Raw genomic sequence first — 115,343 nt, forward strand, 5'->3', positions numbered from 1 at the left:
CTCGTGGCTGAAGGAATTGAGTCGGCGGCGGTAGAGGCTAAACTGATCGAACTGGGATGTGATCTTGGCCAAGGCTTTTTCTACAGCAAACCACTGCCCTTGGAGCAGGCCCTCGAGTGGGCGAATGGTTTTGACTGGGAAAGCCGTGAAAGTAATGATCTTTGGGTAATCTGAGTACCTTGCTCAGATAAGGGGCATATGGAACTGACTCCGGAAATCCGGCTGAAAGCAATTCTCCAGGGCACCGGTGCCGGCACTTGGGAATGGAACCTTGATACTAATGAGGTGGTTTACAACGACCGATGGGCCGACTTACTTGGCTATTCCCTGGAAGAGCTGGAGCCCCTCAGGTTCAAGACCTGGGAGGACCTGTGTCATCCGAAAGACCTGAAGCAGGCCCAGGAAGCTCTGACTCGCTACCTGAATGGCGAAGCCCCAAAGTTTGAATGCGTGGTCCGTATGCTCCACAAGACCGGAGATTGGCGTTACATCCACACCCGCGGCACACTGTTAACAGATGAAGATGGTCAGGACACGCGCTGGCTCATGGGAACTCATCTGGATGTAACCCGTGAAAAGCTGAGCCAGCATCAGATGGAGCAGCTCGCCAAATCTCTACCAGGTATTATCTATACCTTTGTCCTGGAACCGGACGGTCGCTATTACTTTTCCTACCTGAGCGAAAAGACCCTGGATTTTTATGGGCTAACCGCCGAAGAATGCTTAACTGAACCAGACAGGATTTTTGACCTGATTCATCCGGATGATATCGCCAGGGTGCGCGAGAGCATTGCCATCTCTGCCGAGACGCTGAACGAGTGGGTTTGTGAGTATCGTGTTCAGACTAATCACGGGAGCTATTGGCTCAAGGGCGTATCACGACCCGAGAAAGACCCGGATGGCAGAATCAGCTGGCACGGCATAACGGTCAATATCGACACCCAGAAGCACCTGGAGCTCGAGCTGGAACAACTCTCGATTACTGATGAGCTGACAGGCCTCTATAACCGTCGGTACATGCTCAGGAAACTGCAAGAATCTGTGGCACAGGGTGAGCGTTATGGGGATACTTTTTCGCTGATTTCCCTTGATATCGATTTCTTCAAAACCATCAATGACACCTATGGACATCCCACCGGTGATGCAGTGCTGCAAAGATTCGCCAGTATCATCGAATCCAGGACTCGGAAATCCGATATCGTGGCGCGCACCGGGGGTGAGGAGTTCATCATCTTTATGCCCAATACCGGGCTTTCCGAAGCTGGGCAAGTTGCGGAATCCCTGCGAATTGTCCTGCAGGCAGAAAGCTTCGTGAGTGATGACGGAAAAAACTTCGGCGTCACTTTCAGTGCCGGTGTGGTTAACTGGTGCGGATCAGGGTCAAATATCACATCCGTACGGGATTTACTCTCGGCCTGCGACCAATCAATGTATGCAGCGAAGAGAGCAGGTCGGAACCGAGTAGTGGCCAATGACCAGGGAGGATGATCCCGACGCAACAGGCAGCGTATTCACTACGTCCAAAACATTCAGTAATGGAGAGTACACATGATCGGTTACGTCACCATTGGTGTCAGCGACATCAACAAGGCCAAGGAGTTCTACACTAAACTGCTGGCAGACATGGATGCCAAGGTCCTGCTGGACATCGGGCGGCTGGCCTTCATTGGCAAGAACATGAGCACACCCATGCTGGCGGTGTGTGAGCCATTCAACAAGGAACCCAACCACCCAGGCAATGGCAACATGGTTGCGCTGCAGCCTGGCTCCAAAGAAGCCGTCGATGCCCATTACCGCAAGGCCCTGGAGTTGGGTGCAACCTGCGATGGCGAACCCGGCCAACGAATTCCGAACCAGTTCTACGGTGCCTACGTGAAAGACCCGGACGGCAACAAGCTGGCGTTTTTCCACTTCGGTTAATAAAAAGGCCCTCACTTGAGGGCCTTTTTATCGTGGCATTGGCGATCAGACGGCGGGGGCAGCTACTTCCGCCTTGCCACTCTTGAGCAGCGCATAGCCCAGACCAATCACCAGCGATCCCACGGTAATGGCGATCAGGTAGGGCAGGACCACACTGACCGCATTGGGAATAGCCAATACGAACAGGCCACCGTGAGGCGCCATCAGTTTCACGGCAAACAGCATCGACAGGGCACCAGTGATGGCCCCGCCCAACATGCAGACCGGAATTACCCGCAGCGGATCCTTGGCCATGAACGGAATAGCGCCTTCGGAGATGAAACACAGCCCCAGCACAAAGGACGCGCGGCCAGCCTGACGCTCCGCCTCGGCGAACTTGCGGCGGGCCACAAACGACGCCACGCCCATGCCAATGGCCGGCACCATCCCGGCGGCCATAATTGCTGCCATCGGCGCGGAACCGCCACTGCCTTCCGACAGCAAGCCGACGCCAAAGGTGTAGGCCGCCTTGTTCACCGGGCCACCCAGGTCGAAACACATCATCGCACCCAGGACACCGCCCAGCAGAATGGCGTTGGTGGTGCCCATGCTTTCCAGGAAGCCGGTCAGTGCATCCATGATCGCCGCCATGGGTTCGCCCAGCACATAGATCATGCCAAGCCCGGTCACCAGGCTGGCGAGCAAGGGAATGATCAGGATCGGTTTCAGTGATTCGATACTCTCGGGCAACGGAAGTTTCCGGCTGATAAAGCGGGCCACATAGCCGGCCAGGAAGCCGGCGACGATACCGCCAAGAAACCCGGCCCCCAGTTCACCGGCCAGATAACCGCCGATCATACCCGGAGCCAGGCCCGGCCGATCGGCGATGGACCAGGCAATGTAGCCGGCCAGTAGCGGAATCATCAGCTTGAAGGCCGTACCGCCGCCAATTTGCATCAACGCCGCCGGCAGGGTGCCCTGTTCCTGAAACGCTTCGATCCCGAACACAAACGACAGCGCAATCAGCAGGCCACCGGCCACCACCATCGGCAGCATGAACGAAACCCCGGTGAGCAGGTGCTTATAGGGTCCACGGGATTCGCCACCGGCTGGTGAGCTGGCCTGTGGCTTCCCGGCATCCAGTACCTGAGCCTCGGCCAGGGCGGCCTGTACCGTGTCGGCCGGTGTTTTCAGCGCCGCGCCGGTGGAGGTCCGCCAGACCCGCTTGCCAGAGAAGCGCTCGGGATTCACTTCAATATCGCAGGCCAAAATGACCACATCCGCAGCGGCAATCTCGGCCTCGGTCAGCGGATCCTGAGCGCCCACCGAGCCCTGGGTTTCAACCCGGATTCGGTGTCCGGCTGCCTCGGCCGCCGCGGTCAAGGCTTCTGCCGCCATGAAGGTATGGGCGACACCGGTCGGGCAGGCGGTCACAGCGACAATCTGTCGGGCTGCGGTGTCAGCCGCCACTACTGACGCCTCGGCAACCTCTTGCGTCTCGCTGGGCACCCAGGGCCGGGCCTGTTTTAGGGCAGTCTCCAGAACCGCCGCTGGCGCCGCCAGTGCTTCGGTCACTGGCAGTTGGTACACGGCCTTGCCGGCGTAGGCATCAAGCGCCACCGGGGTGCCCAGGGCCGCGATCACCAGGTCAGCGGCGGCAATGTCGGCCTCGCCGATGGCTGCCGGATGCTGGCCGTCTCGGCCACGCATATCCGTGGTCACCTTCCAACCCCGCTCCAGGGCAACCCGTTCAAGCGCCCGGGCGGCGAGGAAACTGGTGGCAATACCCTGGGGACAGGAACTCACAATAATCAGGTTCATAACGGCACCTCCCCATTGTTGTTATCCCCAGGCCAGGGGGTAACCCGGGTTTGTTCGACAAGTGAATGAAAATCCGACGCGGCCGGATTGCCGACCCCGGCATGGCGCACACATTCGGCGGACAGGGCGGTGGCAAACCGTAACTTGGCCACCGGCGGTTCGTAGTGGTCGGTATTTAACAAGCCGTGCAGCAGGCCAGCCAGCAGGGTATCGCCGGCGCAAACCGTACTGCGCGCGGACACCGGCGGGGGCTCGGACTGGAAGCTGCCATCGGGGCCGAACCAGAGCACACCGTCAGCGCCCAGGGACACCACGACATGAGCCAGGCCCTGGGCCTGCAATGCGGTGGCTACGTCAGCCACCTGCTGACGGGACACCAGCGGACCCCCGGCCCAGGCCGACAGTTCCTCAATATTCGGCTTGATGCCGAATGGCCCCGCTTGCAGACCGCAGGTGAGGGCGTCACCACTGGTATCCAGCCACACCGGTTTATCCACAGCCCTAACCATAGTCACCAGATCGGCGACCGCAGCCGCGGGCAAACTCGCCGGCAGGCTGCCACCGATCACGATGGCATCATGCTCGGCTACCAAGGGTGTGAGTTGATCCAGCAGACGACTCAAGGCGTCGCTGGCAGCCTCGAAACCCGCGCTGTTGATGTCGGTGATCCGGCCGTCCTGTTCCGCCAGCTTGATGTTGACCCGGTTGCGCCCGGGTACCCGCACGAAACGGTCGGTAAGGCCTTCATCGGCAAACAGCCGCTCGAACGGTGCCGCATTAGCCTCGCCCAGCAGACCGGACACGGTCACCTGATGGCCAAGGCCAGCAAGCACCCGGGCCACGTTGATGCCCTTGCCCGCCGGCTCCAGCCGGGTAGCGGTGGTGCGATTGACCTGGCCGGGCTCAAGCGCATCCAGCTCGGCATTGAGATCCAGTGCCGGGTTCAGGGTAATGGTCAAAATGCGTGCCATCAGAACGACTCCAGGGCATCGCGTACCTCAACCGCCGTGGCCTTGGACAACGCCAGCTTGGCCCGTTCCCGGGCTGCATCCAGGGTGAAATCACGGATACAGGCCTTGACCAGGGGTACCCGCCGGCTGGTGACGGACAGCTCGTCCACCTCCAGGCCAACAAGCACCGGAATCGCCTGGGGGTCGGAGGCCAGCTCGCCACAAACCCCAACCCAGCGGCCATGGGCGTGGGCCGCCTGCACGGTCATCTGAATCAGGCGCAGCACCGCCGGATGCAGGGCATCGGAATCGGCCGAGAGCTGGCCGTGGCCACGGTCAATGGCCAGGGTGTACTGGGTCAGGTCGTTGGTGCCGACGGAGAAAAAGTCCACCTCCGGGGCCAGTGTCGGCGCCAGCAGGGCACAGGAGGGCACTTCGATCATCACGCCAATCTGCACGTCGGCGCTGGTAACCTCGGACTGCACCCGCTGCACAATCTGCTTGGCAGCGCGGAATTCTTCCAGATCCTTGACCATCGGAAACATAATCCGAAGGGGCCGGTCGCCGGCGGCGGTCAGCAGGGCGCGGACCTGGGTTTCCAGGATCTCCGGCCGGGTCAGAGACAACCGGATACCACGCATACCCAGGAATGGATTGTCTTCCTGGGGCAGCGGCCAGTAGTCCAGCGGCTTATCACCACCCACATCCAAGGTCCGAGCCACCAGCGGCAGACCATTGAGCGCGTCGAAGGCGTGACGATATTCAGCAATCTGGGTCGCCAGGTCCGGCGCTTCCGGATGGGCCATGAACACGAATTCGGTACGCAGCAGCCCAATGCCTTCGGCACCGCGCGCCACCGCATCGGGTGCGTGCGCGGTATTGCCCAGATTGGCGCAGACTTCCACCCGGTGACCGTCGCGGGTGATGGCCGGCTGGTGCCGGTTGTCGTGCGCTTCAGCCTGCAGGGCGGCCAACCGCTCCAGCCGGCGGGCAACCTGGGCCCGACGCTCATCGCCCGGGTTCGGCACCAGCGCGCCGCGCTCACCGTCAACCACCAGCTCGGCACCATCAACCAGCTTCAGCACTGCGTCGCCGGCTCCCACCACCGCGGGCAGTCCCAGCGCCCGGGCCAAAATCGCGCTGTGGGAGGTAGCGCCACCGCGGGCAGTAACCAACGCCCGCACCCGCGTCGTATCCAGCCGGGCGACATCGGACGGCCCCAGGTCATCGGCCACCAGTACATACGGGTGCTCCGGCGGCTTGGGCATTTCCACGCCGCAGAGGTTGGCCAGCACACGCCGACCGACGTCGCGCAGGTCCGCGGCACGCTCAGCCAGCAGCCGGTCCGCCAGTGCCTCCTGACCCTTGGCGGCGGTATCGATGGCCTGCCACCAGCCGGCCTCGGCGGACGCGCCTTCGTTGATCGCTTCCAGGGCGGCCTGATACAGATCTTCGTCCTGCAGCATTTCCACATGAACCGACAGGATCGGCGCCGCTTCACCACCCTCGGCTTGGCGAATCAGGGTCCGTAGCTGGCTGTCGGCGGCATCAAAAGCGCGGTTCAGGCGCATGATCTCGGTTTCGCTGTCGGCCGCGGTGTCCGGGAAGGTCAGGGTCGGCTGGCGCAGAACAAAAATCGGCGCCAGCGCCAGCCCCGGCGATGCCGCGACTGCTTTCAGGGGCTGGTCGTCCACCAAAGGCTCTGGTTCGTTCTGATTCTGGTTTTGGGGCTGGGCCAGCCGTGAAGATTCGGCACGCAACGGCGATACCGCTTCACCCAGGCCGTCAGTAATGGCCTTGGTCAGGGCGGTCACTGCCTGCTGGGCATCTTCACCGGTAGCGGACAGGATCAGGGTCTGGCCCCGGCGCGCGCCCAAGCCAATGATCCGGGTCAGACTGGTGGCGGAGACGGCACCGCCATCGCCTTCCCGCAATCGTACCCGGATGCTGGCGTTGTGACGGCGCGCCTCCTGGACCAACTGCTTAGCCGGGCGAGCATGCAAACCGTGGCTATTCAGCAGAGTAACACTGGCCGTGACGGCATCGGCCGCTTCACCAGAAAGCCGGGCCAGCAGAGCCTCGGCTCCCAGACCTTCGATCGGCTCGCCGGCGGCCAGAAATTGGTCCAATCGGGCCAGCAACTCATTGCACTCATCCCCCGGGCCGGCCAGGCAAAACACGCCCTGAAACTCGAGCCCCGGGCGTTTCGGCGTCGCCAGTGACAACGCCGGACGACGGGCGCCCCGGCTGTGGTGCACCAGCCACAGGCCCTGACCCAATGCCACCGGAGGCTGCCCGATGATCTCGGTGAGAAAGTCGGTGTCGACACAGTGCAGACTCTGCAGGCGGGCGGCTGCAATCAGCGCCAGTTCAGTGGCGGTGGTGGCTTCGAGCCCCAGGCACAGACTGTCCCGGTCGCATTTCGCCAGCACCGGCGGTTTGCTCAGCAAGGCCACCAGCTCTGCCGCATCGCCGGTGCGCGCCAGCTTGTCGGCCAGGCCCGGAGTATCCAATACCCGGGTCAGGTGGCGGAGAATATCCAGATGCTCGTCGGACTGGGCGGCGATAGCCACCAGCACATGCACCCGGGCACCGTCGTGCCAGGTCACGCCATCGGGAAACTGCAACAGGCGGATGCCGGTCTTTTGCACCGCGGTACGGCTGTCCGGGGTGCCGTGGGGAATGGCAATGCCATTACCCAGTACCGTGGACGATTGCTGTTCCCGGGCCATCATGCCGTTCAGGTAATCGGAGGAGGTGCGACCAGCGGTTTCCAGGTCCCGGCCAGCCTGGGTCAGGGCGTCCTGCCAGTCGACGGCGGTAGCGCCGAGTCGAACATCGTTGGCGGTCAGCGTCAGCATCGAAGTTGCCTCGCTTTGTTGTTGTGGTGAGCGTATGTTTGGGGTTGCTGAATCGTGTCAGCAAACATAGAATCGATAATGTATCAGATATGATCGAAAATCAAGCAATCGCGTAACAGGGAACCGCCATGACACTCGCCGAACTCGCCCGACTTGCCGGTGTCTCCAGAACCACCGCCAGCTATGTCATGAATGGTCAGGGCGTGGCCCGGCGGATCAAGCCCGACACCATCGACAAGGTTCTGGCGATCGCCCGGGAGCACCGGTTTCAGGTCGATGCCCAGGCTGCGGCCCTGCGCGGCGGTGCCAGCAAAACCCTGGGCTTCATCCTGCCGGACCTGGAAAACACCAGTTACGCCCGGCTGGCCAAGCTGCTGGAACAGGGTGCCCGTGCCCGCGGCTACCAGTTGCTGATCGCCGGCTCCGACGATAACCCGGAGACCGAAAAAGCCCTGGCTTACGCCCTGAAAGCACGGCGTTGTGACGCCCTGATCGTGGCCAGCGCACTGTCGGAACACGACCCTTTCTACCCTGACATACAGGCCGATGGCCTGCCGGTTATCGCGGTGGACCGGGCGCAGTCGCCGGAACTGATTCGCTGCGTGGTCAGCGATAACCAGTGCGCCGCCGACAGCCTGACCCGCTCGGTGCTGACCGAAGGCCCCGGCACCGTGGCCTGGTTCGATGCCGTACCGGACCTGGCCATGACCCGGGAACGCCGGTCCGGCTTTGAAGCCGCGGCCCGGCAGTTAGGCTGGGCCACTGAGGTATCCAGCGGCGCCCGCTACGACCGGCAGACCGGCGCCGCCCTGATGCGGGACCTGCTCAGCTACCGGGCGCTACCGGAAGCGCTGGTCACCGCCTCCTACACCTTGCTGCAAGGGGCACTGGATGTCCTTTTGGAACAGCCCGGCGGCCTGACCCCGGCACTGAAACTGGCGACCTTTGGCGACGACCGGCTGCTGGATTTCCTGCCGGTGCCGGTGCACTCGCTGCCCCAGAATCATGAAGCCATTGCCGCTGCCGCCCTCGATCAGGCCCTGGCCGCCATCGCCGAGCCCCAAGCACCGGTTCAGCCGGTCACCATCAACCGGACCCTGAAGCACCGTCCGGCCAGGGCTCCACAGGCGTCTCAAACCACCAGCCCGGGAGCAGGGCCCGCACCGGCGGCTTGAGAAAGCGGTCGTCGATCAGCCAGATAACACCCTCGTCCTCGGGCGTGCGGATCACTCGACCGGCGGCCTGAGCGACTTTCTGTAAGCCCGGGATCAGATAGGTATAGTCGTAGCCGGCGCCGAACCGTCGTTGCAGACGATCCTTGAGTAATTCATGCCAGGCGTCGAAGGGCGGCAGGCCCAGGGTAGCGACAAACGCCCCGATCAGCTGATCGCCGGGCAGATCAATGCCTTCGCTGAACACGCCACCAAGCACCGCAAACGCCACGCTCCCGGATTTGCGATGGAAACCCTCAAGAAAGTCCCGGCGTTGCTGCGGGCTCATGGCCGGCTGTTGCGAGCGTTGGGGCACCTCTGGCGCCTCCCGGGCCAGCACAACCGCCACTTCGTTCATGTACTTGAAGCTGCTGAAAAACGCGAGATAGTGGCCCGGACGCGCCCGGTACTGGCGGGCAATCAGCGCGGCAATAGGCTGGGCCGAGACCTGGCGATGGGCCTGACGGGTACTGATCCGGGGCGTGAAGTGAACCTGCAACTGCTCCGCACTGAACGGACTGGGCAACGAGGTAAAGCGACTGTCCTCGGGCAGCCCCAGCAGATCCCGATGGTAGATGCCCGGACTGAGGGTTGCGGAGAACAACAGCACCGAGCTGGCGGCCGCAAACCGCTCGCGCAGGAAGTCCGCCGGCACCAGATTCTGAATCGTCAGCTGCGCCCGGCCCCGGCCCTCGCGCCGGAACTCGCACAGGGAATGGTCACCGAAGGAATCCGCCAGCTTCATGAACGCCACCGATTCGAACAGCAGCTCCTGCAACGCCAGATCGGGCGGGTTGTCGGCCAGGAAGTCGGTCAGCGCCGACACCAGCCCGAGCAGGCTGCCGGTCAGTGCCGACGGCAACTGCGCAAGAAAGACGGCCGTGTCACCGGTGTCACCATGATCGCGAATCACTCCCTGCCAGGCCCGCGCGGTGCGATCCAAATGCGATTTCAGCACTTTCGGCGCGGTTTTGCGCAGCCGCAGCAGACGCTGCTGATCCAGGCGCACCGAGTACATGCCCCGGCCGCGATCCACCAGATTGTGGGCTTCGTCCACCAGCACCGAGGCCTTCCACTGGTTCTGCCGGATCAGCCCGTGGAGCAGGGCAGACTGGTCGAACATCCGATTCACATCGGCCACCACCACGTCGCTCCAACGCGCCATTTCCTGGGCCAGGAAATACGGACACAGCTGGTGTCCGGCGGCAATCGCGGCGAGCCGATCCCGGGTCAGGGTGGCACCGGCCTGCACTGCCTCGGCACGGGCATCCGGCAACCGGTCAAAAAACCCCTTCGCCAGTGGGCAGGACTCGCCGTGACAGGCCTTATCCGGATGCTCGCAGGCGTCGTCTTTAGCCACCAGTTCCAGAGTCCGAAGCGGCCAGTCGTCGGGGTCGGGCTGGGCCGCCCGCAGGCGTTCGATGGCATCCACCGCCAGTTGCCGGGTGGTGTTGCGACAGGTCAGGTAATACAGCCGGTCCTGGTTGGCGGCGGGCATCGCCATCAGAGACGGAAACAGCGTACCCAGGGTCTTACCCAGGCCCGTGGGTGCCTCCAGCAGCAGGGTGCCGGCGTTCAGGGTGTTGCGGTACACGGTCTCCGCCAGCTGGCGCTGTCGGGGCCGGAAATCGGCAAACGGAAACTGCAGGGCCCGCAGTCGAGCATCCCGACGCTCACGGTGCTCCGCCTCCCACTCGGCCCAGGCTTGGTATTTGGCACACAGGGCTTCCAGTTCCTGCCACAGCTGCTCGGCGCTGGCGGTTTCAGCAATCGGGGTTTCCTTGTCCCGGCCGGTGTCGTAATACACCAGCACTAACTCCAGTTTTTTAAGCTTTTCCTGCCGGCACAGCAGCGCCCCGTAGGCCCGCAATTGGGCCCGGTGCAGGGCCCGTTGATGCTCCCGGATCCGGGACAAGTCGCCCCGGTGGGTCTTGATTTCCTCCAGCCGGCCCTGGTGTGGATGGTAGCCGTCGGCCCGGCCCGAAAGCTCCAGGCCCAAGCACTCTCCGGTTAGTAAATACTCACTTTTATAACCGTAACCGCGCCGATCCTGGATCGCCTGATGACCGGCAATGCCCTCCTCGGAGCTGGGCGCCGGGGTGTAACGGAAATCCAGGTCGCCCTCCCGGGCGGCGAATTCACACAGGGTCCGGACCGCAACTTTCACGTCGAGGCTCCTTCAGGGTGCCAGCGCACGTAACAGACACTGGCGGGAATGCCCTGGTCGGCAAAGAAAGCCAGCCAGCGAATCTGGTGGTCCTGCAATCGGTCACCCGGCCCTTTCACCTCGATCATCTGGTAGCGCGGCGCGGACGCCGGCGCCTCCGGGTGGAACTGGATCAGATCTGGAAAGCCACTTCGGTGCTCGCGGATGTTCAGCAACAGGCGCCGGAACAGCTGCTCCAGATCCGCGGCCGGAATACAGGCCAAAGCCAGATCCAGCAGATCCGGCGTAAGCACCGGCCAGATCACGAACGGATTGGCAATGCCGTACTTGGCGTCATAGGTGTCGAGAATTCGGCGCTGGTAGCTGCCATCTGAAAGAGCAGCAAAACAGCGATCGAACGACGCCTGCCGACGCTCGACAAAATCGTCTCGGGTCAGGTCCGCGGGGCCGACGTGAAACGGATGGAAGAAGGCGCCGGGCAGTGGCTCAAAGACAGTGCTCCAACACAGCAGGCCGAACAGGCCAGTGATCAGGGTGTTCTCGACATAGAACACCGGCGCCTGGTCCTGTGATAAATGTTGCAGCACCGAGAACTCCACCGAACCGGTTGTCGGCCTGGGCAACGCCACCGACCACTCCCGCAGCTGGGGATAGCCGGAACTCAGGGGGGAGGGTTGGGCCAGCTTGACGGCCAGCCGTTTCAGGATTCGCGCCAGGCCCTGGGCCTCGGCATCACTGAGGGGCTGTTGCTGCCAGGCGGTGGCAATGGCCCAGGCTTCGTCAAAGCGTTTCAATCGCTCCAGCAGCCGCAGCTGTTTCAGCCTGGCTTCCCGATGGCCGCTGGCAGCAAACGCCCTCACCGCCAGTTCGCGCTCACCCTGGCGTTCGGCCTGCCGGCCCAGCTCCAGCAACAGCCGGTTCCGCCGGCTGGTCAGCCAGGGATTACTCAATTCACCAGGCACCTCCGGCCAGACCTCAGCCGCAGGCACGCCCTCGTCCAGCCATTGCCGGCACTGATGCATGACCAGGTAACAGTCCACTTCCGCCCGCTGGGCGAAGGCGCGGGAATCCGGTGTGAACGGTACTGGCTCGTAGCGCTGGTGTCCCAGCTCCACCAGCACAAAATCGGACCAGCTCTGGCGCAGGTTGCCGAAGAACATCAGCCGGATACGATCAAACAATGCCATCTGCTTCAGGCGCACCACCGGTGCCGCCGACCGGCCCAGCCAGTCCGCCAATGGTCGCGGGTCGGGAAAGCGGGGGTGTAGGTTCTCCAACATCCGGGACTTGGCCAGGGATTTTGGCAAACCCAGGGTCTCGAGCTCGCCGGCAAACACCAACCGCAGCTCCGGTAGCGTGTACAGACGGAACAACTGCTCAAGTTCCAGTAACGGCTCGGCCTCCAGCCAGTCGTTGGCGATCAGCGGCTCCAGCGCCACGGATTCAGCCACCGTCAGTTCGGGGTAGTTGAGTTTGTCGGTGCGAAAATGTTCTCCGGTGCGCATCACCAGCCGGGTCAGCAGGGCCCGCGCCGGCATCGGCAGGGTCAGGAATCCAGTCAGCCGGCACTGCTCGGCGTCGGTCAACAGATCGGCGTGGTGATCCCGGACCCAGGCCACCACGGTCTCCATGTTTTCCAGGTAATACAGCGGGTTCTCAAGATTCGCGGTGCCCGGTTTCCGATAGCTGGGTCTGGGGCTGGCCATGGTCCGGGTGATGCCTCCTGGTGGCTGATTCGGTTGACGGCAGTCGGGGTTGTGGTGGGCTGATGACCCGAGGCCGGCATTCTGGCGTATTCAATGTCTCATCGACAGGAGAATGCCATGACCGCTCCCATTCTGATCACCGGCGCCGGCCAACGCATTGGCCTGGCGTTTGCCAAAACCTGTCTCGAGCAGGGCCAGCCGGTAATAGCCACTTACCGCACCTATCGCCCGGCGGTGGACGCCCTGCAAAAAGCCGGGGCCGACTGCGTGCACGCGGATTTTGCCACGAACGAGGGCATCGATGCCTTTATCGACACCCTGATGACGAAAACCGATAGCCTGCGGGCGATCATCCACAATGCCTCAGACTGGCTGCCGGAGAGTAACGACACCGATCCGGGCGAGGTGATGCAGGCGATGATGCAGATTCACGCCATGACGCCCTACCGCATCAACCTGGCGTGTCGGGCGCTGCTGGAAAACAATGAGCTACCCACCGACATTATCCACATGACCGATTACGTGGTCGAAAAGGGCAGTGCCAAGCACATCGGCTATGCCGCCAGCAAAGCAGCCCTGGCCAACCTGACCCTGTCATTTGCCCGGCTGCTGGCGCCCAAGGTGAAGGTGAACAGCCTCGCCCCATCGCTGATCATGTTCAATCCAGGTGACAGTGAGGCCTACCGGGAAAAAACCCTGAAAAAATCCCTGATGGGCATTGAGCCGGGGGTGGACGTGGCGGTGCAGACCCTGCAGTTCCTGCTCGACAACCCTTACATCACCGGGCGCAACCTGCCGTTGGACGGCGGCCGCCACCTGGTGTAACTGATTGCAGGTGACCGAAACTGATCGAAATTAAGTGGCAGCGATCAGATGCCCAGCTTTGCCGGCTTGAGCTGAACCCCGGCAATCTTCCAGACGCCGTCCACCAGCACCATGCGGTAGTAAGCGTCCCAACGTTTGCCTTCAGGCCCCTGCAGTCGCACCCCCTGGATTTCAAAGGCGCCGTGGGGTACCCGATCGGTAAACTCGATCGCGGTAGCACTGTGTACTGCCGGATACGCCTGCCGCACCATGTTGATAAACACGTCCGAGCTGCCGAAACGGCGTTTGATGCCTTCGGAGGCATGGGCCCAGGCCTGCTCCTCATCATTATTGGCGAAGGCTTCAATTTGCCGCAGGATTGTTTCCCGAATGTCGGAATCCTTGTCGGCCGCCAGGGGCCGGGCGGTAAGCACCAGCGCCAGCAGTACCAAAGCAACCAGGAAAACTCGGGCGGTCAGGCTCGCGCGGTTGGGGATGATGGCGAAACTATCCATCGAGATACCCTCCATTGTTCATGTAATAAACAATACGCTTCTGCTTGCGCCACAGATCCGTTTTGCCTCGCGGCAACCCCAGCCTACTTCACCCACCTTTGTTGATCGTTTATTGACCTGTTTGCACACCGGCCTCGTACATTTTTGGACGACGCCGATAAATCCGAGGTCAATTTCCTATGCACATGAATACCGGCGAACTGAAAAGCCACAAACACGATCCCATCTCCCTGCTGGAAATCGTCTCCATGGAAGGCCGTTATTACATGGCCCGCTTTTATCTGGATGGCGTAGGTTATGTCCTGACCGATACCCACGACCACGTCGTTATGTTTACCGGCGCCTGTGCCGTGCGGGACTTCTTCCACGATTACCAGGTGGCGAAGACCGAAGTGATTCCGCCTACCGGCACCGACGAGATGATTGGCATGCCCGTAACCAGCTCTGAAACCATGCGGGTTCCACTCTGAATCCGGGCTGACCGAACCCGTCGACGACAGCGCCGGCAAAACGCCGGTGTTCGCTCGCTCCCAGTTTTTCTCATCACGTTTATCTGCCAGGCCATTCCTCTTATTGCGGTCTGATTCTGTGACCACATGCGGTAACCTGTACCCTCAGGATTGAAACCCGCATTCGTACCGGATCTCCTAATAAAAGGACCCCCATGGCCGACCATTCCGCCATCGAACCCGGCTTCCATGCCATCCACGCCAATCACCTGGAAGACCTGCGCCGAGCCGTGGTGTTCGTGTGCCAGCAGACACCGCTGCCGCCCCTGGAGAGCGAGACCTTTCTGGTGCAGAGCAACGGCATTGCCCAGTGGCTGAAACTGGCGTTGGCGGAGCAGCGGTCGGACGAGGGTGGCGGCCTGGGCATCGCCGCCGGTATGGATTTCCTGTTCCCGGCACGCTTCATCTGGCAGGCCTATCGGGCGGTGTTGCCCGCCGGAGATGTGCCGGAACAGTCGCCGTTCGACAAGCACCGGCTGGTGTGGCGGCTGTATCGGCTGCTGCCGGAACTGGTCGGGCAGGACGAAGTCTTCACGCCCCTGGCTCGCTTTCTCGACGGCAGCGATCCAGAACTTCGAACCTTCCAGCTGGCCGAAAAAGTGGCCGATCTGTTCGACCAGTATCAGGTCTTCCGGGCCGATTGGCTCAGTGCCTGGGAGCAGGGCCGGGATGTGGTGATCACCGCCCGCAATGACGAAAAAATCCTGGACCCGGAGCGACGCTGGCAACCCGTACTGTGGCGGCGCCTGGTTGAAGACGTCGGTGTCGAGGCGCGCACCAGTCGTTCGCAGATCCACACCCGGTTCATGGAAGTGGGCCAGACCGTGACCGCGCCGGCGCACCCGAAACGTCTCCCCCGGCGAATCGTGGTGTTCGGGGTATCGTCGCTGCCCCGACAGGCGCTAGAGGCGCTGTACGTGCTCAGTCGCTTCAGCCAGGTGGTGCTGTGTGTGCACAACCCCTGTCAGTTCTACTGGGCCGACATCATCAGTGACCGGGAACTGCTGAAGGCGGAACGCAAGCGCGGCAGTGTCCATCCCACGCTGTCCCAGATCGACGATCCGGACCAGCTGCACCAGCACGCCAATCCGCTGCTGGCGGCTTGGGGTAAGCAGGGCCGGGATTACATTCGGCTGCTGGATGAATTCGATAACCCGGACGAGTACCGGAGCCGGTTCCAGACCCCGGACCAGAAGATCGACATCTTTTCCGAACACGGCCAGCCCGATGCCCCGCGTCTGCTGCACCAGCTCCAGAACGACATCTACAACCTGACCCCGCTGCGGGATATCCGGGACGAGTATCGCCAGATAACCCCGGCGCAGGATCAGTCCCTGGTGTTTCACGATGCCCACAGTCCCCAGCGGGAAGTGGAAATCCTGCACGACCAGTTGCTGGCAGCATTCAACGCCGACCCGACCCTGAGGCCCCGGGACGTTATTGTCATGGTTCCCGACATCAACGTGTACGCCCCGCACATACAGGCGGTGTTTGGCCGTGACCCGTCCGACCGCAACCGCCACATCCCGTACACCATCTCGGATCAGGGCCAACGCCACCACGAACCGGTGCTGATTGCGCTGGAAACCCTGATGTCGCTGCCGCGCAGTCGGTTCGCCATGAGTGAGATCATCAGTCTGTTAGAGGTGCCCGGCATCCGTGACCGCTTCGATATCAGCGAGGACGAGATCCCGCTGGCCCGGCAGTGGGTGGAAGGTGCCAACATCCGCTGGGGCCTGCACGGCCGGCACCGGGAAAGCCTGGAACTGCCGGCACACCTGGACCGCAACACCTGGCAAAAAGGCCTTCAGGCCATGCTGCTGGGCTACGGCATGGGCGATGACGAGCCCTGGGGCGGGGTTGAACCCTACGGCGAAATCGGTGGCCTGCAAGCCAGTCTGGCCGGCCGGCTGAACGACTTTGTCCACCAACTGGAACTGCTCTGGCAGGAACTGCAGGAAGCCCGCACCCCCAGCGGCTGGGAAACCCTGTTCTCGGCCATGCTCGAGCGCTTCTTTGATCAGCTTGAAGGCAGCGACCTGCTGTTGCTGAACCGGTTTCAACGTCAGCTTGAGCAGTGGCTGGACAATGCCCTGGCCGCCGGCCTGCAGGACCAGCCGCTGCCACTGACCATCGTCAAGGACGTGCTGCTGGACGGTCTGGACGAAGGCGGCCTGAATCAGCGCTTTCTCGCCGGCAAGGTCAACTTCGCCACCCTGATGCCGATGCGGGCGATTCCGTTTCGCCGGGTCTGCCTGCTGGGCATGAACGACGGCGACTACCCGCGGTCACGGCCCCCGGTGGATTTCGATCTGATGGCCGAGGACTATCGCCCTGGCGACCGCTCACGCCGGGAAGACGACCGTTACCTGTTCCTGGAGGCGCTGCTGTCGGCCCGGGAACAGCTGTACATCAGCTGGGTCGGGCGCAGCATCCGGGATGACTCCGAGCGGCCGCCGTCGGTTCTGGTAGGGCAGTTACGGGATCATCTCGACAGCCTCTGGCGCTGGTGCGGTGACGGCGATATACCAGTGGCCCAAGGGCTCACCACCGAGCACCCGCTGCAACCGTTCAGCCGGGACTATTTCCCTCGGGCCAACGGGCTTTCCAGTGCTGAGGACAGCGCCGCCAAGCCGATCACCGAGGTGCTGCGCGCCGGTACCCTGTTTACCTATGAGCGGGAATGGCGCGCCGCCCACGGCGGCGCATTGCCAGGCGCCGAGCAGGCACCGCTGCCGTACCAGGAACCCGAGGAGCCGATTACCCTGAGCGACCTTGCCCAGTTCCTGAAAAAGCCCATCGATACCTTTTACCAACGTCGGCTGCAGGTTCGCTTTGACGCCGTTGATGACGACGATACCGACAACGAGAATTTCGACCTGACCGGGCTGGACCGTTGGCGTCTGGACAACGAGCTGATCCAGAACAGTGTCCTGAAAGCCGGCTCGGAACCGGAGCTGCACGACCGATTGGAGCTCACCCTGGACCGGATGGCCCGGCGCGGCGATCTGGGCATGGGCGTGACCGAGCACCGGCTGCGCACCGAACTGGCGGGGCGATTACCGGACCTGTTCGAGCGCTACCGCAGTGCCTTGAGCAGCTGGCCGGAAGCCCTGGCTGAACCCATCACCCTGGACTACCGCTACAGCGACCCCACTGGCGCGGTCGAACTGGTGGACCTGATCGACGGCCTACGCTCCGGTCCGGACGGCCAGCTGTGCCGGCTGGTCATTGCCCGCTCCAGCCTGCTGGCCGGCTCCGGCGCCGGCCGACGGGTGCGCTACGCCAACCTGATGGCCGACTGGCTCATCCACCTGGCGGGCCAGCTGACTGACCGACCCTTCGAAACTCTGATTCTGGCCAAGGAAGAGGGCCGGAAATTCCGTTTCCCACCGATGCCGCCAGAGCAGGCACGGGCTCAGCTGAACGCCATTCTGGCCGGCTGGATGCAGGCCATTACTCGGGCGCTGCCGCTGCATTGCGACGCCGGCTTCGCCTGGATCGCCAGCTACTATCAAAGCAAGAAATACCTGGGCGATCACGACCGCGCCATCGCCGAAGCCGAACAGGCCTACCAGATCGCCCTGGAGCGGGACACCGGCTACCTGCGTGGTGCCTTCGACAGCCCGGAGGCACTGCTGGCGAGCGGCGAATTTGAGGCCCTGCTGCATGCACTCTATGTTCCGCTCTGGGAAGCCGAGCAGGGCAAATCCGCAGCCGGCACAGTGGGAGCAGAGGCATGAGCACCGACACCATGACCCGCAATCCGAACCTGGATCCGTTAACCCTGCCACTGCACGGCAGCACCCTGATTGAGGCCAGCGCCGGTACCGGCAAGACCTTCACCATTGCCATTCTGTACGTGCGTCTGGTGCTGGGGCACCAGCAACCGGCGGACAGTCCGCTGGCCCAGGGCATGTTGCCGCCCAATCTGCTGGTGGTGACCTTTACCGACGCCGCCACCAAGGAACTCCGGGACCGCATCCGCACCCGCCTGACCCAGGCCGCCGAGGTGTTTTCCGACACCGCCGATGCGGCCACGGCGTCGCCGGAAACCGCGCTGATTTTCCAGCTCCGGGACCAGAGCTATCCGGATCCGTCGTCCTGGCCGGACTGCCGCAAGAAACTGTTGCTGGCCGCGGAGTGGATGGACGAGGCCGCGGTGTCCACCATTCACGGCTGGTGCAATCGCATGCTCAGTGAGCACGCCTTCGACAGTGGCAGCCTGTTCAAGCTGACCCTGGAAACCGACCAGAGCGACCTGCTGGACGAGGTGGTCCGGGATTACTGGCGCACCTTCATTTACCCGTTGCCGCCGACGCTGATGGACGATGTGCTCGGCCATTGGAAAACCCCGGGCGAGCTGCGCCTGGCAGTTCGCAACCTGCTGACCGAGGCCGAGCAGCTGGCCCCTTGCGAGGGCGACGTGAAAGCCGTCATCGAAGCGGTCCAGCGCCAGCGCCAGGATAGGGCCCAGCAGCTGAAAGACTATCCGTGGGCCAGCTGGAAAGACGAGGTTCTGGAGCTGCTGGATGAACTGCAGAAGGCCAAGCGTCTGCACGGCGGCAGCAAGAAAGCGATGGTTGCGGCCTGGGATACCCTGCTGGACTGGCAGGCCTCCGACACGCTGGTGCCGAACGGCCTCGACAAGGCCGGGTTCCAGAACCAGACCCCGACCGTGCTGCCAACCAAGCTCAAGGGCGACGAGCCCGCCCCCGACCACGCCGCCTTCACCGCCATCGAGGAACTGATGGCCTTCAGCCAGAACCTGCCGAGCGCCAAATCTGACCTACTTCGGCACGCCACCCGGTGGATCGCCAAGCGGCTGGAAGCCGAGAAACAGAAACGCTCGGAAATGGGCTTCGACGACCTGCTCACCCGCCTGGACGACGCCTTGCACGGCCCCCGGGGTGACCAGCTGGCGGCCACCATCCGCCGGCAGTTCCCGGTCGCGCTGATCGACGAATTCCAGGACACCGACCCGGTCCAGTACCGCATTTTCGATCGGGTGTACCGGGTCGCGGACAACGACCCCAACACCTGCCTGTTGATGATCGGAGACCCCAAGCAGGCGATTTACGGCTTCCGCGGTGCCGACATCTACACCTACCTGCAGGCACGCCAGGGCGCCCGCGAACGCACCTACACCCTGGGTCGGAACTTCCGTTCCGCCAGGCCCATGGTGCAGGCGGTCAACCGGGTGTTCGAGCACGCCGACCGGACCAGCCGTGACGGCGCCTTTCTGTTTGGCCCCGGGGATCGCTCGCCACTGCCATTCCAGGGCGTGGATGCCAACGGCACCAAACGCCTGTGGTCAGTCGACGGCGACGTCCAGCCCAGCCTGACACTGTGGGCCCTTCAGAGCGGCGCCGAGGACAAGGCCGGCAACCCGAAAGGCCTGGCCAAGGGCGCGGCAACCGCGGATCTGGCCGAGGCCTGCGGCAGCGAAATTGCCCGCCTGCTGACTCTGGGCCAGCAGGGCCGGGCCGGCTTTGCCCGCACCGACGATGTCTCCGACCTGCAAGCCGTCCGCCCCGGCGACATTGCCATCCTGGTGAACAACCGGACCGAGGCCGGCGCGGTTCGCGCGGCCCTGGCCGAACGGCGCATCAAGAGCGTGTACCTGTCGGACCGGGATTCGGTGCTGACCTCGCCAACGGCCGCGGAAGTGCTGTGCTGGCTGCGCGCGGTGGCGGAGCCGCGACAGCTGAGCCTCACCCGGGCGGCGCTGGCAACCCCGACCCTGGCGCAAACCTGGCAGGACCTGAATCGGTTACTGACCGATGAGCTCGCCCTTGAGCGTGAAATTGAGCGCTTCATGGGCTACCAGCAGCAGTGGCAGAACCAGGGTGTGCTGCCGATGCTGCGCAGCCTGCTGATGGACTTCGAGGTGCCCGCGCGCTTGCTGCCACGGCCGGACGGTGAACGCCGCCTGACCGACATCCTGCACATCGCCGAGCTGCTGCAGCAGGACAGCCTGCAACTGGATGGCGAGCACGCCCTGGTGCACCACTTTACCCAGATCCTGCGGGCCGCCGACGAAGAGGACGAGCATCGCACCCTGCGCCTGGAAAGCGACGCCGGCCTGGTGCAGGTGATCACCGTGCACAAATCCAAGGGCCTGGAATACCCACTGGTGTTCCTGCCCTTCGGCACCTCGTTCCGGGCCCAGAAAGAGTCCCAGGCCTGGGTCCGTTACCACGACGACCAGGGCAAACTGGTGACCGTGTTCGATCCCGGCCCGGACGACATTGCCCGGGCCGACCGGGAACGCCTGGGCGAAGACATCCGCAAACTCTACGTGGCGCTGACCCGGGCCCGATTTGCCACCTGGGTTGGGGTCGCCGAAATCGACCAATGGTCCCAGAGCGGACTGGGTTATCTGGTGACCGGACAGAGTGGGGCGCAACCGCCTGAGCCGGGCGGCGACCAGGCAACCCTGACTGGACGGCCGGCGCCTTTGACCGGATGGCTGACGGCCGTGGCCGATGGCGAACCGGCCATCCAGGTCACGCCTCTGCCCGAGCCCTCCGATTCCGGCTATCAACAGCCAGCCCCGGATACTCTTGGACCGGCGCTGGTTTCGGAGCGCGAGGCCCGGGAGGACTGGTGGATTGCCAGTTACTCGGCGATTGAATACAGCGGGCTCAGCGGCACCGGCGTGGTGTTCCGGGGTGAGGTGGAAGACGCCGAGACCCAGAACCTGCTCGAAGAAAGCGCCCAGGACGTCGGCCCCGAATCCCTTACCGGTGCCCCGGAGCCAGCGCTACCGGACGACCACCATGGCTTCCCCAAGGGCGCCGGACCCGGCACCTTCCTGCACGATGTCCTGGAGTGGTGCTGCCAGCAGGGCTTTCGGACCATCGCCGATAACCCGACGCTGTTGCGGGACTATTTGAGCCGACGCTGCAGTACCCGGGGCTGGAGCGACTGGGCGGGGGCGCTTGAGCACTGGGTGCTGGGGCTGATCCAGCAGCCGCTGGTGCTGCAGCGTGGTCGGCCCGAGCAGGTCAGCCTGGCCGAGCTAGGCCAGCTGCGACCGGAACTGGAATTCTGGTTTGAGAGCCGCAACGTCAGCATCGGCCGCCTGGACCAGCTGGTGCAAGCCCACACCCTGAACGGCGCAGACCGGCCCAGAGCCGAGGCCGGGCGCTTCAACGGCATGCTCAAGGGCTTTATCGATCTGGTGTTCGAACACAACGGGCAGTACTACGTGCTGGACTACAAATCCAACGCCCTGGGCGACACCGACAGTGCCTACACCGACCAGGCCATGGGCGAGGCGATCCTGGACAAACGCTACGACCTGCAATACGTGCTCTATCTGCTGGCGCTGCATCGCCTGTTGAGTGCCCGGTTGCCGGGTTATGACTACGACCAACACGTCGGCGGCGCAGTCTACCTGTTCCTGCGCGGCTACCGGGCCAGTACCGCCGGGGCCTTTACCGACAAACCGCCAAGGGCGCTGATCGAACAGCTCGATGCCCTGTTCGATGGTGAAACCGCGGCCGGGGAGGCTATGGCATGAGCAAGACCCGTCATTCCGATCAACAGTTCGCCCTCGATCTCGGCAGCGAAATCGACACGGGCATCCCGGATCCAGCGCCCGCGCCGGCGATCGATCGCCAACAGCTGTTTGCCTGTCTGGACACCATGGATGCGCTGCTCGCGCAGTGGCAAGAGCAGGATTGGCTGCGGCCCCTCGACGTCGGCTTTGCCCGACTGATCCGCAGTCTCAGCGAAGAGCAGGGCGAAGCCCCTGAACCCTTGTTGCTGTTGCTGGCCGCTTTGACCTCGCACCAGGTCGGCCGGGGTCATGTCTGTATCGATCTGAGCCAGTTGCTGCAGGACGCCGAGGCGACCCTGGCACTGCCACCGGAGGACAACATTCCCTTTGTGCCGGCAGCCGATACGGAGACTGCCCTGTCGCCCCGGGACATTCTGGCCAGGCTCAAGCTGGCTGACTGCCTGTCCACTATTCACAATAGCTGCGCGGTAAGTGATGGTTCACTGACTACACCGCTGGTGGTGAACGACAGTCGCCTGTACCTGCGCCGGTTCTGGCGCTACGAGCAACGGATAGCCGAAGGTATCCACGGCCGTCTGGCGTTGCCATCGCCCCTGGCCGATACCGCCAGTACCGCCTCAACCACCCTGAGCCAGGCCCTGGGGATCCTGTTTGGCCACCAGAGCGAGGTCGATTACCAGCAGCTGGCCTGTGCCTTGGCCGCCCGGAACCGGTTTGCGGTGATTACCGGCGGCCCCGGAACCGGCAAGACCACCACTGTGGTCAAGCTGTTGGCGGCATTGCAGGCGGTGGCCGGAACCACCTCAGACCGGGCCGACGGCCGCAAGTACCGAATCCGCCTGGCAGCCCCCACCGGCAAGGCCGCAGCACGGCTGAACGAATCTATCGGCGGCGCGGCCAGCGAACTGCCGCTGGGACAGTTACCCGGTCAGGTCAGTCTGGATGACATCCCCACCCGGGTCACCACCCTGCACCGGCTGCTGGGTAGCCGGCCCGACACCCGCCAGTTCCGGCATAACCGGGACAACCCGCTGCTGGTGGATATCCTGGTGATCGACGAAGCCTCCATGGTTGATGTGGATCTGATGGCCTCGGTATTCGAGGCGCTACCGGCCTCGGCGCAACTGATTCTGCTGGGCGACAAGGATCAGTTGGCGTCGGTGGATGCCGGTGCGGTGCTGGGGGAGCTGTGCCAGCGCGCGGCCGCCGCTCACTACACCCCGGCCACCGCCGACTGGCTGACCGCCATCACCGGCCACACCTTGCCCGGCGAGCTGCAGGACCCGGACGGCCAGCAGCCGGACCAGGCCGTGGCCATGCTGCGCAAGAGTTTCCGGTTCGACGAGTACAGCGGCATTGGCCAACTGGCCGAGGCGGTCAACACCAACCGGCTGGATGCGAGCACCCTGGCCGCCTGTCGTGATGGCGGCTTCAACGATGTGATCTGGCTGAACGGCGGCTGGCGCCGCCCGGATCGCGACAGCACCCTGGCGCTGGTGGCCAACCACGCCATCAGCGGCAGCCCGGAGGCCTTCCGGAATCGGGGCGAGGGCCGGCCCGGCAAGGACAGCTTGCTAACGCCGCCCGTGGGCTACCGGCACTATCTGACACGGCTTAATGACGCCCAATTAAACGCAGACAGCAGCCGCGAGCAGTGGGATCAGCTGGCGCGGTCTTTACTCGAGGCATTCGCGGATTTTCAGATCCTGTGCGCCCTACGCAAAGGCCCCTGGGGTGTGGAAGGCATCAACGAACTGGTAACCCAACAGTTGCTGGCGCACCGGCTCATTGATGCCGGAAAAACCTGGTACAGCGGCCGTCCGGTGCTGGTCACCGGCAACGATTACAATCTCGGCCTGATGAACGGGGATATCGGGATCACCGTGGAGGTGCCCTGGGACCGGGATCATCAGGGCCACCCCAAGACCACACCCCGGGTGGCTTTCCCGGCGTCTGACGGCACCGACACCATTCGCTGGATTTCGCCGAGTCGGCTGCAGCAGGTAGAAACCGTATACGCCATGACGGTACACAAATCCCAGGGCTCGGAATTCAACCACACCTGCCTGGTGTTGCCAGACCGGCTCAGCCCGGTGATGACCCGGGAGCTGATCTACACCGGGATTACCCGGGCCCGCAACTGGTTCAGCCTGATCACCGGCGATGCCGGGGTATTACAGGACAGCGTGCAGCAACAGGTGGTCCGGGCCTCCGGTCTGGCCCAGCGGCTCAGTCTGCGCTAGACCCGGACTCGTCGGTATCGGCCTGGGTGCCATGGTGCTGCTGGTGCCACAGCTGGGCATAGCGACCGTTCCGGGCCAGCAGCTCCTGGTGATGGCCACGCTCGATGATCCGGCCGGCGTCCATGACCAGGATGGTATCGGCATCCCGGACGGTGGACAGGCGGTGGGCAATCACCAGGGTGGTTCGCTGCCGGCTGACTTCATTCAGGGCGCCAACGATGGCCTGTTCCGATAAGGAATCCAGGGACGAGGTGGCCTCATCAAGGATCAGCAGGGGTGGATTCTTCAGGATCACCCGGGCAATCGCCACCCGTTGTTTTTCGCCGCCCGACAACTTCAGTCCGCGCTCGCCAACCCGGGTCTCATAGCCGTCCGGCAGACTGTGGATAAACTCCTCCAGATGCGCCAGCCGCGCGGCCTCGTACACTTCCGCTTCGCTCGCATCGGGCCGGCCGTAGGCCAGATTGCGATACAGGGTATCGTTGAACAGCACGGTATCCTGGGGCACCACACCAATGGCCGAGCGCAGGCTGTCCTGGGTGACCGAGCGGATGTCCTGGCCATCAATGCAGATGGCACCGGCATCGACGTCGTAGAACCGGAAAAACAGCCGGGCCAGGGTGGACTTTCCAGCGCCGCTGGCACCCACCACCGCCACCGTGTGGCCGGCCGGAATCCGGACCGTCACGTCCTGCAGGATGGGCCGATCCGGGCGGTAAGCAAACTCGACATGATCGAAGACAACCTCACCGCTGGTAATCCTCAGCGGCCGGGCATCGGGCGCGTCTTCAATGGCCGGCTCATCCCCCAGCAGGCCGAACAGGCGCTCGACATTGACCAGGGCCTGACGGATTTCCCGATACACGAAGCCCAGGGCGTTCAGGGGAATGAACAGCTGGATCAGATAGGCGTTGATCATCGTGAAGTCGCCCAGGGTGATGGTACCACTGGCCACTTCCCGTACCGCCATCGCCATGATGACAATCAGCGCCACCCCGATGATCAGCGCCTGGCCGCCATTCAGCACCGCCAGTGACAGCCGGTTCTTCAGGCGAGCCTGCTCCCAGTCCTGCAGATCCTGGTCGTAAAGCTCGGCCTCAAAGGCCTCGTTGTTGAAATATTTGACCGTTTCGTAGTTGAGCAGGCTGTCCACCGCCCGGGAATTGGACTGGTTGTCCCGGGCATTGGCCTCGCGCACAAATCGTGTCCGCCACTCGGTCACCCGGATCGAGAACAGCACGTAGACCACCACGGCCACCAGAATGGCGAGTACGTAGCCGGCGTTGAACACCACCAACAAGATGCCGGCCACCATCAGGATTTCCAGCAGGGTAGGGACGATGTTGAACAGGGTGAAGCGCAGCAGGAAACTGATACCGTTGGTGCCGCGTTCGATGTCCCGGGCCAGACCGCCGGTCTTGCGGTCCAGGTGAAACGCCAGCTCGCGGTTGTGCAAATGCCGGAACACCCGCAACGACACCCGGCGCATGGCCCGTTCCGCCACCCGGGCAAAGACCGCATCGCGCAGCTCACTGAACAGGGTGGCACCAAAACGCAGCGACCCGTAGGCCAGCACCAGCAGCACCGGGATCCACAGCAGCAACTCGCCGCCACGATTCTGATCGAGGTAGTCGACGATGTACTTGAGCGCCACCGGGGTGGCCACGGTCGCCAGTTTGGCCAGCACCAGCAAAACCAGCGCCAGCGCCACCCGACCGCGAAATTCGGCCAGATAAGGCCAGAGCCCGGCGATCACCTTCCAGTCCGGTTTATGGTGGGCAGGGTAATCGTGATCGGCGTAGGCGCGCACAGAAAGTTCCTTGTTGGACAGGGCAAAGCGACGGCCGCGGCCGTATGATGTGGGAACCGGATGGTCTCAACCGGCCCCGGTGTCTGAGTGTACGCAAAACTCTGGAGGCAAATCATCAACAACCGTCATCGTCGCGCCCTGCAGTTGGTTATTGAATTCATCACCCCCTATCGCAAGGCGGTAATCGGCGCCCTGATCGCGCTGGTGTTCACCGCGGGCATTACCCTGGGTCTGGGGCAGGGGCTTCGTATCCTGGTGGATCAGGGCCTGGCGACCGAATCGCCGGCCATGCTGGCGCGCGCCATCGGTCTGTTTTTCGTGCTGGTACTGGGCCTGGCCATCGGTTCATTTGCCCGCTTCTACCTGGTGTCCTGGATTGGTGAGCGGGTGGTGGCGGACATCCGTAAACGGGTGTTCAACCACTTGATCGACCTGCACCCTGGCTTCTTTGAACAAAACCGGGCACTGGAAATCCAGTCCCGGTTCACCGCCGACACCACGGTCCTGCAATCGGTGATTGGCTCCACCGTCTCCATCGCGTTGCGCAATGCCCTGATGCTAGTGGGTGGCCTCATCCTGCTGTTCGTCACCAACGCCAAACTCGCGAGCATTATTCTGCTGGGTTTTCCGCTGGTGATTGCCCCCATCCTGTTTTACGGTCGCCGGGTCCGGCAGCTGTCGCGCCTGAGTCAGGACCGGGTGGCCGACGTCGGCAGCTACGTGGGTGAGAACCTGACCCAGATAAAAACCGTTCAAGCCTTCAACCACCAGCCCCACGACCGATGGTATTTCGCCGAGGTGTCGGAAAAAGCCTTCGCCATTGCCCGCGATCGCATTCGCCAGCGCGCCTGGCTAACCACGCTGGCAATCACCCTGGTGATGGGCGCGGTCGGCATTGTTATCTGGATTGGCGGTCTGGATGTGATCCACGGACGCATATCACCGGGTGAACTGGCGGCGTTCGTGTTCTACAGCCTGCTGGTAGGCGTGGCGGCTGGCGCCATCAGCGAGGTCATCGGCGAACTCCAGCGGGCGGCCGGATCGGCGGCCCGACTGTTCGAACTGCTGCAGACCCAGTCCGCCTTTACCCGACCGGTGCCGCAAGATCGCCCAGGCCAGATTACCGGCGCCATCGGCATCGAATCGCTGACCTTCCATTACCCCGGCCGCCCCGAACAGCCCGCACTGAACGAGCTGACACTGGCGATTCACGCGGGCGAAACTCTGGCCTTGGTCGGGCCTTCCGGCGCCGGCAAATCCACGCTGTTCGATCTGCTGCTGCACTTCTACCAACCGGAGCAGGGCCGCATCCTGATTGATGGCGTGGATACGGCCAACTGGTCACTGCCGGAGTTACGGCGCTGTTTCGCCCTGGTACCGCAGAATCCGGCACTGTTCCATGGCACGGTCACTGACAACATCCGCTATGCCCGGCCCGAAGCCAGCGACGACGAGGTGCGCCGGGCCGCCCAGGTGGCCCACGCCGACGAATTCATTCAGGCCCTGCCGCAGGGCTACAACACGCCCCTGGGCGATGCCGGGCTCGGACTATCCGGGGGCCAGAAACAGCGACTGGCCATTGCCCGGGCCTTGCTGGCGGATGCTCCTATTCTGCTGCTGGATGAGGCCACCAGTGCCCTGGACGCGGAAAGTGAGCACTTGGTGCAGGAAGCCATGCCAGCGCTGACCCGGGGCCGGACCACCCTGGTGATTGCCCACCGGCTGGCAACCGTGCGCGATGCCGATCGCATCGCGGTGCTGGACCAGGGCCGGTTACTGGCGGTGGGCAGTCACGATCAGCTGATGGCGAATAATGAGCTGTACCAGCGCCTGGCGCGGCTGCAGTTTCGGGACGCATCGGCCTGAATCGGGAGCGTTTTCCCTGATATTTGCCACAGCACTCCACAATGGTCGGTTTGTGGTTCCCGCTCGTACTCCTTACACTGGTTGATGAACCATTTCGAACCTGAACTCAGGGAGAAGGCAAAGTGAGCAATAAAGAATTGCAGGCACTCAAAGAACGCTACGTTGCAGCGGGCGCGGCAAGTCCCAACGAACAGTTTGCCGATCACGCCACCAACGCGGAACTCTGGGATGCGGACGGCAAGCGCATGATCGATTTCGCCGGCGGCATCGGTGTTCTGAACATTGGCCATCGTCACCCCAAGGTGGTGGAAGCGGTCAAGGCCCAGCTGGACAAGCTGATGCACACCTGCCAGACCGTTATGCCCTATGAGGGCTACGTCAAGCTGGCGGAAAAACTCAGCGGTGTTGTACCGGTGCGCGGTCACGCCAAGGTGATGCTGGCCAACTCCGGTGCCGAAGCGCTGGAAAACGCCATCAAGGTAGCCCGCGCAGCCACCGGTCGCAGCAACATCATCTGCTTCGACGGCGGCTACCACGGCCGGACCTTCTACACCATGGCCATGAACGGTAAGGCCGCGCCTTACCAGACCGACTTCGGCCCGATGCCGGGCACCGTTTTCCGTGCCCCCTATCCGGTGCCTTATCACGGCGTCAGCGAAGACGAAGCCCTGCGTGGTCTGAAGATGACCATGAAGGCGGACTCCCCGGGCAAAGACACCGCGGCCATCGTGATCGAGCCGGTGCTGGGTGAGGGCGGTTTCTACGCAGCGCCTACCAGCTTCCTGAAAGAAATCCGCAAGATCTGCGACGAGCACGGCATTCTGATGATCGTCGACGAAGTCCAGAGTGGCTTTGGCCGGACCGGCAAGATGTTTGCCATTGAGCACAGCGGCGTTGAGCCCGACATGATGACCATGGCCAAGAGTATGGCCGATGGCATGCCGATCTCCGCCATCGTGGGTACCGACAAGCACATGGACGCCTCCGGCCCCAACTCCCTGGGTGGCACCTACACCGGTAGCCCGACGGCCTGTGCCGCGGCCCTGGCCGTATTCGATGTATTCAAGGAAGAAGACATCCTGGCCAAAGGCCAGCGGCTGGGCGATAAACTGAAGCAGCGCTTCAGCCAGTGGCAGGAACAATTTGCCCATGTGGATAACGTCCGCAATCTCGGCCCCATGGCGGCGTTCGAGCTGGTCGAAAGCAAAGACAGCCGCGTGCCCAAGCCGGAACTGGCGGCTGCAGTGACCAAGAAGGCCAAGGAGAAGGGTCTGATCCTGCTGAGTTGCGGCATGTACGCCAATACTCTGCGTTTCCTGATGCCAGTCACCATCGAAGACGAGGTGCTGGAAGAAGGGCTGAACATCGTGGAAGAAGCCCTGAAGGAAGTTGGCGCCTAAGGGCGTACGCTTCGCCCTTTGGTAGCAACCGAGGGAACGAGAAAGCCGGATCTGGCCCCCCAGATCCGGCTTTTTTATGCTCGCATTATCGGCCGGCGGTCTGCCGGTTCAGGGGCAGGCAGGAAGGACCGGTCGATAGCTTCGAAAGCCAGGGAAATCGTCGTATACTGCCGGAACACTTTGTATCCGGCAGTACCCATTCCTGGGTCTGCTGTCGGTCCCTGCATCAGGCTGATCTATGACCTCACCAAGCAACACATCCACTCCCGATCACAAACCCAGGCCCTGGGTCGACCTATTAGTCAGCATCGTTATCCCGTCAGTCATACTGATGAAATTCAGTGGCGAAGCACACCTGGGCCCAGTTAATGCCTTGATCATTGGTCTGGCGTTTCCGCTGGGCTGGGGGTTGTTCGAGCTGATTCGCTATCACAAAAAGAATTTCATCGCGGTGCTGGGCCTGATCAGTGTCGGCCTCACCGGCGGTATTGGCCTGCTCGAACTGGACGCCGGCTGGCTGGCGGTAAAAGAGGCTGCGGTACCCGCGGTGATCGGGCTGGCGGTGCTGATTTCCACCCGTACCAAATACCCGCTGGTGCGCACCCTGCTGTACAACCCGAAAATTCTGGATGTGGATAAGATTCACCGGTCGCTGGAAGAGAAGGGCAGTGTTGATGAGTTCGAGGCACGGTTGTTGAAGGCCAGCTACTTCTTTGCCGGTACTTTCCTGTTCTCCTCGATCATGAACTACGTCATTGCCCGCTGGATAGTCACCAGCCCGTCAGGCACAGAAGCCTTCAACGAAGAACTCGGCAAGATGACCCTGGTCAGCTATCCGATGATCGCCATTCCTTCGATGATCATGATGATGCTGATTTTCTATTACCTGTGGCGCACCATTCGGCGCCTGACCGGTTATACGTTGGAAGAGGTGATGGCACCGCATATCGCTGAAAAAGAAAAGAAAAAATCGATGTCCCAGGAATAATTGGAAACTGAAACAGGCATAAAAAAAGCGGCGCGGATCAGAGATCCAGCGCCGCTTTTTTTTGCCCTGAGCAGGGCTTTCGTTACACGTCGAGGTTGGTGACTTCCAGTGCGTTGGTCTGGATAAAGTCCCGACGCGGCTCGACGTCGTCACCCATCAAGGTGGTGAAGATCTGGTCGGCGGCAAAGGCGTCCTCGATGGTCACCTTCATCATCCGACGGGTTTCCGGATCCATCGTGGTCTCCCACAGCTGTTCCGGGTTCATCTCACCCAGTCCCTTATAGCGCTGGATGTTCAAGCCGCGCTGGGCTTCTTTCATCAACCAGGCCAGGGCGCCCTCGAACGTCAGCACCGACTGTTTGCGCTCGCCACGCTGGATGTAGGCCCCGTCTTCGATCAAGCCATCGAGGGTCTCGCCCATGCGTGCGATGGCAGCGTAAGACGACGATTCGAAAAACTCGTGGTTGAACACATGCTCATGGGGAATGCCGTGAACATAGATAGTGACCTTGGGCAGGAACAGGTCGCGCTCCGGGTCCTTGGTCACCGAGAAGGTGTACTTGGTACCGGTGCGGGTATCCAGAGCCAGGCCGTCACCCAGGCGTGCTACCCAGCGTGCCACAGACTCTTCGTCGCGCAGGTGTTCAGACTTGAGGGTGACGTTGTCCAGCATCTGCTCCAGCACCTTCGCCGGATAAGCGCGGGACAGGCGTCCGATCATGTTCATCACCGCCTGGTAATCCTTGACCATGGTTTCCAGCGCGGAATCCTTGATCGCCGGAGCGTCCGCATTTACGAACAGCTGAGCGCCTTCCAGAGCGGTCTGGGTCAGGTAGGCTTCCTTGGCCTTCTCATCCTTCAGGTACTGCTCCTGCTTGCCACGTTTGACCTTGTAAAGGGGCGGCATGGCGATGAAGACATGGCCACGCTCGATGATTTCCCGCATCTGGCGGAACAGGAAGGTCAGCAGCAGGGTACGAATGTGCGAGCCGTCGACATCGGCGTCGGTCATGATGATCAGGGAGTGGTAACGGAGCTTATCCGGGTTGAACTCCTCGCGCCCAATACCGCAGCCCAGGGCGGTGATCAGGGTGCCGACTTCTGCAGACGACAGCATCTTGTCGAACCGTGCTTTCTCGACGTTCAGGATCTTACCCTTGAGCGGCAGGATCGCCTGGGTCTTGCGATCGCGACCCTGCTTGGCACTGCCACCGGCGGAATCACCCTCCACTATGAACAGTTCGGAGAGGGCAGGGTCCTTTTCCTGACAGTCAGCCAGCTTGCCGGGCAGACCGGCAATGTCCAGCGCACCCTTGCGGCGGGTCATGTCACGAGCCTTCCGGGCGGCTTCGCGGGCGCGGGCGGCCTCGATCATCTTGTTGACGATCAGCTTGGCTTCGTTCGGCTGCTCCTGCAGGTAGTCCGCAAAGCTCTGGTACAGCTCCTGCTCAACCGCCGTTTTCACCTCGGAAGAGACCAGTTTGTCCTTGGTCTGGGAGGAGAACTTCGGATCCGGCACCTTGACGCTGATGATGGCGGTCAGGCCTTCCCGAGCGTCGTCACCGGAGGTGCTGACCTTGGCCTTCTTGCCCAGGCCTTCCTGCTCAATGTAGTTGTTCATGGAGCGGGTCAGTGCGGCCCGGAAACCAGCCAGGTGGGTACCACCGTCACGCTGGGGAATATTGTTGGTGAAGCAGAAGATGTTTTCCTGGAAGGCGTCGTTCCACTGCATGGACACTTCCACGGCAATGCCGTCTTCGCGTTCACGGTTAAAGTGGAATACCCGGTTGATCGGGGTCTTGTTGGTGTTCAGGTGCTCAACAAAGGCCCGCAGACCGCCTTCGTATTCAAACACTTCTTCCTTGCCACTGCGCTCGTCGGTCAGACGGATGCGCACGCCACTGTTCAGGAACGCCAGTTCCCGCAGGCGCTTGGCCAGGATATCGTAGTGGAATTCGATGTGGGTAAAGGTTTCCGGCGACGGAATGAAATGCACCTTGGTACCGGACATTTCGGTTTCGCCCACTTCTCCAAGCGGAGCGTTAGGCACGCCGTGGGTGTAAGTCTGCTCGTACACCTTGTTGTCACGACGAATGGTCAGGGTCAGGGTAGAGGACAGGGCGTTAACCACGGAAACACCGACACCGTGCAGACCACCGGAAACCTTGTAGGAGTTGTCGTCGAACTTACCGCCGGCGTGCAATACGGTCATGATGACCTCGGCCGCGGAGACCCCTTCCTCTTCGTGCAGGTCCACCGGGATACCCCGGCCATTGTCCTTAACGGTAATGGATTCATCCGGATGGATGATAACGCCGATTTCGGAGCAGTAGCCTGCCAGAGCTTCATCGATGGAGTTATCCACCAACTCAAAGACCATGTGATGCAGGCCAGTGCCATCATCGGTATCGCCGATGTACATGCCAGGCCGCTTCCGTACCGCATCCAGTCCTTTCAAGACTTTGATACTGGAGGAATTGTAATTCGATTCGCTCATTCGAGACTCCTGAAGGGTGTACCGGTGACCGGCCTACTCGCCGTCCGGGCGATGGTAAGTCCGGCAGGTCCGGCTTTATTCTTCCGTCAATTTGCCATGTTCCACGTGGAACATTCTGTACTCCGGTGCCTGATTATCGGGCCACAGGGCTTCGGGTTGCGGGTGTTCGATGGACGTGATGAACACCTGGCAACGCAGTGCCTGTAGCTTTCGAGCCAGCATGGCCCGGTGACCCACGTCCAGCTCGGCATTAATATCGTCGAGCAAAAACGTCACCTGCTTACCCAGTTCACTTAACACCATGCCTTGGGCAATCTTCATCAAGATAACAAGGGTTTTCTGCTGGCCTCTGGAAAAGGTTTCCGATACTGGCCGGCCCTGAAATTTTAACCGGATGTCAGCTCGATTCGGACCATACAAGGTATGCCCCATCCGACGTTCCTGTTCCCGGTGACTGGCCAGAATATCCAGCAATGACTGGCTACTATCCCAGCCTGGATAAAACTCAAGTTTCAGACCCTGAGTCCATCCGACATCGACTTCCTGAACCAGAGCCTGGAACGCGACCTTGAACCGATCAAACGTGGTTTTTCGGGCCGCGCTGATGCGGTCACTCAGGGCCGCGTACTGACTATCCCAGACCCGTAGCAGGGCTTCGTCTAGTCTACCATTTCTCAGCGTTTGATTCCGCTGTGAAGTCACTCTCTGACACTGTTGCCAGGTTGAGGCAAACGAAGGTTCCACGTGGAACACTGCCCAATCGAGAAATTGCCGGCGTTTACCAGGGCCGCCGGCAACGATGTCGAAAACCCCGGGATCAATGACCGATACCGGCAGGTGCATGGCCAGCGACGACAGGCTGCGAACGCCTTCGCCGTCGACCCTCAGAGTGGTTTCCTTCTGGCTGACATCCCGGGCTATCCCGAGCCGGTGGGCCACGCCAGAAGCATCGGGTTCCGCCGACGCATCCAGGCCCCGATCCAGCCCACCGAACACGGTGAACTGTTGCTCGCCATGACTAACCACCGCCTGATGCCGGCTGACCCGAAACGACCGCCCCAGCCCCAGATAACCAATGGCCTCGAGAACACTGGTCTTGCCGCTGCCGTTTTCGCCGTACAATAAATTGAAGGACGGCGAGAAACTGACCGGGGTAGAGGACAGGTTCCGAAAGTGCTGAGTCTGGAGTTTCACTAACGCCATAAAAACGGGAACTCAACGTGGCGAGGAGGGGAGTTTGAGGCGACCAAAAAAAAGCAGCGTTACCACTTGTGTAACGCTGCCCTAGTGTACAAAAGCCCGCCCGGTAAGGCGAACGCCTTAGTGGAGCATGTTCAATCGTTCATCCATGAACACATCCATTTCCGGCGCCAGGATGTGGACGTAGCGATCGAAGTAGAGAAACTGTTTCAGCAGCAAGGCAAATTCCCGTGGGAAATGCAGGCCGTGGCTCTCGCCGATTTTCACCATATCCATCAGGATGTGGTTTACATCGTCTTCGGCCTGATCGGCTTCATAGGGCACCTGATCCGGCACCATCTTATCCATTTGCTGATACAACCGACGCAGGTCTGCCGCCAGTTCATCGACCAATACCGTCTGATGCGTTACGCCGATGCGAATCATGGCATCGGCCATGCCTTCGAAGTTCCCCACCATCACCGAGGAAATGAAATCGCTGACCGCCTGCCAGGTGTCCGGCTTGATCCGCCCGACAATACCAAAATCGATAAAGCCGACCCGTCCATCTTTCAGCACCATCAGGTTACCGGCGTGCACATCAGCGTGGAAAAATTCACACTGGGTCAGGCTGGCGAACCAGGTGTTCATCGCGGTAATCAGAGTCCGCTCCGGATCCCGTGCGTACCCCCGGATGCTTTCCAGGTCTGTTAACGGTACACCGTGGAAACGCTCCATGGTCAGTACCCGGCGGGTGCTGCAATGTTCATACACCAGCGGTACCGTGGCGTCTTCGTTGTGGCTGTCGTTCAGGAAGTTGCGAAATACCTTCAGGTTATTCGCTTCCTTGATGAAGTCACATTCCTCCATCATGGTGCGCTGGATTTCCTCGACAATCCCGGACAACGAGGTCCAGGACAGTTTCGGTGCCAGCGTCTCCAGAATGCGCGCCGACAGATAGAGGAAATTCAGATCAGTCAGCAGGATGTTTTCCACACCCGGCTTCTGCACCTTGATGACTACGTCCTCACCGGTCACCAGCCGTGCCGCGTGAACCTGGGCAATTGAGGCGGACGCCAGCGCCACCGGATCAATATCCGCGTACACCTGGTCAAGCGGCCGATCCAGTTCGTCGCTGATAATCTTCTTGATCACACCGAAGGGCAGGTTGGGGGTTTTATCCAGACAATACTGGAACTCCTCCACGTACTCCTTCGGGAAGAAGGTGGGGGAGCTGGCGATGAACTGACCCAGCTTAATGTAGGTCGCGCCCAGGGATTCGAAGGTCTGCCGTAACAGACGCGGGGTAGGGGGGCGATCGCCCCGAACCCAATTGACACCGGTACGCCCCAGCACGGACAGGGTCTGTCCAATCCTGAAGGCGCCCTTGATTCCGTTCGTCACGGTGCCCATGGTGTTTCTCCTATAGCCGCATCGGCATAACAACGTACAGGCACCGATTGTCCATCTGGGACTCGATCAGTGCGCTGCTGTTCGGATTGGACAGGGTGATCTTCACTTGATCGTCATCCAGTGCATTCATCACATCCACCAGATAGCCAACGTTAAACCCGATTTGCAGAGATTCGCCCTGGTACTCAACCGGCAGGGCATCTTCGGCTTGTTCCTGGTCCGGGTTGTTGGCAAACACCTGCAATTCGTTCGGCGCCAGATTCAGCCGCACCCCGCGAATGTTTTCGTGGGACAAGATACCGGCACGCTGAAGCGTATTCTTCAGGGTCGACCGATCGGCCAGGACGACTTTGTCGCCACCCCTGGGGATAACTCGGTTGTAGTCCGGGAACTTGCCCTCGATCAGTTTCGAGGTAAAGGTGTAGGCACCGACGGTAGCCCGCAGGTGGTTATCACCAATCACCAGGGTCACCGGTGTTTCCACATCATCCAGCAGCCGAGCCAGTTCCAGCACACCCTTTCGGGGCACGATCACCTGCCGCAGCTCCGGACAACCTGTGGGTAACTCCAGGTGAGCCATGGCAAGCCGGTGGCCATCGGTGGCGACGGTGCGGACATGGCCCTGATCCACTTCCAGCAACAGGCCATTCAGATAATAACGGACATCCTGCTGTGCCATGGCGAATGCCGTGGCATCGAACATTCGCTCCAGTTCTTTCTGCGGCAGCTCCAGACGGAAGCTTTCCGCTTCGTCTTCAACATTCGGGAAATGCTCCGCCGGCAGGGTCGACAGGGTGAAGTGACTTTTTCCACAGCGCAGGTGCAAACGGTCACCTTCCAGCCCAAGCTCCAGTGGCGCTTCTTCACCCAGTGCCCGACAGATATCGGCCAGCTTTCGGGCAGGTACGGTGATACGGCCGGGCTGGTCCACGTGCACCGGAGTAACACGGGCCACCAGTTCCACTTCCATATTCGTGCCGGTCAGCGTCAGAGTATTATCTTCGGCTACCAGCAGAACATTCGACAGCACCGGCATGGTCTGTTTCTTTTCAACCACGCCAGCAATGCTTTGCAGCGGGGTAAGCAGGGATTCACGGCTGATCGTCAGTTTCATGGCACTCAGCATTCTTTTATGTTGAAGGGTGAATGTTTTGCGCTAACGCCCGGCATCAGGTGGTCAGCAATCTCATAAAGTTCTGATAATCCTCGCGGATACCCGGATCAGTCTCCTGCAGTTCCACGATTTTCTTGCACGCGTGCAGCACGGTAGTGTGGTCACGGCCACCGAAGGCGTCACCAATTTCCGGCAGACTGTGATTGGTCAACTCCTTGGACAGCGACATCGCCACCTGACGTGGCCGGGTCACCGTCCGCGTCCGACGCTTGGACAGCAGGTCGGCCACTTTGATCTTGTAATACTCGGCCACGGTACGCTGAATGTTATCGATGCTGACCTGCTTCTCGTGCAGGGCCAACAGATCTTTCAGACTTTCCCGGATAAACGGCGGGGTAATCTCCGAGCCCGTGAAGTGAGCATTCGCTATCACCAAACGCAGCGCCCCTTCAAGTTCTCGAACGTTTGATCGGATCTTTTGGGCGATAAAAAAGGCCGCTTCACTACTGAGTTTTACGTTCGCCTGATCCGCTTTCTTCATCAGGATGGCGACCCGGGTTTCCAGTTCCGGTGGTTCCACCATCACCGTCAGGCCCCAACCAAACCGGGACTTCAAACGCTCTTCCATGTCGACAATTTCCTTGGGAAAGCGATCACAGGTAACGATGACCTGCTGTCCGCCTTCAAGCAAGGCATTGAAGGTGTGGAAAAACTCTTCCTGGGAGCGCTCCTTGCGGGCAAAAAACTGAATATCATCGATCAGCAGCGCGTCCACCGACCGGTAATAGCGCTTGAACTCGTTAATCGCGTTCAATTGCAGCGCCTTGACCATATCCGCCACAAACCGCTCCGAGCGCAGGTAGGCCACCTTGGCTCCTGGTTTCCGCCGAACAATCTCATTACCGATCGCATGCATCAGGTGAGTTTTACCCAGGCCCACGCCGCCATAGAGGAACAAGGGGTTATAGGCTCCGCCCGGATTCTCCGCAACCTGCATCGAGGCCGCCCGGGCCAACTGGTTCGACTTACCCTCTACAAAGGTATCGAAGGTAAAGCCTTCGTTGAGGAAACTCTGGTGCTTGATGTCGCCCTCGACCTGAACCGGCCGACGCTCGTTACTTGGTTGACTTGGTTTGGCGCGCACCGAGGTATTGTCACCGGCACTAACCGCGACACCTTTTTCTTCTTCGGTAACCCGGCTGCCGCTTTCTTCCTGAACCGCACCACTGGATCGAACCGGGACCTCGGACCGGCTCACCGGCTCACTGTTCCGCGGCGCAGAGCCAACCTTCATATTTACACGGGGAGCCTGGCCTCCGTTCAGATCCTTCAACACTTCTTCTATACGCCGAAGGTATTTCTCATTCACCCAGTCCATAACAAACCGGTTGGGGGCGAACAACATCAGCTGCCCCTCCCTGAGATCGGACTGCAGGGGTCTGAGCCAGGTGTTGAACTGTTGTGCGGGAAACTCGTCCCGGAGTACTTCAAGACATTGATGCCACATGGTGTTCGGCACGACAGCCTGCTCCTGATAACCCAGAAATGTCTCAGATCAGAATAGCGAGACATCCAATCCAAAGAGATAACGCGAGATTCTAACCCGATGGGCCCACCAGTGAAAGACCGCCGCCTATTTCATGAACAGGCTGTGGAAATAAAAGAATATATTTATCATTTAGTTACGGACTTACCTACAGCCTTGTGTACAGAAAATTCTTTCAAAACTGTTATCCACACCCCCCTGTGCAAACCCTGCCTTCAACCCTGTGTTTAACCCTAGGACCAAACGGTGGATAACTAACAGGTGATCCCCCGAAGTCACTTATGCACATTTCGTGGTGCCATTGTCCACAGGGCTCATCGGTATTTGTAAGCCCCCTTATCATCTCCGTAACTTACTGGCTAAACAGCTTTTTCGTTGCTTATCCACAGAAAACAGGCTCAGTAATAACAGTAATAATTAATCCCTAAAGAGAATTCTAAAAGAACCTATAGATTCTATTACCGGGTCTGACGTGTCCGGCCCATGAGCACCTGTGAAAACCACTTATCGATACCCATTGAACTTTCCCCAGCATTTGCATATCATGCCGCTCCTGTTTTGGCTGTACATTTTCCAGCCACATACGAATTTTCAACTTACGAATTGTGAGATCATCACCATGAAGAGAACGTTTCAACCAAGCGTCCTGAAGCGTAAGCGCGTACACGGTTTCCGTGCCCGTATGGCCACTGCCAACGGTCGCAAGGTTATTTCCCGTCGTCGTGCCAAAGGCCGCGCACGTCTGTCAGCGTAACCAGCGCGCCTCATGAAGGCTTTGAGTTTCCCGAAATCGCACCGTCTGCTCAGACCGGCTGATTACGGCAAAGTCTTCGATGACGTACAGCTGAAAGTTCCGCACAGGAATTTTCTGATCCTGGCGACACCGAATAATCTCGGACACGCCAGGATCGGTTTGATTTTTTCCAAGAAAAATCTGAAGCTTGCAGTCCAGAGAAACCGGATTAAGCGACAGGTTCGGGAGACCTTTCGGCACCAGACCGATTACCCCGGCCTGGATATTGTCGTTCTCGGCCGCCAGGGGCTGGCCAATCTGGAAACCCCAACGGTTACGGCTGCGCTCAACGATTTGTGGCGTCGACTGAAGCGGAAACACCAGCAATCGGTGTCTTCAAACGCAACATCAGCACAACCAGCCGGCAAAGGATCGGGTTGATGCGTAAACTCTTGCTTGTTCCTATCCGTTTCTACCAGTACGCCCTCAGTCCCATGATGGCCAGTCATTGCCGCCATTATCCAACCTGTTCACAATACGCCGTTGAAGCGATCAACCATCACGGTGCATTGAAGGGACTGATTTTCGCTAGCCGCCGGTTATTAAGATGTCATCCCTGGGCCGAGGGCGGTTATGATCCAGTGCCTGGTATGGCACAATCCGAACGCAGCAAAACCGTAACACCCTGCCTGAAGGCTGAGCTCTCCCACACTACAACCCAGACCAGACAGTAACTCTATGGATATTCAACGCATCGTATTATTTGCCGGCCTGGCTATTGTCAGTTATCTGATGGTGCTTGCCTGGAATGAGGACTACCATCAGCAGCCGCAAACCGAACAAGTGGTCCAGACCAACACCGGTTCAACCACCAGCGGCGAAGACAGCATGGTGCTTCCTGAGCAGAACCAGAGCACAGGCACCAGTGAGGAGTTCAGCACGCCGGAGAGCGGAGAGCAGATCGCCACCGCGACAGATTCCGACGTTACCGTTGAAAACCAGTTTGTTACCGTTCGCACCGACGTCTTTGAGCTCACTATTGACCGGGTCAGTGGCAATCTTATCCACAGCTCGCTGACCGATTACGACAAGTCCCTGAACAGCCGGGAACCATTGAAGCTGCTGACCAACACCAACAGCCGCACCTACGTCATGGAAAGTGGCTTGATTGGCCGCAATGGCCCGGATAGCCGTGCCAATGGCAGCGCGCCGGTGTATCAGACCACCTCTGCCAGCTATGAACTGTCTGACGGCCAGGACCAGTTGACCGTTGATCTGACCTACACCACCAATGACGGCGTCAAGATCACCAAACGCTATCAGTTTGAGCGCAACAGCTATGAAATCGGCGTGCGCTACCTGATCGACAACCAGTCCAATGAGACCTGGAAAGCCAATTTCACCGGTAAGATCGTCCGGGACCAGGCTCCCGACCCCACCGCGCAGAACAGCATGGGTATTCAGGCGTTCCTGGGCATGGTGATGAGTTCTTCGGAAGATCCTTACGAGAAGTTCGATTTTGGTGATCTGTCGGAAACTCCGATCAATCAGTCGGTTACCAATGGCTGGTTGGCCTTCCTGCAGCACTATTTCCTGACTGCCTGGGTACCGGAGCCTGATCAACCGGCCCAGTTCCAGACCACCCGTCGCGGGCCCCTGTACGTGATGGGCTTTGTGTATCCGGCCACCACCGTGGCTGCAGGTGACACTGTGGAAGTGGGCGCCCGCGCCTACGTCGGCCCAAAGATCATCGATCGACTGGAAAATGTTGCACCGAACCTCGACCGCACCGTCGATTTCGGCTTCCTGTTCTTCATTTCGCTGCCGCTGTTCATCATTCTGGAGTGGTTCTACGGCCTGGTGGGCAACTGGGGTGTCGCCATCATCCTGCTGACTGTGCTGGTCAAGGGCGTTTTCTTCCACCTGTCGGCCACCAGTTACAAGTCCATGGCCAAGATGCGAGCGGTAGCACCGCAGTTGACCCGCTTGAAGGAACTGTACGGCGACGACCGACAGCGCATGTCCCAGGAAATGATGGCGCTGTACAAGCGTGAAAAGATCAATCCGCTGGGCGGCTGCCTGCCGATCCTGGTGCAGATGCCGGTGTTTATCTCCCTGTACTGGGTACTGTTCGAGAGCGTGCAGTTGCGTCATGCCCCGTTCATGCTCTGGATTCAGGATTTGTCCCAGATGGATCCGTACTTCATTCTGCCGATCCTGATGGGCGCCAGCATGTTCCTGCAAATGCACCTGAACCCGACACCGCCGGATCCAATGCAGGCCAAGATCATGAAGATGATGCCGCTGATCTTCACGGTATTCTTCCTCTGGTTCCCGGCCGGTCTGGTACTGTACTGGCTGGTGAACAATATTCTGTCGATCAGTCAGCAGTGGTACATTACTCGCAAGATTGAAGCAGAGACGGCTGGTAAAAAGTACTGATCGGTATTTTTGATCCGACCCAGACAGAGGCTCCGTGAAGGAGCCTCTGTTGTTTGTGCCCGAAGGAATATTCATGAGCCAGACAGCAGACACAATTGCCGCCATAGCCACTGCCCCCGGCCAGGCCGGCGTAGGCATTGTCCGGGTGTCGGGCCCAGCGGCCGCGGACATCGCCCGACAAATGCTGGGCTTTGTCCCCAAGCCGCGCTACGCCCATTACGGCCCTTTCCTGGACCAGAATGGTGGCCTGATTGATGAAGGTATCGGGTTGTTCTTCCCGAACCCACATTCCTTCACCGGCGAAGATGTGTTTGAACTCCAGGGCCATGGCGGCACGGTTATCCTCGATCTGCTGCTGCGGGAAGTGTGTAGCCGTGGGGCCCGATTAGCGCGGCCGGGGGAGTTTTCCGAGCGGGCTTTTCTGAACGACAAGCTGGACCTGGCCCAGGCCGAAGCCATCGCCGACCTCATCGAAAGCAGTTCGGAGCAGGCCGCCCGCTGTGCTGTGCGCTCCATGCAGGGAGTGTTCTCCCGCCGTGTCGACGATCTGGTGGATGCGGTAACCCACCTGCGCATTTACGTGGAAGCGGCCATCGACTTTCCCGAAGAGGAAATCGATTTCCTGGCCGACGGCAAGGTCGCTGGTGATCTGCAAAAGTTGCTCGACCGGTTGGAAACCATCCTCGGCGAGGCCCAGCAAGGCACTATCCTCCGGGATGGCATGAAGGTGGTGATCGCCGGCCGCCCGAACGCTGGCAAGTCGAGCCTGCTCAATGCCCTGGCCGGTCGCGAGGCGGCCATCGTGACTGCCATTGAAGGCACCACCCGGGATGTGTTGCGGGAACACATCCACATCGATGGCATGCCGCTGCACATCATCGACACCGCCGGCCTGCGAGAGAGCCCGGACGAGGTTGAGCAAATCGGCATTGCCCGGGCCTGGGATGAAATTGCCCAGGCCGACCGGATCCTGCTGATGGTGGACGCCACCACCACCGAGCAGACCGAACCCCACGAGATCTGGCCAGACTTTATCGACCGCTTACCTGCCAATGCCCCGGTTACTGTGGTGCGCAATAAGGTCGACCTGTCTTCAGAAACCGTGGGCTTCACCAACGCCGACAGCGGTACTGCGCCGGTGATCCGGCTGGCAGCGAAATCTTCCGACGGCCTGGACGTGCTGCGGGATCACCTCAAGCAGTGTATGGGCTTTGCCAGCACCACCGAAGGTGGCTTCCTGGCCCGGCGCCGGCACCTGGACGCCCTCGAGCGGGCGCGTGCGAACCTGTTGCAGGGGCAGGGCCAGCTGGAAGGTTATGGTGCCGGCGAACTGCTTGCCGAGGACCTGCGTGCGGCCCAAGACGCCCTGGGCGAAATCACCGGGCATCTGAGTCCGGATGAACTGCTGGGCAAAATCTTCTCCAGTTTCTGCATCGGAAAGTAATGGCAGATTGCCGGCATGCCGGCGGTCAGCCTGGTTTTTGTTTCAGCTCCGTTACCAATTGATACGTTTTTATCTCCCAATCGGGGAACGCAGAGCGGTAATCTAGCGTTCTAATTAGGGAATTTACTTATTGAGTACTCTGGGGAGTAAAGGTGTGATCAAACGAGTAGCAGGTTTCGTCACGGTGGCAGTGGCGCTGATGGCGTCCACAACCACCGTGCAGGCAGAAGAACGGCTCTATCTCTACACTGAGAATTTTCCTCCGTACAACATGAGTGCCTCCGGGCGGGCGTTTGAGCATAACCAGGAGGACATCGACGGGTTGTGTACGGAGCTGGTGGTGGCGGCGCTGAAGCAGACCGATCTTGACTATCGCATCAAGCTCCGCAACTGGGACTACGGTTATAACCGTGCCCTGAGCAAAGAAAACCACGGCATCTTCTGTACCACCTACACCGAGGAGCGGGCGCCGCTGTTCAAGTGGGTGGGGCCCCTAACTGACAACCTGTGGACAGTTTTCGCACCACCGGGTTCTGACTTCAAGATGGACGAGCTTTCGGACGCCAAGGGCATGGTGTTCGGTGGATACCGGAACGACGTAAAATCGGAATACCTGATCAAGAAGGGCTACAAAGTATCGGCGCTGGACAGCGATGACCTGAACCCGAAGCGACTGGAATTGGGCCAGATCGATCTCTGGCTGGCCGACCGCCTGGGTGGCCCTTACGTGGCGTCACAGCAAAATGTTGAAGGTCTGGTCCCGGTGTTCTCGTTCAACGATACCCAGTTATTCCTGGCCCTGAACCTGGAGACATCGGACGAGGTCGTAGCCAAGTTGCAGAGCGGCCTGGCAGCCATCCGTGAATCTGGTATGTTTGAGGCCATTGAAACCAAGTACGGACTTTAATCAGGATGTTTAGTATGCAGCTTGGCCTTACCACCCAAAGCCTTCGCTCTATCTCAACGGTGGGCGGGCTGCTGCTGTGTCTGGTATTGGTTGGTTGCAGTTCCATGTATTACAGCGCCATGGAAAAGCTGGGCATTGAAAAACGCGAGATTCTGGTCGATCGGGTCGAAGACGCCCGCGATGCCCAGACCGATGCGCAGGAAACCTTTCGTTCCTCGCTAGAGCGGTTCCAGAGTGTGGTCGAGACACCGGACACGCCTTTGCAGGAGAAATACGACACCATCCGCACGGCGTTCGAAGACAGCCAGGACGTTGCCGAGGAAGTGCGTGACCGGATTGATGCGGTGGAGGATGTTTCTGAGGCGCTGTTCGACGAGTGGGAGGACGAGCTCGAGCTCTACGAAAGCGCGTCCCTGCGCCGCAATAGCGAACGTCAGCTGCAAGACACTCGCAGTCGGTACAATACCCTGATTGCCCGCATGCACCGTGCCGAAGCCAAGATGGCTCCGGTACTGGAGGCGTTTGAGGATCAGGTGTTGTTCCTGAAACATAACCTGAACGCCCAGGCCATCGGTGCCCTTGAGCAGGAACTCAGCCAGATTCGAGCCGACGTGGATCGCCTGATCCAGGATATGGAAGATTCGATTGCCGAATCTGAGGCCTTTATCGAGCAATTTAGAACCACCAATCAGTAATCCAGATTGGTTGATCTGTCCGAGGGAAGCCGTTGCGGCTTCCCTTTTTTGTTTTTGCCTTAACCGGTCCGTTGCAGGTCTCCGGTATTCACGGGTTGCAAAGCCTCGGTCGCACTTCGATTACCGAGAAAGTCGGGCCGTGGCTTGTTGCCACAGAACGGCTGCTCCAGCTGGTTTTCCACGCTGTTGTAGACGAAGAACAGGTTGCTGCGCGGCCAGGGTGACATGTTGGCATTGGAGGCGTGCAGGGTATTGCACTCAAAGATAATCAGGGAGCCGGCCGGACCGGTTGGCGCCTTGATCCCGTGCTGATCGACGATGCGCCCGAGGTCCCGTTCATTGGGTACGCCCAGTTCCTGCTTCTTGAGCGAGGACTGATAATTGTCTTCAGGAGTGCGACCGACGCAGGGTACAAAGGTCTTGTGGGAGCCAGGTACCAGCATCAGCGGCCCGTTGAATGGCGTGTTGTCGGTCAGGGCGATGGAAAAGCTGACGGCGCGCATACGCGGCATGCCATCCTCGGCGTGCCAGGTCTCGAAGTCGGAATGCCAGTCGAAGCCCTTGCCGTGGAAACCGGGTTTGAAATTGATCCGGGACTGGTGGATGTAGGCGTCACTGCCCAGCAACTGGTGCACCATGTCCAGGATCTTTGGATCCCGGGTCAGGCGATCGAAGCGCGGCGAAAGCTCATGAATACCAAAAATGGACCGGATTTCCTGTTTGCCCGGCTCGGTGATAGTGCCTTCTGAACGCAGCACGTTATCGTCGCGTTCGTAGGCACGGAGATCCTGCTGAAAGCGCCGTACGGTCTCGGCATCCAGGAAATTGTTGAACACCAGAAAGCCATCACGCTCGTATTGAGCCAGCTCCGATTCGCTCAACGGACCTTGCGTGCGATCCGCACCGGTGCTGTGGATAACAGGCTCGAGACGCTCAAAGGCTTGGCTCGGGCGCTCAAGGCGGGTGGGATAAAAGTCGTCAGCACGAGTTTCCATATTCGAACCTCCTTCTTTTATGCTCGCGTTGGTGTGTGCTCACCTCATGGGTTAAACGTGAATGGAATAAGTCCCTTTGTGGAGTTGAGGATGAACTGGCTGAAATTCAAGCCAGAAAATCCCGGGCGTACCCGGGATTTCCTCAATGGGTTAATCAGCCGGTGAACGCCATGTCCTCGGCGTCGATTTGCATCAGGTTACGGGTTGGACTGAGCATGCTGGTAGCGTGCGCTTGGGCCCGGGGCAGCAGGCGCTCGTAATAGAACTCTGCGGTCGCCAGCTTGGCCTGGTAGAAGGCTTCGGAATCTTCACCACCGTTCGCCAACTTATCCACAGCCACTGCCGACTGACGCAGCCACATGTAAGCCATGGTGACGTAGCCGCTGTACATCAGGAAATCGTACGCGGCAGCGCTGACCACATCGCGATCCTTACGGGCAGCCAGCATTACCCGTACCGTCAGCAGATTCCACTGCGCAGTCAGTTTCAGCAACTCCACGGCGAACGGCCGCAGCCGCTTGTCGGCCAGCTGTTTGCGGGCAAAGTTGGCAATCTTTAGGGTAAACTCCCGAACCGCGCCGCCCTGGGTCATCACCAGGACTTTGCGACCGAGCAGATCCAGGGCCTGGATGCCGGTAGTGCCCTCGTACAGGGTAGCAATCCGGGTATCGCGCACAATCTGTTCCATACCGTGCTCGCGGATGTACCCGTGGCCGCCGAACACCTGCATGCCCAGGTTGGCCGCCTCGCAACCCATTTCGGTGAGGAAGCCTTTCAGGATCGGCGTCAGGAAGCCTAGCTTGTCGTCGTATTTCGCGGCCTTGTCCAGGTCACCTTCGGTGTGGCCTTCCACCATGTGGTCGGCCAGTCGGGCGGCGTAATAGAGCATGGCCCGGCCACCCTCGGCGACGGCTTTCTGGGTAAGCAGCATGCGGCGGACATCACCGTGGTGGATCAGGGCGTCGGCGACCTGTTCCGGTTCCTTCTTGCCGGACAGTGCGCGCATGGAGCGGCGGTCCCGGGCGTAGTCCAGCGCCCACTGATAGGACAGCTCGGCCGGCCCAACGCCCTGGATGGCGGTGCCAATACGGGCGGTGTTCATGAACGTGAACATGCAGTTCAGGCCTTCGTTTTCCGGGCCGATCAGGAAGCCGGTAGCACCGTCAAAGTTCATGACACAGGTGGCTGAGGCCTTGATCCCCATCTTCTTTTCCAGGCTGCCGCAACTCACGCCGTTGCGCGGGCCAACGCCGCCATCTTCTGTGGGCAGGAATTTAGGCACGATGAACAGACTGATGCCACGGGTGCCCTTGGGCGCATCCGGCAAGCGCGCCAGCACAATGTGGACAATGTTTTCGGTCAGGTCGTGGTCACCGGAAGAAATGAAAATCTTGGTGCCGGTGAGCTTGAAGCTGCCATCGGCCTGGGGCTCGGCCTTGGTTTTCACCTGGCCCAGGTCGGTGCCGCATTGCGGCTCGGTCAGGCACATGGTGCCGCCCCAGCGGCCCTCGGTCAGGGGCGTCAGATAGGTGTGCTTCTGGTCGTCGCTGCCGTGCAGAAAAATGGTGTTCATGGCGCCCAGGGACAGGCCCGGGTACATGGAGAACGACCAGTTGGCGGTGCCCATCATTTCCTGCTTCAGCAGGCCCATGGACGCGGGCAGGCCCTGGCCACCAAATTCCTCGGGCGCCGACAGGCCCTGCCAGCCGCCCTGGGCGTACTGGTCATAGGCAGCCTTGTACCCGGCAGGAGTGGTTACTTCACCATCGGTCAGGGTGCAGCCCTGTTCGTCGCCGCTCTGGTACAGCGGGCTCAGGACTTCTTCACAGAACCGGCCGCATTCGGTAAGAATGGCGTCCACAATATCGGGGCTGGCGTTGGCACCGCTGGCGAGGCGCTGGTAATGCCCGGGATAGTCAAACACTTCATTAAGCAGGAATTTCATGTCGCGCAATGGCGCTTTATAAACCGGCATAACGGTTCCTCGTAATCCTTGGCTGTGGATAAGTCATCGTTGGGATGAGCCCATTTCTACTGTTGTACGGTATTCCCCCGGCGCTGCCATTGACGAAAACCACCCCCGGTCCTGTCAGAAAAGACAATTGGCCGAAATGACGGGGTTTTCCACAGGCCCCTGATTGTTGATCGGGCATAACCAACAGCGCGTATCTTGTACACAGATCATTCATCCACCTTTTGCCTGCGAGTGTAAAAATCATGCAAAGCCCCTCGGTAAGCGTCTTTGTTGCTGGCCCCGTTCGTCTACTCTGGTTATTGTTTGCGGTGTGGTTGTTGGCAGGGTGCGCCGGAGCTTCCCTGGACGATTACGCCGATCGTGAGCCCGCGCTGATCCCGGCCCAGTTTTTTACCGGTGAACTCTCGGCCCGGGGTGTGGTCAAGGACTACGCCGGTGAGGCCATTCGCACTTTCGATGCGGACATCAGCGCCTCCTGGGATAACGACGGTAACGGCACTCTGGACGAGGTTTTCCGCTTCGACGACGGTGAAGTTCAGACTCGGACCTGGACCCTTACCCCGGTGGACGACGGCTATCGGGCCACCGCCGGCGATGTGGTTGAGCCAGGGCTGATGCAATGGCGTGGTAATGCCATTCACATGAATTACGTGCTGCGGCTGGCGTACGGGGACGGCACCCTGGATGTGCGCATGGACGACTGGATGTACCTGGTGACCCCGGACACCCTGATCAACGAAACTACCCTGAGCAAATGGGGTATCGATGTTGGGGAGATTGTACTGGTGATCCAGAAACGATAAACGAACCCGACGACGTTCACTGATTTTGGAAACTGTGTATGTGGAAGCAATGGCTGGTGGCACTGGGCTTTGTGGTTGTAGCCGCCGGGGCTGCAGTAGGCTATCTGAATCTAGGGTCCGGTGAGCAGGCGCAGAGCGGTCGTGAACGTCCGCCATCGGCCGTCAACACTCGGCTACCCGAGCGGGATACGGTGCGCGATGTCGTCAAGTCAGTGGGTAACCTTGAGGCCCTGAACTCGGTGGAAGTGACCAGCGAAGTCAGTGGCCGGGTGGTGTCGCTGCAGCTGCAGAGTGGCACCCGGGTGGATCAGGGCACGGTCCTGCTGCAACTGGATGATCGCCAGGCCCGGGCGGACCTCCAGGTCATCGAATCCCAGCTCGCCGATGCCCGCCGCCAATACCAGCGCGCCCAGCAATTGCGTTCTAACAACAGTGTTTCCCAGGCCGAAGTCGATGCCTTGCGCACCGCGGTCAGTGTGGCCGAAGCCCAGCGTGAGGCGGCCCGGGTCCGGCTGGAAAACCACCGTATTGAAGCGCCCTTTGCCGGGGTGCTTGGGCTCAGTGACATCGACATTGGCGCCTATGTGAGCGCTGGGACCCCCGTCGCTACCCTGGACGCTACCGACCGGATGGAACTGAATTTTGCCATTCCTGAACGCTTCCTGGGCGAGGTTAGCCTGGGCCAAAGTGTGGCTGGCCTGTCGCCGGCCTACCCAGAAGACCGCTTTACCGGTGAACTGGTGGAACTCGGTACCCGCATCAACCCACTCAGCCGCACCCTGCCAGTACGGGCTTTGATCGATAACTCGGACGGCAAGCTGCGGCCTGGCCAGTTCATGTCCGCCACTTTGATCCTCAGGGAGCGGGTGGCCTTGGTGATTCCCGAACAGGCGGTGATGATCCGCGGCGATGAGCAGTATGTCTTTGTCGCCGAGGACGGCGTGGCCCGCCGGACCCCGGTGACTTTGGGTTCCCGAATGCCGGGCCGGGTTGAAGTGTCTGAAGGCCTCGATTTGGAGGATGCGGTGATCGTTACCGGTCAGGACCGGATCAGCAATGGCGACCGGATTCGGGTCCAGGACGCTGACAACGCGATTCCGGAGAATCGCTTCGTTCAGTCCATGGAGTCCTGAGCGTGGTTTTGTCCGATGTTTCTATTAAACGACCGGTGTTTGCCACCGTCATCAGTCTGCTGATCGTGGTCTTTGGTCTGGCGGCGTTACTGGGTCTGCCGGTGCGGGAGTATCCGGACATTGATCCACCGGAGGTCTCGATCTCCACCGACTACACCGGCGCCGCCGCCGAGGTGGTGGACACGCAGATTACCCAAGTGATCGAGGGTGCGATCAGCGGCATCGAAGGCATCCGCTCGATCGAATCGTCAACCGAACAGGGCGAGTCTCGCACCAGCATCGAGTTTTCCACAGACCGGGATGTGGATATCGCCGCCAATGACGTCCGGGACGCGGTGTCCCGGGTTGCTAACCAGTTGCCCGAGGAAGCCGATCCGTCAGTGGTGCGGAAAGCCGATTCTGACGCCCGGCCGATGATGTGGGTGACGCTCCGCAGTAACGTCTGGGACAGTGCCGAACTCAGTGATTTTGCTGACCGGGCCCTGGCCGACCGATTGTCGGTGCTGGATGGTGTTGCCGATGTCTTCATCGGTGGTGAACGCCGTTACGCCATCCGGGTCTGGCTCGACCGGGAGCGGCTGGCGGCCCGGAATATCACCGTGGCGGAAGTCGAAGCGGCGCTGCGGTCCAACAACGTGGAACTGCCGGCCGGCTCGGTGGATTCTTCCACCCGTAACTTCACGGTCCGGGCCGAGGGCCGAGTGTCGACGGTGGAGGAATTCCAGCGCCTGGTCATCCGGCGCGACGGCAATGACCTGCTGCGGCTGGGCGAGGTTGCCAATGTCGAGATGGGCGTGGAATCCGATGTTGGTCGTTTGCGCGCCAACGGTCAAACCGCCATTGGCATGGGCATTATCCGTCAGTCCAAGGCCAATACCGTGGCGGTGTCCGATGCGGTTCAGGCCGAACTCGAGAACATTCGGGAAACCCTGCCCCCGGAAGTCACCATCGCCGAGAGCTACGATGAATCGATCTTTATCCGCGCCTCCATTAAGGAGGTAGTGATCACCCTGGCTATTGCCGTCTCCCTGGTGATCCTGGTGATTTTCCTGTTCCTGCGTTCCTGGCGGGCCACCCTGATTCCGGCGGTGACCATTCCGGTGGCCGTGATTGGCGCCTTTATCGGCCTCGGTTTCCTGGGCTTTTCCATCAACGTGCTGACCCTGCTGGCGGTGATTCTTGCCATCGGCCTGGTGGTGGACGATGCCATCGTCATGCTCGAGAACATCCAGCGCCGCATCGATAACGGCGAGCCGCCGCTGCTGGCGTCTTACCGGGGCGCGAAACAGGTGGCCTTCGCCGTGATTGCCACCACCCTCACGTTAGTCGCGGTGTTTGTGCCCATCTCGTTCATGGGCGGCAATGTCGGCCGGCTGTTCGCCGAGTTTGGTTTCACCCTGGCGGCTGCCGTAGTGGTGTCCAGCGTGGTAGCGCTCACCCTGGCACCGATGCTCTGTTCCAAGTGGCTGCGCCACAGCCCGGAAACCGCCGAGGGCCACCGCTTGTGGGCGGCCAGTGAGAAGGTGCTCGATGGCCTGACCCACGGTTACCAGCGCCTGTTGCGGTTCGCCCTGAACCAGCCGGGGCTGTTGCTGGGATTGGGGCTGGCCGGGATGATCCTGGCTGCGGTGGTGTACCCGCAATTGCCTCAGGAACTGGCGCCGACCGAGGACCGGGGTATCATCATCATGCCGACCAGTGCACCGCGGGGCTCAACCGTGGAATTCACTGATCACTATGTACGTCAGGCCGAGGCCGAGCTGCTGCCTTACCTGGAATCCGGTGCGGCTGACCGCTTGCTGTCGATCGTTGGCTTTCGGGATGAGGAAGACAACGCCTTCATGATCATGGGCCTGGCGCCCTGGGAAGAACGGAGTACCAAGCAACAACAGATCACCAGTGAGTTGCGGGGCAAGCTGAGCCAGATCTCGGGTATCCGGACGGTGGCGGTGAACCCGCCGGGGCTGGGCCAACGGGGCTTCAACCAGGAGGTTCAGTTTGTCGTGGCCGGTCCGGATTACGAATCGGTCCAGGCCTGGAGCGACGAGTTGGTGGAGCGGGCCAAGGACAACCCCAACCTGCTCAATCTGGACACGGATTTTGAACTGACCCGTCCGGAATTGCGGGTGTCGATTGATCGCGAGCGCGCCGCCGACCTGGACATTACCATCGAGGATGTCGGTCTCACCCTGCAGACCATGCTCGCGTCACGCCAGGTGACCACCTATCTGGATCGCGGTCGCGAGTACGACGTGATTGTGCAGGCAGCGGATGCCGATAGGGCGACCCCGGCGGACCTGGGCCAGATTTTCCTGCGCCCCCGCGAGGGCGGCGCTCTGATTCCCATGCAGGCCCTGGTGTCGATCAAGGAAACCGGTGCCAATCCGGATTTGCGTCGCATTGACCGGCTGCCGGCGGTGGTGATCAGTGCGTCTTTGGCCGATGGTTACGATCTGGGCTCGGCCCTGAACTATCTGAATAACCTGGCTGTGGATAACTTGCCTCCGGAGGCGCGGGTTAGCTACCAGGGCCTGTCCCGGGAATTCCAGGAATCGTCCGCTGCCATCTATCTGACCTTCGGGTTGGCCTTCGTGATTGTGTTCCTGGTGCTGGCTGCCCAGTTTGAAAGCTGGATCCACCCGTTGATCATTATGCTGTCAGTACCGCTGGCGGTGACCGGCGCTTTGCTGGCGCTCTGGTGGTCGGGCATCAGCCTGAACATCTACAGTCAGATTGGCATCATCATGCTGCTCGGCCTCATGGCCAAGAATGGCATCTTGATTGTCGAGTTTGCCAATCAGATGCGGGACCGGGGCTACGCCGTCAAAGACGCCATTCTGGAAGGAGCCAGCCTGCGTTTTCGGCCGGTACTGATGACCACCATTTCCACCGTGTTTGGGGCTGTGCCCCTGGTGATTGCCACCGGAGCCGGCGCCGAAAGCCGTGCGGCGATTGGTGTGGTCATCCTGGGTGGGTTGGTGTTCGCGACCACGCTGACCCTGTTCATCATCCCGGTGCTGTACAACCTGCTGGCGCGCTTTGCCAAATCGGCCAATGCGGTGGAGAAGGAGTTGGAACGTCAGGCCGGTGGACCGGCCGGGGGCTCTGTTACCTCAGCCGCACCGCAAATGCGGGCCGACGATTTCTGACCTCGACCGCGGGTTCAGTGGTCGAGCCAGCCCGCAGAGTCACAGAGTCGATGGGAATGACATCTGGCCCGAGAATACTTCGTCGGGGTGGATGTCCACGCAGAAGACCTGGGCCCCGGCCCCGCTATACAGGCTTGTGGATAAGGTGATGGTGCGTTTGGCGTCGGGTAGGCCGACGTACGGCCGCGAGCTACTGATCTGTTGAGGCCGCTCAAGGGCATTGCGGAAATACTCGCGATGCTCCCAACGAGCGCCGGCCGAGTGGTACAGAGGGTTGAACCGGCGGCGATTCCTATCACTGTCGGTGTGAGCAAGGTTGCCCAGCTGTACGCCGTTGGCATCCAGGACAAAGCAACGTTTTACACCGCTTTGCTCTAACAGGCGCTGGCAGGCTTCCCGGAAATCATGGCCGCGAGCCAGTCCATGGCAGGCATCCATGATTTCAAACCGCAACAGCCGGAGGTAGCTCTCCTGGTTTTGATGGTCCTGCAGGGACCATTCATCGGAGTGGACCAGGACATCATGGAGTCGGGACTCAGACTTATCCACAACGCTATGGGTGATACACTCAGGCCTGCCGAGCAGAAATCCCTGTAACAGATCGGCTTCCGTTGCCAGTGCAATTCTGGCTTGCGCTGTGTTCTCGATACCTTCCAGCAGCACCAGACTGCCGCTTTCTCGGATCATCCGGACCAGGCTTTCCAACAACAATCGGGCCCGGTTGTTCTTTTCGGCATTGACCAGCAGGCTGCGATCCAGTTTTACAATCAGGGGGTTTATTTGCCACAGCCGTTCGAAGTTCGAGTCCCCCATCCCGAAGTCATCAATCGCGATCTGAAAACCCAACGTCTTGGCCTTGTGGATAAACACCATCAACGCTTCGGGGTTGTCCGAGGCTGTCTCCACCAACTCCAGGACTACCCTGTCCGGTTCGATACCGGCGCCATGGCAGTGTGCGGCCAGTCGCTCCAGCGAGGCATCGGGATGCACGCAGGTGTCAGGATTGATGTTCAGGAATAACCAGACCGGACTTTCACCGGCGGCGAAGTTCGCCAGGTGCAGATGCAGCAGGTGCCGATCCAGCTCGGGGGTCTGGTCCAGAGTGGCGGCCTGCTCGAACAGGCTGAGGGGAGAAACCGGCTGATCGTGTTGGCTGACCCGGACCAATGCTTCAAAGCCCACCAGTTTCTGGTGGGTCGGACTCAGGATCGGTTGATACACCGATCTGAAATCGTAGTTGTGGATAATGTCTGGCTCGGAGTGAGCACGGGCATGGCTTCGGCGGGAAAGTCGGACTACGCTGCTCATTCAGCAACCTCGAACCTTGCTGTGGTTGTAGCCGTCCTGGCCGTGGATTGAACGCATTAAAATACACCTAACATGCGGATTTCGTGCCAAAATTAACGAGTGACGGTCAGGCCTGCGGCGACTGGCAGGCAACCGGATGCAACACGAATCAACTCGACGGATTTGCACGACCTCGGTGCGCCCCGGGGTATTATCGACCGCGTTGTGCACTAAAACAGGATGATTCATGGAGCCACAAAGCCAGTTCCGATTGCTGGGGCAACAGCGGTTTTTGCCGTTCTACCTGACGCAGTTCTCCGGCGCCTTTAACGATAATCTCTACAAGAACGCCCTGTTGCTGCTGATCACTTTCAGCGCCGGTGGTCTGATGGGCTTGTCGGTCAATGTCGTGGTCAATCTGGCGGCGTTTCTGTTCATCCTGCCGTTTTTCCTGTTCTCCGGGATTGCCGGGCAACTGGCGGACAACTACGAAAAGGCGCGGATCATTCGCACCGTCAAACTGGCGGAAATTGTCATCATGGCGCTGGCGGCCATCGGCCTGTGGTTTGGCTGGTATGAGCTGCTGCTGGTGTTGCTGTTCCTGATGGGTACCCAGTCCACCTTCTTCGGGCCTGTGAAATACGCGATCCTGCCCCAGGTGCTGGCGGATGAGGAACTGGTCGGCGGCAATGGACTGGTCAGCATGGGCACCTTCGTCGCTATCCTGCTCGGTACCATCGTCGCCGGGCTACTGATGGGCTATGACCTGGCTGCGAAACTGACCGCCGTGGCGGTACTGCTTATGGCGGTACTGGGCTATGTTGCCGCCCGCCAGGTGCCGCCAACCGGCGATCGGAACCTGGCCGGCGCGATTCGGTTTCGACCGGTACAGGAGACCTGGCAGTTGATGGTCATTGCCGCCGAGCGCCGCCGGGTGCTGTTGGCGGTGCTGGCCATTTCCTGGTTCTGGTTCCTCGGCGCTGCTTACCTGACTCAGTTTCCGAATTTTGCCCGCACCAGCCTCCTTGGGGACGAAACCGTAGTCACCCTCTTGCTGTCGACGTTTATTGTCGGGATATCAACCGGTGCCATGCTCTGTGAGCGACTGACTCGGCACCAAATTTCCCTGGTACCGGTGCCTTGGGGCGCTCTGGGACTGACATTGCTGGGCATCGATCTGTTCTTTGCGGTGCCGGAATCGCCGATGCAATCGACCTGGCTAACCCTGCTGACGGACCCGGTGTACCTGCGGGTGCTGTTTGATCTGGTAGGCATTGGCGTTTGCGGTGGCTTGTTCATTGTCCCCTTGTACGCCTTCATTCAGCACGAAACACCGGATCACAAGCGTGCCCGCATCATTGCCGCTCTCAATGTGATTAATGCCCTGTTCATGGTGGTCAGTGCCCTGGTGGGCATTCTGGTGCTTGGCGTACTGGAAGTGACTATTCCCGGATTTTTCCTGTTGTTATCACTGCTTAACGCTTCGGTCTGGCTGGTGGTGTGGCGCCTGCGGCGTTCAGAGTCGGCGAAATCTGTGGATAATTAATTGAATAAACGTCGGAAAACCTCTGGACGCATTTTAATAAAAATAACAAAAACAATATTTTAAGTGCAATTTTAGGGCAGTTAACCCTTGCTTGAAAATGTGGATAACTGTCTTAAAAACTTTTTTAAGAAGAGCTGTACAAGCGTTTGAAAAGCCGGTGTATTTCGGTTATCCACTACCGTCATCCACAGGAAAAGGGCGGGTTTTTCCGCGGCCTGATGCGTTGTCGGCTTTCAACACCGCTCGGCTCTGGTTAAAATTTGCACATTCCAACTGCAATTCGGCGGCCGAGGCGTTATACTCGCCGCCCTGTTTTTATCCCCCGATTTCCGAGGTGAACTGTGGATTTTCCAACCCGTTTCGATGTCATTGTCATTGGTGGTGGTCATGCCGGCACTGAAGCCGCGCTGGCCGCGGCGCGCATGGGCTCTCAGACCCTGCTGCTGACCCATAACATCGAGACCCTGGGCCAGATGTCCTGTAACCCGGCCATCGGCGGTATCGGCAAAAGCCACCTGGTGAAAGAAATCGATGCCCTTGGCGGTGCCATGGCCACGGCGACTGACCGGGCCGGGATCCAGTTCCGGGTACTTAACAGTCGCAAGGGGCCGGCTGTGCGCGCGACCCGCGCTCAGGCTGACCGGGTGTTGTACAAGGCGGCAATCCGGGAAGTGCTGGAAAGTCAGCCCAACCTGACCCTGTTCCAGCAGGCAGCTGATGATCTGATTGTGGAAAACGATCAGGTCACCGGGGTGGTGAGCCAGACCGGGATCCGGTTCAACGCCAAGACCGTGGTCCTGACCACCGGCACCTTCCTGGGCGGAGTTATCCACATCGGTATGCAGCACCATTCCGGCGGCCGTGCCGGTGATGCCCCGGCCAACGCCTTGGCCCAGCGCCTGCGGGAACTGCCGTTCAATGTTGGTCGGTTGAAAACGGGTACGCCGCCGCGGATTGATGCCCGCAGCGTGGACTTCTCGGTGATGGAACAGCAATGGGGCGACAATCCGGCCCCGGTGATGTCGTTCACCGGCAGCCGAGCTCAGCACCCGGAGCAGATCTGCTGTTACGTAACCCGAACCACCGAGCGCACCCACGACATCATCCGCAGCGGCTTTGACCGCTCGCCGATGTTCGCCGGCAGCATCGAAGGCGTTGGACCGCGCTATTGCCCGTCTATCGAGGACAAGGTCAACCGTTTCGCCGACAAGGATTCGCACCAGATCTTTGTCGAGCCCGAAGGTCTGACCACCAACGAGCTTTACCCCAACGGCATCTCCACAAGCCTGCCTTTTGACATCCAGTTGCAGGCGGTACGGTCGATTCCGGGTTTTGAGAATGCCCACATCACGCGCCCGGGCTACGCCATCGAGTACGATTACCTGAATCCGCAGGACCTGCGCCACACCCTGGAAACCAAGTTTATCCAGGGCCTGTACTTTGCCGGCCAGATCAACGGTACCACCGGGTATGAAGAAGCCGGCGCCCAGGGATTGCTCGCGGGCATCAACGCCGCGTTGCGGGCTCAGGACAAAGAGGCGTGGTACCCGCGCCGGGACGAGGCTTACCTGGGTGTACTGGTGGATGATCTGATCACGATGGGGACCAGTGAGCCCTACCGTATGTTCACCAGCCGCGCTGAATACCGGTTGATCCTGCGCGAGGACAACGCCGATCTGCGCCTGACCGAAACCGGCCGCGAGCTGGGCCTGGTGGATGATCATCGCTGGCAGGTGTTCAACGACAAGCGCGAGGGCATCACCCAGGAGCGCCGTCGGCTGGAAACCACCCGGATTCACCCGAATACCGACGCCGGGGAGCGGGCCAACGGTTTCCTCAAGCAGCCGATGACCCGGGACCAGTCCCTGGCCGAGCTGCTGCGCCGGCCGGAGATCGCGTACAGCCACATTGCCGACATCGGTGCCGACAGCGCCGACGATCCGAACGTTGCCGATCAGGTGGAGATCGAGATCAAGTACGAGGGCTACATCTCCCGTCAGGCGGATGAGATTGAACGCCTGCGCCGCAATGAGAACACCGAATTGCCGGTGGATCTGGATTACGACGTCATTGGTGGCCTGTCTAACGAAATCAAGCAGAAGCTCAAGGAAGTGCGCCCGGAAACCGTCGCTCAGGCGTCCCGGGTTCAGGGCGTGACCCCGGCTGCGGTCAGTCAGATCCTGGTGCACCTGAAAAAGCGTGATCTGCTGCGTAAACAGAGTGCCTGACCTGATTCTATGACTAACGCACTTTGGCAGCGCCAGCTCCGGGACGGGCTGGTGGCGATGGATGTGTCCCTGAGCGAGGCCCAGCAACAGCAGTTGCTAGCCTTCCTGAACCTGCTCAATAAATGGAATCGGGCCTACAACCTGACCGCGGTTCGCGACGAGCGCGAGATGGTGTCTCGGCAACTGCTCGACAGCCTCAGTATTCTGCCCAATGTTACTACCGAGCATCTGCTGGATGTGGGTGCTGGTGGCGGCCTGCCTGGCATCCCCCTAGCCATTGCCCTGCCGGAGCGCCGATTCACCCTGCTCGACAGCAATGGCAAGAAAACCCGGTTTCTGAATCAATGCGTGCTTGAGCTTGGGCTGGGCAATGTCGAGGTTATCCACGGCCGGGCTGAAGCCTGTACGCCGGAGCAGCCGTTCACCCAGATCAGTAGCCGGGCTTTCACTGCGCTCGAGAACCTGGTTACCTGGTGCGGTGATTTGCTGGCAAATGGCGGCGAGTTCCTTGCCATGAAAGGTCAGTTTCCGGATGATGAGGTGGCTGCGCTTCCGGCCGGCTGGCAGGTAAAATCCAGCCATTCCCTGGAAGTCCCCGGAGCCGATGGCGACCGTCACCTGCTGGTGGTCACCCGAGCCGATCATTCCCAGTAACCCGCAAACAGGAGGCGAGACATGGCGCGCGTGATTGCAGTGACCAATCAAAAAGGCGGTGTGGGGAAAACCACCACCTGCGTCAACCTTGCTGCGTCTCTGGCCGCCACCAAGCGCCGGGTTCTGTTGGTGGATATGGATCCCCAGGGCAACGCCACCATGGGTAGTGGTGTGGATAAAAACGCCCTGGAGCTGTCTGGCTACGATTTACTGACTAAGCGCGCCACTGCCGCCGAAGTCACGTTTCTGGCGGAAGCCTCCGGCTTTGATATCCTGCCGGCCAACGGCGACCTGACCGCGGCCGAGGTCGAATTGATGAACGAGATCGGCCGTGAGCATCGGTTGCGTCTGGCCCTGAACACGGTTCGGGATAACTACGATTACATCCTCATCGACTGCCCGCCCTCGCTCAGCCTGCTCACTGTAAACGCGCTATCCTCAGCCGATTCCGTGCTGATTCCCATGCAGTGCGAGTATTACGCGCTGGAAGGCCTGGCGGCGTTGATGAACACGGTTGAACAGATCCAGGAGACGGTGAACCCGAATCTGCAGTTGGAGGGCATACTGCGCACCATGTATGACCCGCGCAACAGCCTGACCCTGGACGTGTCCGGTCAGCTCAGCGAGTATTTCGGCGACAAGGTCTACCGGGCGGTCATCCCTCGTAATGTCCGGCTTGCTGAGGCGCCCAGTTACGGTATGCCGGCGCTGAAATACGACCGTGCCTCGAAGGGAGCGATAGCTTACCTGGCCCTGGCCGGTGAAATGGTCAGGCGTCACGGCTCAAAAAAGACATCCGCGCCGGTGGCGGTGTAACATACCGCCCTGTCACTCAATAACGCACAACGAATTTCAACGGGAAGAATGACTGACACCATGGCGGCGAAGAAACGAGGATTGGGCGAGCGTGGCCTGGGTGCCCTGCTGGCAGGCTCCAAGGTCAATCTCGACCAGGAACTGAAGGATCACGATGGCGAACTGCGGGAGGTTCCCATCGACCTCATCCAGCGTGGCCGCTTCCAGCCACGCCGGGACATGGACCCGGCAGCACTCCAGGAACTGGCGGACTCCATCCGTCAGCAAGGGGTGATGCAGCCAGTCGTGGTGCGTCCCATCGCCGAAGGTCGTTACGAGCTGATTGCCGGTGAGCGCCGTTGGCGCGCCACCCAGATGGCTGAGCTCGACAGCATTCCCGCGATCATTCGGGATGTGCCCGATGAAGCGGCCATTGCCATGGCGCTCATCGAGAATATCCAGCGCGAAAATCTGAACCCGATCGAAGAGGCCTTCGCTCTCCAGCGTCTGCAGGACGAATTTGGCCTGACCCAGGCTCAGGTCGCAGAGGCTGTGGGTAAGTCCCGTACCACCATCACCAACCTGCTGCGCCTGATTGGCCTGACCGAAGACGTTCGCCTGATGCTCGAGCATGGCGACCTGGAAATGGGCCATGGCCGTGCCATGTTGACCCTGCCGCCGGAACAGCAGATGCAGGTCGCCAAGCAGGTGGTCGCCAAATCTCTGTCTGTGCGCCAGACCGAGGCGCTGGTGCGCCGGGTTCAGCAGGAAACGCCGGACCAGAAGTCCGGCCGCGAGGCCTCGGTCGATCCCAACATTCGCGCGCTGCAGGATGACCTGGCTGAGCGCCTCGGAGCCCGGGTCTCCATAGCCCACGGTCAACGTGGCAAGGGCAAGCTGGTGATTGAATACAGTTCACTGGATGAGCTTGACGGAATATTGGGCCATATCCGTTAACGTTTTAGAGAAATCCTCTCGAAACACGTTTTATTCCGAAATCCACCACATGTCGTGACTTTGGTGGTATGAAAACACAACTTGTGTGAAAGCGATGGGATTTGACGGCAGAACTGGTTAATTTACCACCACATTTTCGCGTCGGTTCTGTTGAACACCTATTGGTTAACACATATAATTTCGCGCGCTTGGAGTGACAGTAGGCGGTATGAATTCTAATCGGTCAAGAATCATCCGCCTGCCGCTGGCCCGTTGGTTCGCCATAGAGTTTTCGGCGATTGTCATTTTGAGCTTGTTGTGGAGTTTAGAGAGTCGTTTGGCTGGTTATTCCGCGTTTGTCGGCGGTCTTATATTTATTGTGCCAAACGCGTATTTCGCTCACCGGATGTTCCGGTTTCAAGGCGCGCAAAGTGCGCGTCTGATGGTGGGCACCATGTTCAGGGCGGAAAGTACCAAGATCGCCCTTACCGCAGTGTTTTTTGCGGCCGTTTTCATCTTAATGGAGCCAGTACACGTACCGGCTCTGTTATTCACTTTTGCTGTGATGGTTGTGATGAGTGGCGTGTTGCGCTTCTTTATCCGGCCGCAACCACGGCGATGACTGGACGAGAGCAGTATGGCAGCTGATACCCCAGTAGAGTATATAAAGCACCACCTACAGAATCTCACCTACGGGAAACTCCCGGAAGGCTATGAGCGCGCTGACGGTACCCTAGTGGACGAAGCGACCTGGACGTTTGCAAGAACCGCTCAGGAAGCATCGGACATGGGCTTTATGGCTTTTCACGTAGATACCTTGGGCTGGTCCCTGTTTATGGGTATCGTATTTTTAGGTCTGTTCCGCTACGCCGCTAAAAAGGCGACCACAGGCGTCCCCACTGGTTTGCAGAACGTGGTGGAGATGACCGTTGAATTTATTCAGGGTGTGGTCAGAGATGGCTTCCACGCGCGCAATCCGCTGATTGCACCGCTAGCTCTAACTATCTTTGTCTGGATCCTGCTGATGAACTGTCTGAAGCTGATTCCGGTCGATTATATTCCCTCCATTGCCCATGCCTTGGGACTGGAATACTTCAAGATCGTGCCCACCACCGATCCCAATGGAACCTTCGGTATCTCCATCGGTGTGTTCTTGCTGATCATTTTCTACAGCCTGAAAGTGAAAGGCATTGGAGGCTTCACCAAAGAGCTGTCTATGCAGCCTTTCAACCACTGGTCGCTGATTCCGTTCAACCTGTTCCTTGAAATTCTGGTACTGATTGTCAAGCCAATCAGTCTGGCTCTGCGTCTGTTTGGCAACATGTACGCCGGTGAAGTTGTCTTTATCTTGATTGCGCTTCTGCCGCTATGGATACAGTGGACGTTGAACGTACCCTGGGCGATTTTCCACATTCTGGTGGTAGTGCTTCAGGCCTTTATCTTTACAACGCTGACTGTGGTATACCTCAGCGCGGCGCACGAAGATCACTGATTAAACGCTCTAATACACAAACCCTTAACTATCTGAGAAAACTGAGGAGTCTTCAATGGAAATGGTATTTATTGCAGCAGCGATCATCATCGGTCTGGGCGCTCTGGCGACCGGCATCGGCTTTGGTCTGCTGGGCGGCAAGCTGCTCGAGTCCACAGCTCGTCAGCCAGAAATGGCTAACCAGCTGCAAACCAAAACATTCATCATGGCCGGTCTGCTCGACGCAGTACCCATGATCGGCGTTGGTATCGCGATGTACCTGATCTTCGTTGTTGCTGGTTAATTCAGCCGAAAGAGTCGTGCGCGGTGTCACTTCAGTGAAACCGCGCACGGTTTTCCGGACACCAGGACGCAACGAATAGCAAGAGGTACTGTGCCGTGAATATAAACCTTACGTTAATAGGGCAATCAATTGCCTTCGCTATTTTCGTCTGGTTCTGCGTCAAATATGTATGGCCGCCGATTACGGCAGCCATGGAAGCGCGCCAGAAGAAAATTGCCGACGGCCTTTCTGCCGCAGATCGCGCGTCCCGCGATCTTGAACTTGCGCAGGAAAAAGCCTCCAAGGAAATGCACAAGGCGAAAGAAGAAGCTGCAGCTCTGGTTGATCAGGCTAACAAGCGCGCCGCCCAGATTGTTGAGGCGTCCAAAGACGATGCCCGCAAGGAAGGCGAGCGTTTGATTGAGCAGGCCAGAGCTGAAATTCAACAGGAGCGTGTTCAGGCTCGTGACGCACTGAGGGCCGAAGTGGCAGCACTCGCCGTGGCCGGTGCCGAGAAAATCCTGGAAACCTCTGTAGATGCCAAAGCTCACAGCGAGATGCTGGAAAAGCTGGCCGCAGAACTCTAAAAGAGGGTCACCATGGCAGAACTGACTACGTTAGCCCGACCCTACGCGAAAGCCGTTTTCGCTGCCGCGCAAGACCAGAATGCTGTTGATCAGTGGGATCAGGCGCTGGCTTTCGCTGCTCAGGTAGCGGCTGACCAAGAGGTAAAGAACATCCTGGCCAATCCCGGCCTGTCTGAGCAACGCAAGGCGGAACTCTTCGCAGATTGTTTCGAAGAGCCGCTGCCTGAAGCACTCAGAAATTTCCTGTTGATTCTCGCTGAAAGCAAGCGTCTGGTTTTGTTGCCGGAAATTTCAGCCCTGTTCAACCTGTACCGGGCCGATCTTGAGCGTACGGTGAGCCTGAAGGTGAGCACGGCTTACGAGATGACCGCCGAGCAACAGCAGCAACTGATCGACGCACTGTCCAAAAAGCTGGAGCGCAAGGTTTCCCTGGAAGCCGCGACAGATCAGTCCCTGATCGGTGGTGTAGTGGTTCACACAGGCGACCTGGTTATTGACGCTTCAGTCCGAGGCAAACTGGCCAGAATGGCAAAGGCTCTGGGCTCCTGATTTCAGCACAAGGTTTGAGGACAAAGGCATGCAGCAACTGAATCCATCCGAGATCAGTGACATCATCAAGAAGAGAATCGAGAAGCTCGACATCTCTTCCGAAGCAAAAAACGAAGGTACGATCCTGTCGGTTTCTGACGGTATCGTACTGATTCACGGTCTGGCCGACGTTATGTACGGCGAGATGATTGAATTTGCCAATGGCACGTTCGGTATGGCGCTGAACTTGGAGCGCGATTCCGTTGGTGCGGTTGTGCTGGGCGACTACGAAGATCTGGCCGAAGGTCAGAAGGTTCGTTGTACTGGCCGTATCCTGGAAGTTCCGGTTGGTCCGGAACTGATGGGTCGTGTAGTTGACGGTTTGGGTAACCCGATCGACGGCAAGGGCGAGCTGGGGACCTCCCAGACTTCACCGGTCGAGAAAGTTGCACCGGGCGTTATCGCCCGTCAGTCCGTCGACGAGCCTGTACAGACTGGTCTGAAAGCGATCGATACCATGGTCCCCATCGGCCGTGGCCAGCGTGAGTTGATCATCGGCGACCGTCAGATCGGTAAGACTGCGGTTGCGATCGACGCGATCATCAACCAGAAGAACACCGGTATCAAGTGTATCTATGTTGCGGTGGGCCAGAAGCAGTCTTCCATTGCTGCGGTAGTCCGCAAGCTGGAAGAGCACGGTGCCATGGATCACACCATTGTGGTTGCAGCTGGTGCGGCCGATCCGGCGGCGATGCAGTTCCTCGCTCCGTACTCCGGCACCTCCATGGGTGAATACTTCCGCGATCGCGGCGAAGACGCCCTGATCATCTACGATGACCTGTCCAAACAGGCCGTAGCGTACCGCCAGATTTCCCTGCTGCTGCGTCGTCCGCCGGGCCGCGAAGCATTCCCGGGTGACGTTTTCTACCTGCACTCCCGTCTTCTGGAGCGTGCTTCCCGGGTCAATGCTGATCACGTCGAGCAGATGACCAATGGTGAAGTGAAAGGCAAGACCGGTTCTTTGACCGCTCTGCCGATTATCGAGACCCAGGCCGGTGACGTTTCCGCATTCGTACCGACCAACGTTATCTCCATCACCGATGGTCAGATCTTCCTGGAAACCAACCTGTTCAACTCCGGCATTCGTCCGGCGATGAACGCCGGTGTGTCGGTATCCCGGGTTGGTGGCTCTGCCCAGACCAAGATCATGAAGAAGCTTGGCGGTAACATTCGTCTGGCCCTCGCCCAGTACCGTGAGCTGGCGGCTTTCGCTCAGTTCGCGTCCGATCTGGACGAAGCCACCCGTAAGCAGTTGGAGCACGGGCAGCGCGTTACTGAGCTGATGAAGCAAAATCAGTACAGCCCGATGTCGGTTGCCGAGATGGGTACCGTTCTGTATGCAGCTAACGAAGGCTTTCTGGACGACGTAGAGGTCAACGCTGTGGTCAAGTTCGAAGCACAGCTGATCGACTGGATGCGCGCGGAACAGAAGGACCTGCTCGACAAGATCGGTGCAGAAGGTAATTTCAACGACGAAATTATCGCCGGCCTGAAAGCTGCTTTGGAGAAATTCAAGACCACTCAAAGCTGGTAAGCCCGGAGCCCGCTGCGGCGGGCTCATTGGTCTACATGAGTGTCTAACTTGAAAAGGCAGTGACTTATGGCCGTCGGAAAAGAAATACGTAACCAGATCGGAAGCATCAAGAGCACGCAGAAAATTACGTCTGCCATGGAAATGGTGGCGGCGAGTAAAATGCGGAAGGCTCAGGAGCGCATGCAGGCGACTCGCCCGTATGCCGAAAAGATGCGTCAGGTAATCGGGCACGTTGCCAAGGCAAACCAGGATTACCGTCATCCGTTCATGGAGGAGCGCGACGTCAAACGTGTAGGTTACATCGTGGTGTCCTCCGACCGGGGACTTTGCGGTGGCCTGAACGGTAACGTGTTCAAGCTCCTCGTTCGCGAAATGCGCGAATGGAAAACTAAAGGTGTTGAGACCGACCTCTGTGCCATTGGGCAAAAAGGCGCTTCTTTTTTCCGCAACTACGGCGGAAATGTGGTTGCCGCGCTGACCCATCTGGGCGATAACCCCAGTGCAGAACAGCTGATCGGTAACGTCAAGGTGATGCTCGATTCATTCGAGGCAGGCAAGATTGACCGCTTGTATCTGGTGAGTAACCAGTTCGTTAATACCATGACGCAACAGCCGCAATCAGAACAGCTTCTGCCGTTGCCTGAAGGCGAAGACGAGGACGTCGGTCACCAGTGGGATTACATCTACGAGCCCGATTCCCGCCCCATTCTTGATGGGTTGTTGCCACGCTATATCGAATCCCAGGTGTATCAGGGAGTGGTGGAGAATCTGGCTTGTGAGCAGGCTGCTCGGATGATTGCCATGAAGAGCGCGACTGATAACGCAGGCAGCATCATTGACGAGCTCCAGCTGGCCTACAACAAGGCCCGTCAGGCAGCCATTACGCAAGAGATTTCGGAGATTGTGAGCGGCGCGGCTTCGGTCTGATCCGGCCCACAATCCTACTGGTTTTATTGACTATCAAGATAACGAGGAACCGAGCATGAGTAGCGGACACATCGTTCAGATCATTGGCGCGGTTATCGACGTGGAATTCCCACGTGACGCCGTGCCAAGCGTTTATGACGCACTGCTGCTTGAAGGTGGTGAGACAACTCTGGAAGTCCAGCAGCAGCTGGGTGACGGCATTGTACGTACCATCGCCATGGGCAGCACCGAAGGTCTCAAACGTGGCCTGAAAGCAGAAAACACCGGCAAGCCGATCTCCGTACCGGTTGGTACCAAGACGCTGGGCCGTATTATGGACGTTCTGGGTCGCCCCATTGACGAGCAGGGCGAAATTGGCGAAGACGAGCGCTGGGGTATTCACCGGAAAGCCCCGGGCTATGCCGACCAGGCAGCCTCCGCAGACCTGCTGGAAACCGGCATCAAGGTTATCGACCTGATTTGCCCGTTCGCCAAGGGTGGTAAAGTTGGCCTGTTCGGTGGCGCCGGTGTTGGTAAGACCGTCAACATGATGGAGCTGATCAACAACATCGCCAAAGAGCACTCGGGTCTGTCCGTATTCGCCGGTGTTGGTGAGCGGACTCGTGAGGGTAACGACTTCTACTACGAAATGAAGGACTCTAACGTCCTTGATAAAGTAGCGATGGTCTACGGCCAGATGAACGAGCCTCCCGGAAACCGTCTGCGTGTGGCCCTGACTGGCCTCACCATGGCTGAGAAGTTCCGTGACGAAGGCCGTGACGTCCTGCTGTTTGTGGACAATATCTACCGTTACACCCTGGCCGGCACCGAGGTTTCTGCACTTCTGGGTCGTATGCCTTCGGCCGTAGGTTACCAGCCGACTCTGGCCCAGGAGATGGGCGAGCTGCAGGAGCGTATTACCTCCACCAAGAACGGTTCCATCACGTCCATCCAGGCGGTTTATGTACCGGCGGACGACCTGACTGACCCGTCTCCGGCCACCACCTTCTCGCACCTTGACGCGACCGTAGTACTGAGTCGTGACATCGCCTCGAAGGGTATCTACCCGGCGATCGATCCGCTCGACTCCACTTCCCGTCAGCTGGATCCGCTGGTGATCGGCGAGCAGCACTACAATGTTGCCCGTGGTGTTCAGAACGTTCTGCAGCGTTACAAGGAACTGAAGGACATCATTGCGATTCTGGGTATGGACGAGCTGTCTGAAGACGACAAGCTGATCGTATCCCGCGCCCGTAAAATCGAGCGTTTCCTGTCGCAGCCGTTCCACGTTGCTGAGGTATTCACCGGTTCTCCCGGTAAGTACGTGTCTCTGAAAGAGACCATCGCCAGCTTCGAGGGCATTCTGAACGGTGATTATGACGACATGCCCGAGCAGGCGTTTTACATGTGCGGCGGCATCGAGGAAGCGATCGAAAAAGCTAAGGCAATGAAGGCGAAGGAAAAGAAATAAACCTTTTCTTCACTTTCTGACCCAAGAGGCGTAAGAAATGGCTATGACCGTACATTGTGACGTCGTAAGTGCCGAGGATAAAATCTTCTCCGGGCTGGTAGAGACACTGACTGCTACCGGCACCGAGGGTGAGATGGGTATTCAGTACGGCCACGCTCCGTTGCTGACCGCGCTTAAGCCCGGTGCAGTGCGGATCGTAAAACAAGGTGGTACAGAGGAAGTGCTGTACGTTTCCGGAGGATATCTGGAAGTACAGCCCAACCTGATCACCTTGATGGCTGATACGGCGCTACGCGCGAAGGATGTCGACGAAGCAGCGGCACTGGAAGCCCAGCGCGAAGCCGAGAAGGCACTGGCAAACAAAACTGGCGAATTCGAGTACTCTCGTGCCGCAGCCGAGCTGGCAGAAGCTGCAGCTCAGTTGCGTACGATCCAGAAACTGCGCAAGACCTTTCGCTAATCGCGTTAGTGTCTAGAGTTCGCTTGATCTGAAGCCGCATCCTGACGCGGATTGCAGGTTACTCTCCCGTTCATTAGATGTGGAGGGCGGCCAGTGGTTCGTTAGGGAAGCGGCTTTTTTTATTTGGAAATAAACTGCCCGACCATTGATCCGGGGATCTATTGTTATGAGCCCGCTACACGTTGTAATTCTGGCCGCTGGTCAGGGATCGAGAATGAAATCCGCTCTGCCCAAGGTTCTGCACGCAGTGGCCGGACGGCCGATGTTGCATCACGTGATTGGAACAGCCAAGCAGCTTGGCGCAGAAACGATTCACACGGTGATTGGCCATGGCGCGGATCAGGTAAAGGCCGTTACTCCGGAAGCCTCGGTGAACTGGGTCGTGCAAAGTGAACAGCTGGGCACGGGTCACGCGGTTGCCCAGGCGCTGCCGGATCTGCCGGACGAAGCCCGGGTGCTGGTGCTATATGGTGATGTGCCACTGACCCGGGTGGAAACCCTGGAAGCCATGGTGGCGGAACTGGATGAACAGAGTCTGGGACTGCTCACGGTGACTCTGGACGACCCCTCCGGCTACGGCCGAATTGTTCGCAACAGCGACGGTCAGGTTACCTCCATCGTGGAGCAGAAAGACGCTTCCGAGACCGAGCTCGCAATAAATGAGGTCAACACCGGCATCCTGGCAGTATCTGCCAAGCACCTCAAGAGCTGGCTGCCAACGCTGTCCAACGCGAATGCCCAGGGCGAATACTACCTGACGGACATCATCGCCATGGCGGTGGATCATGGTTTGTCCATTTCCGTAGCCCAGCCTGGTGATGCGTTTGAGGTTCAGGGGGTTAATAACCGGTTACAGCTCGCTGAGCTGGAGCGCTGGTACCAGCGCCGGGAAGCCGATCGGCTGATGACCGAAGGCGCTACTCTGGCCGACCCGGCACGGATCGATGTCCGGGGCGACCTGACCATCGGTAACGACATCCTGATTGACGTCAACGTGGTATTTGAAGGCAAGGTATCGATTGGCAGTGGCGTGTCCATCGGCCCGGGCTGCGTAATCAAGGATGCGCGGATTGCCGACGGTGCCCAGATCCACGCCCATAGCGTGATCGAGGGCGCCAGTGTTGGCGCCAATGCCCAGATCGGGCCGTTTGCCCGTCTGCGCCCGGGCACCGAACTGGCCGCCGACACCAAGGTTGGCAACTTTGTGGAAACCAAGAAGGCAGTAGTAGGCCAGGGCAGCAAGATCAATCACCTCAGTTACGTGGGTGACGCCTCACTGGGCCGTAATGTGAATGTGGGTGCAGGCACCATCACCTGCAACTATGATGGGGTTAACAAGTTCAGGACCGAGATTGGCGACGGTGTCTTTGTCGGTTCCAATACCTCACTGGTTGCTCCAGTCAGGATCTCGGCAGACGCCACCATCGGTGCCGGGTCGACCATTACCCGTGATGTCGCAGGCAGTGAGCTGGCCGTGGCGCGCGGGCGCCAACGCAACGTTTCTGGCTGGGAACGGCCGAAGAAATCTGATTAATAGTATTACAGGACAGGTGATAGCAGCATGTGTGGCATTGTAGGTGCGGTTTCGGAACGGGACGTTCAGGGCATTCTTCTGGAGGGCCTGCGCCGTCTGGAATATCGGGGGTATGATTCCGCCGGTATGGCAGTCATTGATGGCGGCAGTGTCACCCATCGCGCCCGTGAGGTTGGCAAGGTGGCGTCGCTGGCCGAGACCATTGAAACCAACCCGTTGACCGGTCATCTGGGTATTGCCCACACCCGCTGGGCTACCCATGGCGAGCCGTCCAAGATCAATGCCCACCCCCACATGTCCGGGGATCGCCTGGCCATTGTCCACAATGGCATTATTGAGAATTATCAGGAACTGCGGGACGAGCTGAAGGCCGATGGCTTTGAGTTTACCTCCCAGACCGACACCGAAGTGGTCGCCCACCTGATCGAGCAGTATTACCGCAAGCACAGCAATCTGTACGACGCTGTGAAAGCTGCCATCGTCCGTCTGCGCGGCGCCTTCGCATTGGCCGTGGTGCATGCGGATGAGCCGGATCACCTGGTGGTGTGCCGGGAAGGCAGCCCGTTGGTGATTGGCGTGGGTATCGGTGAGAACTTCATCGCCTCTGATCAGCTGGCGCTGCTGCCGGTGACCGACCGCTTCATGTTTCTCGAAGAAGGCGATATCGCCGACATCCGTCGCGACGCGGTGACCATCCATGACCGCGAAGGCACCCCGGTCGAGCGCAAGATCATCCGTTTCGAGCACGGTTCAGATTCGGCCGACAAGGGCGAATACCGCCACTTCATGCTCAAGGAAATCTACGAGCAGCCGAGGGTGATCAAAGCCACCATGGAAGGCCGGATTACCGATAGCCGGGTACTGGAGCAAGCGCTGGGCACCGATGCGGCCAACCTGTTGCAGGACGTCAATCACGTCCAGATCATTGCCTGCGGCACCAGTTACCACGCCGGTATGGTTGCCCGTTATTGGATTGAGGAGCTGGCTGCCGTTCCCTGTTCGGTCGAGGTCGCCTCGGAATTCCGTTACCGCAAGCACGTGATCCAGCGTGACACCCTGTTCCTGTGCATTTCCCAGTCCGGCGAGACCGCCGATACCCTGGCTGCCCTGCGACAGGCCAAACAGGCCGGTTTCCGGGCCGCGCTAGCCATTTGCAACGTACCCGGCAGCTCCCTGGTTCGTGAATCCGACCTGGTGATCATGACTCAGGCTGGACCCGAGATTGGCGTAGCCTCCACCAAGGCCTTCACCACCCAGCTGACGGCGCTGCTGATCTTCACCCTGGCTCTGGCCCGTCACAATGGCCTCACTGAGGAGCGGGAAGCGGAGATCGTCAAGGCTATCCACCAGTTGCCGGGTCAGGTCGACCAGGTGCTGGCACTGGATGCCGACATCGCCGAGATGTCCAAGGCCTTCATGGATAAAAACCACAGCCTGTTCCTGGGCCGGGGCTCACAATTCCCGGTGGCGCTGGAGGGTGCCCTCAAGCTTAAGGAAATTTCCTACATCCACGCCGAAGCCTATCCGGCCGGTGAGCTGAAGCATGGCCCGTTGGCACTGGTTGATAGCGAGATGCCGGTGGTCACTGTGGCGCCTAACAACGCCTTGGTGGAAAAACTTAAATCCAACCTGGAGGAAGTCCGGGCCCGGGGTGGTGAGTTGTTTGTCTTTGCCGACAGCGCCGCCGACGTGAAAGCGGAAGAGGGCATCCACGTGATGCAGCTGCCCTCGGTGCATGAGATCACCGCACCCATCGTGTACACGGTGCCGCTGCAGCTGCTGTCCTACCATGTGGCGGTGTTGAAGGGCACCGATGTGGATCAGCCGCGCAATCTGGCCAAGAGTGTGACCGTCGAATAGTGCTGACGGTTTAATTCCTTACCCTTGCAGACCGGAGTGGATAGGCGTCTTATGACCGCCTATCCACCCGCCTGAATCAGCTGGTCTTGAACCGTCCTACCAACTGCGCCAGGGCGTCGGCATTGGACAGCAGGGTCTGCGCGGAAACATTGCTTTCCCGGCCCTTCTCAGCGGTCTGAGCAGACTTGTCAGAGATGGTCACCAGGCGCTCGGTAATGTCTTCACAGACGCTGCTTTGTTCTTCCGAAGCAGACGCTACCTGTTCGTTCATTTCGTTAATTTCCCCAATCGCCGTCACTATCCGTTCAATGGATTCAACCGCTTGGGCGTTCGCCTGCAGCGCCCTGTCACTGCGTTGGCTCGACGTCCGAATCGACTCAACGGCAGCGGCCGCTTTCTTTTTGAGATCGGTAATCATCTTGTCGATCTCCTCAGTGCTGTGGGTAGTCTTCTGGGCCAGGTTGCGCACCTCATCAGCCACCACCGAGAAACCACGGCCATGTTCACCGGCTCGGGCAGCCTCAATCGCGGCATTAAGGGCAAGCAGGTTGGTTTGCTCGGCAATGGCGTTGATCACGGCAAGCACCGAGTTGATGCTGTCGACGCCTTTACCCAGCTCTTCCACTTCGTAGGCCGACGCCCCGACGTCATTGTTCAGTGCATTCATTTCAGCCGCCGCGTTAGCAATGATCTCTTTCGATTTGGCGGTGTCGCGGTTGGCTTCGACGGCGGAGGTTGCGGCACTGGCCGCGCTTTGGCTGATCTGATTGGCGGCTGTAGTCATTTCGGTGACAGCGGTGGCAACTTGCTCGGTTTCTGCTCCTTGTTCATTTACCAGGGCTGAGAGGTGGCTCGTGTGTTGGTTAATCGATTCGGCGTTCTCATGGGTGCGCTCGGCATTGGCTTTGGTATCACGAATTAGATCAGAGAGGGTGCCGATAAAGGTGTTCATGTGGCCAGCGAGACTGCCCAGCTCGAACCGGTCGTTGACCTCCACCCTGGCAGTGAGGTCCGCATCACCAGCGGACAGGTTTTCCACTGACCTGGAAATGCTTGCGATAGGGCGACTGATGGTAAGGCTGATGCTGTACCCGACAATGCCGGCCAGCAGGACGGTAATCGCTGCAATGCCAGCAAAAACCGCCTGGCTTGCGTCCAGCTCCTGTTCCCCAGCGTTTTCCAGTTTGGTAAGCACGGTGGCTACGTCATCGAAGTAGAATCCGGTGCCCAGCATGATGTCCCAGCGATCCAGATAGATTGCATAGCCCTGCTTCGGAGACGGCTCAGTCTCGCCCGGCCGGGGAAACCAGTAGGTATAGTAGCCTTCACCGCTCTTGCCGGCGCGGATCAGGCCCCGCACCAGATACTCGCCTTTCTTGTCCTTCAGATCCCAGAAATTGTCACCCAACCCCTTGTCTGACTGGCCCAGGAGAACCCGATCGCCCCGTTCGGTGTAGCCAAAAACGTAACCGTCGTCCCCGTATTTGAGGTTTTTCAGAATCGGCAGCGCCTCTTCAAACGACCCCCCATTCTCATAAATATGCTGGATCGAGGTGTAGGCCATGTCCATATAGTGTTTGAGCTCGTCGCTTTTGATGTCATTGACGCTTTGCTCAACGGTCGTCATCTGCTTATCCACCAGACCGGAGGTTTCGGCGGTGAACGTCAGAAATAGTGCGGCCGCGAGCAGCAAGACAGGAACAAGCGCAAGAATAAGAAGGCGGTTACGTATGGAGATGGGCATGATTAAGTCGTTCCGGGAAATCAGATTGGATTTACGATCAATGGGGAGCGTTCATCAACCTGGGTTAGGTCGATGCCAACTGGGCACGGCAGCAAGCCATTGTAGTTCTTATATAATCGGCTGAAACGGCACAATCTTTAACAGCTCAAATGTTATAAATCGTAACGGTTTTAGCTATTAGCAGTGTTGTCAAAACCTGTATTTGCAGTATTACTAATGGGGGCGTAGGCTTTAATTCTTTCCTGGCACGCGATGTGCCTCAATGAATCACTGTGATTTACTAGCAGCAATCTAACGGGGTGAGTCACTTTTGTTTCCGCTTCACGAAGTCTCTGCCAAACACGCCTATCACCGTTTTATCCTCATTGCGTTTATCTCAGGTTTATTGCCGCTATTGAGTTTGTTAGCGGGCGGAGCCTACCTCTACCAAAGTGCACTCCAAAATCAGATTGGCTTTCTGCAAGACGAAGTGAACAACCTATCGCGGGTATTGGACGAGTTCGGAAATCGGGCAGAGATGCGGCGGGCTCTTCAAAGTCTGGATCTGGCGCCAGGGTTGGGTAAGACCGGTGAAATTCTGGTCGCTGCAGAAACTGATGGACGGCTGAATTTTCTGGTTGCCCAGCAGTTTGAAGGCTCGCTTAACGAGATGACCATTCCTAGAAATGCCAAGCTGGCCGAGCCAATGCAACAGGCGCTCTCTGGTTCTACTGGCTGGATGACCGGACTTGACTACGAAGGTAATGACGTGCTGGCGGCTTATGCGCCGGCTCGAAACGGTGAGCTTGGTGTGGTCGCTAAAATCGACCAGAGTGAATTTCTCGAACCCTATTGGGTTGCCCTGAGCGTTATCGGTTTATTGGCCATTCCTCTGATTTTGGCTAGCTCGCTCTGGGTGGTGCGTACTGGCAAATCGGTAGCAGCTGAACTGCGCAGAAAACAAAGGTCGTTGGAACTTCTGTTGGGTAATGTTCCAGGGGTAGTTTACCGGATATCCGACCGACCTGAGGGAGAGCTCGTTTATGTAAGCGACGGGGTAGAAGCCTTTCTTGGTGTCGGACCAAAAGAAGTTTTGGCGTCTAATCTCAGATTCTGGGACGTCATTGAAGACCAGGAGCAGGTGAGGAGGGACATTCAAAGCCAATTGCGCCATGACAAGGTCTATGACGTGCATTACCGCTTACGGTTGCCTGAAGGAAACCTGTGCTGGGTTCGCGACCAAGGGCGCTCGGTCAAGTCAGAGAACGGTCGGTATATTGAAGGTTTCATTACGGATATAGATGAGACCCGGCGTGCGCTGGACAATGTCGTCCGGAATGAGCAGCGCTACAGAGCAGTTTTCGACAATGCCAATGATGGCATTTTCCTGATGGATGGGATGCACTTCCTCGAGTGTAACTCCCGCACGGGCGAACTTTTTGGCGTCTCTCCCCGGAATCTTATTGGCTCCTCTCCCATCGATCTCTCCCCAGAGCTCCAACCCGACGGAGCGTCCAGCGAGGAACGTGCGAAAACATTGTTACAGCGCGTTGATGAATGCAATTCCCTGCGATTTGAGTGGCGTCACAAGAAGGCCGACGGTCAGCAGTTTGATGCTGAGGTCAGTCTTTCCAAGGTGACCATTGATGGTCAGAAATTCTTGCTGGCGATTGTCCGAGATATCTCTGCACAGAAGGCGCTGGCACAAGAAAGCGCGGCCCGCCACGCCATTCTGCAAAGTATCTTTGAGAACACCACCGACGCCGTGTTCGTGAAAGATCAGTCCGGTCGCTATCTCTACGTAAATCAGGCTGTGAGCGATATGACCGGCTTGCCCCTGGACACCTATATAGGCCGTCGTGACCGGGATATCTGGGACGATGAAGAAATCTGGCGGGCGATCGAGCGGCAGGACAAGGCGGTGCTCGACGCTGGAGAATCCTCGACCATCGAAGAAGTTCACCCGAACCGTCCCGGTCGTAGCCTGCTCACTACCAAAGGCGTTGTTGTGAATGAGAGCGGGGAGCAAATTGGCGTGTTCGGCATTGCCGGCGATATCACCGATTGGAAGAACACCAATCAACGCCTCGGATTTCTGTCTCAGGCATTGGATCAAGCAGAAGACATCGTATTTGTGACGGACGCCGAAGGCCGCCTTGTGTATGTTAATGGCGCCTTTGAACGTATGACCGGATACTCCGCCGCGGAAGCAGTCGGCCAGCATGCCAAGCTTCTGAAATCCGGCCAACATGATGCCGAGTTCTACCAGAAATTCTGGCGAACCCTAACGAGAGGCAAGAGTTTCAGCGATATCTTTATCAATCGCCGAAAGAATGGCGAACTGTTCCACAACCACCAAACCGTGACGCCGGTACTTGGTAGCACTGGTGAGACCCAGTATTACCTTGCGGTTGGGAAAGACCTGTCCGAGCGCCTCGAACTGGAAGAAAAACTGCATCGAGCGTCGTATTTCGATCTTTTGACCAAGGGGCCCAATCGTCAGCTGCTGTGCGAGGAATTACAAACCGCGATCGAGCGACGTGAAAGCACCCACAGTGTGGCTTTCCTGACCATTGACCTTCACCGATTCCAGCGAGTGAACGACAGTTTCGGCACCGAAATCGGCGATCAGGTACTGAGAGAATCCTTTGAGCGCATCCGGCGAGTGACACGTGAAAATGCGATCGTCGGTCGGGTTGGTTCAGACGAGTTTGGTGTGGTTCTGCCCGAGGCCGGGACCCCGGTTGAGTTGACCCACTTGGCGCAAAAAGTTCAAAAGATCTTCCTGGACCCCTTCGACATCAACGGACAGCAGATTTTTACTCGCGTGAATATCGGCATCGCCTTGGCACCCGGTGACGGTGATTGTGCTGAGGACCTGTTGTTCAGCGCTGACTCGGCAATGACGGACGCCAAGCAGACCAGGCCCGGGAGCTATCGTTTTTTCTCCAGCGAAATACGAAATCGAACCTCTCGCCTTTTGACGATCGAGAGTGGATTACGCGAAGCGTTGGCGGAAGGTCAGTTCGAGTTAAGCTACCAACCCAAGGTGAATGCACAAAACGGGGTGACGGTGGGAGCCGAGGCGCTGCTGAGGTGGCGTCATCCGATCATGGGTACGGTGTCGCCGGGAGAGTTTATTCCGGTTGCCGAAGAAACCGGGCTTATTGTGGAAATCGGTTATTGGGTAATCCGTGAAGCCTGTCAAATGGCCGCTCGCTTGGAGAATCAGGGGTATAAAATCCCTATTGCCATCAACTTGTCTCCGAAGCAGTTTGACGACCCTCATCTTGGTCAGATCATAAGCGCGGAACTGCAATTAGCGAACATCCCGGCCGATAGCCTGGAATGCGAGATTACAGAAAGCACTTTTATTTCTAATGCAGAAGTCTTCAGCAATAACATAAGAGCCGTGCGTGATATTGGCGTGACGCTGGCCATTGATGATTTTGGCACCGGATATTCGTCATTGAGCTACTTGAAGCGTTTGCCAGTTTCGGTTCTCAAGATTGATCGGTCCTTCATCACCGACATCGCCCAGTCGGAGGACGATCAAGCCTTGGTGCGGTCGATGATTGCGATTGCTGAAAGTCTCTCACTCCGCATTGTGGTCGAGGGTGTTGAGGATAAGGAGCAGCTGGCTGTTATTACACAGCTGGGGTGTGAGATTGTTCAGGGGTTTTATTTCAGTCGAGGCTTGCCTGAGCGGGCCTTGCTTGAGTGGCTGAAGGCGCCTTCGCACCGGTAGAGCCATGGTGGCATCCACATAAAGGTTTTTTGCGCAGTGTAAATTTGCTATTTTGCAGACCAGGTTGGCGATAATCGCCGATCTGACATGCTAGCGGGAGAGACCGTGTCGCACTCCCGTGTGGCCGGCGCCGAAGGAGCAACTGCCCCGGAAACTCTCAGGCAAACGGACCGCTAGCATGAATACTTTCCGAAGAGCTGCCGACGTCCGCGTCCGTTGGCACACCGAAGGAGCAAGCCGCTGATTCCAAGGAATTGGCGCGTGAATCTCTCAGGTACCGTGACGGAAGGGGTGCTTTCTACCATGCTGTACACAGAATGCTGTGTTAACAGGCTGTGGGGAAAGGGAACCCTGGACGCCTCTTGGAGAGTTCTATGAAGCGAATTGCAGTTATCGGCGGTGGTATTACCGGTATTACCACGGCTTACACCCTGGCCAAGCGCGGCCTGGATGTCACCGTTTACGAGAAACACCGCTATGCGGCGATGGAAACGTCCTTCGCCAACGGTGGCCAGTTGTCGGCGTCCAACGCCGAGGTCTGGAACAACTGGCAGACCGTCATCAAAGGCATGAAGTGGATGATGCACAGCGATGCCCCGCTGCTGGTCAATCCCAAGCCGTCCTGGCACAAGCTCAGCTGGTTCGCCGAGTTCATCGCCGCCATTCCCCAGTACGAGAAGAACACCACTGAAACCGCCCGCCTGGCCATTGCGGCCCGTGAACACCTGTTCCAGTGGGCGCAGGACGAAGGCATCGATTTCGATCTGAAGAAGCAGGGCATCCTGCACATCTACCGCGACAAGGCTGGATTTGACCACGCCTCGAACGTGTCCAAGCTGCTGGCAGCGGGCGGCCTCGAGCGTCGGCCGGTGACTCCCGAGGAAATGAAATCAATCGAGCCCACGCTGGCCGGCACCTACTACGGCGGTTTCTACACCGAGAGCGATTCCACCGGAGATATCCACAAGTTCACCAACGGCCTGGCTGACGCGATCCAGCGCCGTGGTGTTAAGACCAACTACGGCCACACCGTTACCGAACTGAGCGCGGATGCCTCCAGCGCCTGGGTTACCTCCTTCGACGGCAAAGAGCAGTCCCGCGAAACCTACGACGGCGTGGTGATCTGTGCCGGCGTTGGCAGTCGCGCTCTGGCGGCCAAGTTGGGTGACCGGGTCAACATCTATCCGGTGAAAGGCTATTCCATCACCGTGGAGCTGGACGACGAGGCCTCTCAGCAAGCCGCGCCGACCGTCAGCCTGCTGGACGATGCCACCAAGCTGGTCACCAGTCGTCTGGGTGATGACCGTTTCCGGGTTGCCGGTACCGCCGAGTTCAACGGCTACAACCGCAACATCCGCGACGACCGCATCAAGCCGCTGACACGCTGGGTGGAGGAATGCTTCCCCGGGGTCAGCACCCGCCGCGTGGTGCCTTGGGCCGGTCTGCGTCCCATGTTGCCGAACATGATGCCGCGAGTCGGCCCCGGCCGCCTGCCCACGGTGTTCTACAACACCGGTCACGGCCACCTGGGCTGGACGCTCTCCGCCATCACCGCCGAGTTGCTGGCGGATGCGGTTGATACCGCGCCCTCAGGCGCAACCGTGAGCACGGCGCGCTAGGCTCAGTCAGACCCTGACGTTCCCAGCGACTCGACAAGGAAGTCGAGCAGCATCCGGACTTTCGGAGACAGGTGACGGGTTTGGGGATAGACCGCCCAGATACCGTCATCATCCTCTCGGTAATCTGTCAGCAGCGGCAGCAACTGGCCCGAATCCAGTGCCGTTTGCACGTAATAATCCGGTAACTGAACAATACCAATTCCCTTCAATGCTGCATCCAGCAACGCCCTGCCACTATCGCATCGGATGTTTCCGCTGATTCGGACATTGCGAGGTTGGCCCTGTTCCTGGAAACGCCAGTAATCCAGGTTGCCCTGCAGACAGTTGTGCTGCGCCAGTTCCGCGAGCTCATGGGGCGTGCCCCGCGCCGCGAGGTACTGGGGCGATGCGCACACATACAGGGTCCGTGATGACAGGCGCCGGGCCATCATGCTGGAGTCCTCCAGCTTGCCGAGCCGTACGGCTAAATCATAACCTCCGCCCACCAGATCCAGTTTCTGGTTGGTCAGGTTCATTTCGACGTCCAGTTCCGGATACCGCAACACAAACTCGTTCACCAGGGGCGCAATCCTCTTCTCACCGTAAGTAATTGGTGCGGTCAGCCTGAGCTTGCCCCTTGGGGATAACTGCAGGTTGGTGATGGAGCGCTCGGCATCGTCCAGCGCATCCAGGACCTGCCGGCAATGCTGGTAGTAAATCCGACCTGCCTCCGTGACCGATACCCGCCGCGTTGTCCGGTAGAAGAGCCGGGTGGCCAGCCGGGTTTCCAGCGCACTGACCTGCCGGCTCACCTGAGCGGTCGAGACGTCGAGTCTTCTGGCTGCCTGGGTAAAGCTTTCGGTTTCGGCGACCGCAACAAACTCGTTCACTCCCTCCCAGCGATACATGCCCGTTCTCTCCACGTCTGCCAGATCTGGTGATTGTTACAGCACAGTAAAAGTAATTTGATGAACAGGGCCATTATCAATTGATTGTGGATAAATACAATGCATGCACAAATCAGATGGCGCTAATCGCCGTCCACAAGCTACCAGCGGAGAGCGTTATGGCTGAAATTATCAAATCAAAAGCAGCAATTGCCTGGGGACCGGGCCAACCTCTGTCAGTTGAAGAAGTGGATGTCATGCCCCCAAAAGCAGGAGAAGTCAGGGTGCGTGTTGTCGCCACCGGCGTTTGCCATACCGATGCGTTTACCCTTTCTGGCGATGACCCGGAGGGTAATTTTCCGGCCATTCTTGGCCATGAAGGCGGTGGTATCGTTGAGTCGATTGGTGAGGGGGTCACCAGTGTTCAAGTGGGTGATCACGTTATTCCGCTTTACACCCCTGAATGTGGCGAGTGCAAATTCTGCCTGTCGGGCAAGACTAATCTGTGCCAGAAAATCCGCGAAACTCAGGGCAAGGGGCTGATGCCCGATGGTACCTCGCGCTTTTATAAGGATGGCGAACCCATCTTCCATTACATGGGCTGCTCGACCTTTTCCGAGTACACCGTGTTGCCGGAAATTGCCCTGGCCAAGGTCAGCAAGGACGCGCCGCTGGAGGAAGTCTGTCTGTTGGGCTGCGGCGTGACCACCGGCATGGGCGCGGTGATGAACACCGCCAAGGTAGAAGAGGGCGCCACCGTCGCCATTTTCGGTCTGGGTGGCATTGGTCTGTCTGCCATCATTGGTGCCGTCATGGCGAAAGCCAGTCGCATCATTGCCATCGACATCAACGAGAGTAAGTTCGACCTTGCCCGCCAGTTGGGCGCAACCGATTGCGTAAACCCCAAGGATTACGACAAGCCAATCCAGGAAGTCATCGTCGAACTGACCGATGGCGGCGTGGACTATTCCTTCGAATGCATCGGTAACGTCGACGTTATGCGGTCCGCCCTGGAATGCTGTCATAAAGGCTGGGGCGAGTCGGTGGTCATCGGTGTAGCCGGCGCCGGTCAGGAAATCTCAACCCGTCCGTTCCAGCTGGTCACTGGCCGGGTCTGGAAAGGCTCAGCGTTTGGCGGGGTTAAGGGTCGCTCTGAGCTACCGGGTATGGTTGAGCGATACCTACAGGGCGAGTTCAAGCTTAACGACTTTATTACCCACACCATGGAGCTGGATGCCATCAACGACGCCTTTGAGCTCATGCACGAGGGCAAAAGCATCCGGACTGTCATCCACTTCGACCAGTAATCCCTTCAGCAAACTCTCCAGCAACTCCTGCGGCCGTGGGTCCTGCCGGGCCCCGCTCGCATGCCGGTCCACTTTCAGCTAGTTGACAGCCTCCAAGGTATCGTTCAAAACCTTTGGACGGACTCATCCCTTAATAAGGCTTTGGAGGCGGTAATGACTTACAACAATATCTTGCTAGAGCGCCATGACCCGGTTGCGTTAATCCGGCTGAATCGTCCTAAGGTTCTCAATGCTCTGAACAGTGAACTGATGTCGGAGCTTTCCGATCTGCTCAAAGATCTGGAACAGGACGACGAGGTCAGGGCAATCGTTATTACCGGTAACGAAAAGGCGTTCGCCGCCGGCGCAGACATCTCCGAGATGCAGGCGATGGATTTTTCCCGGGCCTATCGGGAGCAATTCATTTCCTCGAACTGGGAGCAGGTCACGCGGTGCCGGAAACCAGTCATTGCCGCGGTCGCCGGTGTTGCACTGGGTGGCGGCTGTGAACTGGCGATGATGTGCGATGTGATTATTGCCGCCGATTCGGCCCGCTTTGGTCAGCCGGAAGTGAAGCTGGGAATTTTGCCAGGAGCCGGTGGAACCCAGCGCCTGACCCGGGCCATCGGCAAGGCCAAGGCGATGGATCTGTGCCTGACCGGGCGCATGATGGATGCCGAGGAGGCCGAGCGCAGCGGCTTGGTGTGTCGCATTGTTCCGGCGGCAACGCTGGTGGACGAAGCCCTCGCCATGGCCGGTCAGATTGCCCAAAACTCCCTGATGGCCACGATGCTTAATAAAGAGGCCGTTAACCAGGCGTTTGAGACGTCACTGGGGACGGGTGTGGATTACGAACGCCGTCTGTTCTGGGCGAGTCTGGACACCGAAGATCGAAAGGAAGGCATGGCGGCTTTTCTGGAGAAGCGCAGTCCGGACTGGAAGCATCGTTAAGATGAATTTGTAATATTTTTTCACCAAGTGCCCGCATTACCCGAGAAATCGGGTAAAATGCGGTCACTTATTCTTCATATTTTAGTAATAATACGAAAATAATTAGCTTGGTCGACGCATTGACCCCTTTTGATTGCGATCAGCCACGAATAACTACGAAAAAATTCCAATAAACCGTGCTCTCAGAAGACTTTCGCCATGCCCAATACCGTTATTTCCGGCTTTACCCACAATTTTCTTGGTAAGGCTCCGGTCTGGTACAAGCAGGTCATCCTGCTGTTCCTGCTTGTTAATCCGATTGTCATGTATCTGTTGGGGCCGGCCGCGGCGGGCTGGCTATTGATTGCCGAGTTTATCTTTACCCTGGCTATGGCCCTGAAGTGCTACCCGTTGTTGCCCGGCGGGCTGCTGGCGGTGGAAGCCCTGTTGATTGGCCTGACCACACCCGATGCCGTGTACCTGGAAGTGCTGACCAACTTCCCGGTGATCCTGCTGCTGATGTTCATGGTAGCCGGGATCTACTTCATGAAGGAGCTGTTGCTGGTCACCTTCACCCAGATCTTAGTAGGCGTGCGTTCCAAGTCTGCACTGTCACTGCTGTTTTGTGGCGCCGCCGCAGTGTTGTCGGCGTTTCTGGATGCCCTGACGGTAACGGCGGTGATCATCAGTGTCGCGGTCGGCTTTTACTCGGTGTATCACAAGGTTGCCTCCGGTAAGGGCTATCACCACAACGATCACAACGCGGGCAGTGATGAAGAGGTGGTCGAACTGCACCGGGAAGACCTGGAAAATTTCCGTGCCTTCATGCGCAGCCTGCTGATGCACGGCGCCATCGGTACCGCCCTCGGTGGCGTGTCCACCATGGTGGGTGAGCCGCAAAACCTGTTGATTGCGAAAGTAGTGGGCTGGGATTTTGCCGATTTCTTTCTGACGATGGCGCCGGTAAGCATGCCGGTGCTCTTTGCCGGTTTGTTCACCTGCTGGGCGCTGGAGAAGCTGCGCTGGTTTGGCTATGGCGGGCGCCTGCCCAAGCCAGTTCGCCGGGTATTGGAAGAGTTCGCTGAAAATGAGCGTTCCAAGCGCACCAAGGCCGACCAGGCCGCGCTCTGGATTCAGGCTTTGGCCGCCGCCATTCTGGTGATTGGCCTGGCGTTTCACCTGGCCGAAGTGGGCTTGATCGGTCTGCTGGTGATTATCCTGATCACGTCGTTCACCGGCATCACCGATGAGCACCAGATTGGCAAGGCGTTCCAGGAGTCGTTGCCGTTCACCTCACTGCTGGTGGTGTTCTTTGCGGTGGTCGCGGTGATCCATGAGCAGCATCTGTTCAAGCCGATTATCGACTTGGTGCTGAGCCTGCCGGAAAGCAGCCAGCCGGGTTGGTTCTTTGTTGCTAACGGCATCCTGTCGATGATCAGTGACAATGTATTCGTAGCTACGGTTTACATCAGTGAGGTCAAGCAGGCGCTGGACGCCGGTAGCATCAGTTACCCCCATTTCCAGGCACTCGCTGTCGCCATCAACACCGGAACCAACCTGCCAAGTGTGGCAACTCCCAATGGCCAGGCGGCGTTCCTGTTCCTGCTTACCTCAGCCATTGCGCCGCTGGTTCGGCTGTCTTATGGGCGTATGGTGATTATGGCCTTCCCCTACACCCTGGTGATGGGTGGGGTTGGTCTATACATGGTGATTAACCACGTTTGATAAACGGTTCGAAAAAGATCAAAACCAGTCAGTGCAGTTTGCTGCGGGTCTGTTAAGCTCTAGCGAAAATTGATTATAAAAAAATACTCAATGAACCATCGCAGTAACCGGCACACCCGCACTGATTGGTCCCGCGCCGTGGTCCACGGTTTTTGGCTGATGTTGTTTGCCTTGTTGGCGGCCACCCCTGCCGTAGGCGAAGAAACGACCGCCAAGACGCTGCGCATTGCCTACGTGGAATTCCCACCGATCACCTTTCGCAATGACGATGGCGACGTTGACGGCGAGCTGATCGACATCACCCGGAAGGTGGTTCGGGAAGCCGGTTACGTTCCCGATTTCGTTCATTTGCCGATCAGTCGGGTTTACCTGTACCTGAAAAACGGCCAGATCGATGTCTGGCCCGGCCTGACCAACATCCCGATTCTCAACGGTGAAGTGCTGGAAAGCTGGGTCAGCCCGATGCCAGTCCAGCTGAGTGTCTGGTATCACAAGGACAGGGGGCATCCACTCGAGCATTTCGATCAGCTTAGTGGCAAGCGCGTTATCGTGGTTGCCGGCTACACCTACGCTGGCCTGATTAACTGGCTGAACCAGGCCGAGGACATCCGCATTACCGAGGCGCCCAATCACCGTGCGGCCATCAATATGCTCAAGCGCAACCGCGGCGATTACGTGCTCGATTACCGCCAACCCATTGAGCAGATCCTGACTCAACCGTCCGATAATCACATAGTTCAATCGGAAGTGCGCACCCGCAATGCTGCCTGGCTGTTCTCATTGGCCCACCCTCGGGCGACGATCTTGCGGGAGGAATTTGACGATGCCTACCTGCGACTGGTCGAGGCCGGCGAAGTCCCGCCGGTGCGCGAGTTATCCCCAGGATTTGTTATTCCCGGGTTCCCCGAGCAATACCGCTAACGCCTTGCCCCTTTAAGGCGACAGGCTGATATCGCCGTACCAGGCAGTGGCAGATTCGCCGGTGTTGTCGGAATCCGACATGATGGCAATGCCCACCAGCGGTGGCGGCGCCTCGCCAAAGGCCTGGCGGTAATCTGCGACAATATCCCGCTCCACGGTGACCCACTCGCCGGCCTGTGCGTTGCCGGAATTAACCGCCACCATCATCGTGCTGTCGGTATAGGGGTTGGGCACAATGTCACCTACGGGTACCTCATTGGCCCAGATGTAGTTCAGGGCATTGCCGGGCAGGGACTCTCCAAACACCACTTCCACTGCCTTGCGTTTGGCCCGTTCGAAGAACCCGGCCTTATCTGGTTGGAATTTGAACGCCACATAGATCCGGGCCGGGTAGTCGTCGCCGGACTTTTCCCGGGCGTTGCCCTTCTCAAACACGTTCGATACCTTCCAGCGCCAGCGCAGAATCAGCGAGTCGGTCGGTTGCAAGTCGAGCCGGGCAATCAGACCCGAGGCACCGCCGTTGGTCTGGGCGCGAACCACCTTCATACCCTCATCAGTCACCAGCTCATACCGAGAGTGCTGGTCAATCTTTGGGAACTCCAAAGGTTCCCAGCCGGAGTCTTGGTCCAGGGATGTCAAGCTTGAAAAGGCCGGCAGGCTGGCACCGTCAGCCATTGCCAGCGGTGTCAGCCAGGGGCTGGTGGCCAGCACCAGTGCAGAAATCAGGGATGTCAGAGCACTCAGACGCACAAATGCCTCCTTTGCAGGAATCGTGTGGGATTACGGGGGTGACAGTCTATGCGCTGAAAAGTGCCTGACGATGATTATTGCGTGGCCAGCAGACGGATAGCGCCGGCGGCGGCCGCTGTCCGGTTTTCCACGCCCAGCTTCCGGAACACTTGCTCCAGATGCTTGTTCACCGTGCGCGGACTCATATCCAGAATCTGCCCGATTTCCCGATTGGTTTTGCCATTGGCAATCCACAATAGCACGTCCGATTCCCGCAGGGTCAGTTGGAAACGCTCCCTGAGCGCCGCCGCGGCACTGTTCTGGTTCTGGGGTGTCTTCAGCCGCAGCAGGTATTCGCGGCCGTCCACCAGGGCCAGGTATTCCACCGATCGCGGCGTATCCATGATCCTCAGGGGCATGCTGTGTCCGGGCTCAAGGTTATGGCCGAGCCATTCCTCGATTTGTGCTTTCACTTCGAGAAATTCCGGGTGATTGTTGTCCGGCAGACACCGACTTACCTGCGGAGTAGCCCACAGAAGATGGCCTTCTCGATCCACGGCAAACAGATTCTGTCCGGCTGTATCAAGAGCGCAGCGGGCACTCCTCGTCATCCGGGCATTGGTCAGGTGCACGTCCATTCGCGCCAGCAATTCTGTGGTGTTAATCGGCTTGTTGACGTAGTCGACGCCACCCGCGCTCAGCCCCATGACCACATGCTCGGTGTCGCTTAGCCCGGTCATGAAAATGATGGGGATGTCGGCAAAGGCCGGATTTTCCTTCAGTCGGCGGCAGGTTTCGAAGCCATCCATGTGCGGCATGAGCGCATCCATAAGCACCACGTCCGGGGTGATGTTGCGGCTGATGGTCAGTGCCTGGTTGCCTTCAAGGGCCACCAGGACCGTCATGCCGGCCTCTTCCAAAGCGTCGTTTATCATTCGAATTGAGTCGACTGCGTCATCCACGACCATCACAATGGTTTTCTGATCATCATGGAGCTTCATGTTCGGCTACCTCAAGTAATTCAAGAATTTTTTCAAACTGAAAATCGTTGGTGAGTTGGGTCAGTTCTTCGGTAAAGCGCTCCATCGCCTCGCCTTGGTGCTTTAGATCGTGCAGTTCCTCCAGCAGTCCTTTGCGGTGGCCGATGCGGGCGAGGTCGGCCAGCGACCGTCGATGCACCACGTCCGGCAGCGGCAGATCGCCGGTTGCCGGCATTGGGATGGCCGCCAGCGGTTCGGCGCTCTTCTCGAACCGCCATTCGAGGTCCAGTACCCGAGCGATGGTGTCCAGCAGCAGGTTCAGGCGCACCGGCTTGATGATGTAATCATCATGCAGGCGCGGCGAATCGGCGCCATAGTGACCTTCGTTGGCGTCGGCAGACACCATCACCACCGGCATTGCTTGTTTGTCGGCGCGCAGTCTCTGAAGCACCTCCCATCCGGTTCGCCCGGGCATCGAAACATCCAGCAGCACCAGGTCCGGTCGTTCGGTCTGTACTGTTGCCTCCACCTCCAGGGCATTGTCTATGTCGGTGATTTCGAACCCTAGTGGCGACAGCATGGCGCGGACCACCTGGCGATGGGATATGTCGTCGTCCACCAGCAGCACCTTTTGACGGCGGCCGTGATAGCCGTAGATCCGGCGGGCTGGCGCGGAAATCGAACGCGGGCTGGAACTGTGAAGACTCGATAGCATGAGGCTGACCTTGAAGGTGCTGCCCTTGCCGGGTTCGCTTTCCACGCTGATGTCACCGCCCATGATTTCGGTAAGCAGACGGGTGATGGTCAGGCCCAGACCCGTCCCGATGCGACTCTGTCCAGGCAGACTAATCCGCTCGAAGGGCCGGAAGATTCGGTCGATGTTTTCTTCGGCAATGCCCTCGCCGGAATCCCGTACTGTGAATTCCGCCACCTGGCTGCGGTAACGCAGGGTCAGGGAAACTCCGCCCCGGTCGGTGTATTTGATGGCATTGGAGAGCAAATTGATCAGGATCTGGCGCAGGCGCTTCTCGTCGGTGGTCACCATTTCCGGAAGCGGATTCGGGCAATGGTAATCAAAGGCCAGCCCTTTCTCCTCGGCTTGCAGTCGGAACATGGTCACCAGCTGTTCCATCAACAGTTCGATGCGCACCTGATCACGGTGCAGATCCAGTCGGCCGGCTTCAATCTTGGAGATATCCAGCAGCCCTTCAATCAGATCGGCCAAGTATTCGCTGCTGCGGCGAATAACTCCCAGGGCCTCTTTACGGTGGTTGGGTATCGAGTCATCGTTTTCCATGAGCTGGGCATAACCGAGAATGGCATTGAGCGGTGATCGCAGTTCGTGGCTAATTCCGGTCAGATAGCGACTTTTCGCACCATTGGCCGCTTCTGCCTGCTCCTTGGCCTGTTGCAGTGCCTGATCGGTCCTTTCGTGCGCAACGATTTCCTCCATTAACAGCCGGGTCTGACGTCCGGACTCTTCCTCCGCGACTACGCGACTTTCATGGGCCAGCACAAACAGCCAGCAGATTACCCCGGTGACAATCAGGAGGATAAAGAAAACCTTCCACAAGGTGACCGACAGCAGCAGTGCTTCGGGCGCCGAGGCGACGGGGGTCTTGTAATGGATCAGGGACAAAAGCAGGCCGGACAAGCCGTTGATCAGAACCAGCAGCGTCAGGAAGTGGCCAAGCCGGGAGTGCAGACGGCTCAGTATGGTTTGCGGAATCAGCTTGCCGAGAAACTGCTGCAGTTGTTCCTGATAACCGGCGCCGGGTTTGCAGGCGTCGCCGCACCGGGCGTCGAGGGAGCAGCACAGGGAACAGATGGTGCCGTCGTAGGCCGGGCAGGTGGTGACGTCCTCCGGCTCGAATTTGTGCTCGCAGATGGTGCACTGGACCAGTTGATGGTCCGTGGCCAGGGGCACGAAAGGCCGGGCAGTGTAGAACCGACCGCCGGTCTTCCAGGCAATCAAGGGCGCCGCTATCAATGCCACGCCCAGGGCAATAAAGTGGGACAGTGCCTGGGCGTAGTCGCCCAGCGTGCCTGTGTGGCACACGATGCCTACCACCGAGGCGGCCAGCATGGCACCGACACCCACCGGGTTAATGTCGTAAAGATGGGCCCGTTTGAACTCTATGTGCCGAGGGCTCAGTCCGAGTGGCTTGTTGATCACCAGGTCGGCCACCAGGGCACCGACCCAGGCGATGGCGATAATACCGTAAAAGCCGAGCGTTTCCTCCAGCGCCCGGTAGACACCGAGTTCCATCACCAGCAAGGCGATCGCCACGTTGAAGAACAGCCAGACCACACGCCCGGGGTGGCTGTGGGTCAAGCGGGAGAAAAAGTTGGACCATGCGATAGAGCCGGCGTAGGCGTTGGTTACGTTGATCTTGAGCTGGCACAGGATGACAAAAATGCCGGCCATCGCCAGAGATATTTCCGGGGAGTGGGTGATGTAGCTGAACGCTACCAAGTACATTTGGGTCGGATCTGCCGCCTCTGAGGCCGAAATACCCTGATTCAGGGCCAGCACCGCCAGGAAGGAGCCGGCCAGTATTTTCAGCATGCCAATCACAATCCAGCCGGGTCCGCCGGACATAACTGCCAGCCACCACCGGCGTTGTTCCGCCCGGTTCTGGGGTTCCGGAATGAAGCGCAGAAAATCCACCTGCTCGCCAATTTGGGCAATAAGCGAGAACACCACCGCCGCGGCGGCACCAAACATCACCACATTGAGGCCCTGTCCGGTGTTCACACCCAGACCTTCAAATTGAGTCCAGTCACTAATGGAGGAGGCATCGGCATAGATGATGAACACAAAGGGGGCTAGCTGCAGCAGGATCCACACCGGCTGCGTCCAGACCTGGAACCGGCTGATGGTGGTAATGCCGTGGGTAACCAGCGGGATGATCACCACGGCGCAGATTAGGTAGCCGAGCACCAGGGGAATATCGAACAGCATCTCCAGGGCCATGGCCATAATCGCCGCCTCAATGGCGAAGAAGATGAAAGTGAACGAGGCATATATCAGCGAGGTAATGGTGGAGCCGATGTAGCCAAAGCCCGCGCCCCGGGTTAACAGATCAATATCTACGCCGTAGCGGGCGGCGTAGAAGCTGATCGGTATCGCGGTCAGGAAGATCACCAGACTGACCATCAGAATGGCGGCCACCGCATTATCAAAGCCGTAATGTAGGGTGATTGATCCGCCAATGGCTTCCATGGCCAGAAATGAGATTGCCCCCAGAGCGGTGTTGCTCACCCGCGCGGCGGACCAGCGACGGGCGCTCTTGGCGGTAAACCTCAGGGCATAGTCTTCGAGCGTCTGGTTGGCGACCCACTGATTGTAACTACGCCGAACCCGGAAAATGTTCTGTCGTGCGGCCATCGATGCTCTGCCTGTGTGACTTGGGAAGAGTGCCCAATTTTGGTGCGGTTTTGTGGTTCGGTGTACCGGACTTGAAAGCAGCATCAAGTTCCGTGCCATAGCCCGGTGCGCCAGTAAAAGCGGTCACCTTCAAATCGTGTACCCGCGTTTTAGCTTTTGTGGCCGGGGACAGGAATGCGTCAAATGACGTAGTGCGCTGGGGTGATTGGCGAATGGGCACCTTTGGTGGGGGCGAGCAGAATGTTTGACGTGGGCGCTGTGCTTTCGCAAGGAAGCGCGGTACCGGCTTTCAAACACTGCGAGGAATCACCATGGGTACGACAGAGACAACCGCCAGCGGGCGGTCCTTAAGCAAGGGACTGGGGTTTAGAAAGAGCCTGATGACACTGGCAGCGTCCGTCATGCTGGCAACTTCCGCTCAAGCGGCCATGCCGAGTACGGCTGAGGTCAACACCACCGGCCTGGCGGTGACGGATGACAGCGTCACGGTCGGCATCCTGCATTCTATTACCGGCACTATGGCCATCAGTGAGATCGGCTCGGTGCAGGCGGAGAAGCTGGCCATCGATCAGATCAACGCCTCTGGCGGGGTTTTGGGTCGCCAGATCAAGTTTGTTCAGGAAGACGGCGCCAGTGACTGGCCGACGTTTGCTGAGAAATCCCGTAAGTTGCTGCGTCAGGACAATGTGGCAGCCATTTTCGGTGCCTGGACCTCGGCCTCCCGAAAAGCAGTACTGCCGGTCATGGAGCAGTACAACGGCATGCTCTACTACCCGACCTTCTACGAGGGGCTTGAGCAGTCGCCAAACGTAGTTTACACCGGCCAGGAAGCGACTCAGCAAATCCTTGCCAGTCTTAACTGGGCGGCCGAAACGAAGGGCGCGAAAAGCTTCTATCTGCTCGGATCGGACTACATCTGGCCGCGCACCTCCAACAAAATCGCCCGTAAGCACATTGAGGACAAGCTCGGCCTCAAGGTCTCCGGGGAGGAGTACTACCCACTGGGCCACACCCAGTTCAACTCGGTTATCAACAAGATCAAGTTGAAGAAGCCCGACGTCATCTTTGCTTCGGTCGTAGGTGGCTCCAACGTGGCCTTCTACAAGCAGATGAAAGCGGCCGGTATCGATTTCACTGACGAGAAGCCACTACTGCTGACCATCTCCGTCACCGAGGACGAAATCCGCGGTATCGGTGGTGAGAACGTAGACGGTATCTACGCCTCCATGAAGTACTTCCAGAGTTTGGACAACGACAACAACCAGGAATTCGTGGCGGCGTTCAAGGACGCTTACGGCGATGACATGGTTATCGGCGACGTCACCCAGGCGGCATACCTCGGCCCATGGTTGTGGAAAGCAGCGGTTGAGAAAGCCGGCTCCTTCGATATCGACAAGATCCGCGAAGAGTTCGCAGGCATCGAGTTCACCAAAGCGCCAGAAGGTTACGTGCGCATCCACGAAAACCATCACCTGTGGTCCAAGACCCGCATCGGTCAAGCTCAACCTGACGGCCAGTACAAGGTTGTCTACGAGACCGAAGAACTGATGGAACCGGACCCGTTCCCCGAAGGGTACCAATAAGCCCGGACTGCTGGCGCCCCCCGGGCGCCAGCATCCGTTGCCTCTGCAACACGAGATTAAGGGTTTGAAGGGTAAGTTGGTCTAAAGGGGAGTAAGGGTCATGTTTGATGGCTACACCAGCAGTGAATTGATGTCGATATTTGCCATGCAGGGGTTTGCCGGGCTCTCCCTGTTTTCAGTGTTCGTACTGATGGCATTGGGCCTGGCCATCATCTTTGGTCAGATGGGGGTGATCAATATGGCCCACGGGGAGTTCATGATCCTCGGCGCCTACACAACCTACCTGACCTCCGGTTTTTTCCAGTCCTATCTGCCGAGCCTGTTCGGCGGTTACTTCTTCGTCGCCATGGTTCTGGCTTTCCTGATTTGTGCTGCCCTGGGGGCATTCGTTGAATGGCTCATGATACGGCGACTCTATCACCGACCACTGGATACCCTCCTGGCCACCTGGGGTCTGAGCCTGATCATGCAGCAGGCTTACCGATCCATCTTTGGCGCCCGGGAAGTGGGTGTGGATCTGCCCGAGTGGATGATGGGGGCGATCCAGGTGACTGACCTGGTGGAGCTGCCCATCAACGGCTTGTTCGTCATGATCATCGCGCTGTCCATTGCCGTGGGCGTGTATTTCCTGATGTACCGATCCGGCTATGGCAAGAAAGTGCGGGCGGTGGTTCAGAATCGACCCATGGCTGAAGCTGTCGGCATCAACAGTGCCGGTATCGACCGAGCCACCTTTGCCCTCGGGTGTGGCATCGCCGGCGTCGCTGGTGCTGCCTTCACCATGATCGGTTCCACCGGTCCGTCCTCTGGTCAGGCATATATCGTCGATACCTTCCTGGTGGTGGTGTTTGGCGGAGCCCAGAGCCTGATCGGCACCATTGTGTCCGCCTTCGGTATATCCCAGGCCCAGTCCACCATGGAGTTCTTCCTCAGTGGTTCCATGGCCAAGGTGCTTACCCTGCTGGTCGTCGTCGGCATCCTGATGCTGCGTCCAGAAGGACTCATGGCCCTCAAGGTCCGTCGCTAGGAGATTGTCATGAACAGTTCATCCCCATTGAAATGGTTTGCCACCCGCGAGGGACTGTATTACGTCGCACTGGCCGTGTTGCTGGTGGTGCTTTTGCCACTGGCGCTGGACCCATTCCGCCTGAACATGGTGGGCAAGTACCTGACCTACGCCTTTGTCGCCATTGGCCTGGTTATGTGCTGGGGTAAGGCCGGCATTCTCAGCCTGGGCCAGGGTGTGTTCTTTGGCCTTGGCGGCTACTGCATGGCCATGTTCCTGAAGCTGGAGGCCTCCACTCCGGAGGCCACCGCCATTCAGTCCACCCCCGGCATCCCGGATTTCATGGACTGGAACCAGCTCACCGAGCTGCCCTGGTTCTGGGAACCGTTCCACAGCTTCTCCTTTACCTTGCTGGCGGTGATCGGTGTGCCGGTTCTGCTAGCGTTCGTTATCGGCTTCGCCATGTTTACCCGGCGCGTGGGGGGCGTGTACTTCGCCATCATCACCCAGGCCATCGCCGCAATCCTGACGATTCTGATTATCGGACAGCAGGGCTATACCGGCGGTGTGAACGGCATTACCGATCTGCAGACCCTGAACGGCTGGGACATCCGCACCGATGAAGCCCGGACCATCCTGTACTTTGTCTGTGTTGGCATGCTGTTCCTCTGCCTGTTTGTGGCGCGCCTTGTCCAGAACCGGAAGCTGGGCCGCATCCTGGTGGCCATGAACGCCCAGGAAAACCGAGTGCGTTTTTCTGGCTATGACGTTGCCGCCTTCAAGATCTTCGTGTTCTGCCTGGCAGCGGCCTTTGCCGGCGTCGGTGGTGCCTTGTTCACCCTGATCGTCGGCTTCATGTCGCCGTCGTTCATCGGCATCGTCGCTTCCATCGAGATGGTCATTTTCTGTGCTTTGGGTGGCCGGTTGTCCATCCTCGGCGCGGTCTACGGTGCCTTGCTGGTGAACGCCGCCAAGAGTGGCTTCTCAGAATCCTTCCCGGAACTCTGGCCGTTTGCCATGGGTGCGTTGTTTATCGGTGTCGTACTGGCCTTCCCGAACGGTCTGGCCGGCCTTTACCAGACCTACGTCATGCCCCTGGAAGACAAGATCTTCAAGCGCAACAAGGGTGCAAAGCTGGAGGCCAAGCCCGCGGAAAAAGCCGCAGAGCCAAAGCCGACCGCTGAGAAGACTCCTGATTACGATCCGATGATCGATTCCTACAGCCCGGAGAAATCGTGATGAATGCAGCCAAAAGCAAAAGTGGGGATTTCCTGCTGGCGGTCGAAGGCCTGACCGTGTCATTCGATGGTTTCAAGGCCGTGGATGATCTGTCCTTCTACCTCGATCCCAAGGAAATCCGGGTCATCATCGGCCCCAACGGTGCCGGTAAAACCACGGTTCTGGACCTGATCTGCGGCAAGACCAAGGCCACCTCCGGCTCCATCAAGTTTGACGGTAAGGAGCTGACCAAGCTCAAGGAGCACCAGATTGTTCACTCGGGTGTGGGCCGGAAGTTCCAGACCCCGTCAGTGTTCGAGGACCTGACCGTCTTCGAAAACCTTGAAGTGTCCTACCCAAAGGGACACAGCGTGATGGGCGCCCTGGGATTCAAGCGCGACGCGGAGGTCATCCAGGCTGTAGAGGAAGTGGCTGAAACCATCTTCCTGACCGAGGCCCTGAATGAGCCGGCTGCTTCGTTGAGCCATGGCCAGAAGCAGTGGCTGGAGATCGGCATGCTGCTGATCCAGAAACCGGACCTTCTGATGCTGGATGAGCCGGTGGCCGGGATGTCCGTTACCGAGCGCAAGAAAACCGCCGAGCTGCTGAGGGTGATTACCAGGGACCATACGGTGCTGGTGATCGAGCACGACATGCAGTTTGTCGGCGATATCGCTGATCGGGTCACGGTCATGCATCAGGGCAAAGTTCTTTCCGAGGGGTCAATCGAGCACGTGAAGTCGGACCCGAAAGTCATCGAAGTCTATCTGGGGCACTGATCATGCTGAGCATCAAACATCATTCGGTGGCCTACGGCCAAAGCACCATCATCGACGACCTCAACCTCGACGTGGCAAAGAACGAAATCGTCGCCGTGGTGGGGCGTAACGGCATGGGCAAGACCACGCTGATGAAATCCCTGGTGGGCATGACGCCCACGCGAGGCGGTGAGGTCAGTCTGGATGGTAACGACCTTTCCGGCCTGAAGAGCTTCCAGCGTGTGCGCGCCGGAATCGGTTTCGTGCCGCAGGGGCGGATGATCTTTCCGACCCTGACGGTACGGGAGAATATCGAGACCGGCCTGGCCGCCGTGGGCGAGAAGAAGGTACCCGAGGACCTTTACGAGATGTTCCCGGTACTGAAGGAAATGCAGAACCGGCGTGGTGGCAACCTCTCCGGCGGCCAGCAACAGCAGCTGGCTATTGCCCGGGCGCTGGCCACCCGGCCCAAAGTGCTGCTGCTGGACGAACCCACGGAAGGTATCCAGCCCAACATTATCAAGGAGATCGCGCAGACCCTTCGGCGCATCCGCGATGAGCGGGGCCTGTCGATTGTGGTGTCGGAGCAGGTATTGAGCTTCGTGATGGATGCGGCAGACCGGATCCTGGTGATTGAAAAGGGCGCGATTGTGCACGAAGAGAGCCGGGAAGAAGCGGATCAGGACAAGATTGCGAGCTATCTGGCGGTTTAACGAGGAGAAGAGCAATGAGACACGGTGATATTTCCAGTAGTAGCGATACCGTTGGTGTGGCGGTGGTGAATTACAAGATGCCTCGGCTGCACACCAAGGCCGAGGTGTTGGACAACGCCCGCAAGATAGCCGACATGATCAAGGGTATGAAGGTGGGGCTGCCGGGCATGGACCTAGTGGTGTTCCCGGAATACAGCACCATGGGCATCATGTACGACAATGACGAGATGATGGCAACCGCCGCCACCATTCCCGGTGACGAAACCGCCATCTTCTCCGCTGCCTGTCGCGAGGCCAATACTTGGGGTATTTTCTCCCTGACCGGCGAGCGTCATGAGGAGCACCCCCACAAGGCTCCTTATAACACCTTGATTTTGATCAACAACGAAGGCGAGATTGTACAGAAGTACCGCAAATGCATCCCCTGGTGCCCCATTGAAGGCTGGTATCCCGGTGACACCACCTATGTGACCGAAGGCCCCAAGGGCATGAAGATCAGCCTGATCATCTGTGACGACGGCAACTACCCGGAAATCTGGCGGGACTGCGCCATGAAGGGCGCCGAATTGATTGTGCGCTGCCAGGGCTATATGTATCCGGCCAAAGAACAGCAGGTGATGATGTCCAAGAGCATGGCCTGGGCCAACAACTGTTACGTGGCGGTGGCGAACGCTGCTGGTTTTGACGGCGTTTACTCCTACTTTGGCCATTCCGCCATCATCGGTTTTGACGGCCGTACACTGGGGGAATGCGGCGAGGAAGACATGGGTATCCAATACGCACAGCTGTCGGTCAGCCAGATTCGCGATGCCCGCCAGAACGACCAGTCCCAGAATCATCTGTTCAAGCTGCTGCACCGAGGTTACACCGGCATGCACGACTCGGGAGATGGTGACAAGGGCGTGGCGGATTGCCCGTTCGAGTTCTATCGCACCTGGGTGATGGATGCCCAGAAGGCCCAGGAAAACGTCGAAGCCATGACTCGCAAAACCGTGGGCACCGCCGAGTGCCCGGTGGGGGAGCTGCCGTTCGACGGGAAAGAAAAAACAGCAGGGGCTTAAGCCCGGGAGGCACTGATGCCGTTTATCAACGAACGGCTGGAAGCCAATCGGGAGTCCATTGAACAGGACCGGGCCGCCTCAGGCCCGGTTCGTGTTTCCCGGTTCCGCTTCGAGCCCGAGGCCGTAATGGCCCGTCTGCGGAATAACATCGTGGGCCAGGATGATGCCCTGGCCGCCATGGAATCCATGCTGGTGCGAGTGAAAGCCGACATCGGCGAGGACCACCGGCCGCTGGCGGTTTACCTGTTCCTTGGTCCTACCGGTGTGGGCAAAACCGAAACCGTACGCCTGATCGCCGAGGCCATTCATGGTAACCGGGATGGCCTGTGCCGCATTGATATGAACACACTGGTTCAGGAACACTACGCCGCCGCGCTCACCGGCGCACCGCCGGGCTATGTCGGCAGCAAGGAAGGTCACAGCCTGTTCGATCTGGACAAGGTTCAGGGGTCGTTCAGCAAACCCGGTATTGTGCTGTTCGACGAAATCGAGAAAGCCAGCAAGGAGGTGGTGCGCACGCTTCTGAACGTGTTGGACACTGGCCGGCTGGTGTTCCCCTCCGGCAACCGGGAGATCGACTTCCGCAACACCCTGATCTTTATGACCAGCAACGCCGGTGCTTTGGAGGCGGAGGCGCACGAACAGTGTTTCCGGCAAGGCTGGCGGCGCTGGCTCGGGTTGTCTCCGGGCAAGGGCGAGGCCATTCGCGATACCGCCCTGCGCCGGCATTTCGACCCGGAATTCCTCAACCGAATCGATCAGATCCTTACCTTCAAACGGCTTACCAACAACTGGCTGGAGGCCCTGCTGGACATTGAGTTGGCGGGGCTCAATCGCCGGTTGTCACGAAAACACGCGAAGCTGTCGTTGTCGCTCGATGTGCGGGCGGAGCTGTGCCGTGGTTACGACGCCCGCTACGGCGCGAGGGAAATGCTGAGAGCCTTTCGCCAGCGCTTGGAGCCGGCGGTCGCCAGGGCGCTGCTGGCGAATCCGGACGCCCTCCGGTTCGAGGCCAGTCTCGAAAACAGAGAAGTTACGGTACACCAATACGTCGAATAACGTAGGCACCGGGGGCATTTCGCGAATACCTCCCCGGGGCCGGATTTCGGATAGTGAAGTTGTTACTTCAACGTATCCGCCAATAATACCAAGGAGCCTCCGATATGGCTGAAACCATTATCAAGATCGATCTGAACAAGTCGGCCTACGAGAACGACAAAATTCACAACCGCTGGCACCCAGACATCCCTCTGGTGGCCACCGTTAAGCCCGGCGACGATTTCATCGTCGAGTGCTATGACTGGACCGGCGGCCAGATCAAGAACGATGACAACGCCGACGATGTGCGCGATGTGGATCTCAGCCAGGTGCATTTCCTGTCCGGCCCAATTGGTGTGGAAGGCGCGGAGCCGGGTGACCTGCTGGAAGTGGACATTCTGGACATCGGCACTTTTGAAGAAAGCCAGTGGGGTTTTAACGGCTTCTTTTCCAAGCAGAACGGTGGCGGGTTTCTGACTGAGCACTTCCCGGATGCGCAGAAGTCCATTTGGGACTTTAATGGCATGTTCACCAAATCCCGCCACATCCCCAATGTAGAATTTGCCGGTCTGATTCATCCGGGTCTGATCGGTTGCCTGCCCTCCAAGGACCTGCTGGAGACCTGGAACACCCGTGAAGCCGGGTTGGTCGCGACCGATCCGGAGCGGGTGCCGGAATTGGCCACCCTGCCTAACGGCGAGACCGCCCACATGGGGCAGATGCGCGGTGAAGCCGCCAAAGCCGCCGGCGCCGAAGCAGCCCGAACCGTGCCACCCCGTGAGCACGGTGGTAACTGCGACATCAAAGACTTGTCCCGGGGCTCAAAGGTCTATTTCCCAGTGTACGTGGACGGTGCCGGTCTGTCGGTCGGTGACCTTCACTTCAGTCAGGGCGACGGTGAAATCACCTTCTGTGGCGCCATTGAGATGGCCGGCTGGATCCATCTGCGGGTCAACCTGATCAAGGATGGTGTCAGGAAATACGGCATCAAGAACCCGGTGTTCAAGCCCAGCCCAATCAAACCTCGTTATGACGACTACGTGATCTTCGAAGGCATCTCGGTGGATGAGGATGGCGGCCAGCATTACCTGGACGTTCACGTGGCCTATCGCCAGGCGTGTCTGAACGCCATCGAGTACATGACCAAGTTCGGCTACACCAAGGCTCAGGCCTACGCGATTCTGGGTTGTGCGCCGGTGGAAGGGCACATCAGCGGTGTGGTGGATATCCCTAATGCCTGCGCCACCCTTTGGTTGCCAACGGGCATCTTCGACTTCGATATCAACCCGTCCGCCGACGGACCGCAGAAGATGGTCAGCGGGGGTATGGACGTACCTCTGTCGAAAGATAAGGAGTAAGCGCCATGCCTGTGTATGACTACAAGTGCCGGGAGCACGGCCTGTTCAATACCCTGGCCACCATGGACGACGCCGCCAAGCCGGCCCAGTGTCCGACCTGTCAGACCCTGTCGCCACGGGTGATTGTGCTGCCACCACACATTGCGGCCATGGACCCGGCAAAAAAGGCGGCTCAGGAAAGGAACGAAAAATCCCGGCATGAACCGGTGTTTTCCACCGTCGACCGACGGGCGAACGATCAGGAGCACAGCCGCAGCTGTGGCTGTGGCTCGCCCAAACCCGGCAAGTCGATGCTGTTCTACACCGCCGATGGCAAGAAAATGTTCCCCTCCATGCGGCCTTGGATGATCAGCCACTGATGTTCAGTGCCGAGTCAGTCACGTGTTTGGCCCCTTAGGGGGCCTTTTTTGAGCCTCGCCTTGTCCCATCGCAATATCGTGTATATAGTGTTCGAATCCTTGGTCAAATACCATATGTTGATTTTTTGAGCATCGTGGTATCGGGAATCCGGTGAGAATCCGGAACTGACGCGCAGCGGTATTGGAGAACGAGCGTGGCATAAAGACACTGGTGCAAGCCGGGAAGTCGCCACGCGAGGCCGAATCAAACGATTCCTGCTCCTGAGTCCGAAGACCTGCCAGGGAGGTGCTGTTGTCCACCACATTGGAGAACAGCGCGACTGCACCTTCGCGACTCAGGCGCCTGCATACGGCCCGATTAAGGTGAGCAGCAAACGGACAGGGACGTTCCGCCAGGTCTTGGCGAGCGCCCCCCGCTCCGTCCTGCGTACGCGAAGGTTATGGAATTCAACGCGTATTCAGGAGAACACAGCATGTCCACCTCAGCTCTGGCCGAACCCCAGCCCACGGCCCCGGCCAACACCGAATCCCTTCAGGTTATTAAACGCAACGGCACCCTCGTTGGCTTCAATCCGTCCAAGATCAGTGTTGCGGTAACCAAAGCGTTCCTCGCCGTGGAGGGCGACAAGGCCGCCGGTTCCGCCCGTATCAACGACGCCGTGCACCGGGTTACCGAACAGGTGGTGCACGCCATTGGCCGGCGCCTGAAAGCCGGTGGCAAGGTCCATATCGAAGACATCCAGGACCAGGTGGAACTGGCGCTGATGCGCGCCGAAGAGCAGCGGGTGGCCCGGGCTTATGTTCTGTACCGGGAAGAACACGCCCGCGAACGCGCCCTTCATGCGCCGGTAGAAGCCCATCCACACCTGACCGTGAAGAAAGCGAGTGGCGAGACCGCACCCCTGGACCTGGGCCTGATGAAACTGCAGGTGGAGCAGGCGGCCGCTGGTCTGGAAGGCATCGATGGCGACACGTTGGTAGAGGATGCCCTGTCCAACCTGTACGACGGCATTGCCGAGGCAGACGTGCTCTCGGCCCTGGTGATGACCGCCCGCAGCCGAATTGAACGGGAGCCAGACTACAGCGCCGTCACCGCTCGCTTGTTGCTGGAGCAACTGCGGCTGCAAACCGTTTCGGCGCTGGATTTATCCACAGAAGTGCCGTTGGCGGAGATTTATCCACAGGCTCTGAGTGCTTTCATTCACGCCGGTATCCGCTACGAACTGCTGGACGAAGCCCTGGCCGCCTTTGACCTGGAACGCCTGGGCGCGGCCCTGAAGCCGGAGCGCGACCGCCAGTTCGGCTTCCTCGGCTTGCAGACCCTGTACGACCGCTACTTCCTGCACTGGAACAAGGCCCGCCTGGAACTGCCTCAGGTGTTCTTCATGCGCGTGGCCATGGGCCTGGCCCTGCGCGAGGACGACCCCAACACCCGCGCCATCGAATTCTATGAGCTGCTGTCCAGCTTCGATTACATGGCCTCCACGCCAACCCTGTTCAACAGCGGTACCCGCCATTCCCAGTTGTCGTCCTGCTACCTGACCACCGTGGGCGACGACCTGGAAGACATCTACGGCGCCATCCGCGACAACGCCATGCTCTCGAAATGGGCCGGCGGTCTGGGCAACGATTGGACCCCGGTCCGCTCATTGGGCGCGCACATCAAGGGTACCAATGGCCAGAGCCAGGGTGTGGTGCCGTTTCTGAAAGTGGTGAACGACACCGCGGTGGCAGTGAACCAGGGCGGCAAGCGCAAGGGCGCGGTGTGCGCCTATCTGGAAAGCTGGCACCTGGATATCGAAGAGTTCCTGGAACTGCGCAAGAACACCGGTGACGAGCGCCGCCGCACCCACGACATGAACACCGCGAACTGGGTGCCGGACCTGCTGATCGAACGCATGCGCGAAGACCGGGACTGGACCCTGTTCTCACCCAGCGACGTGCCCGATCTGCACGACCTGTACGGCAACGAGTTCCGCAGCCGCTACGAGCACTATGAGGCGCTGGCGGAGCAGGGCAAGATCGCCCTGTTCAAGAAGATCCCCGCCAAGCAGCTGTGGCGCAAGATGCTGACCGTGCTGTTCGAGACCGGCCACCCCTGGATCACCTTCAAAGACCCGTGCAACCTGCGCTCGCCCCAGCAACATCGGGGCGTGGTGCACAGCTCCAACCTGTGCACCGAAATCACCCTGAACACCAATGCCGACGAGATCGCGGTGTGCAACCTGGGTTCGGTGAACCTGGCCGCTCACATCGCCAATGGCGAGCTGGACGTTCAGCGCCTGGAGCGCACCGTTAACACCGCCGTACGCATGCTCGACAATGTTATCGACATCAACTTCTATGCTGTGCCTCAGGCCCGCAATTCCAACCTCCAGCACCGCCCGGTCGGCCTGGGCCTGATGGGCTTCCAGGACGCCCTGTACCAGCTCGGCCTGCCGTACGCCAGCGCCGAGGCGGTGGAGTTCGCGGACCTGGCTATGGAACAGCTCAGCTATTTCGCCATTCGCGCCTCCGCCACCCTGGCCGGCGAGCGCGGTGCCTACGACAGCTACGACGGCTCCCTGTGGCACCAGGGCATTCTGCCCATCGATTCCATCAGCTTGCTGAAAGAGGCACGACGGGAAGGGGACTTCTCGGTGAACACCGAGGCTCGCCTGGACTGGGCCCCGATTCGCGAGCTGATTGCACAGCACGGCATGCGCAACAGCAACGTGATGGCGATCGCGCCCACGGCCACCATCTCCAACATCGTGGGCGTGTCGCAGTCCATCGAGCCGGCGTACCAGAACCTGTTCGTGAAATCGAACCTGTCCGGCGAGTTCACCGTGGTGAATCCCGCGCTGGTGCGGGACCTGAAGGCCGAAGGCCTGTGGGACAACGTGATGGTCAACGACCTGAAATACTTCGACGGCTCGGTGCAGCAGATTGACCGTATTCCTACCGAACTCAAGGCCCGCTACGCCACCGCCTTCGAGATCGACGCCCGCTGGTTGGTGGAAGCCGCCGCCCGCCGGCAGAAATGGCTGGACCAGGCCCAGAGCCTGAACCTGTACATGGCCGAGCCCAGCGGCAAGAAGCTGGATGCCCTGTATCAGCTGGCCTGGGAACGGGGCCTGAAAACCACCTATTACCTGCGTTCGCTCGGGGCTACCGGGGCAGAAAAGACCGCATCAGCCGCCGCACCGGCGCCAGAGATGGCGCCCCAGCCTCAGGTATGCAGCATCGACGACCCAGACTGCGAAGCCTGTCAGTAACCACTTACTTATTTTTCAGGAGGCAACATCATGCTCGACTGGGACGACGAACCCAAAACCCAGGCCACAGCCAGCGCCGGTGACCGCACCGGCCCGGCGCCGGTGAACGTGGACGACAAGCGCGTGATCAACGGCGACACCGACGTTAACCAGTTGGCGCCGTTCAAGTACCCCTGGGCCTGGGAGTACTTCATGAACGCCAACAAGAACCACTGGACGCCGCTGGACGTGAACATGGCGCAAGACGTTCACGACTACCACCACCGGCTGACCGCCCCGGAGAAGCACGTGTACGAGAACGTGCTGGCCTACCTCACCACCTCCGACATCCTGGCCATGCGCAACATCGGCCTGGCGGTGATGGAGAAGATGAGCGCGCCGGAGCTGCAAATCTACCAGGCCCGGCAGGTGTATGAGGAGGCCATGCACACCTGGGCCTATCAGCACTGCATCGAAACCCTGAACCTGGATCAGAGCGAGATCTACAACCGCTACCGGGTGGTGCCGGCGATCAACGGCAAGATCCAGATTGCCAACCGCCGGCTGGACGCCGCCATGCGCCCGGACATGAACTTGCGTAACCGCGACGACCTGCAGGAATTCATCATGTCCTACCTGTTCTTTGCGGCGGTGTTCGAGGGCACCTGGTTCTACAACGGCTTCAGCCCGATCTTCGCCCTCCAGCGCCGCGGCCTGATGCGCGGCACCGGCGAGCAGCTGCAGTACATCTTGCGGGACGAGGCCATGCACTTCTCCTTCGGCCTGAAGGTGGTGAACCAGATCGTGGAGGAGGAGAACATCACCTTCGACCCGAAAGCCGTACGCGAGATGTGGGACGAATCGGAGGCCGCCGAAAGCGCCTACGCCAAGTACATCCTGCGCGACCCCATCCTCGGCTACTCCGCGGAGTACCACAGCGAGCAGTTCCGCTTCGTGGCCAACCGTCGCGCCCGCACAGTCGGCCTGGACGAGCCCTTCCCGGGCGCGAGGAATGTCTCGCCCTGGCTGGACGAGCAGGCCACCATGCGCAAGGAGAAGAACTTCTTCGAGACCCGGGTGATTGAGTATCAGACTGGGGCTCAGTTGGAGTGGTAAATGCCGAAGGCCCGGAGTTCAGCGACAAATGACGCAAAACTCCGGGCCTGAATCATTAACCTACTGAAATTATGCGAATTTTTTACTGATTTATTAGGAATAGACGTCACGCCTATCTTGGAAATAAGCGGCAAGTGACGCTTATTTCCACTTCCCCGCATTGTGAGCTATGCTGCAATGCATTGATTTTTATATATTTAAGATAGGAAGAGATGAAAACCTGCTGGGGAATAGGCGCGGCGGGGATATACGTCATTTGTCGTTGAATTAGCTGTTAAAACGAGAAGGAAGAGGTATCAGTGAACGAGCCGAACAATTTTGTTAGGACTCTCATCGTACTCTTTGCTGTTGCACTAGCAGCAATGGTATTCGTTAGCTTTTCGTTCTCTGAGCCCCCGTATGAGATCTCAGGCGGCATTCTAACTGTTCTTTTTTTGATCGCTATTCTGGTGCTGTCAGAGTCTTTTAATAACTTGAGTCTTGGGAAGGTGCTGAGCCTTAGCCGGGAAGTCGAGAAGAAGCAGTCCGAGAACACCAGAGTAAAAGAAGAGAATAAAGAGTTAAGGCATGAACTCTTTAAAATTGTTTCAAATGTTCAACAGTCTCAAGTTAACAATACCTACAATGCCCCATCCGATGAGTGGCTTAAGCTGCTGGGCGTGGTTAAGGCGAAAGACTCTGAGCCCGACGAGGATCAAAAGGAGCAAGAGGAAAATCAGCAAGTTGTTAATTATGTTGCTGAGCAAGCCCGCAGGAGGGAGCAGAATCAGGCTAGGCACAAGCGCTGGAAAGTTTCGGAGGATCTGGCGATTGAAAAGTATGCAGAAAGTCTGTCAGTCCCAGATTCAGAAGTAATTAAAGGAGCTGTTTTCTCACAAGCTTTTGATGAGATTGATCCGATCATGAGCCGAAGGATAAATTTTGACGGCTATATCAAAGGCGCCAACCTTGAAAGGTTCATCGAAGTTCGCCCTAAATCTTCATTTTCTCCGATGTTCCAGGAGAGATTATATGTAATGCTCAACAAAATATTCCTTTACAGGAAAGCCAAAGGAATTTCTGCAGAGCTTATATTGCTGATCGTTGAGTTTGAGGGCGATGAAGAGGATCAGCATCAGACTTGGAGGCTGGAGAAATTTTACGAGTATTTTCAACCGGCTATATCAAACCGGCTCTTGAAGGTTGAGCATTTAAAATTGACAGAGGAAGAGGTGGTCGAGGCTGAGAGTCGTGGCCAACAGAGGCTGTTTTAACAAGGCCAGTCACGGCGACGTCTACTACATTGCGGCTTCGCCTTCATTTCGTAGACGCGCGTGCTGAGCGGCGTTATAAGCCAAGGCTCCGGTAATTTTTTGGTGGTTGGGTGCACGGGCCTTGGCGGAAAATTAGGTGATAATTTCTGGTTTCGCGTCATGGCCAAGGCCAGCAAACTCGCCGTCCAATCTGGAAGCCAGTATTGGCTTCTTTCGGGTTATCGGCAGCGTGCCCAGGTTGTGGGGCTGTTCGCCGAAAGTTTGGAGTAAGCGGGGTAGGTTGGTGGTGTGTATCGGTGCCGGACCGCGAGCAGGTGCGGGGCTTCTTTGGAGTACGCATGGAAGTTGTGGAGTTGATCGGAGACCACCGGGTGACCGGCTTCTAACCAATGCATTAAATACGTTCCGGGCCGATGGCCCTCCACCGGACGGCTTTTAGCCGCCGTTTATGCAGGCGTTAAAAGGAGAAACATGCGCTCATGAGAGATTTCGGCGATGAACAGGTGAAAGGAATGGATCGCTTCATTCCCACCCGCCGGAGCGCTGTGTTGCTGGTGGCTTTGATCACCGCGCCTCCGTCCCTTTTCGCATTCTTAGTGCAAAAACATGACTTTGTTTTGGGCGATCTTACGGAGGCCTCCCGGCTTCCAACTATAGCTGCTGTCACGCTGGGCCTTGCCTTAGTTATCGCCGTTACACTTTGCGTTGAGTTGGCAGTTGCGCTGAATCATTCGAAACACCGGAAAATTAAGCATGTCAGCAACGAGCACTCGCAAATGTCGTTTAAGTGGCTTGTCAGCAACGCTTCCACTCGACATTACCTGTTTATCGCTGCGGTATTCACGCTGGGGGCGGCTCTTGGTCACTACTTTTAACAATTCGCGTCAGTACGCGGCCTTTGGCCGCCGGACGTCCCTGACGGGCCGCCGCTGCGCTTCGCGTTAGTGATCGGGGTTTTACAGGAGCTCTGGATGAGCCGCTATGTTCTGTCAAAAAAAGCAACCCAAAAGGCTTCGAACTCACTGAAGCCTCTTTTTTCATTTGTTTTTATAGTGTTGATGCTGCTTTTGATGTTTATCAGGTCTGGCTCAGAAGATTGGGGTGAATATTCAAACTGGCAGACAATGGTTGTAGATGGAAAAAGAAGGACGCCGCAAGGTTCTTTCTATATTGATAGTGATGGCACTGATTACCCTATCGCTCTTCCCAATTCGAATGCGAGAACGTTTTGGTACCAAGTGGATTATTTTGATGAAGTTCAGGTACGTTTAACAGAGGGCAGAAGAATAGCCGCGCTCAGGTTCAGAGAAGAAGAAATATATGGTATCGATGAGTTTGAGGAAGCTGCGGAGCGGACGTATTCAGCCCTGACCGACAAGATGATTCAGATTTCGATTATTTACTCAATAATAATGATTTTTTTGATAGTTAAAGAGCGCAGGTAGGTGTTTTTAGCGTTTAAGCTGCCGGAGCAATCGGTGCCATGGGTAAGGCCTACTTACAGCCTACCACTAACCAGTGCAGGCACAGCGACGCCTACTTCATTGCGCCTTCGGCTCCATTCCGCAGGCGCGCATGCTGCAAGCGTTATGCACTACAGATCAAGGTTTTAATAAATGCCAACAATAACAAAGTGTCTATATAAGTCTCATGTGATAGATGTCGAACGAGCACTAGGGATCAAGAAAGATTCACTAGAGTCTGGGAGTTCGGATGCTGATTTCACTTGTATTGAGTGTGGGGCTCCAGTTAGGCCTCACCGTGACGGAGGCCATGCCTCTGCTCATTTTGAGCATTTGGCAAGAAACCCTGAATGCTCGCTAAGTCATCGAGGGAAGGGAGCAGACGAACAAGCTGCGCTAGAGCCTGTTGAATCCATTAATGAAGCACAAGTCAACGCTCAAGCCTTTTCTGGGGTTGGAAAGGCAGCAAAAACAGTAGCAAGCGAAAATTTCAATCGCTTTTTCCACTGGTATTATTTCCCGGAGTTGGATCTATTCGCGCCGAGTAAATTTATTGGATACAAGAACACCAATCTTGATAATTACCAAGGAAACGGAACGGGAACTGAGACTCAAAGGGTCCTTGGTCAATGGTTTTCCAAAGTTGAAGCAGGCACAGAGAGGCATAAAGAGCTGTTTCGCAAGCTAACTGACTTCGCTGAAAGCATCGGTAAAACTATAAGTAAGAAAACGTTTGAAGGAACAGGAGGAATTTACATCCTTTCTGGTAAATATGCGGACCAGGACTTTCCTGATGAAATTGCGAAAAGTTCCTTTAAAGAGGGTGCCACTAAGCAAGTGAGGGTCAATGCTTACGAGCGAAGCAATCAAGCACGTGCGGAATGTATTGAATATTATGGGGCAAAGTGTTGCGTCTGTGATTTTGAATTCCAGTCCCTCTATGGCAAGGATTTAGGCGCTGGTTTCATACATGTACATCATTTGGTCGACATTTCGCAAATTGGCAAGGAGTACGAGGTAGACCCAATCGCTGACCTCAGACCTGTTTGCCCCAATTGCCATGCGATGCTCCATAAAAGAAAACCGGCCATGCACCCTGAGGAACTCCGTAAAATTGTTAAAGAAGGTGCATAACCAATGGCGTCAGTCGGACTGGTTTGTTCCACTCCGTTCCACAAACCAGCCGCTGCGCCCAGCGTTACAAGGCCAACTGAAAGGGAGTTCAAGTGGTTACCTGCTACCTAAAGTACGTCATAGATCCCTATAAAGCCGCCGAGTTCGAGCGCTATTCCAAGATGTGGATACCTCTGGTCCAGAGGTTCGGCGGTCAGCACCATGGGTATTTCTTGCCTTCTGAGGGCGCCAACAATATCGCCGTCGCACTATTCACGTTTGAGTCTCTGGCCGCTTATGAAAAGTACCGTGAGGCCTCGTTCAAAGACTCGGATTGCCAGGCCGCCTTCAAATACGCTGAAGAAACTCGTTGTGTACTAAGCTGTGAACGCAGTTTTATGAGGCCAGTATTTGAGTGAGCTTGTAACAAGTGCATTAAGTCTGTTCCGGCCCGATGGGCCTCCACCGGACGCCCTGGTCGGGCGCCGCTTATGCAAGCGTTAAGTGTGATTTGCCATGAAAGTAGTCGATCATGAAGATCAGATGTGGTTTCTTTTTGAGTACCAAGGAGCCTTGTTTTTAGATGCCAGCTGTAATCATAGCTTTCTAGGCTACACCTATATGATTGAGCTAAATGAGCAGGAGTTGACTGCCTACGAAAGCGGTGGTCATCGGTACCTTTCGGAGCTCGCGCACGATATTCATTACTCGGCTCCAATAGTCAAAGGCAGCAACTCGATTTATAAGGGTCGTGACGTTACTAAGCAGTACTCGGAGCTTGTGAGTGCAGCTGTTCAGCAATGGCGAGAGCAGCGAAGTGGCCATTAAACACTTAACAAACTGTTGTAGTTCGTTCCGGGCCTGCGGCCCTACACCGGACGCCCATTTCGCTGCGCTGCATGGCCGCCGCTAAACAAGGGCGTTAATGGCCAAGGCTTCAGAAGGATTTAGGCAGTAGAGCAGGGAGTTGCTCGCGAATTATCACTCCAGTTCAACTCTTCTCCCCGCAAAACACTGCAAAATCCGCGAGTTTCGTGTTCTGGTTCCTCGCGCCATGGGCTAGGTTGGGTGCAAGCTTCACCGCAAAGGGCATTTGAGTTCGGGTGCCAGGGATAAACCGCCGGGTAACCGGCCACTAACAAGTCGCAGCAGTACGCGGGCCGATGGCCGCCGGACGCCCCGGTCGGGGCGCCGCTGTGCTTAGCGTTATGTGTAAGGAGTTCTAATGGACGGCCCTTGGTCGGAAGGCCCCAAAGAATTGCTCCAACACGCGGTTGATCATTTGTCGCTGGATGGCGACTTTGACCGGCGGATTGCAATGATCAGTATCGACAATGCCGTAGAGCTCATGATCAAAACTTATCTCGGACTTCCGAAGCGAAAAATTAAAGGCGACCGCCCATCAAGGAAGGAGCTCGAAGATTCGAGCAATTCTTTTCCTGGTTTGCTCGATCTCATTGAGAAATATGCGGAGGAAAAGCTTACCGGCGTGAGTTTGGACGAGATCGAGTGGTATCACAGAATTCGAAACCAGTTATATCACTCGGGGAACGGAATCACTGTCGAAGCCGCCCGGGTGCAAACGTACCTCTCTCTTGCAAAGACGCTGTTTCAAAATCTTTTTGAATCCGAGATCGAACTGTCTGCTGAGAGCCAAATACAGCAGAAGCTGGGCATTTTCCTTGGCAAGTGGGGTATGTTTGAAAAGGAGCTCATGGAGAAAGCGCATGAGATGGATCTCCCTGATCGAAGAGCTCCGGCACTGTTCTTTTACAAGGGCGACCGAGCCGCTAAGGAGCTTTGGCAGGCCACCCGTGCTTTTAGAAATACCGCAGTACACAAGCTTGAAACATTGAAGGCAGGGGATTTCAATCAACCGATCAAGGACATTGATACCTTGATGAGCTATGCCCGAAGTTACACATAACCAGGCCATTAAGTTTGTTCCCGGCCTAGCGGCCGTCCACCGGACGGCTTTCAGCCGCCGCTTATGGCAGCGTTATGAGTACTTGTAAGCAGAGTAAGTGATTACAAAAGGAGAATAGTTAATGCATGATTATGCGATATTTGGCCATGATCGCGCTGGTATAGGTCGTTGGCTCGGATTGATAGCCATACTTGTTGCAGGCGGTGTGGCTCAACTTGCCAGCCTGTTGTCTAGCATGACTGGATGGGAAGCTTTTACGAAAGGTTCAGTTACTGTCGGCGTAGTATATTTTGGATTGCATTGGCTCTTTAATAAATGGATTTGGAAAGTTCAGTTTTTCAATATTCCTGACTTGAACGGCGTGTGGAAAGTTGATGGCCGCACTCTGGATGAGGAAGGAAACAATAAATACGAGTGGCCAGCTGAGTTAGATATAGAACAAAACTGGAAGCAAATTTCTATAAATATAAAAACTAGTAAGAGCCAGAGTGAAAGTTACACTGCAACTCTTTTCAAAAGAAGCGGAGTTCGTGGTGGTTGGGTTTTGAGTTATAGCTACAAGAATGAGCCTAATCTAGATCAGTCGCATGAATTAAGCTCCCACAAAGGCTTTTGCGAAATTGAATTTGATAATGCCCTAAAGTCTGCGGAAGGTACATATTTTAATAGTGGCGGAAGAAAAACCTACGGTTTGATGAGTCTTGAGAGAGGACAATAATGATCAATTTCGATGCGAGGCTTAAAAGGCTTAAAGACAGACGCCAAGGTACAAGAGAGTTAGTTCTTTTAGAGAAAGGTTTTCATTCTTGGGATACAGGAGACTACCGGATTAGAGAGTCCTATGAGGAGCTTTCGGAGAGTCCTGGAGTTCGTTATGCCATTGGGTCAATGTCCGCTGTAAACCCTGAATCCACAAAAGTTTCCATCAATGAAGGAAATCGCGTTTCAGATACATTGATAAGCATGTTAAAAACAGAAGGAATTGGCGCTACCAAAAGAATTCAGGGATCGGTAGCGCTAGACATTCATATTGAAGGTCATTCTGATGTGGATATGCTTATAATTTGTGAAGACACTATTCTGGTGCAAACACCAAAACTTGATGGGTCTACTTGCTACGCTGCAGACAACCGTCCCATGGTTGAGATAATTGCAGAGCTGAGGAATAAATCAGAGCAGAAATTAACAACCAGATATTATGAGGCAGATGTTGATTGTACAAACAGCAAATCAATTTCCCTTGTGGGTGGAAGTTTAAAGCGTAAAGTGGATGTAGTGCCAAGTTGTTGGTATCACACGCATGACTATCAAAGGAGCCGCCAAGAACGAGATATTGGCATAAAGATATATCACAAGAAAGAGCATCGTTTATTAGGAAACTTTCCATTCAAACACATTGCCAGGGTGAACGATAAAGATACTCAGTACTCGGGCAATCTAAAAAAAGTAATTAGGTTGCTGAAAAACTTGGTGGCTGACATGCCCGATTATAAAAAAGGGAAAGCAAAGAAGCTGACGAGCTATGATCTAGCGGGGATTGCTTATCATATGGACCAGAGACTGAATGTTCCTAGCTATATGTCACTGGCACTTGTAGAGCAAACAAGAGACTTTCTTAGTTTACTAAATGCTTCTGAAACCTACCGGAATACTCTTACGGTTCCAGACGACACAAGAAAGATTTTTGATGATGAATCAAAAACAGAAGCTCTAGAAATTATAACTAAGGAGGTTGAGGATTTGGCTTATTCGATTTTCAGAGAGTTACGTCCTCTATCACAGGTCTACGATGGAAGTGTAATTAAATCTAAGGTCATATAATGTGTCAGGCCACTCATAACAATTCAAAGCACTCGGACGTCGCTACGCTCCGCTGATCTTGCACCACTTTAGTGGACGGTCATTTACCGGACACTGGACTTACCCCGGTCTACTAGACACTCCTAGCCTATGATTAGAGCATAGGAGGAACTGTCATGTGGGCATTTCCAGCATGTGAGGCACAATCCGCCCTGGCAGAATCGACCTTGGGTGGAGAAGTTAGAAACACGGAATGAAATGCTCGGACATCTTCTTGACTGCAAGAAGTGCGAAGAAGGCGCTCCGCCAGATGAGAAAGTTTAAATTAGGCTGTAGCGGGTCATGTCCGCCTAACAAAGGTCGGCAGAGGGAATCGTGGGGGCTTAAAAAATCGGCTCGCCGGTCGCTTTAACCGCATAGAACAGGCAGTCACTCTTCGCAATCACTGGGTTGGTGGTAATCATAAAGGCCTTGATGGCTTGTGCGGGGTAGATCTGGCCATCCTTCACTCGCAGAATCTGCTCCATGGTTTCGGCCCGGTTGTGGCCGATCGCGGTGAGTATGCTGAGACCTTTTTTCCCCACCCAACCCAGGGGTTCATCCGGGGACACAGTTCCGAAATTCCGCCGTTCGATGTCGGGAGGAAAGGTGAGGTCGGCCTGGCCGGTGGGCGCCAGGCGGTATTCGATGGTCGCGTCCGGCGCCAGTTCCACCCGAATCGGATTGCGCAGTACGTTAACGTCCCACTCCGCTTTCTCCAGTGACAACACATCGGCTTTTGAGGTGTACCGCACGAGTCCCTCGTAGGCCAGTTGGTGCGCCTGTTCTTCCTGGGAGCCGCCACACTCGATGGTTACCGTGGGTACCTCCTGTTCTGAATACTCCATCAACGCACCCAGGCGAAGGTCCGTCATCACGAGCCTATTGGTGAACAGGGAGGCCAGCGCCTGGTGAGCGGCGTCGCTGGTGATGGTGACGGCGAAGGCCGGGCCGGTGCCTGAGGTGTTGTGCACGTCCAGCAGACATTCCGGTTTTACTCTCTGAAGCTCGGCCAGCAGGGCCTGGGCAATAGCCCCTTCCTCGCCCTTGAAGGGTTGCCGGAAGCACCGGTTGAGGTCGAGCCCGTGCGGTAGCTGGCGGTGTGACAGCGCGGGAGGGATTTTCGCAGGATAGACGCCGCCGAGGAGAAACAGCATGTTCACCTCCGGCGTGTGTTGCTCCAACAGCCATCGGTGCAGGGCAAACAGGCCGGAAGGTTCATTACCGTGCAGTAGCGTGGCCATGGCCCGGGTCCGCGAGCGATCGCGACCGGCCACATGAACCACCGTGGGCTTGCGCAGTCGGTCCAGCCACTCAAGGGCTGAGCGCCCCAGGGTTTGGGGTGACGGGTCATGCAGGTAATCCAAAACGTCCGATGTGCTCACGGCGACAGTGCCCATTCATGAACCGGTGTATTGGTTTTCTGGTTGGCCATGTACAGCGCCAGCATGCTCCGGAACGCCTCATCGGGGCTCAGAGACTGGAGCAGATGCTCCGTGATGTGGCGTTGCCAGCGGGCACCGGTCATGGCGGTTTCAATGCGGCCTTCGATGATGTCCAGCAGGCGGTGGATTTCGGCTTCGTCCACTTCGGTTTGTTTCAGGGCTTCACGGGCACGGGGCAGCAGCTCGCGAGCTACGGTCAAGAGCGGCATATCTCGCAGCTGAACCTGGTCCTTGTGCGGCCAGATGATGTCGGCGCCGATGCCGTATTTGGCGGCGCGGTAGAAATTGTGCTCGGTGTAATGGAAGGGGAGGATCGCGGTCAGATGGGGGATGTCGTCCAGCACCGCCAGGGCCGCGCCGATCACGAACAGCCCGTTGGCACACATATCCACAGCCGTTGGGCCGGCTGGCATGGATCGGATTTCGATGCGTAGGTGACCAGCGCCGGCGGGATCATAGATGGCCCGGTTCCAGGGCCAGGTGGTGCCCTGGTGCAGGCGCATCTCGGCCAGTTGCGGCACCTCGCCCCGATCAAGCACCGCCATTGGGTCTTCCTCCGACATCATGGGCAGGATGGGCGGATACAGCGAGGCGGAGGCCGCAAACAGCTCCCAGGCGCTGCGTGCCCAGCCGTTGCCGAAATAGACCCTGGGCGGGTGGCGCCAGGTTCTGCGATTGGGTGATCGGCTGTCGATGCATTGCTTGAACAGGGCAATGCGGGTTTCGTCCCAGAGGTGGTGGCCAAACAGGCTAGGGGAATTGCTCGCCAGGGCCAGGACAATGGGCGTCACCAGTTGCACGGCATTGAAATAATCGGCGAACCGGTGCGCAGGCACCCGCCAGTGCAGCTGGAATGAAGTATTGGCGCCTTCCATGGTGACGTCGTCGGCCTCCAGATCGATGACATCGTTGCCGCCGATATGAATGCTGAAAGGTTCGCCCCGTTGCTTGATCAGCGCATCCGATAGGGCGTGATAGCGGGGTTCGTCGGTCATCGCCTCGGGGCCGGTATCAGACTGGCGCAGGGTAGGCAGAATGCCGATCGGTACCAGTTCTCCATCCAGTGGTGCGGCGTGTTGGTTGATTCGTTGGATGGCATCGAGCAGCTCCTGCTCGGTTCGGGCAAACGGAGTTCCCTTGAAGGCCTGGGGGCTGAGGTTGTATTCGAGATTGAACTGGTTGAGCTCTACCGTCAGTTGAGGGTCCTGAACGCGGGCGGCGATGTCGGTGTTGATAGGGTGAACGCACAGGTCCGAGTTTACGATGTAGAACTCGACCTCAGCGCCAATGGAACTCTCGCCCTCACCGAAACCAGGCCGCTCAAGAAGGCGCGAGAATGCGGTCAGGTCCATGCGGACCTTGGCGGCAAATTGCTCAAACTCTTCCGGTGTGAATTCGGATTTTGTGACCGACAGTCCCACTGTTAGCGTCGTCTCTAGGGCTCACCTACTTTGATAGTAGTGGAAGATGCGTTCGGCACGGGAGTTTTTATGGGAAGCTGGTGGGTAAAGAATCTTGGTGATGCGATGCTGGCGTTCGAACAACAGGCCAGTATTGAACGGGGTCTGACGTCAGCCTTCGCAGAAGGCGGCAGCCCGACTGACATGGCCGCATTCATTCGCCATGAATCAGAAGGTCGTTTGCACTGTGACGTTAAACTTTACTTCTCGCCCAAGGCGGATACCTTTGCACAGGAGGTGAATGCTCAACCGTGCCCTCAGCCTTCCCCAGACGGTTTGAGTTTGTTGGTTGGCTCCGAGGATTGCTGGCGGTTACTTTTCCCTGAGTTGAGTTCCTGATGCCACCCACGCCCGTCAGCACCAGTACGGGTTTTGTGATTGAGAGATAAAATGACGATCCAGACACTTCTCGGTATTGATCTTCCCATCATTCAGGCGCCAATGGCGGGGGTGCAAGGCCATGAACTCGCCGTGGCCGTGTCCAATGTTGGAGGCCTGGGTTCGTTGCCTTGTGCCATGCTCAGCCCTGACAGCTTGCGCGAAGAGCTTCTGGCCCTGACCGGTCAGACGTCACGGCCCTACAACGTCAATTTCTTCTGCCACACGCCACCAGAGCCGGACGCTGAAGTTGAGCGGTTGTGGCGGAAAACGCTCGCACCTTATTTCGACGAGTTTGATATTGATGCCAGCACCCTTTCCTCGCAAGCGGGCAGGGCGCCGTTCAGCGCCGAGATGGCCGATGTACTAGCGGAATTCGAACCGCCGGTGGTGAGTTTCCACTTTGGCCTGCCGGCGCCTGAACTGATGGATCGCATTCGCGGCTGGGGTGGAAAGATCCTGTCCACGGCCACCACGGTGGATGAGGCGCTCTGGCTGGAAGCGCAGGGTGTCGATGCGATTATCGCCCAGGGGCTCGAGGCCGGTGGCCATCGCGGATTCTTCTTGTCTAACGACCTCAATACCCAAATCGGCACCTTTGCCCTGATTCCCCAGCTGATCGATGCGGTGAACGTCCCGGTTATCGCCGCAGGCGGCATTGCCGACGCCCAAGGGATCCAGGCCGCCATGGCGCTGGGTGCCGCCGGGGCTCAGATAGGAACCGCGTTCCTGTTGTGCCCCGAAGCCCAGACCAAACCCATGCACCGTGCCGCCCTGAAATCCGAGAGCAGCCGGGTTACGGCACTGACCAATCTGTTCAGCGGTGGCGCGGCTCGGGGTATCGTTAATCGAGTGATACGAGAGTTGGGGCCGATGAATGACACAGCGCCGGCGTTCCCCCTGGCGTCTTCGGCCATCGCCCCGCTGCGGGCGAAGGCTGAAGCCGGTGGCAGCGGCGATTTCTCACCCTTGTGGTCGGGGCAGAATGCCACAGGCTGCAAAGAGGTGTCCGCGGCAATTCTGACGCGAGAGCTGGCGGGTATGAACGAGTAAGCAGAGCCGGAACATTCCATGACAGATCAGGTTCTCTATTTCTTTTCCAAGACCAGGAAACAGCGATCCAAGCTGTATATCCGCATGGGTTTGTTTTGCTGGGTGTACGTTATCGGGTTATTGCTCTATGAAGAGTTTGGGGACAAACCGGTTCCCGAGGACCTGCACTTGGCCATGGTCATCGCTTTCCCCGTTGCCAGTGCGATTCTGTTTCTGGTTGCCTGGTGGCACATCCGGAACCCCGCCACCTATCGGGCGATGATCACCCCGGAACGGTTTACCATCGAATACCCCAACTCCGAGTCCTGGTCGTTTGATGTCAATGTTGCTGACATCAAGCGCTTTGAATACCGGCAGACCCTGTCTCACGCCGGCAAGGGCATCATGGACCACGGCATTCTCCTGAAAGACGGCAGCTTTCACCACATTTCCATGAATTATGGTAACCACATCAAGGAGATGTATAAGGCGGTCAAGTCTGTAAGCCCAGAGGTAACGTTTTCAAACAGGGTTAATAAACGGGTGCAGGGGTTGGGTCTCGATCGGGATTACGAAAAGTAGGAACTGACTAAAAGGGTTGGGTGCTGAGAAGCAGACAGGGTCTGCCTAACAGTGGCCCACGAAAACGATCAGTCGAGCAAGTGCCCCACTGATCGTTTTTGCTACATTACTTCAGTGCTTTGCAGCTTTGCGACGCTTGGACAGGCCAAGTCCGAGCAGGCCGAGGCCGAGGAGAGACAGCGAGGCTGGCTCCGGAACTGAGGTGTACCGCAAACTAACTCGAACGAAATCGCGATTAGATGCCGCAAAAATGTCCACACCCGGGTCGTTTCGCACGGTAGCGGTGAACATTCCGTCCCCGATCATCGAATTGAGAAGAGTATCCGAGATGTTGAACAGCCATCTGTGTGCCACATCATTGAATGAAAAAGTTGTTTTGGAATACGTACTCAAAGTGAGGCCGGCAATTGTATTGGAAATAACGCCATTGGCAGTATTGCCCAAATCGAGCGCTCCTCCAGCTACATCAAGAGAAGCTACGGCGGATTCAGTGTTGAAGCCAGAGTAGTCACCGTTCAGGGTTATGCCCAACACGCCTCCCGTGCCTGCAGTTGGGAGTCCAGAGAAACTAAAGTTGAACAATTGGCCGCTTGTCGTAATCGACTGTGTATCGCTTACGCTGACGGGAATTGCAAACGCCGCAGGGGCAAAAGCTAGTAAGAAAGCAATAATAGGCAGTTTCATGTCGTTTTCCTTAACATAGTGAACAGGGTGTTGCACTTTTGGAAAACAGCAGAATATATGCCAAAAAGAATAAGCCAATTAATTCAATAAGTTGAGGTTTCGCTCTAGCATATACGTAAAAGAAACTGACATATTGATAACAAGTTTGAGGTTATTAATAACCCGGTTGTCCCTCGGAGTTTACAAAGCCATGCAGGATGACCGTAATGCTGATCATAATTCAAAATTCATCGCTACTTCCGGCGCTTGAATGAAGTGCCCCTGGAAATTGCGAATGCCGCGCTCCCAGAACCAGGATAACGCTTTGGCGTCTTCCACGTGGGTGGCCACGATGGGCAGGCTGGAGCCGAAGATTCCGGT

Annotated in this window: 91 protein-coding genes, 1 pseudogene and 2 riboswitches (2 of these 94 only partly in view); of the genes and pseudogenes, 68 read left to right on the plus strand and 24 right to left on the minus strand. The window is 58.3% G+C overall.

Features of this window, described 5'->3' with window-relative positions; all coding sequences use genetic code 11:
• The 3 genes in view from FGO67_RS02595 to FGO67_RS02605 are tightly spaced (at most 60 nt apart) and all read left to right on the plus strand, a layout consistent with a single transcriptional unit that may run on beyond the window.
• On the plus strand, positions 1-174 hold the 3' end of the coding sequence (locus FGO67_RS02595; RefSeq protein ID WP_203299162.1) for a sensor domain-containing phosphodiesterase. 2,202 nt of this gene lie to the left of the window's left edge; only the last 174 of its 2,376 coding nucleotides appear in the window; its start codon lies beyond the left edge, outside the window; its stop codon occupies positions 172-174.
• A gap of 24 nt (positions 175-198) precedes the next feature.
• Positions 199-1,488 carry a GGDEF domain-containing protein gene (locus tag FGO67_RS02600; protein ID WP_203299163.1) on the plus strand — a complete coding sequence of 430 codons (1,290 nt, stop codon included), beginning with the start codon at positions 199-201 and terminating at the stop codon, positions 1,486-1,488.
• Positions 1,489-1,548: 60 nt separating this feature from the next.
• On the plus strand, positions 1,549-1,920 hold the full coding sequence (locus FGO67_RS02605; protein ID WP_203299164.1) for a VOC family protein: 372 nt from the start codon (positions 1,549-1,551) through the stop codon (positions 1,918-1,920).
• 45 nt (positions 1,921-1,965) lie between these two features.
• Here FGO67_RS02605 and FGO67_RS02610 read toward each other — a convergent pair whose 3' ends face one another.
• From FGO67_RS02610 to ptsP, 3 genes are read right to left on the minus strand one after another with little or no spacing between them, the layout of a single operon-like run.
• Entirely contained in the window at positions 1,966-3,720 is a 1,755-nt protein-coding gene (locus tag FGO67_RS02610) for a PTS fructose-like transporter subunit IIB (protein ID WP_203299165.1), read from the minus strand.
• The gene (gene pfkB, locus FGO67_RS02615; protein WP_203299166.1) at positions 3,717-4,691 is read right to left on the minus strand and encodes a 1-phosphofructokinase; all 975 of its coding nucleotides are present in this window, start codon (positions 4,689-4,691) and stop codon (positions 3,717-3,719) included. Before pfkB ends, FGO67_RS02610 begins: the two co-directional genes overlap by 4 nt.
• The gene (ptsP, locus tag FGO67_RS02620) at positions 4,691-7,531 is read right to left on the minus strand and encodes a phosphoenolpyruvate--protein phosphotransferase (protein ID WP_203299167.1); all 2,841 of its coding nucleotides are present in this window, start codon (positions 7,529-7,531) and stop codon (positions 4,691-4,693) included. The genes pfkB and ptsP overlap by 1 nt, the downstream gene beginning before the upstream one ends.
• Before the next feature lie 128 nt (positions 7,532-7,659).
• On the opposite strand from ptsP, the gene cra reads away from it, so the two are divergent.
• Positions 7,660-8,706 carry a catabolite repressor/activator gene (gene cra / locus FGO67_RS02625; protein ID WP_203299168.1) on the plus strand — a complete coding sequence of 349 codons (1,047 nt, stop codon included), beginning with the start codon at positions 7,660-7,662 and terminating at the stop codon, positions 8,704-8,706.
• On the opposite strand, the gene FGO67_RS02630 is transcribed toward cra, so the two are convergent.
• Positions 8,618-10,909 carry a helicase C-terminal domain-containing protein gene (locus FGO67_RS02630; RefSeq protein ID WP_203299169.1) on the minus strand — a complete coding sequence of 764 codons (2,292 nt, stop codon included), beginning with the start codon at positions 10,907-10,909 and terminating at the stop codon, positions 8,618-8,620. The two genes, cra and FGO67_RS02630, sit on opposite strands and share 89 nt — an antisense overlap.
• The gene (locus FGO67_RS02635; RefSeq protein WP_203299170.1) at positions 10,906-12,615 is read right to left on the minus strand and encodes a VRR-NUC domain-containing protein; all 1,710 of its coding nucleotides are present in this window, start codon (positions 12,613-12,615) and stop codon (positions 10,906-10,908) included. Before FGO67_RS02635 ends, FGO67_RS02630 begins: the two co-directional genes overlap by 4 nt.
• A 117-nt stretch (positions 12,616-12,732) precedes the next feature.
• Here FGO67_RS02635 and folM point away from each other — a divergent pair, with 117 nt between their 5' ends.
• The gene (gene folM, locus FGO67_RS02640; RefSeq protein WP_203299171.1) at positions 12,733-13,440 is read left to right on the plus strand and encodes a dihydromonapterin reductase; all 708 of its coding nucleotides are present in this window, start codon (positions 12,733-12,735) and stop codon (positions 13,438-13,440) included.
• Between the two features lie 44 nt (positions 13,441-13,484).
• On the opposite strand, the gene FGO67_RS02645 is transcribed toward folM, so the two are convergent.
• Complete coding sequence (locus FGO67_RS02645) at positions 13,485-13,934, minus strand: DUF4864 domain-containing protein (RefSeq protein WP_203299172.1); 450 nt, start codon at positions 13,932-13,934, stop codon at positions 13,485-13,487.
• 179 nt (positions 13,935-14,113) lie between these two features.
• Here FGO67_RS02645 and FGO67_RS02650 point away from each other — a divergent pair, with 179 nt between their 5' ends.
• The 4 genes from FGO67_RS02650 to recD all read left to right on the plus strand — a co-directional run bounded on the left by FGO67_RS02650 (position 14,114) and on the right by recD (position 24,214).
• Complete coding sequence (locus FGO67_RS02650; RefSeq protein ID WP_203299173.1) at positions 14,114-14,404, plus strand: DUF6482 family protein; 291 nt, start codon at positions 14,114-14,116, stop codon at positions 14,402-14,404.
• 194 nt (positions 14,405-14,598) lie between these two features.
• On the plus strand, positions 14,599-18,186 hold the full coding sequence (gene recC, locus FGO67_RS02655; protein WP_203299174.1) for an exodeoxyribonuclease V subunit gamma: 3,588 nt from the start codon (positions 14,599-14,601) through the stop codon (positions 18,184-18,186).
• A complete protein-coding gene (gene recB / locus FGO67_RS02660; protein ID WP_203299175.1) occupies positions 18,183-21,971 on the plus strand; it encodes an exodeoxyribonuclease V subunit beta in 3,789 nt (1,262 codons plus the stop codon). The genes recC and recB overlap by 4 nt, the downstream gene beginning before the upstream one ends.
• Positions 21,968-24,214: an exodeoxyribonuclease V subunit alpha gene (gene recD / locus FGO67_RS02665; RefSeq protein ID WP_203299176.1), complete on the plus strand. Its 2,247-nt coding sequence runs from the start codon at positions 21,968-21,970 to the stop codon at positions 24,212-24,214. Before recB ends, recD begins: the two co-directional genes overlap by 4 nt.
• Here the strand turns inward: recD and FGO67_RS02670 are convergent.
• Positions 24,201-26,024, minus strand: a complete 1,824-nt coding sequence (locus FGO67_RS02670) for an ABC transporter transmembrane domain-containing protein (protein ID WP_203299177.1) — start codon at positions 26,022-26,024, stop codon at positions 24,201-24,203. The genes recD and FGO67_RS02670 overlap by 14 nt on opposite strands.
• 138 nt (positions 26,025-26,162) lie before the next feature.
• Here FGO67_RS02670 and FGO67_RS02675 point away from each other — a divergent pair, with 138 nt between their 5' ends.
• From FGO67_RS02675 to FGO67_RS02685, 3 genes are all read left to right on the plus strand, one after another.
• A complete protein-coding gene (locus FGO67_RS02675) occupies positions 26,163-27,890 on the plus strand; it encodes an ABC transporter transmembrane domain-containing protein (protein WP_203299937.1) in 1,728 nt (575 codons plus the stop codon).
• Between the two features lie 122 nt (positions 27,891-28,012).
• Positions 28,013-29,290, plus strand: coding sequence for a 4-aminobutyrate--2-oxoglutarate transaminase (gene gabT, locus FGO67_RS02680; protein ID WP_203299178.1), 1,278 nt, complete (start codon positions 28,013-28,015; stop codon positions 29,288-29,290).
• A 238-nt stretch (positions 29,291-29,528) separates the two neighbouring features.
• Positions 29,529-30,278 (plus strand): VC0807 family protein, encoded by a 750-nt coding sequence (locus tag FGO67_RS02685; protein ID WP_203299179.1) that lies wholly within the window; start codon positions 29,529-29,531, stop codon positions 30,276-30,278.
• An 82-nt stretch (positions 30,279-30,360) separates the two neighbouring features.
• On the opposite strand, the gene gyrB is transcribed toward FGO67_RS02685, so the two are convergent.
• The 5 genes from gyrB to dnaA form a co-directional block, all read right to left on the minus strand.
• Positions 30,361-32,775 (minus strand): DNA topoisomerase (ATP-hydrolyzing) subunit B, encoded by a 2,415-nt coding sequence (gene gyrB / locus FGO67_RS02690; RefSeq protein WP_203299180.1) that lies wholly within the window; start codon positions 32,773-32,775, stop codon positions 30,361-30,363.
• Between the two features lie 75 nt (positions 32,776-32,850).
• Positions 32,851-33,978, minus strand: coding sequence for a DNA replication/repair protein RecF (gene recF / locus FGO67_RS02695; protein WP_203299181.1), 1,128 nt, complete (start codon positions 33,976-33,978; stop codon positions 32,851-32,853).
• A gap of 117 nt (positions 33,979-34,095) precedes the next feature.
• Positions 34,096-35,367 (minus strand): ABC1 kinase family protein, encoded by a 1,272-nt coding sequence (locus tag FGO67_RS02700; protein ID WP_203299182.1) that lies wholly within the window; start codon positions 35,365-35,367, stop codon positions 34,096-34,098.
• Between the two features lie 10 nt (positions 35,368-35,377).
• Positions 35,378-36,481 carry a DNA polymerase III subunit beta gene (dnaN, locus tag FGO67_RS02705; RefSeq protein WP_203299183.1) on the minus strand — a complete coding sequence of 368 codons (1,104 nt, stop codon included), beginning with the start codon at positions 36,479-36,481 and terminating at the stop codon, positions 35,378-35,380.
• 55 nt (positions 36,482-36,536) lie between these two features.
• Entirely contained in the window at positions 36,537-37,988 is a 1,452-nt protein-coding gene (gene dnaA, locus FGO67_RS02710) for a chromosomal replication initiator protein DnaA (RefSeq protein ID WP_238942237.1), read from the minus strand.
• A 658-nt stretch (positions 37,989-38,646) separates the two neighbouring features.
• Between dnaA and rpmH the strand changes: the two genes are divergently transcribed.
• From rpmH to FGO67_RS02745, 7 genes are all read left to right on the plus strand, one after another.
• A complete protein-coding gene (gene rpmH / locus FGO67_RS02715; RefSeq protein ID WP_008172542.1) occupies positions 38,647-38,781 on the plus strand; it encodes a 50S ribosomal protein L34 in 135 nt (44 codons plus the stop codon).
• Positions 38,782-38,793: 12 nt separating this feature from the next.
• A complete protein-coding gene (gene rnpA / locus FGO67_RS02720; protein WP_203299185.1) occupies positions 38,794-39,201 on the plus strand; it encodes a ribonuclease P protein component in 408 nt (135 codons plus the stop codon).
• Positions 39,201-39,494, plus strand: coding sequence for a membrane protein insertion efficiency factor YidD (gene yidD / locus FGO67_RS02725; protein WP_238942143.1), 294 nt, complete (start codon positions 39,201-39,203; stop codon positions 39,492-39,494). The genes rnpA and yidD overlap by 1 nt, the downstream gene beginning before the upstream one ends.
• A gap of 4 nt (positions 39,495-39,498) precedes the next feature.
• Complete coding sequence (yidC, locus tag FGO67_RS02730) at positions 39,499-41,202, plus strand: membrane protein insertase YidC (protein ID WP_203299187.1); 1,704 nt, start codon at positions 39,499-39,501, stop codon at positions 41,200-41,202.
• Positions 41,203-41,275: 73 nt separating this feature from the next.
• Positions 41,276-42,646: a tRNA uridine-5-carboxymethylaminomethyl(34) synthesis GTPase MnmE gene (mnmE, locus tag FGO67_RS02735; protein ID WP_203299188.1), complete on the plus strand. Its 1,371-nt coding sequence runs from the start codon at positions 41,276-41,278 to the stop codon at positions 42,644-42,646.
• Positions 42,647-42,800: 154 nt separating this feature from the next.
• Positions 42,801-43,553, plus strand: a complete 753-nt coding sequence (locus tag FGO67_RS02740; protein ID WP_338039526.1) for a substrate-binding periplasmic protein — start codon at positions 42,801-42,803, stop codon at positions 43,551-43,553.
• 104 nt (positions 43,554-43,657) lie between these two features.
• Positions 43,658-44,248 carry a DUF2959 domain-containing protein gene (locus FGO67_RS02745; RefSeq protein WP_203299939.1) on the plus strand — a complete coding sequence of 197 codons (591 nt, stop codon included), beginning with the start codon at positions 43,658-43,660 and terminating at the stop codon, positions 44,246-44,248.
• A 59-nt stretch (positions 44,249-44,307) separates the two neighbouring features.
• On the opposite strand, the gene thpD is transcribed toward FGO67_RS02745, so the two are convergent.
• Together thpD and FGO67_RS02755 are read right to left on the minus strand one after the other, a co-directional pair.
• Positions 44,308-45,243, minus strand: coding sequence for an ectoine hydroxylase (gene thpD, locus FGO67_RS02750; RefSeq protein ID WP_203299189.1), 936 nt, complete (start codon positions 45,241-45,243; stop codon positions 44,308-44,310).
• Between the two features lie 154 nt (positions 45,244-45,397).
• On the minus strand, positions 45,398-47,218 hold the full coding sequence (locus tag FGO67_RS02755) for an acyl-CoA dehydrogenase C-terminal domain-containing protein (protein ID WP_203299190.1): 1,821 nt from the start codon (positions 47,216-47,218) through the stop codon (positions 45,398-45,400).
• A 242-nt stretch (positions 47,219-47,460) separates the two neighbouring features.
• Between FGO67_RS02755 and FGO67_RS02760 the strand changes: the two genes are divergently transcribed.
• The 3 genes from FGO67_RS02760 to FGO67_RS02770 are packed head-to-tail and all read left to right on the plus strand — an operon-like array spanning position 47,461 to position 52,303.
• Positions 47,461-48,021 (plus strand): DUF3833 domain-containing protein, encoded by a 561-nt coding sequence (locus tag FGO67_RS02760; RefSeq protein ID WP_203299191.1) that lies wholly within the window; start codon positions 47,461-47,463, stop codon positions 48,019-48,021.
• A 38-nt stretch (positions 48,022-48,059) separates the two neighbouring features.
• A complete protein-coding gene (locus FGO67_RS02765; protein WP_203299192.1) occupies positions 48,060-49,154 on the plus strand; it encodes an efflux RND transporter periplasmic adaptor subunit in 1,095 nt (364 codons plus the stop codon).
• A 2-nt stretch (positions 49,155-49,156) separates the two neighbouring features.
• On the plus strand, positions 49,157-52,303 hold the full coding sequence (locus tag FGO67_RS02770; RefSeq protein ID WP_203299193.1) for an efflux RND transporter permease subunit: 3,147 nt from the start codon (positions 49,157-49,159) through the stop codon (positions 52,301-52,303).
• A gap of 39 nt (positions 52,304-52,342) precedes the next feature.
• On the opposite strand, the gene FGO67_RS02775 is transcribed toward FGO67_RS02770, so the two are convergent.
• Positions 52,343-53,611: a sensor domain-containing phosphodiesterase gene (locus tag FGO67_RS02775; protein ID WP_203299194.1), complete on the minus strand. Its 1,269-nt coding sequence runs from the start codon at positions 53,609-53,611 to the stop codon at positions 52,343-52,345.
• Positions 53,612-53,837: 226 nt separating this feature from the next.
• On the opposite strand from FGO67_RS02775, the gene FGO67_RS02780 reads away from it, so the two are divergent.
• From FGO67_RS02780 to glmS, 16 genes are all read left to right on the plus strand, one after another.
• A complete protein-coding gene (locus tag FGO67_RS02780; protein ID WP_203299195.1) occupies positions 53,838-55,136 on the plus strand; it encodes an MFS transporter in 1,299 nt (432 codons plus the stop codon).
• 341 nt (positions 55,137-55,477) lie between these two features.
• Positions 55,478-57,364, plus strand: coding sequence for a tRNA uridine-5-carboxymethylaminomethyl(34) synthesis enzyme MnmG (gene mnmG / locus FGO67_RS02785; RefSeq protein WP_203299196.1), 1,887 nt, complete (start codon positions 55,478-55,480; stop codon positions 57,362-57,364).
• A 9-nt stretch (positions 57,365-57,373) separates the two neighbouring features.
• Entirely contained in the window at positions 57,374-58,018 is a 645-nt protein-coding gene (gene rsmG, locus FGO67_RS02790) for a 16S rRNA (guanine(527)-N(7))-methyltransferase RsmG (RefSeq protein WP_203299197.1), read from the plus strand.
• 21 nt (positions 58,019-58,039) lie between these two features.
• On the plus strand, positions 58,040-58,834 hold the full coding sequence (locus FGO67_RS02795) for a ParA family protein (RefSeq protein WP_203299198.1): 795 nt from the start codon (positions 58,040-58,042) through the stop codon (positions 58,832-58,834).
• 60 nt (positions 58,835-58,894) lie between these two features.
• Positions 58,895-59,770, plus strand: a complete 876-nt coding sequence (locus FGO67_RS02800) for a ParB/RepB/Spo0J family partition protein (RefSeq protein ID WP_203299199.1) — start codon at positions 58,895-58,897, stop codon at positions 59,768-59,770.
• A 208-nt stretch (positions 59,771-59,978) separates the two neighbouring features.
• Positions 59,979-60,371, plus strand: coding sequence for an ATP synthase subunit I (locus tag FGO67_RS02805; protein ID WP_203299200.1), 393 nt, complete (start codon positions 59,979-59,981; stop codon positions 60,369-60,371).
• A 15-nt stretch (positions 60,372-60,386) separates the two neighbouring features.
• Entirely contained in the window at positions 60,387-61,241 is an 855-nt protein-coding gene (gene atpB, locus FGO67_RS02810; RefSeq protein WP_203299201.1) for a F0F1 ATP synthase subunit A, read from the plus strand.
• A gap of 55 nt (positions 61,242-61,296) precedes the next feature.
• Positions 61,297-61,524 carry a F0F1 ATP synthase subunit C gene (atpE, locus tag FGO67_RS02815; RefSeq protein ID WP_203299202.1) on the plus strand — a complete coding sequence of 76 codons (228 nt, stop codon included), beginning with the start codon at positions 61,297-61,299 and terminating at the stop codon, positions 61,522-61,524.
• A 95-nt stretch (positions 61,525-61,619) separates the two neighbouring features.
• Positions 61,620-62,090 carry a F0F1 ATP synthase subunit B gene (locus tag FGO67_RS02820; protein WP_203299203.1) on the plus strand — a complete coding sequence of 157 codons (471 nt, stop codon included), beginning with the start codon at positions 61,620-61,622 and terminating at the stop codon, positions 62,088-62,090.
• A gap of 12 nt (positions 62,091-62,102) precedes the next feature.
• Entirely contained in the window at positions 62,103-62,639 is a 537-nt protein-coding gene (locus tag FGO67_RS02825) for a F0F1 ATP synthase subunit delta (RefSeq protein WP_203299204.1), read from the plus strand.
• A 28-nt stretch (positions 62,640-62,667) separates the two neighbouring features.
• Positions 62,668-64,212, plus strand: coding sequence for a F0F1 ATP synthase subunit alpha (atpA, locus tag FGO67_RS02830; protein ID WP_203299205.1), 1,545 nt, complete (start codon positions 62,668-62,670; stop codon positions 64,210-64,212).
• A gap of 66 nt (positions 64,213-64,278) precedes the next feature.
• The gene (gene atpG, locus FGO67_RS02835) at positions 64,279-65,139 is read left to right on the plus strand and encodes a F0F1 ATP synthase subunit gamma (protein WP_203299206.1); all 861 of its coding nucleotides are present in this window, start codon (positions 64,279-64,281) and stop codon (positions 65,137-65,139) included.
• Positions 65,140-65,194: 55 nt separating this feature from the next.
• A complete protein-coding gene (gene atpD, locus FGO67_RS02840) occupies positions 65,195-66,589 on the plus strand; it encodes a F0F1 ATP synthase subunit beta (protein WP_203299207.1) in 1,395 nt (464 codons plus the stop codon).
• Positions 66,590-66,626: 37 nt separating this feature from the next.
• Positions 66,627-67,049, plus strand: a complete 423-nt coding sequence (locus FGO67_RS02845; protein ID WP_203299208.1) for a F0F1 ATP synthase subunit epsilon — start codon at positions 66,627-66,629, stop codon at positions 67,047-67,049.
• A 166-nt stretch (positions 67,050-67,215) separates the two neighbouring features.
• Positions 67,216-68,583 (plus strand): bifunctional UDP-N-acetylglucosamine diphosphorylase/glucosamine-1-phosphate N-acetyltransferase GlmU, encoded by a 1,368-nt coding sequence (gene glmU, locus FGO67_RS02850; protein WP_203299209.1) that lies wholly within the window; start codon positions 67,216-67,218, stop codon positions 68,581-68,583.
• A 27-nt stretch (positions 68,584-68,610) separates the two neighbouring features.
• Positions 68,611-70,443 (plus strand): glutamine--fructose-6-phosphate transaminase (isomerizing), encoded by a 1,833-nt coding sequence (gene glmS / locus FGO67_RS02855; RefSeq protein ID WP_203299210.1) that lies wholly within the window; start codon positions 68,611-68,613, stop codon positions 70,441-70,443.
• A 76-nt stretch (positions 70,444-70,519) separates the two neighbouring features.
• On the opposite strand, the gene FGO67_RS02860 is transcribed toward glmS, so the two are convergent.
• Positions 70,520-72,187, minus strand: coding sequence for a methyl-accepting chemotaxis protein (locus FGO67_RS02860; RefSeq protein WP_203299211.1), 1,668 nt, complete (start codon positions 72,185-72,187; stop codon positions 70,520-70,522).
• Positions 72,188-72,497: 310 nt separating this feature from the next.
• On the opposite strand from FGO67_RS02860, the gene FGO67_RS02865 reads away from it, so the two are divergent.
• Together FGO67_RS02865 and FGO67_RS02870 are read left to right on the plus strand one after the other, a co-directional pair.
• Positions 72,498-75,914, plus strand: coding sequence for a sensor domain-containing protein (locus tag FGO67_RS02865; protein WP_203299212.1), 3,417 nt, complete (start codon positions 72,498-72,500; stop codon positions 75,912-75,914).
• An 84-nt stretch (positions 75,915-75,998) separates the two neighbouring features.
• Positions 75,999-76,097: riboswitch (glycine riboswitch) on the plus strand.
• 191 nt (positions 76,098-76,288) lie between these two features.
• Positions 76,289-77,533, plus strand: a complete 1,245-nt coding sequence (locus tag FGO67_RS02870) for a D-amino acid dehydrogenase (RefSeq protein WP_203299213.1) — start codon at positions 76,289-76,291, stop codon at positions 77,531-77,533.
• Between the two features lie 2 nt (positions 77,534-77,535).
• Here FGO67_RS02870 and FGO67_RS02875 read toward each other — a convergent pair whose 3' ends face one another.
• Positions 77,536-78,420 carry a LysR family transcriptional regulator gene (locus FGO67_RS02875; protein ID WP_203299214.1) on the minus strand — a complete coding sequence of 295 codons (885 nt, stop codon included), beginning with the start codon at positions 78,418-78,420 and terminating at the stop codon, positions 77,536-77,538.
• A gap of 167 nt (positions 78,421-78,587) precedes the next feature.
• Between FGO67_RS02875 and FGO67_RS02880 the strand changes: the two genes are divergently transcribed.
• The 4 genes from FGO67_RS02880 to FGO67_RS02895 all read left to right on the plus strand — a co-directional run bounded on the left by FGO67_RS02880 (position 78,588) and on the right by FGO67_RS02895 (position 83,261).
• Positions 78,588-79,706, plus strand: coding sequence for an S-(hydroxymethyl)glutathione dehydrogenase/class III alcohol dehydrogenase (locus FGO67_RS02880; protein WP_338039537.1), 1,119 nt, complete (start codon positions 78,588-78,590; stop codon positions 79,704-79,706).
• Positions 79,707-79,859: 153 nt separating this feature from the next.
• On the plus strand, positions 79,860-80,636 hold the full coding sequence (locus FGO67_RS02885; protein WP_203299215.1) for an enoyl-CoA hydratase: 777 nt from the start codon (positions 79,860-79,862) through the stop codon (positions 80,634-80,636).
• Between the two features lie 198 nt (positions 80,637-80,834).
• Positions 80,835-82,340: a sodium/proton antiporter NhaB gene (gene nhaB / locus FGO67_RS02890; RefSeq protein WP_203299216.1), complete on the plus strand. Its 1,506-nt coding sequence runs from the start codon at positions 80,835-80,837 to the stop codon at positions 82,338-82,340.
• Positions 82,341-82,430: 90 nt separating this feature from the next.
• A complete protein-coding gene (locus tag FGO67_RS02895; protein ID WP_238942146.1) occupies positions 82,431-83,261 on the plus strand; it encodes a substrate-binding periplasmic protein in 831 nt (276 codons plus the stop codon).
• 12 nt (positions 83,262-83,273) lie between these two features.
• On the opposite strand, the gene FGO67_RS02900 is transcribed toward FGO67_RS02895, so the two are convergent.
• The 3 genes from FGO67_RS02900 to FGO67_RS02910 form a co-directional block, all read right to left on the minus strand.
• Positions 83,274-83,936: a DUF3047 domain-containing protein gene (locus FGO67_RS02900; protein WP_203299942.1), complete on the minus strand. Its 663-nt coding sequence runs from the start codon at positions 83,934-83,936 to the stop codon at positions 83,274-83,276.
• A gap of 149 nt (positions 83,937-84,085) precedes the next feature.
• Positions 84,086-84,991, minus strand: coding sequence for a response regulator transcription factor (locus FGO67_RS02905; protein ID WP_203299217.1), 906 nt, complete (start codon positions 84,989-84,991; stop codon positions 84,086-84,088).
• On the minus strand, positions 84,978-88,361 hold the full coding sequence (locus tag FGO67_RS02910; RefSeq protein ID WP_203299218.1) for an ATP-binding protein: 3,384 nt from the start codon (positions 88,359-88,361) through the stop codon (positions 84,978-84,980). The genes FGO67_RS02905 and FGO67_RS02910 overlap by 14 nt, the downstream gene beginning before the upstream one ends.
• A 401-nt stretch (positions 88,362-88,762) precedes the next feature.
• On the opposite strand from FGO67_RS02910, the gene urtA reads away from it, so the two are divergent.
• The 21 genes from urtA to FGO67_RS03015 all read left to right on the plus strand — a co-directional run bounded on the left by urtA (position 88,763) and on the right by FGO67_RS03015 (position 109,687).
• Positions 88,763-89,944 carry an urea ABC transporter substrate-binding protein gene (urtA, locus tag FGO67_RS02915; protein ID WP_420844494.1) on the plus strand — a complete coding sequence of 394 codons (1,182 nt, stop codon included), beginning with the start codon at positions 88,763-88,765 and terminating at the stop codon, positions 89,942-89,944.
• Positions 89,945-90,044: 100 nt separating this feature from the next.
• Positions 90,045-90,971 (plus strand): urea ABC transporter permease subunit UrtB, encoded by a 927-nt coding sequence (urtB, locus tag FGO67_RS02920; protein WP_014578806.1) that lies wholly within the window; start codon positions 90,045-90,047, stop codon positions 90,969-90,971.
• A 9-nt stretch (positions 90,972-90,980) separates the two neighbouring features.
• Complete coding sequence (gene urtC, locus FGO67_RS02925) at positions 90,981-92,189, plus strand: urea ABC transporter permease subunit UrtC (protein ID WP_203299219.1); 1,209 nt, start codon at positions 90,981-90,983, stop codon at positions 92,187-92,189.
• Positions 92,189-92,947, plus strand: coding sequence for an urea ABC transporter ATP-binding protein UrtD (urtD, locus tag FGO67_RS02930; RefSeq protein ID WP_203299220.1), 759 nt, complete (start codon positions 92,189-92,191; stop codon positions 92,945-92,947). Before urtC ends, urtD begins: the two co-directional genes overlap by 1 nt.
• Positions 92,948-92,949: 2 nt before the next feature.
• On the plus strand, positions 92,950-93,639 hold the full coding sequence (gene urtE, locus FGO67_RS02935) for an urea ABC transporter ATP-binding subunit UrtE (RefSeq protein WP_014578803.1): 690 nt from the start codon (positions 92,950-92,952) through the stop codon (positions 93,637-93,639).
• Positions 93,640-93,653: 14 nt separating this feature from the next.
• Positions 93,654-94,700: an aliphatic amidase gene (locus FGO67_RS02940; protein ID WP_203299221.1), complete on the plus strand. Its 1,047-nt coding sequence runs from the start codon at positions 93,654-93,656 to the stop codon at positions 94,698-94,700.
• A 15-nt stretch (positions 94,701-94,715) separates the two neighbouring features.
• A complete protein-coding gene (locus tag FGO67_RS02945) occupies positions 94,716-95,759 on the plus strand; it encodes an AAA family ATPase (RefSeq protein ID WP_203299222.1) in 1,044 nt (347 codons plus the stop codon).
• 104 nt (positions 95,760-95,863) lie between these two features.
• A complete protein-coding gene (gene fmdA / locus FGO67_RS02950; protein WP_203299223.1) occupies positions 95,864-97,096 on the plus strand; it encodes a formamidase in 1,233 nt (410 codons plus the stop codon).
• Positions 97,097-97,101: 5 nt separating this feature from the next.
• The gene (locus FGO67_RS02955; RefSeq protein ID WP_203299224.1) at positions 97,102-97,455 is read left to right on the plus strand and encodes an FmdB family zinc ribbon protein; all 354 of its coding nucleotides are present in this window, start codon (positions 97,102-97,104) and stop codon (positions 97,453-97,455) included.
• A gap of 83 nt (positions 97,456-97,538) precedes the next feature.
• Positions 97,539-97,752: riboswitch (cobalamin riboswitch) on the plus strand.
• 176 nt (positions 97,753-97,928) lie between these two features.
• Positions 97,929-100,712, plus strand: coding sequence for a ribonucleoside-diphosphate reductase subunit alpha (locus FGO67_RS02960; RefSeq protein WP_203299225.1), 2,784 nt, complete (start codon positions 97,929-97,931; stop codon positions 100,710-100,712).
• A gap of 30 nt (positions 100,713-100,742) precedes the next feature.
• Complete coding sequence (locus tag FGO67_RS02965) at positions 100,743-101,807, plus strand: ribonucleotide-diphosphate reductase subunit beta (RefSeq protein WP_203299226.1); 1,065 nt, start codon at positions 100,743-100,745, stop codon at positions 101,805-101,807.
• Positions 101,808-102,106: 299 nt separating this feature from the next.
• Positions 102,107-103,060 carry a hypothetical protein gene (locus FGO67_RS02970; protein ID WP_203299227.1) on the plus strand — a complete coding sequence of 318 codons (954 nt, stop codon included), beginning with the start codon at positions 102,107-102,109 and terminating at the stop codon, positions 103,058-103,060.
• A gap of 479 nt (positions 103,061-103,539) precedes the next feature.
• Positions 103,540-103,935, plus strand: coding sequence for a hypothetical protein (locus tag FGO67_RS02975; protein ID WP_203299228.1), 396 nt, complete (start codon positions 103,540-103,542; stop codon positions 103,933-103,935).
• A 96-nt stretch (positions 103,936-104,031) separates the two neighbouring features.
• On the plus strand, positions 104,032-104,505 hold the full coding sequence (locus FGO67_RS02980) for a hypothetical protein (protein WP_203299229.1): 474 nt from the start codon (positions 104,032-104,034) through the stop codon (positions 104,503-104,505).
• 171 nt (positions 104,506-104,676) lie between these two features.
• Positions 104,677-105,657, plus strand: coding sequence for an HNH endonuclease (locus tag FGO67_RS02985; protein WP_238942148.1), 981 nt, complete (start codon positions 104,677-104,679; stop codon positions 105,655-105,657).
• Positions 105,658-105,749: 92 nt separating this feature from the next.
• Positions 105,750-106,055 carry an NIPSNAP family protein gene (locus FGO67_RS02990; protein ID WP_203299230.1) on the plus strand — a complete coding sequence of 102 codons (306 nt, stop codon included), beginning with the start codon at positions 105,750-105,752 and terminating at the stop codon, positions 106,053-106,055.
• A gap of 97 nt (positions 106,056-106,152) precedes the next feature.
• Entirely contained in the window at positions 106,153-106,464 is a 312-nt protein-coding gene (locus FGO67_RS02995) for a hypothetical protein (protein ID WP_203299231.1), read from the plus strand.
• Positions 106,465-106,861: 397 nt separating this feature from the next.
• Positions 106,862-107,563 (plus strand): hypothetical protein, encoded by a 702-nt coding sequence (locus tag FGO67_RS03000; RefSeq protein WP_203299232.1) that lies wholly within the window; start codon positions 106,862-106,864, stop codon positions 107,561-107,563.
• Positions 107,564-107,684: 121 nt separating this feature from the next.
• Positions 107,685-108,281 carry a Cap15 family cyclic dinucleotide receptor domain-containing protein gene (locus FGO67_RS03005; protein ID WP_203299233.1) on the plus strand — a complete coding sequence of 199 codons (597 nt, stop codon included), beginning with the start codon at positions 107,685-107,687 and terminating at the stop codon, positions 108,279-108,281.
• Positions 108,281-109,384, plus strand: a complete 1,104-nt coding sequence (locus FGO67_RS03010; protein WP_203299234.1) for a nucleotidyltransferase-like protein — start codon at positions 108,281-108,283, stop codon at positions 109,382-109,384. The genes FGO67_RS03005 and FGO67_RS03010 overlap by 1 nt, the downstream gene beginning before the upstream one ends.
• Before the next feature lie 150 nt (positions 109,385-109,534).
• Positions 109,535-109,687 carry a DUF3565 domain-containing protein gene (locus FGO67_RS03015; RefSeq protein WP_203299945.1) on the plus strand — a complete coding sequence of 51 codons (153 nt, stop codon included), beginning with the start codon at positions 109,535-109,537 and terminating at the stop codon, positions 109,685-109,687.
• A gap of 59 nt (positions 109,688-109,746) precedes the next feature.
• Here the strand turns inward: FGO67_RS03015 and FGO67_RS03020 are convergent, their stop codons facing one another.
• Both FGO67_RS03020 and FGO67_RS03025 read right to left on the minus strand, forming a co-directional pair.
• Positions 109,747-110,787 (minus strand): M14 family metallopeptidase, encoded by a 1,041-nt coding sequence (locus tag FGO67_RS03020; RefSeq protein ID WP_338039527.1) that lies wholly within the window; start codon positions 110,785-110,787, stop codon positions 109,747-109,749.
• A complete protein-coding gene (locus FGO67_RS03025) occupies positions 110,784-112,268 on the minus strand; it encodes a glutamate-cysteine ligase family protein (protein ID WP_203299236.1) in 1,485 nt (494 codons plus the stop codon). The genes FGO67_RS03020 and FGO67_RS03025 overlap by 4 nt, the downstream gene beginning before the upstream one ends.
• A 39-nt stretch (positions 112,269-112,307) precedes the next feature.
• On the opposite strand from FGO67_RS03025, the gene FGO67_RS03030 reads away from it, so the two are divergent.
• From FGO67_RS03030 to FGO67_RS03040, 3 genes are read left to right on the plus strand one after another with little or no spacing between them, the layout of a single operon-like run.
• The gene (locus FGO67_RS03030; RefSeq protein ID WP_203299237.1) at positions 112,308-112,646 is read left to right on the plus strand and encodes a hypothetical protein; all 339 of its coding nucleotides are present in this window, start codon (positions 112,308-112,310) and stop codon (positions 112,644-112,646) included.
• 51 nt (positions 112,647-112,697) lie between these two features.
• On the plus strand, positions 112,698-113,738 hold the full coding sequence (locus FGO67_RS03035) for an NAD(P)H-dependent flavin oxidoreductase (protein WP_203299238.1): 1,041 nt from the start codon (positions 112,698-112,700) through the stop codon (positions 113,736-113,738).
• A gap of 18 nt (positions 113,739-113,756) precedes the next feature.
• Positions 113,757-114,299 (plus strand): hypothetical protein, encoded by a 543-nt coding sequence (locus FGO67_RS03040; protein WP_203299239.1) that lies wholly within the window; start codon positions 113,757-113,759, stop codon positions 114,297-114,299.
• A gap of 111 nt (positions 114,300-114,410) precedes the next feature.
• On the opposite strand, the pseudogene FGO67_RS17325 reads toward FGO67_RS03040, so the two are convergent.
• Together FGO67_RS17325 and FGO67_RS17330 are read right to left on the minus strand one after the other, a co-directional pair.
• A pseudogene (locus FGO67_RS17325) lies at positions 114,411-114,509 on the minus strand (PEP-CTERM sorting domain-containing protein); the annotation flags it as partial.
• A 687-nt stretch (positions 114,510-115,196) separates the two neighbouring features.
• Positions 115,197-115,343, minus strand: the 3' portion of a protein-coding gene (locus tag FGO67_RS17330; RefSeq protein WP_420844495.1) for an EAL domain-containing protein. It continues 930 nt past the right edge of the window; only the last 147 of its 1,077 coding nucleotides appear in the window; the start codon falls outside the window, past its right edge; its stop codon occupies positions 115,197-115,199.

The organism is Marinobacter sediminum (assembly GCF_016820575.1).
GTDB classification, from domain to species: Bacteria; Pseudomonadota; Gammaproteobacteria; order Pseudomonadales; family Oleiphilaceae; genus Marinobacter; species Marinobacter sediminum.

What these genes read in the sequence shown, in the direction of transcription:
- FGO67_RS02600 (WP_203299163.1), top strand. Translation starts at nt 199, where the DNA reads ATGGAACTGACTCCGGAAATCCGGCTGAAAGCAATTCTCCAGGGCACC.
- FGO67_RS02605 (WP_203299164.1), top strand. Translation starts at nt 1,549, where the DNA reads ATGATCGGTTACGTCACCATTGGTGTCAGCGACATCAACAAGGCCAAG.
- FGO67_RS02610 (WP_203299165.1), bottom strand. Translation starts at nt 3,720, where the DNA reads ATGAACCTGATTATTGTGAGTTCCTGTCCCCAGGGTATTGCCACCAGT.
- pfkB (WP_203299166.1), bottom strand. Translation starts at nt 4,691, where the DNA reads ATGGCACGCATTTTGACCATTACCCTGAACCCGGCACTGGATCTCAAT.
- ptsP (WP_203299167.1), bottom strand. Translation starts at nt 7,531, where the DNA reads ATGCTGACGCTGACCGCCAACGATGTTCGACTCGGCGCTACCGCCGTC.
- cra (WP_203299168.1), top strand. Translation starts at nt 7,660, where the DNA reads ATGACACTCGCCGAACTCGCCCGACTTGCCGGTGTCTCCAGAACCACC.
- FGO67_RS02635 (WP_203299170.1), bottom strand. Translation starts at nt 12,615, where the DNA reads ATGGCCAGCCCCAGACCCAGCTATCGGAAACCGGGCACCGCGAATCTT.
- folM (WP_203299171.1), top strand. Translation starts at nt 12,733, where the DNA reads ATGACCGCTCCCATTCTGATCACCGGCGCCGGCCAACGCATTGGCCTG.
- FGO67_RS02645 (WP_203299172.1), bottom strand. Translation starts at nt 13,934, where the DNA reads ATGGATAGTTTCGCCATCATCCCCAACCGCGCGAGCCTGACCGCCCGA.
- FGO67_RS02650 (WP_203299173.1), top strand. Translation starts at nt 14,114, where the DNA reads ATGCACATGAATACCGGCGAACTGAAAAGCCACAAACACGATCCCATC.
- recC (WP_203299174.1), top strand. Translation starts at nt 14,599, where the DNA reads ATGGCCGACCATTCCGCCATCGAACCCGGCTTCCATGCCATCCACGCC.
- recB (WP_203299175.1), top strand. Translation starts at nt 18,183, where the DNA reads ATGAGCACCGACACCATGACCCGCAATCCGAACCTGGATCCGTTAACC.
- recD (WP_203299176.1), top strand. Translation starts at nt 21,968, where the DNA reads ATGAGCAAGACCCGTCATTCCGATCAACAGTTCGCCCTCGATCTCGGC.
- FGO67_RS02685 (WP_203299179.1), top strand. Translation starts at nt 29,529, where the DNA reads ATGACCTCACCAAGCAACACATCCACTCCCGATCACAAACCCAGGCCC.
- gyrB (WP_203299180.1), bottom strand. Translation starts at nt 32,775, where the DNA reads ATGAGCGAATCGAATTACAATTCCTCCAGTATCAAAGTCTTGAAAGGA.
- recF (WP_203299181.1), bottom strand. Translation starts at nt 33,978, where the DNA reads ATGGCGTTAGTGAAACTCCAGACTCAGCACTTTCGGAACCTGTCCTCT.
- FGO67_RS02700 (WP_203299182.1), bottom strand. Translation starts at nt 35,367, where the DNA reads ATGGGCACCGTGACGAACGGAATCAAGGGCGCCTTCAGGATTGGACAG.
- dnaN (WP_203299183.1), bottom strand. Translation starts at nt 36,481, where the DNA reads ATGAAACTGACGATCAGCCGTGAATCCCTGCTTACCCCGCTGCAAAGC.
- dnaA (WP_238942237.1), bottom strand. Translation starts at nt 37,988, where the DNA reads ATGTGGCATCAATGTCTTGAAGTACTCCGGGACGAGTTTCCCGCACAA.
- rpmH (WP_008172542.1), top strand. Translation starts at nt 38,647, where the DNA reads ATGAAGAGAACGTTTCAACCAAGCGTCCTGAAGCGTAAGCGCGTACAC.
- rnpA (WP_203299185.1), top strand. Translation starts at nt 38,794, where the DNA reads ATGAAGGCTTTGAGTTTCCCGAAATCGCACCGTCTGCTCAGACCGGCT.
- yidD (WP_238942143.1), top strand. Translation starts at nt 39,201, where the DNA reads ATGCGTAAACTCTTGCTTGTTCCTATCCGTTTCTACCAGTACGCCCTC.
- yidC (WP_203299187.1), top strand. Translation starts at nt 39,499, where the DNA reads ATGGATATTCAACGCATCGTATTATTTGCCGGCCTGGCTATTGTCAGT.
- mnmE (WP_203299188.1), top strand. Translation starts at nt 41,276, where the DNA reads ATGAGCCAGACAGCAGACACAATTGCCGCCATAGCCACTGCCCCCGGC.
- FGO67_RS02745 (WP_203299939.1), top strand. Translation starts at nt 43,658, where the DNA reads ATGTATTACAGCGCCATGGAAAAGCTGGGCATTGAAAAACGCGAGATT.
- thpD (WP_203299189.1), bottom strand. Translation starts at nt 45,243, where the DNA reads ATGGAAACTCGTGCTGACGACTTTTATCCCACCCGCCTTGAGCGCCCG.
- FGO67_RS02755 (WP_203299190.1), bottom strand. Translation starts at nt 47,218, where the DNA reads ATGCCGGTTTATAAAGCGCCATTGCGCGACATGAAATTCCTGCTTAAT.
- FGO67_RS02760 (WP_203299191.1), top strand. Translation starts at nt 47,461, where the DNA reads ATGCAAAGCCCCTCGGTAAGCGTCTTTGTTGCTGGCCCCGTTCGTCTA.
- FGO67_RS02765 (WP_203299192.1), top strand. Translation starts at nt 48,060, where the DNA reads ATGTGGAAGCAATGGCTGGTGGCACTGGGCTTTGTGGTTGTAGCCGCC.
- FGO67_RS02775 (WP_203299194.1), bottom strand. Translation starts at nt 53,611, where the DNA reads ATGAGCAGCGTAGTCCGACTTTCCCGCCGAAGCCATGCCCGTGCTCAC.
- FGO67_RS02780 (WP_203299195.1), top strand. Translation starts at nt 53,838, where the DNA reads ATGGAGCCACAAAGCCAGTTCCGATTGCTGGGGCAACAGCGGTTTTTG.
- rsmG (WP_203299197.1), top strand. Translation starts at nt 57,374, where the DNA reads ATGACTAACGCACTTTGGCAGCGCCAGCTCCGGGACGGGCTGGTGGCG.
- FGO67_RS02795 (WP_203299198.1), top strand. Translation starts at nt 58,040, where the DNA reads ATGGCGCGCGTGATTGCAGTGACCAATCAAAAAGGCGGTGTGGGGAAA.
- FGO67_RS02800 (WP_203299199.1), top strand. Translation starts at nt 58,895, where the DNA reads ATGGCGGCGAAGAAACGAGGATTGGGCGAGCGTGGCCTGGGTGCCCTG.
- FGO67_RS02805 (WP_203299200.1), top strand. Translation starts at nt 59,979, where the DNA reads ATGAATTCTAATCGGTCAAGAATCATCCGCCTGCCGCTGGCCCGTTGG.
- atpB (WP_203299201.1), top strand. Translation starts at nt 60,387, where the DNA reads ATGGCAGCTGATACCCCAGTAGAGTATATAAAGCACCACCTACAGAAT.
- atpE (WP_203299202.1), top strand. Translation starts at nt 61,297, where the DNA reads ATGGAAATGGTATTTATTGCAGCAGCGATCATCATCGGTCTGGGCGCT.
- FGO67_RS02825 (WP_203299204.1), top strand. Translation starts at nt 62,103, where the DNA reads ATGGCAGAACTGACTACGTTAGCCCGACCCTACGCGAAAGCCGTTTTC.
- atpA (WP_203299205.1), top strand. Translation starts at nt 62,668, where the DNA reads ATGCAGCAACTGAATCCATCCGAGATCAGTGACATCATCAAGAAGAGA.
- atpG (WP_203299206.1), top strand. Translation starts at nt 64,279, where the DNA reads ATGGCCGTCGGAAAAGAAATACGTAACCAGATCGGAAGCATCAAGAGC.
- atpD (WP_203299207.1), top strand. Translation starts at nt 65,195, where the DNA reads ATGAGTAGCGGACACATCGTTCAGATCATTGGCGCGGTTATCGACGTG.
- FGO67_RS02845 (WP_203299208.1), top strand. Translation starts at nt 66,627, where the DNA reads ATGGCTATGACCGTACATTGTGACGTCGTAAGTGCCGAGGATAAAATC.
- glmU (WP_203299209.1), top strand. Translation starts at nt 67,216, where the DNA reads ATGAGCCCGCTACACGTTGTAATTCTGGCCGCTGGTCAGGGATCGAGA.
- glmS (WP_203299210.1), top strand. Translation starts at nt 68,611, where the DNA reads ATGTGTGGCATTGTAGGTGCGGTTTCGGAACGGGACGTTCAGGGCATT.
- FGO67_RS02860 (WP_203299211.1), bottom strand. Translation starts at nt 72,187, where the DNA reads ATGCCCATCTCCATACGTAACCGCCTTCTTATTCTTGCGCTTGTTCCT.
- FGO67_RS02870 (WP_203299213.1), top strand. Translation starts at nt 76,289, where the DNA reads ATGAAGCGAATTGCAGTTATCGGCGGTGGTATTACCGGTATTACCACG.
- FGO67_RS02875 (WP_203299214.1), bottom strand. Translation starts at nt 78,420, where the DNA reads ATGTATCGCTGGGAGGGAGTGAACGAGTTTGTTGCGGTCGCCGAAACC.
- FGO67_RS02885 (WP_203299215.1), top strand. Translation starts at nt 79,860, where the DNA reads ATGACTTACAACAATATCTTGCTAGAGCGCCATGACCCGGTTGCGTTA.
- nhaB (WP_203299216.1), top strand. Translation starts at nt 80,835, where the DNA reads ATGCCCAATACCGTTATTTCCGGCTTTACCCACAATTTTCTTGGTAAG.
- FGO67_RS02895 (WP_238942146.1), top strand. Translation starts at nt 82,431, where the DNA reads ATGAACCATCGCAGTAACCGGCACACCCGCACTGATTGGTCCCGCGCC.
- FGO67_RS02900 (WP_203299942.1), bottom strand. Translation starts at nt 83,936, where the DNA reads ATGGCTGACGGTGCCAGCCTGCCGGCCTTTTCAAGCTTGACATCCCTG.
- FGO67_RS02905 (WP_203299217.1), bottom strand. Translation starts at nt 84,991, where the DNA reads ATGAAGCTCCATGATGATCAGAAAACCATTGTGATGGTCGTGGATGAC.
- FGO67_RS02910 (WP_203299218.1), bottom strand. Translation starts at nt 88,361, where the DNA reads ATGGCCGCACGACAGAACATTTTCCGGGTTCGGCGTAGTTACAATCAG.
- urtA (WP_420844494.1), top strand. Translation starts at nt 88,763, where the DNA reads ATGCTGGCAACTTCCGCTCAAGCGGCCATGCCGAGTACGGCTGAGGTC.
- urtB (WP_014578806.1), top strand. Translation starts at nt 90,045, where the DNA reads ATGTTTGATGGCTACACCAGCAGTGAATTGATGTCGATATTTGCCATG.
- urtC (WP_203299219.1), top strand. Translation starts at nt 90,981, where the DNA reads ATGAACAGTTCATCCCCATTGAAATGGTTTGCCACCCGCGAGGGACTG.
- urtD (WP_203299220.1), top strand. Translation starts at nt 92,189, where the DNA reads ATGAATGCAGCCAAAAGCAAAAGTGGGGATTTCCTGCTGGCGGTCGAA.
- urtE (WP_014578803.1), top strand. Translation starts at nt 92,950, where the DNA reads ATGCTGAGCATCAAACATCATTCGGTGGCCTACGGCCAAAGCACCATC.
- FGO67_RS02940 (WP_203299221.1), top strand. Translation starts at nt 93,654, where the DNA reads ATGAGACACGGTGATATTTCCAGTAGTAGCGATACCGTTGGTGTGGCG.
- FGO67_RS02945 (WP_203299222.1), top strand. Translation starts at nt 94,716, where the DNA reads ATGCCGTTTATCAACGAACGGCTGGAAGCCAATCGGGAGTCCATTGAA.
- fmdA (WP_203299223.1), top strand. Translation starts at nt 95,864, where the DNA reads ATGGCTGAAACCATTATCAAGATCGATCTGAACAAGTCGGCCTACGAG.
- FGO67_RS02955 (WP_203299224.1), top strand. Translation starts at nt 97,102, where the DNA reads ATGCCTGTGTATGACTACAAGTGCCGGGAGCACGGCCTGTTCAATACC.
- FGO67_RS02960 (WP_203299225.1), top strand. Translation starts at nt 97,929, where the DNA reads ATGTCCACCTCAGCTCTGGCCGAACCCCAGCCCACGGCCCCGGCCAAC.
- FGO67_RS02965 (WP_203299226.1), top strand. Translation starts at nt 100,743, where the DNA reads ATGCTCGACTGGGACGACGAACCCAAAACCCAGGCCACAGCCAGCGCC.
- FGO67_RS02975 (WP_203299228.1), top strand. Translation starts at nt 103,540, where the DNA reads ATGAGAGATTTCGGCGATGAACAGGTGAAAGGAATGGATCGCTTCATT.
- FGO67_RS02980 (WP_203299229.1), top strand. Translation starts at nt 104,032, where the DNA reads ATGAGCCGCTATGTTCTGTCAAAAAAAGCAACCCAAAAGGCTTCGAAC.
- FGO67_RS02985 (WP_238942148.1), top strand. Translation starts at nt 104,677, where the DNA reads ATGCCAACAATAACAAAGTGTCTATATAAGTCTCATGTGATAGATGTC.
- FGO67_RS02995 (WP_203299231.1), top strand. Translation starts at nt 106,153, where the DNA reads ATGAAAGTAGTCGATCATGAAGATCAGATGTGGTTTCTTTTTGAGTAC.
- FGO67_RS03000 (WP_203299232.1), top strand. Translation starts at nt 106,862, where the DNA reads ATGGACGGCCCTTGGTCGGAAGGCCCCAAAGAATTGCTCCAACACGCG.
- FGO67_RS03005 (WP_203299233.1), top strand. Translation starts at nt 107,685, where the DNA reads ATGCATGATTATGCGATATTTGGCCATGATCGCGCTGGTATAGGTCGT.
- FGO67_RS03010 (WP_203299234.1), top strand. Translation starts at nt 108,281, where the DNA reads ATGATCAATTTCGATGCGAGGCTTAAAAGGCTTAAAGACAGACGCCAA.
- FGO67_RS03035 (WP_203299238.1), top strand. Translation starts at nt 112,698, where the DNA reads ATGACGATCCAGACACTTCTCGGTATTGATCTTCCCATCATTCAGGCG.
- FGO67_RS03040 (WP_203299239.1), top strand. Translation starts at nt 113,757, where the DNA reads ATGACAGATCAGGTTCTCTATTTCTTTTCCAAGACCAGGAAACAGCGA.